We start from the raw sequence: 115,343 nt of genomic DNA, 5'->3' as shown, positions 1-115,343 counted from the left end.
AACAGCAGCAGCGATGTCGCGCGACCACGGTCAAACAGGCCGCTATACTCCGCCTGTTTGTCCAGTAAGTCTTCCGCACACAGCGTGTTAATAAACTGCATCAGTTGATGGCCTTCACGCAACGGTAAGGCATCAGCCTGCTCTACCGCTTCGATCAACTCAGCCCTGTTTTCCCACAGCTCGCTATCGGGATAGTCCAGCAGGCGGGCAATAATCCGCAGGCTAATCATGGTTCGTCTCCCGCATGATTTTGCTGTTCATATCACGCGTTTTGTTGCTGACATCGATGGCATCAATACGCTTGCTGTTGAACAGGTTGAATTTGGTATCGCTGCCGTGGCAACCATCGCCAAAGCTGAAGCCGCAGCCTTTGCTTTCAGGGAAGGCTTCACGCGCCAGTTCACGATGGCTTGACGGGATCACGAAACGGTCTTCGTAGTTCGCAATCGCCAGATAGCGGTACATTTCCTGCGCCTGTGCTTCTGTCAGCCCAACCTGCTCCAGCGCGCTGGTATCGATCTTGCCTTCTACGCTTTCTGCACGTTTATAGTGGCGCATTGCCAGCATACGTTTCAGGGCCAGTAAGACAGGTTCGGTATCCCCTGCGGTCAGCAGGTTCGCCAGGTACTGCACCGGAATACGCAGACTTTCTACATCCGGCAGTACGCCGGTGTGCGCCAATTGACCCGCATCCGCCGCAGACTGAATCGGTGACAACGGCGGCACGTACCACACCATCGGCAGCGTGCGGTATTCCGGGTGCAGCGGCAGCGCCAGTTTCCAATCCATCGCCATTTTGTAAACAGGTGATTTCTGCGCCGCGTCAATCACGCTGTTTGGAATACCGTCTTTCAGCGCTTGCTCAATGACTTTCGGGTCATGCGGGTCAAGGAACACATCCAGTTGGCTCTGGTACAGATCTTTCTCGTTTTCTACCGCAGCCGCTTGTTCGATGCGATCGGCATCATAGAGCAGCACGCCCAGATAGCGGATACGCCCGACGCAGGTTTCTGAACACAGCGTTGGCTGACCGCTTTCAATACGCGGGTAGCAGAAAATACATTTTTCTGATTTTCCGCTCTTCCAGTTGAAGTAGATTTTCTTGTACGGACAACCGGTCAGACACATCCGCCAGCCGCGACACTTGTCCTGATCGATCAGAACGATACCGTCTTCGCCGCGTTTGTAGATCGCGCCGCTCGGACAGGTTGCCACGCACGCCGGGTTCAAACAGTGTTCGCACAGACGCGGCAGATACATCATGAACGTGTTTTCGAACTGGCCGTACATCTCTTTCTGCATTTCGTTGAAATGGACAGGATCGAAGTTCTTATCCTCAGAGCGTTTACTGAATTCACCACCCAGATCGTCTTCCCAGTTCGGGCCGTTCTCGATTTTCTTCATCCGCTGACCGGTAATCAGCGAGCGCGGACGGGCGACAGGCTGATGCTTACCTTCTGGCGCTTTACGCAAGTTCTGATAGTCGTAGTCGAACGGTTCATAGTAGTCGTCGATTTCTGGCACATCAGGGTTAGCAAAAATTTTGGACAACACGCTGATACGGTTACCCATCCGCGGTTCAAGTTTGCCGCTGATTTTACGGATCCAGCCGCCCTTCCACTTTTCCTGATCTTCCCAGGCATGGGGATAGCCCACGCCCGGCTTGGTTTCGACGTTGTTGAACCAGGCGTATTCCATCCCTTCACGGCTGGTCCAGACGTTTTTACAGCTAACGGAGCAGGTGTGACAGCCGATGCATTTGTCCAGATTCAGCACCATGCCCACTTGTGAACGAATTTTCATCAGGCTTTCTCCTGCTGTACCGCTTTCTGAACATAGTCCTGGCCTTCATCATCCAGCCAGTCGATGCGTTTCATTTTACGAACCACGACGAACTCATCACGGTTTGACCCGACGGTGCCGTAGTAGTTAAAGCCATAAGCCAGTTGGGCATAGCCGCCGATCATATGGGTCGGTTTCGGCGTGATACGGGTCACCGAGTTGTGAATACCGCCGCGCTGTTGGGTGATTTCCGATCCCGGCAGGTTAATGATGCGTTCCTGCGCGTGGTACATCATCGTCATTCCCGAAGGCACACGCTGGCTGACAACCGCACGCGCCGTCAGCGCACCGTTGGCGTTAAACGCCTCTATCCAGTCGTTATCCTCAATACCCAAATCTCTGGCATCGTCTTCGCTCAGCCAGATAATCGGGCCACCGCGACCCAGCGTCAGCATCAACAGGTTGTCGCTGTACGTGGAGTGAATGCCCCATTTCTGGTGCGGCGTCAGGAAGTTCAACGCTTTTTCCGGGTTGCCGTTAGGTTTCTGGTTCATCACCGGTGCAGCAGCGCGGGTATCAACCGGCGGACGGTACACCAGCAGGCTTTCACCGAAAGCACGCATCCACTCATGGTCTTGATACAGTTGTTGGCGACCGGACAGCGTACGCCACGGAATCAGCTCATGAACGTTGGTATAACAGGCGTTATAGGAAACGTGTTCATCTTCCAAGCCAGACCAGGTCGGGCTGGAGATAATCTTGCGCGGCTGCGCCTGAATATCGCGGAAGCGAATTTTCTCGTCTTCTTTATTCAGCGCCAGATGCGTGTGGTCACGACCGGTGAATTTGCTCAGCGCTTCCCACGCTTTCACAGCTACCTGACCGTTGGTTTCCGGGGCCAGAGACAGGATCACTTCTGCCGCATCGATCGCCGTTTCAATCTTCGGACGGCCCGCCGCCGCACCGTCAGCTTTGGTGTAGTTCAGCTTTTTCAGGAAATCGACTTCGGTCTGCGTGTTCCAGCCGATACCTTTCCCTCCGTTACCCAGCTTGTCCAGCAATGGACCAAGCGAGGTGAAACGTTCGTACAGGTTCGGATAATCGCGCTCCACCATCATCAGGTGTGGTGCCGTTTTGCCCGGAATCAGGTCGCATTCGCCTTTTTTCCAGTCATCTACGCCGAACGGTTGCGCCATTTCTGCCGGGGAATCGTGTTGAATCGGCAAAGTAACCAGATCGGTTTCCTGACCAAGATGCCCCTGGCACACGCGAGAGAAGGTTTTCGCGATGCCTTTGTAGATTTCCCAGTCGCTTTTGGAATCCCACGCAGGATCGACGGCCGCAGACAGCGGATGAATAAACGGATGCATATCCGAGGTATTCATGTCGTCTTTTTCGTACCAGGTTGCCGTTGGCAGGACGATGTCGGAGTACAGACAGGTGCTGGACATACGGAAATCAAGCGTCACCACCAGATCCAACTTGCCTTCAACGCCTTGATCGCGCCATTCCACTTCTTCGGGCTTCACGCTGCCCGCCGTGCCCAGATCTTGTCCTTGAATACCGTGTTCCGTACCCAGCAGGTACTTCAGCATGTATTCGTGGCCTTTACCGGAGGAACCCAGCAGGTTAGAACGCCAAATGAACAGGTTACGTGGGTAGTTTTGCGGACTATCCGGCTGTTCAGCGGCAAATTTGATTTCACCTGATTTCAGCGCGGCAACGGTATATTCCTGCGGCGTCATCCCTGCGGCACGCGCTTTTTCTGCGATATCCAGCGGGTTAACGTTCAACTGCGGTGCTGATGGCAGCCAGCCCATACGCTCGGCACGCACGTTGAAGTCAATCATGCTGCCGCTAAAGCGGGATTTATCCGCCAACGGTGATAGCAATTCCTGCGGCGTGACGGTTTCATAACGCCACTGGCTGGAATGGTTATAGAAGAACGAGGTACTGTTCATATGACGCGGCGGACGCTGCCAGTCCAGACCAAACGCCAGCGGTGTCCAACCGGTTTGTGGACGCAGTTTTTCTTGTCCGACATAGTGCGCCCAACCGCCACCGCTCTGACCAACACAACCGCAGAAAATCAGCATGTTGATGATGCCGCGGTAGTTCATGTCCATGTGATACCAGTGGTTGATACCTGCACCCACGATGATCATGGAGCGACCGTGCGTTTTATCGGCGTTATCTGCGAATTCACGCGCAATACGGATAATGTTCTGACGGGAAACGCCCGTAATTTCTTCAGCCCAGGCAGGGCTGTAGGCCTTCACATCGTCGTAATCACGTGCGCAGTTGTCGTCACCCAGACCGCGATCCAAACCGTAGTTCGCCATCGTCAGGTCATAAACACAGGCAACCAGCGCTTCGCTACCGTCAGCCAGCGTCAAACGCTTAACCGGCAGTTTGTGCAGCAGAATTTCTTCTAGCGCAACGTTGTTGAAATGTTCGCTGACCGCGCCGCCAAAATATGGGAAACCGACATCAACGACATCGTCGTGCGACCCCAGCAGGCTCAAGCGCAGTTTAACGTCTTCACCGCTCACGCCATCGCGCTGTTCCAGATTCCATTTACCCTGATCGCCCCAACGGTAGCCGATCGACCCTTGTGGTGCCGTCAGGTTGCCGCTTTCATCGTCAATCGCGATGGTTTTCCACTGCGGATTGTTGTCATGACCGAGGTTATCCACCAGATCGGAGGCACGCAGCATACGACCCGCCGCGTAGTAACCGTCGTCACGCGGCTCCAGCAGCACCAGCATCGGTAAGTCCGTGTATTGACGCACGTACTCACTGAAATACTGGCTTGGCTTGTCGAGGTGGAACTCTTTCAGAATAACGTGGCCCATTGCCAGTGCCATCGCACTGTCGGTGCCTTGTTTCGGGTTCAGCCAGTGATCGCACAGCTTGGCGATTTCAGCGTAGTCCGGCGTCACTGCAACGGTTTTTGTGCCTTTGTAGCGCACTTCGGTAAAGAAGTGGGCATCCGGTGTACGGGTTTGCGGAACGTTAGAACCCCAGGCGATGATGTAAGAGGAGTTATACCAATCAGCAGATTCCGGTACGTCAGTCTGTTCACCCCAGGTCATCGGTGACGCTGGCGGTAAGTCACAGTACCAGTCATAGAAGCTCAGGCACACGCCGCCGAGCAGAGAGAGGTAACGCGCACCCGCCGCATAGGACACCATTGACATCGCTGGAATCGGCGAGAAACCAATAATGCGGTCAGGGCCATAGGTTTTGGCGGTGTAAACGTTAGAGGCAGCAATGAGTTCGTTAACTTCGTTCCAGTCAGAACGCACGAAACCACCACGACCACGAATTTGTTTGTAGTATTTGGTTTTTTCGGGGTCGTTGACGATGGATGCCCAGGCATCAACCGGATCGCTGTGCGTTAGTTTCGCTTCACGCCACAGTTTCATCAGGCGTTTACGCATCATCGGATATTTCAGGCGGTTGGCACTGTACAGATACCAGGAGTAGCTGGCACCGCGCGGGCAACCACGAGGCTCATGGTTAGGCAGGTCCGGACGGGTACGCGGATAGTCAGTCTGCTGTGTTTCCCACGTCACCAGACCGTTTTTCACATAAATCTTCCAGCTACATGAACCGGTGCAGTTTACCCCGTGGGTAGAACGTACAATCTTGTCATGCTGCCAGCGACTGCGATAGCCATCTTCCCAGTCACGATTGCTATTGAGGGTCTGCCCGTGACCGTCGGAAAACGGTTCGGCCAGTTGTTTGAAGTAACGTAACCGGTCAAGGAATTTGCTCATCCGGACTCTCCTGCTGCGAAGCCTGTTGGCTCCTGTCGTTATGAAATGCTCGTAGCAGACATCTGTTTTTGCTGACGACACATCGCTCAAATTGGCGCTAGGGTATCCAGCAACGGCGCTGCCAAACTTGATAACGATCAAGAGTGTCCCCGTGTAAAAAACGGAGTACATCACCAACTACCACCAAAGAACTATTACGAAAAAAACACATAAATAAATGATTTTAAAAGACAAAAATAAAACCACTGATTTTGTGTTTATACTAAATTCATACATACAACTATTTGGAGGTAGTAGTCAGAATACGACGAAAAATCGTGCAAATTAAGTAAAGGGGTAGCTGGATGCAGCGCGAAAAAAACGCCGCTCCGAAAAGGGTGGCGTCTTAGTCACATGCTATGCAGACTCTAAGAATGTTTCGTGCGCAGCAACACTGTCATTTTCATGCGGACTCAGAAAATTCCCTCTGTCCTTATTTTTCTGGCGTAAAAAATTATGCTGAGGAGGGAGCGGGCTTAGGATGAGCCCCATTTATGGGGCGAGTAAACGTGTCGCAAGCGGTCCGTTAAGCCGGATATCGACGAAAGCACCGCGTGAGCGGCATAATTTCTTCCGGAAACCTGGGGTCACGGGGCGAGCGGCGTTTGAGCTGCCCCGTGCCGGGCGCGTGCCACACAGTAGCATGAAAAAGACAGCATTAACCGCGCACGGAACCACCTCTTGGTCGACATAAAAATGTGACTAAGAGGCGGTTGGGGGCCGGGTAAAGGCTCAGCTTTTCTTTCTGGCATAAAACAGCCAGGTCACCAGGATGCACACCACGTAGCACACCACAAATACCTTCATTGCACCGGTGGGTGAACCGGTTAACTCAAGCGACATCCCGAAGGCTTGCGGGATGAAGAAGCCGCCGATCGCGCCAATGGCTGAGATAAAGCCCAGCGCCGCGGCGGTATCCGTGGCAGCAGAACTCTGTGCAGCGGCATCACTTCCACCCTGTGCTTTAACCCGATCTCCCGTTAATTTACGGAAAATCACAGCGATCATCTGGAACGTAGACCCACTACCCAGACCGGCCGTCAGGAACAGCATCATGAAGATGCCAAAGAACATCCCGAATGAACCCGCAGAGTTCGCACTCGGCAAAGACAGAAACAACAGCACCGAGAAAATCGCCATCAGGATGAAGTTAATCAGCGTAACTTTCACACCGCCAAAGCGGTCAGACAGCATCCCACCAACCGGACGCGCCAGCGCCCCCAGCAGCGGCCCGAAGAAGGCGTAGTACAGAATAACAATGTCAGGAAACTGCGTTCTGGACAGCATACCGAAGCCTGCCGAAAAACCGATAAATGAACCAAAGGTGGACAAGTACAGAAAGCTGAGCACCCATAGGTGCATTTGCTTCAAAACCGGCAATTGCTTACGTATCGATGCATTAGCCGTCGAAAGATCGTTCATGCCAAACCAGGCAGCCGTTGCAGCAATAACCAGAAACGGTACCCACATCCACGCGGCATGGTGCAGCCAAATCTGGTTACCGTCTGACTGAACAACGCCATTACCAGAAAAACCCAGAATCGGCAGAAAAATCACCACCGGCACCAGCAACTGCATCACGCTCACGCCGAGGTTACCCAATCCGCCGTTAATACCTAATGCACTCCCCTGACGTGATTTGGGGAAGAAGAAACTGATGTTAGCCATGCTGGAGGCGAAATTAGCGCCAGCAAACCCACACATCAGAGAAATCGTAACGAAAACGCTGTAAGGCGTTTGTGGATTCTGTACGACAAATCCAAGCCAGATACATGGAATAACCAGAATAATGGTACTTAGCGTCGTCCAGCGGCGGCCGCCAACGATTGGGATAACGAAGGAGTAAGGAACGCGTAACAGTGCGCCGGAAACGGAAGGCAGCGCGGTGAGCAAAAAGAGCTGGTCTGTGGTAAAACTAAATCCGACCTTATTTAGGTTAACGGCCACGGTGCTGAAAATCATCCAGACACAAAACGACAACAGCAGGCACGGTACGGAGATCCAAAGATTACGCTGTGCTATCCGTTGCCCACCAGATTGCCATAATTTTGTATCTTCAGGATTCCATTCCCTTATCAGCGTGCTTTGCGATACTTTTTCGGGTGATGAAGGCTGCGTCATAAAAACCTCGATAAATAAAAACGCGGTAGAATTAAGGCGCAACATTAGGGATTACACAGCAGGTAAAGTTGATGCAAATCAACACGCTGTCAGGTAAAAAAAACGAGTTAAAATAACCACACTCCTTAATGAGTAATAAAAATAGAAAAATAAGCAACGATAATTCAAACTGTTATCTCTTTATTTTTTCTTACTGTCATATCCCCTTTCAAGACATGGATATTCGGTGGTACTCACTAATAGGTATAGGGTTATCATGTAGGATCGGGAAAAATGCCAAAAGGGTTATCCTTCTCGGTACTGGTTTTCTACTCCTCCAGCAGAGGTCGCTTTATTATGTTGAAACGTTTCCTGCTGCCGCTGTCGCTCGTCAATCAGGTCGCACTATTGATGTTGCTACTCGGTTTGCTGGGTATTGCCGGCATGTCGGTTTCCAGTTGGATGTCGCAAAGCATTCAAGGGAACGCGCACGCCATTAATAAAGCAGGCTCACTGCGTATGCAGAGCTACCGTTTGCTATCGATGGTGCCGCTCTCTGCTGAGAATGAAATTTACCTACAAGAACTGGAAGAAGACGAAATCAGTAGCGACCTTCAACAGGCTGTACGGCGGGAAGGGCTCAGTGAACAATTCACTGCGCTACGCGTTTTCTGGCTAGAGAGCCTGCAACCGCATCTGCGGCAGGCAACGCACTCTGCCGATGCCTCGCCGGATGTGGCGCGCTTCGTGAAGCAACTGGACGATCTGGTTTCCGCCATCGATCATAAAACCGAGCAGCGGTTAATGATGGTCACGCTGGTGCAGCGTATCTTCATCGGCATTATGTTTATTCTGCTGATTACCACGTTCTTTTATCTGCGTCGCCGCTTGTTAACACCGTGGCAACGCCTGGTGTCGATGGCGCAGGCTATCGGGCAAGGTGATTTCACCCAGCGCGTCGCCATTAATGGCCATGATGAAATGAGCACGCTGGGACAGGTGCTGAACAGCATGTCGGATGAGCTTTCCGCCATGTATCACAGTCTGGAACAGCGCGTGGCCGAGAAAACCGCCGATCTGCAACAGAAAAACGATCTGCTTTCTTTCCTTTATCGTGCCAGTCGACGCCTGCATACCGGCGCACCGCTGTGCAGTCGGCTGATGCCGATCTTGAACGAATTACCTTCGTTAACGCCGCTGCGCAATATTCAACTACGGCTGTATGAAGATAATAATCAAGAACAGTTTCATCAGTTTAGCGATTGCAGCCAATTACAACCGGATCACTGCCCGGATAATAGCTGTCAGAGTTGCGGTATGCAGACAAAACGTGAAGAATTGCCGGGTGAACCTCACTGTTGGGATCTCCACGATAAACACGGACAATACGGCGTCGTACTGGCCACATTGCCGGGTAATACCGTGCTCAGTCGCGATCAAAATCAGTTACTGAATACCTTATTGGAACAGTTGACCAGTACGCTGGCGTTAGAGCGACAATCCAACCATCAACAGCAGTTGATGCTGATGGAAGAACGCGCCACCATTGCCCGCGAACTACACGACTCTATCGCGCAATCCCTTTCGTGCCTGAAAATTCAGGTGAGCTGCTTGCAAATGCAAGGGGGCGATTTGCCCCCCGCGTCACAGCAACTGCTGACGGAAATGCGGGAAGAGTTGAACACCGCCTATGGACAACTGCGCGAACTGCTGACCACCTTCCGGCTGAAGCTTTCGGAGTCTGGCTTACTGGCCGCACTGCGCGCATCGGTCGATGAATTCGGCAAGCGGTTAGGATATCCCATCGAGCTGCATTACCAGTTACCGCCACAGTCGGTATCCGCTCATCAAGGCATTCACGTTCTGCAAATTGTGCGTGAAGCACTGAGTAATATTTATAAGCACGCGCAGGCCACGCAGGTCGATATCACGCTACAACTACGTCAGGGTTACATCGAACTCAGCGTGACGGATAACGGCATCGGCATTCCCGATGATGCCAGCCGCGCCAACCACTATGGACTGATTATCATGCGCGACCGTGCACGAGGTTTGCACGGCGAATGCATTGTTCGACGCCGGCCGCAGGGGGGCACTGAAGTGAATGTCAACTTCCTCTCCGAATACCGTCACCGGCTACCATTAACAGGAGAAACACATGATTAACGAAGACGCCGCCACCCTACTGCTGATTGATGACCACCCCATGTTGCGCAATGGCGTTAAACAGCTCATCAGTATGGACCCAGAATTACAGGTGGCAGGTGAGGCCAGTCACGGCGAACAGGGTGTCGAGCTAGCGGAACAACTGGACCCGGATTTGATTCTGCTCGATTTAAATATGCCCGGTATGAATGGCCTGGAAACATTGAATCGGCTGCGGGAAAAATCACTGTCCGGCCGCATTGTCGTCTTTAGCGTATCGAACCATGAAGACGATGTGGTCAATGCCTTAAAAAATGGTGCCGATGGTTACCTGCTGAAAGATATGGAGCCGGAAGATTTATTAGCCGCGTTGCATCAGGCAGCATCAGGGAAAATGGTGCTAAGTGAAACATTGACACCGATTCTAGCCGCCAGCCTGCGTGAAAGCCGTCACAGCAGTGACCGGGATATTCAACTGCTCACGCCGCGCGAACGCGATATTCTGAAATTGCTGGCTCAGGGACTCTCCAATAAAGTGATTGCCCGTAAGCTCACGATTACGGAAAGTACCGTCAAGGTTCACGTCAAACACCTGTTGAAGAAAATGAAGCTGAAATCGCGGGTTGAAGCGGCAGTCTGGGTATTGCAAGAAAAAGTCATGTAATCAAACCGTAACAACCAGCAGTTATGATCAGCGGTAAGGATAAGGCGCTCAGGCGCCCCTCCCATCGAGATTATCCTCGCGCGAGCGAGGATGCAGCAGAAATCGCTGAAAATACCACCATCACCCCGCCAAATTAAACGGTTGCTAAACGACGCCGGTATTTATAGCCATTATCCTAATTAATGTGACGTTGCTCTCGTCTAAACTAGTTCGTAATCGCATTTTTAAGCTTTTACACCGAGTTTAACGTTGAGGAACAACATGAAGAAGGTCAGTAAAGAGCGATTTATCGGCCTGGAGTGGCTCCGATTTTTGCTTGGCTGCTATGTGATGATTTATCACACCGTGCACATTTATCCCCAGCGTGAGCGCATTCCTTTTTTGAGTGAACTCACCAGTATGGGATTCTTCGCGACCAGCACGTTCTTTGTCCTGTCTGGCTTTTTGCTAGCGCATGTCTACATTAAGGATGGACGCCTGCGTGAACCTGTTCGCCAGTTCTGGGCTAAACGCTTCTTTAACCTTTACCCTATCCATATCATTGCCCTACTGTCTTCTATTGCCGTTGTCACGCTCATGCAGTGGCTGGCGGTACCGCCGGAAGGACAAGTCGCCAGCGCGCGTTTCGTCATTTATGACACCAACGACCCCGCCGCCGATCCCGAAACGCTGCGCCATTACATGACGAATGCACAACTGGCGTTCAACGGGTTATTGCAGGTACTGATGTTGCAGGCATGGAATCCCTACTTCCTGACCTTCAATGCCCCGTTATGGTCACTTTCTACGCTGTTCTTCTTCTATCTGGCGTTTCCGCTCTTGGCCCCGCGTCTGTTGAGCAGTCGTCACCCCTGGCTGTGGATGGGCATCGTCTGCTTGCTGTATCTACTACCGCCGATTTGGGTGATCTGGCAGCAGCAATTTGGCATGCCGTACACCGGACTGTTGCAACGTGGGCCGATCTTCCGTTTGCCGGAATTCTTGGCTGGGATTTTGGGCTATGCGCTGTTCCGTCATTATCGCCAGAAAGATCGCTCACCATTGAGCAAAAGCCAACGCTACGGTGTCGCCATTTTTATCACTATAAATTTCCTCGTCGCCACCTGGCTATTCACGAAAGGTGACGCCTATTGGTACTTCCTGCTGCACAACGGTTTGCTGCTACCAGCTCAGGTCGGTTTAGTGTGCCTCAGTGCGCTGGCGCGTGAGCCTAGCAGCGAGTGGCTGAAGCATTGGTCGCCGCGACTGGGTGCTGCATCACTCTCCATCTTTGCGCTACATGTTCCGCTCTTCAATCTGTTCCGCACCCTGGAACAATTGGTACGCGGTAATCCGATGGCCTGCTTCAGCGATTGGGATCAGTGTATTGCCGCTGCAGGTCAGGTGCAGTTGTCCATGACGGGCTATATCATTTTCCTGCTCAGCACAGTGACGCTATGCGTTCTCTTCCAGGAACGGATCGTGTTTCGCGTAAGAACGTTACTGATCTCGCGTTTCCTTAGCAGCAATACATCCCACACGCAGCGCGCCGCGTAGCATTATCACTCGCCCACATTTCTCTGGCCCGAAACAGACTGGGCCAGAGATTCACCGCCCTACATCGACGTTCCCTTCTACCGCTAAAAATGTGACAGACATCGCGTTATAGCGGTTAATCATCAATAGCAACTTTTATAACTATTTACATTCTAATCAATTATCGTTTTCGGGTAGAGCATCGCTCAGATTCCTGTTAATGTTTGCCGTTCCGGGCTAAATCGGTTCGTTTTAGCCTAAATAATTCGAGTTGCGTTAAGGCGACAACCGCACGGATCACCAGGAGCTTTTAAGTAAGTGGCTGGGGTGAGTCAGGGTAGTCAGCGTACAGGCAGCTCGAAGTATGACGGATATTTCAACGGCTGTACGTCTTTGACGGACATCTCACTACATGTCACCACGGTTTATTTGGCAATAATGACACTATCCAAACACGCAATCTCTTCCCTTAGCTTGGTCATCGCCTTCTCCGCAGGCATTACGCAAAGCCACGCTGACACCATTTGGCTGAACAATGGCGACAAGGTCACAGGGAAAATCACGCTGCTTGACGGCGGCAAACTCTTTATCAACACCGACTATGCAGGCTCCATCTCTGTAGCCTGGGATCAGGTGAAAACCTTTGAAAGCGATCATGGCCTGGTGATTCAGGGCGAACGCTACGAGAAAGGTGTACTGTACCCGGCGGTTAAAGCGGGTGAAAACCGCGCTATCGTCGCGAGCCCGTCGCTTTCTAACGAAGCAGCAGGTCCGCAAACATTGCCACTTTCCGAAATCACCTCCATCGTGGCGCAGAAGCCGCTGGTGACCGATTTCCTTTGGAAAGGCAACATTGACGCAGGCATGTCGCATAAGAAAAGCTCGACAGAAACCGACAACTACGATGTGACGCTGAACACCAAAGCGCGTCACGATACGTGGCGACACAACCTTGATGCCAGCTACCATTTGGCAAAAGAGGATAAAGTCGAGAGCACCAAGAATGCGGCTGGCGAATATGCGCTGGATAAATTCGTGGATGAGAACTGGTTCTGGCAGGGTCGTTATCAGTACAAACGCGACTGGATTGAAAGCATTAAAATCAACCGTTCTTTCGGTCTTGGTCCCGGTTATCAGTTCTGGGATAACGATTTAGGCGCGTTCTCACTGACATCGCTGGTCAACTCCCAAACCTTCGTGTACCGCGATCAGGGCGATGATGATTTCTACTCTGGTGCGATAAAGTGGGCATACAACCGCTATCTGTTCAGCAAATCAGTTGAAGCCTTCACCAACGGTGAATTCGGGCGTTCATTTGACGGCACTGCTCCAATCTATCTGAAAGCGGATGCAGGGTTGCGCTTCAAGCTGACCGACTGGTCTTCTATGACCATGAAAGTGTCACGTACCCGTATCGAAAGTAATCAGGGGAATGTTGACGACACGCTGTACACCATGGGTGTTGGTGTCGGCTGGTAATACCATCGTTTCACTGCGTCTCAAGGTGAACGGCGATCTCGCTGTTCACCTCAAATCTTACGCTCGCCGCGTCGTTATTGTCCGCCCCCTGCTGCCGCAGGACAGGACTGTTGCAGGGTACGCACCCGCTGTGCCAATTCGCTCACGCTTTCATCTTCCGTTCCGTGATTCTTCAGCTCTTGCTCTAGCGCAAACAGATATTGCGCATTGGTGCCGAGTGGACCGCTTGCACGGGCAATCAGCGGTGCAACACTCTGAATACAGATGTCATTTTCGTTCAGGGGATGTTCCGGCTCAGACACAAATACCAGCGCCGTCAGCGGTGCACCGTTCTTACGCTGTAGCTCGCACCAGAGCGGACGATAGCAGCCCGTCAGCATTTCTCGCTTCCACAGCAGCTCCAAATCCTCACGCAATGACGTTTCCGGTAGGCGGAAAGCCAGCCCCGTCGTTTGGCCACCGGGTTGCAACGCCAGCATCCGCCCCGGTTGTGCTGTCGTGCCGCGACCAATAGTGAGGCGCAGACAAAAAGCGCGCTGCCACCCCGCCAACGTTGCCAGGCAGATTTCTTCGGCGTCAAAAACCGGATTCCACATAAGCGAACCGTAGCCAAATACCCAGACAGGACAGCTATTGGGCCGAAGCGCCAGCGTCTTATCCAGCGAATCAGCCCGCTGCTGCGGCGTGAGCAGTAAGGTTTCTTCAATACACCCAAAAGACGTTCTACAATCTGCTTTCTGCAAAAAATCGCGTGTTAGCACTACTTACCACCCCCAGCCCTACTCTTTTTCTGCTTGTCAGATCGGCTCTCGCCCTACGTTTAAAAACCTAACTGCTTCATCTGCTTAATTTTACAACACCATAGAACTTAAGGTTATTCATTTATGGCTTCGCGATCAACGTTGATACGGGTCACAAAACCTGAAAAATTTCGTGATAATGTTTCATTCACGCGGTATTCCGCTTTTATATCAACTTAATCGGCAACGCGGCGTCAGACTTGACGTCTTCCTGATATAAACGTCATTTTTGTGATAACAGAAGCCTACCTTAGGCCCTTCGCTTAATGAGAAAGCCCCAACAACGTATTTATTTCGATGAAAATGACAACGGCCAGACACAAAATGATAATAATTATCATCTCGTGTTGTTATCATTTCTCATACTGGAATTGACTACCACGGAGACATTAAATGGCAACGCCGCGTCAGCCTGTTTTAGTTCAGGTTAAACAGATTCACGATATTTCCCCACATTTACGCTGTATTACGTTTCATCATGACGCGTTGCGCGATTACCCAGCCGAGCGATATGGTGCGCATCTCAAACTGTTTCTGCCTCAGACTGGACAACAAAAGCCTGCTCTGCCCACCATCGGCGAACGCGGCCCGATCTGGCCGGAAGGCGAAGCACGCCCTATCGTTCGTACCTATAGCGTCAGGGCGTTGCGTCCAGAAGATGCGGAGCTGGATATGGTCTTCGCGCTGCATGACCACGTTGGCCCTGCCGTCAATTTTGCTCGTCAGGCCAAGCCTGGTGACTGGGTGGGTATTTCACAGCCCGGTGGCCCACTCCCGATGCTGCCTCCAGCCGCCGCGTATTATCTGGCAGCCGACCCATCCTCGCTCCCCGCGCTCATCGCGTTGCTGGAACATCTGCCCGATAACGCCCAAGGACATGCGGTGATCCGTGTCGATAGCGAGGCTGACAAGCTCAATATCGCGAAACCATCACAGCTTCAACTGCATTGGATCGTCGGCGGAACAGAAATGACCGACGCGCTGGTCCACCATTTTCAGGCACTCCCGGTGACTGAAAATGCGTTTTACTGGTTAGCCGGTGAGGATCGTATCGTGGTTCAGCTTCGTCGCCATGTGCGTCGAGAACGCGGGTGTGAACGAAATCAGATGTATGCAGTACCTTATTGGCGAGAAGGGTTAAATGAAGAGGATTATCATCATAAACGCCACGATATCATGGACAATCCTGATGAATAACCATAAAAAATACATTTGATATTATCATCATAGGGAGAAGATATATGAATTCTCCCTTTTCATTTAAATTTATGCTCAAAGCGTAAAAATCCGTAAAACTTCCCGCACCAATACGACAATCTGTTATCATATTGTTCGTTTTATTACGTTATAACTACTTTCTAGTAACCTTTTGCGGTTTATTATTGTGTTACGGCCATGAACAAATGGTTTTATATCCTTAATAAATTGCTTTATGCCCTGAGTCATTCGAGTGTCAGTGCGCTAACTTGAAGTATTACGGGGTTATTTTGCCATATCATTCCTCTGGATAAGGAGAACACCCACAATGAAGTCTCATGCTGAGGTGGTCAAAACTCGCCATCATGAATACTCACTCATTTTTCCTGTTATTGCTCTGGCCGTACTCTACATGTGGGGCAATTCACAAGATTTTATTGCCATTCTCGGTATTAATGCCCTCGCGCTAGCCGGTATTCTTTTCAGTGCATTTAGCGTGGTACGTCATGCTGACGTGCTCGCACATCGCTTGGGCGAACCCTACGGTTCACTTATCCTTAGCCTGTCCGTCGTGATCCTCGAAGTCAGCCTGATTTCGGCGCTGATGGCCACCGGTGACGCGGGCCCGGACCTGATGCGTGACACGCTCTATTCTATCATCGTGATCGTCACTGGCGGTCTGGTGGGCTTTGCCCTCTTGCTCGGTGGCCGTAAGTTCGCTACGCAGTATGTTAACCTCAGCGGTATCAAGCAGTATCTGATGGCGATCTTCCCATTGGCCGTGATTGTGCTGGTTTTCCCCAGCGCCTTGCCTGACGGAAATTTCAGTGTAACGCAGTCGCTGATTGTTGCCGCTATCTCTGCGGCAATGTACGGCGTGTTTCTGTTGATTCAGACGCGCACGCACCAAAGCCTGTTTGTCTACGAGCATGAAGACGAAGGTGACGGCGACGATCCGCATCACGGTAAACCGTCTGCACACAGTTCACTGTGGCACACCGGTTGGCTTCTGGTTCATCTGATTGCCGTTATCGCCGTGACCAAGACGAATTCAATGCCGCTGGAAACGCTACTGACCGAAATGAACGCGCCGACACAGTTTACGGGCTTCCTGGTCGCGCTGTTAATTCTCTCGCCTGAAGGGCTGGGGGCTATCCGCGCCGTCCTGAAAAATCAGGTACAGCGTGCCATGAATCTGTTTTTCGGTTCCGTGCTGGCAACGATCTCACTCACGGTTCCCACCGTCACGATCATCGCCATGATTACTGGCCGCACGCTGAACTTCGGTCTGGATATGCCGCATATCGTCGTGATGTTGTCCGTGTTGGTACTGTGCCACATTACATTCTCTACAGGCAGAACGAACGTATTGAGCGGCAGTGCGCATTTAGCGCTTTTTGCTGCCTATCTAATCACCATCACTCTTTAACCTCTCCTGCTGACGCGGTTTTCGCCGCGTCAGCCTTGCCAAACCGCACTTCTCTTGATGTATCTCTGGATCTTCTGAGCGTCTCCGGCGTATCGTAAGGCTGTCGTCGACGGACCGGCAGGCCCGCCATGTTGATTTACTTCCTTACTTTGGTTTCTGCTTAGATGAAAACGCACGGAATTAACGGTGTCAGGCCGTTCAGCGCGCTGATTGACGCGTGCTGGCGCGAAAAATATACGCTACAACGTTTTATCCACGACATTATCGCTGGCATTACCGTCGGCATCATCGCCATCCCGCTGGCGATGGCGCTGGCGATTGCCAGCGGTGTACCCCCACAATACGGGCTGTATACCTCGGCCATTGCCGGGATCGTCATTGCCGTCAGCGGCGGTTCACGCTACAGCGTATCCGGCCCCACAGCGGCTTTCGTCGTTATTCTTTATCCCGTATCGCAGCAGTTTGGGTTATCCGGCTTGCTGGTCGCTACCTTGCTGTCCGGTGTGTTTCTGCTGCTGATGGGGCTCTGCCGCTTCGGCCGTCTGATCGAATACATTCCGCTTTCAGTAACACTGGGGTTTACCTCTGGGATCGCCATCACCATCGGTACGATGCAAATCAAGGATTTCTTCGGCTTGCAGATGGCCGTGGTGCCCGAGCATTACGTCGAAAAAGTGTCGGCACTGGTACAATCGCTGCCTACCCTGCATCTTGCTGATACGTTAATTGGTGCAACGACGCTGCTGGTTCTCATCGTTTGGCCCAGACTCGGCATCCGCCTACCCGGTCACTTGCCCGCGCTGCTGGCAGGTGTCGCGGTGATGGGGATCATGTCGCTGCTGGGCGAAAACGTGGCCACCATCGGTTCCCGCTTTAGCTATCTGCTGGCGGATGGTTCGCAAGGGCAAGGCATTCCACCCATTCTCCCGCAGCTCGTTCTGCCGTGGGACATTCCGTCGCCGGATGGAAAAACGATGACGCTGGATTGGCAAAGCATTTCCGCCCTGCTGCCTGCGGCATTTTCGATGGCGATGCTGGGGGCGATTGAGTCGCTGCTGTGCGCTGTCGTGCTGGATGGTATGACAGGTAAAAAACACAATTCTAATGCGGAACTGATGGGCCAAGGTTTCGGTAATATTATTGCTCCATTCTTTGGAGGAATTACCGCGACCGCCGCGATTGCCCGTTCCGCCGCCAACGTGCGTGCAGGAGCAAACTCGCCGATTTCCGCCGTGATCCACGCGCTGCTGGTGTTGTTGGCGCTTCTGATACTCGCGCCGTGGCTGTCTTATCTGCCGCTGGCGGCGATGGCATCACTGCTGCTGATCGTCGCCTGGAACATGAGCGAAGCACACAAAGTGGTGGATTTACTGCGCCACGGGCCAAAAGACGACATTATCGTGATGCTGCTTTGTATGTCGTTGACCGTCTTATTCGATATGGTGATCGCGATTACCGTCGGCATTGTTCTGGCATCCCTGCTCTTCATGCGTCGCATCGCGCAAATGACCCGTTTGAGCGAACTTCCGGACACCAAAATACCGGATCATCTGGTATTACGCGTTAACGGCCCGCTGTTTTTCGCCGCAGCAGAGCGCATCTTCAACGACCTGACGGTACGCAGTGAAGGCTATCAAAACATCATTTTGCAGTGGGATGCCGTGCCGGTGCTGGATGCGGGCGGGCTCAATGCGTTCCTGCGCTTTAGCGAAACGCTGCCCGAGGGTAAACAGCTCATCATTACGGATATTCCCTTCCAGCCGCTAAAAACGCTGGCACGGGCAAAGGTTCACCCGATTGAAGGACGACTGAGCTTCTACGGCTCATTGGCGCAGGCCATTGAGGCGACAACGGCACGCTCAGCGTAGCAGAAACCATTGGCGCATGTGGATTCAGGGGATGTTTCCATCTTCCCCTTCTCCTTTTCTCGCCAGGGGTTTGCTACGCCCGTCCCTGCCGGGTATAAAACCATAACCTGCATAATCGTTAACTCAGGTATATTGTCACGGTTCGCTTCCCTTTTAACTCGCGTGTTGAGGAGACCTTATTGTGACAACGTTTTCTTCTGCTCCCGTGCTAATTACCGGTGGCGCACGGCGTATCGGGCTGGCGCTGGCGCGTTCATTTCTGGCGCAGTCGACCCCGGTCATCATCAGCTATCGCACACCTTATCCCGAACTTGAGGCGTTACAGCAAGACGGCGCGATTTGTCTGGCCGCTGACTTTTCTACCACGTCGAATATCTATGCGTTTGCTGAGCAAATCCAATCGCTCACGCCGCGGCTACGCGCCATCATTCACAACGCCAGTCGCTGGGTGCCAGAAAGCGCCGCAACACCACCAGAGCAAACGCTGGCTGATATGCTGCAAATTCATGTTTATGCCCCCTATTTACTCAATCAACTGCTGGAACCGTGCCTGCGCGGGCAAGGCATTGCTGGCGCGGATATTATTCACCTGACCGATTACGTGGTTGAAAAAGGTAGCGAGAAACACATCGCCTATGCCGCCAGCAAAGCAGCACTGGATAACATGACGCGGTCATTTGCCCGCAAGCTGGCACCGGAAGTGAAAGTAAATGCTATCGCCCCCAGCTTGATCCTGTTTCAGGAACAAGATGACGACAAATATCGCCAGCAGGCGCTGGAAAAATCATTGATGAAAATCGCGCCTGGGGAAGAGGAGATAGTCCAACTGGTGGACTATTTGTTCAAAAGCAGTTACGTCACCGGGAAGACGCTGGGCGTGGATGGCGGACGGGCGTTACGCTAAAGCCCTTGTTAAAGAAATGGCGGGAAACTTGTACGCCATTTCTTTGTCACTCACACCTTACATTGCCATTATGTTAAGCCTCATGCCATGCTTAAAGAATCAGTAAGACAATCAAGGAAAAACTACGCTATTTCTTCCTGATTGATTAACAGATTTTCAATGTTTTTTGCTGGCAACGAACGGTAAAAAAACCATCCCTGAATTAAGCAACTCGCATCAATCTCTCTGGCAATTTTTAGTTGTTCAGCATCTTCAACACCTTCAAAAACAATATCTTTCCCCATATCCTTAATGAGTGAACAGATTGCATATAATATCTTTTCTTTATTTTTATTATCCAGGTTCTTCATTAGAGAACCGTCAAACTTGACTTCATCGAATCTGAAACCTGTGAGCCACGCTAAATTTGAGTTAGCAACACCAAAATCATCAATCGCCAGGCCGATGTGCATTTTTGCCACATTCTCAGCAAAAAGCTGGATTTCCTTTTGCGCCAATTGGCACCGTTCTGATATTTCCAACTTTATCTGACAAGGTTCAACATCATATAAATCGCACACCCTAATCAGTCGACTAATGAACTCTGGATCGCTAATTTCATGGTCGGTTATATTTATAGATAGCGTTAATTTTTTGTTTTTCTTGAGAACAACAGACATTTCGCTCATTGATGTCTTTATTACAAAATCAGATATTTTTGAGTAAAAACCTATTTTCTCTGAGATCTTTATAAAATTCTCAGGAGAAACATAGCCATGTATATCATCACGCCATCTCACCAGCGCTTCAAGGCCGGCTATTTCCCCATCGATGGCGTTAACCATAGGTTGATATTCAAGGAACATATCTCCTTTATTAATCGATTTTTTTAAGCGAAATTTCAGTGATTTTCTTTTATCAAAAATCTTAAAAAAGAAAAAGGTCAGAAAGCCGCCTAGCATCAATGCAGCAGCCATAACGAAAGTAAGAAGACCGGTTGTTAACAACAGTAGCCCACTGTGTGCGTTTTGAGCTATCACGCAAAACTGCCATTGAGGACTGCAAAGACTGGCGTTAGCGGTAAACATTTTTCTCAGAAACGAATTACCCGAGGCAATATATCCCTTTGGATCTGATTCAAAATACTTGTGCGATTTATCCGCCGATGTCATAACGAAGTATCCATCAACCACCGTACTCAATATACTTTCATAGGTTTCACGCGCGATAAACACCGCAGCATGGCCTTGATAAAGGCCGATATTGTTATACAGTGTTTTGTTGTTATTTTTTACGCCAATCAATTCTGGCTTATTATTTCCCGTTTCACTTTTCACAGTAATCGGCAGTGGAGGATTAATTTCTCCCCAGAAGGAGCTGCAATAAATATCATTTCCTTTTAAAGAAGTCACATCCTCAATATTGGGATGACGCCATCTTATCACTCTTAATTTCTCAATATAATTTGGTGAGCACATATCATCATCAATGGCGTTAATATCATTCAAAGCGGACAGTGCTTGTTTTGCTAACATTTCAGCCTGAAAGCGTAACTTTTCGGACCGAAGCATGAGTTTATTTTCCTGATGACTAACCAATAATTCATTTAATAAAAACAAAAAAGAAAATGAGACAAATATCATCATGAAAATGGTTCTTGTGATCTTTTTAAATCCTGAAAAATGCATCGCAGTCCAATGTCAGTTAATGCCGATTAAAAGCATCCAAATCCAAGCCCGCGATAGTACCCATATGGTTTTTTTGTGTCCAGTTCTTTCAGGAACATTACGCGATAATTAGCACATTTTATAACTCGTCTCACTCAATAAATTAGCGCGAACTTATTAAGCTAAAGCACGTAAAGCTCGCGCAATTAACCGATTGATAATAAAAGAAAATAAGCAATAACACATTAATATGCTTTGCATATGCTCTTAACAAGAATTATATATCCAGTCTATCTATATGCACGCCCCGAAAGCGCGTGCAATAAGATGATGAATATTATTTCGTCTCTTTTTTCTTCGCACGCCCCTTGCGCTGGTAGGCTTTATGCTCGACCACATACGTCAGGTAAGCCGCACGCGTCATCCCGCCAGTATGTTGGGCAAACGCATCGTAAGTCGTCTCAGGTGGAAAACCAAACTCAGCCAATACCTGCTCCCATACTTCACGGCGTTCCGGGTTGTCCAGCGTTTTATCCCAATCAGGGAACCCGCTATCGCCAAAACAGTCGGCTGATACACAGCTATAAGCGCCATTGTTCATATAGCGACGTTGAGCCTTAAAAACCGTATCCTGACTGGCTTTACTGATCGAGCTAGGTCCCCACGATAGACGATAGTCACTTTTCTGTGCAGTGATGCTTGGACCATAGCCCACTGGGAACAAAATGTCCTCTTCCACCAACATTTTCGATCCCACAAACTCATAGTTACCGCGTAGAAAAGCGTTATCCATAACAATCCAGCATTTTTCAGACAAGGGCGATGCCACGATCTCCGACAGCGCAGGGTTACGCTCGGTCGTGCGGAAAAGGTAAGGCCGAACAAACAGCGGCATCGTCATCACATCATTCCAAATGCTGTGTTCAGCAAACAGTTCGTCCTTTTGCATCTGGCGTAGGTTGCCAATAACCAGAACATAGCCATCGGTATGTAAGTCTATTTCGACGCGAAAAATGTCGCCTGGAACCGTTTTATGCTGCTGGTTTTTCATATGCATCAGTCGTTCCAGCTTATGCGCATAATCAGCAGGTAAGCGCTCAGGATAAGCTTGCAGCCAGTCGACTATCTCTTCTTTACTGGCCAAACGCCGACATTCCGGTAGCGGGAGTTGGATAGAATTTCGGTAATTGCTAGCGGTAATATAACCGTCGCTTCCCGAGTTCAGCGTCCTGATACCCGCCGAAAACACAATGCCGTCAGCCATTACGCTGGAAACGCTGGTGTAAGTGAGCTTTTTTTCTTTACCGCGCGAGGTTCTCGGCAAAATAACCTCACGTCCACGCGTGTGAATAATGACGTCTTCTTCCTGATAATTTAACTCGGTGACGGTAATACGCTTGCGGATCGTATCGCCATCGAAACAGATAAAATAGCCATCGCGGATGGATAAAATATCCCATTCAGTCGATAACGGCTCCAGCCCGAAATAAGGGCGTAAGGCTTCCTGCATCCAGCTATTTATCTGATCAATCGGTTTCATCTTTAGCGCGGTTCCCAGTGGAATAATCAGTAATTATGGCGTGGTCGTTCTCGATAAATAGCGAGAATCATCTAAAAAAACACGTCCCGCAGCTTATCTAATTTAGGCAAATAAACAAACACTTAACACCCATTTACGCTTCACTTCTCGTTTATCCTCTATCATCAGGCTATGCTATCAGCAATGAGATGGGGATGACGTAGCTACCATGCATAAGATTGTTTTTATAGAAGATGATACCGAGGTTGGAAAATTGATTGCCGCCTACCTCGGCAAGCATGATATTGATGTTCAGGTTGAAGCTAGAGGCGATCAGGCACAAGCCTTTATTGAACAGCAGCAGCCCGACCTTGTACTGCTGGATATCATGCTGCCCGGCAAAGACGGGATGACTATCTGCCGGGAGTTGCGTCCACAGTACAGCGGCCCGATAGTGCTGCTGACGTCGCTGGACAGCGATATGAATCATATTCTGGCGCTGGAAATGGGTGCCGATGATTACATTCTGAAAACGACGCCACCCGCAGTCTTGCTCGCCCGCCTGCGCCTGCATTTACGGCAATACGCCACCGCGCCACAAACGGTGGCAGAGAATACAGCGCCCGCCGCATTGCAAGTACATAAATCCCTGCACTTCGGCCTACTCTGCATCGACCCGGTCAATCGGGAAGTGACATTAGGGCAAGAGCACATCGTATTATCCACCGCGGATTTCGATCTCCTCTGGCAGTTAGCAACCCATGCCGGCCACATCATGGACAGGGATGCGCTGCTGAAGAATCTGCGCGGCGTAACCTACGACGGCATGGATCGCAGTATTGATGTGGCGATTTCCCGCCTGCGTAAAAAACTGTACGACAACCCGCTGGAACCTTTTCGGATCAAAACCGTGCGCAATAAAGGTTATTTGTTCGCTCCTAACACTTGGGAGAGCGTGACGCTATGAGAAAACTGTTCGTCCAGTTTTTTCTATTGCTGTTCGCCTGCTTTGTCGTCATGACACTACTGGTCGGGCTGGTCTACAAAGTCACCGCCGAGCGTGCCGGACGCCAGTCCATGGATGACCTGATGAAAAGTTCGCTGTATCTCATCCGTAATGAGCTGCGTGCGATCCCCCCGCGCGAGTGGCATAAGACCATCAGCGAGCTCGATTTAAACCTCTCGTTCAAATTGCACATCGAGCCGGTGAGCAAATATACGCTCAGCGCCAAGAATCGACAGCGTCTGAATCAGGGAGAGATTATCGCGCTGGATGACGAATACACGTTTATTCAACGCATCCCCCGTAGCCACTACGTGCTCGCCGTCGGCCCTATTCCTTATTTGTTCTTTCTGCACGAAATGCGGCTACTGGATTTACTGCTGGTGATGCTCATCGGGCTGTCGCTGGCGCTACCGGTTTTCTTGTGGATGCGACCACATTGGCAAGCCATGCTAAAACTGGAAAATGCCGCACAGCGCCTCGGGGATGGTCATCTGGAAGAACGTATTCATTTTGATAGCACCTCAAGCCTGTTTCGGCTGGGCGTCGCCTTCAACCGGATGGCGGATAACCTGAACCAGCTCATCAACAGTAAAAAGCAGTTGATTGACAATATCGCACACGAGCTGCGTACACCATTGGTCAGGCTGCGCTACCGGCTGGCCATGAGTGACAACCTGACAGAAGATGAGCAGCAGGCATTAAATCGAGATATTGGTCAACTTGAAGCACTGATTGACGAACTGCTGACGTATGCGAGGCTCGATCGCCCACAGGTGGCGCTGCATCTTGCCAATATTGATATTCCTTCGTGGCTACAGGCAAAAATTGACGATTTTCGTCTGATCCACCCTGAAAAACACATTTCGCTGGAAATGCCGCATTCAGCGCACATTGGCGCGCTCGATTTACGCCTGATGGAACGAGTCCTAAACAACCTGATCGGCAACGGGTTGCGCTTCTGTCATAGCCAATTGCGTATCAGCCTGACGTCCGACGCCGAGCATATCGCCTGCCTGCAAGTCGAGGATGACGGCCCCGGCATTGCGCCCGAAAGCCGGGAAAGCGTTTTTGAACCGTTTATCCGTCTGGAAGCCGGTATCGAAAATAGCAGCGGTGGGTGTGGGCTGGGGCTGGCGATTGTTCATGCTATCGCACGCGCTTACGAAGGCAGTATTACCGTGGATGAAAGTCCGCTCGGCGGAGCCCGTTTTCGTTTCTGTTGGCCGGTAAAAACCGTGACAGCACCGGCCGCCATCACCATTCAGCATTAACACCGGGACAGCGGTAATCCCGCTGTCTTTCACTGTTTTCCTCGCTTCCCTCAGCTTGTACATTAGGTTACACGCCGAAACCAATCACTCACTGAAGCCGCTCTCTGTTTCTCCTATTCTCTCTTCAACGGCCCACCTAAGGGTCACGATACGTGAATGAGATAACGAGGAAATGATGATGAATAAAGTATTAGCTATGATCGCAGGTACGGCTCTGGGTCTGTCCTCTGTCGCATTTGCCGCAGATACCGTAGCCAGCGCACCCGCTCAAATGTCTGCAACCACGACCACCTCCGCTCCAGCTAAAGCTGTTCACCATAAAAAGCAGGTGAAGAAAGCGAAACCAACTGTTGAACAGAAAGCGCAAGCTGCCAAGAAACACGTGAAGAAAGCAAAGACAGCGCCTGCACAGAAAGCACAAGCGGCTAAGAAACACGTGAAGAAAGCGAAGCCAGCGCCTGCACAAAAAGCACAGGCGGCTAAAAAACACGTGAAGAAAGCAAAGCCAGTTCCTGCACAGAAAGCACAGGCGGCTAAGAAACACGTGAAGAAAGCAAAGCCAGTTCCTGCACAGAAAGCACAGGCGGCTAAGAAACACGTGAAGAAAGCTAAAACTGCAAAACCTGCTGATACCACGCCAGCAGCGTAATCGGTCAGTACCGTCTCCTTCTCCTGCCTATGGAGAAGGAGTCACTTACGGTCAGCCCGGCTTGGATCTCGCCACCAAGGGTAACCGCAGAATCATCATCAAACACCCGGTTCACCGGGTGTTTATTTTATGGGGGGACGAGAGAATGATGCGACGTTATTCATTTGAAATTATGCTATCCCTCGTTGTGCTCTGTGGCATTATCACCCTGAGTTTTTTTCTCTAGTATCGGTATGCCAATAATCCTGTCGGCTTCCCGTCAAAAATAACGATCCGCGTCCATAACCCAGTTACTGGATGATATTCATCTGCATCCTGCTTTTCTTCGCGTTATTCAGATTGTCATAGTCACGCTCAACCGGTTGAGCATCGGTAAAATCGACCGAGTAACCGCTTATGTTTTTATAGCTAGCCTCATCCAGCGTAAAAAATCCCTTGGTTGAGTAGCGACTGCCCGCGATGATCCGTATACCTTCGCCTCATCACCTTCATCGACAGGCATCATTCGCTTCGTTGGTGCTATCGTCGAACCCGTCTGCGATGTTACCACCCAGTCGAGCAATGTGACCGTAAGTTGTGCACAACAAAGAGAAGTACAAACGCTACACGTTATACACGTTGCCGCAACGCTCCATTTCTGCTGGTTCAAGGGGGCTACGCCACGCAAGATCGCGACGTAGTATTCATCACATAACGGGCAGAGTTAATCACCCAAAAAACAAACACCTTTTACACTCAATAACATTTTAATTTCCCGCTCTGCACTAACAATTACATCTATAGTTAAGGCAACACGCTATATTTAGCGCCTCAAAATGACGTTCATCATAAGGTCCATTGACGACATGCGCATATCAGCCTGGTTGCTATGTTCATTATCCTTCATCACCCCATTAAGTTGGGCTGAATCCGTATCAACAGACGCCGCAACGCAGCAAAAAACTTTATTTTTTAATCACGACGATCGGGACATCGTTCCCGACACAACAGTCTGGCCATGGCAAGCCATTGGGCAATTGGAAACCACTAGCGGCAATCTCTGTACCGCGACGCTTATTTCCCCTCATTTGGCGCTGACGGCTGGGCATTGCGTGGTTACCCCTCCGGCAGGCGAAATAGATAAACCTGTCGCGCTGCGCTTTCTAGCGACAGAAAATGGCTGGCGTTATGAAACCACGGAAATTGAAGCGCTGACGAATAAAACACTCGCCAAAAAATTGAAAGCTGACGGCGAGGGATGGATCGTTCCGCCTTCGGCGGCGCCGCTGGATTACGCCCTGATTCGGCTAAAGCAAACACCGCCAGGAATCCGCCCACTCACGCTGTGGCAAGGTAGCCGCCAGGAATTAATGCAGGCTTTGCGGGACAGTGGCCAACGCGTCACTCAGGCAGGTTACCCAGAGGATCATCAGGACACGCTTTATCGCCATCAGGATTGCTTAATCACTGGCTGGGTTCAGGCCGCCGTTGTGGCACATCAGTGCGATACGCTGCCTGGCGATAGCGGTTCCCCTCTCATGTTAAACTCGGCGACAGGCTGGGTGCTCATGGGGATCCAAAGCTCAGCCCCCGATGCCAGTGAGCGCGATCGGGCCGATAATCGCGCGGTTTCCGTTACTGCCATTCGTCAGCAGTTAGAAACACTGGCAAAACTAAGTTCACCACAACCAAGTTCACCAAAATAACGCTAACATCCACAGCGTACTGCCCTCCGTCAGGCGGAAACCGCACCGCTTGGCTCCGTCATTGCCCGCTGGCCTCATGGTATAAAAAAATATCTGTTCTATTCTTATCAGAGTGAATAAGAAAAGCTAAGGCACATACGGTTTGAAATACGACGGGTATATCATCCATATTTTCGCGATCCACAACAGACGTGACAATTATCAAAGATCAATTTCTATCCCATGAAAAATGTCTTTTTTATAATTAGATTATTATTTATTCGCAGAGCACCTCCTCAGTTAACTCGCTCAATCCCCAACCAACCAATTGAAAAACAGCAAGAATGTATACTGAACGCTAAACGTCAAAAACACCGGTTAAGTCAACGGATCCTTAGGGTCTTAACTGAAAGGTAAAAGTGGTATAATAAGTTACCTCAACTTTTAACCTCTATGTTATTGTGTCGCCGTTAAATTAAATTGATGTCGTCGCGATTATTATTGCGGAAAGGAAGAGTCTACATGTTAAAACATTTGAGCCATGATGAAAAAAAACGCATGCAGACTCTCGACGAATTACAGAAATCCGATACATCTCAAGATGATATTCTTCATAAACTCACGAAACTGGCCTGCGAACTGCTTGAAACCCCGACGGCGCTCGTGACGCTCACTGGCACTAAATCTCTGCATGTTAAAGCGAAAACCCATTTTCCTCTGGATGATATGGATAAAATCGGTTCCTTTGATCATTTCACTGTACAGACAGGTCAACACTTCGTCTGCCCCGATGCCATTCAGGACAACCGCTTTAACGATAGCCCCTATGTAACGGGCAAGCCTTTTATCCGTTTTTATGCTGGCGTACCGCTTAAGACCAAAGAAGGCTATTCCATCGGTACATTCTGCGTCATTGATTACGTTCCACGGACCTTCAGTAAGGTTCAACTGCGTTTACTACATGACTTAGCCGCGGTGGCGATGGTTTTAATCGAATACCGTAACGCGATTGGCCTGATTGATGGCGTAACCCTGTTACCCAACCGCCAACATCTGATTGACGACATCAGCCACATTACCGACATTCACGAACGCTACCTGCTCATCCTGATTGATACCATCGATATTTCTTACGCCTATGAAATGGGGTGTGCATTAGGCATGCCGACCGTAGAAGGCCTGCTGAAAGATATCGGCATCTTCCTGCGTCTCAGTTTGAGTTCACCAGATAATCTTTATTGTGCGGCGGTTGGTCGTTTCGCTCTGCTGGTGAAGGCAGATAAAAAAGCGCAAATTCTAGCAGAGCTTGATGCTTGTGCAGAGCGGATCCATGAAAGTATCTCCAGCCATATCCCGCTTAAACTGGAATTTTTCGTTGGGTACACTGAATTCCAGATCCCGGCCAGCGATCCGCAACGAATTTTGCGTGAATCCATGAGTGCCCTACGCGCTTCCATCACCCAAAATATCCGCCAGTTCGCTTATGAACCCGAGGCCGATCAAGCCCAGCAAATAGCGTTTACCTTGCTCAATGAGTTAGCCGATGTTGTACAGAATAATAAGCCAGGTCTCTATTTGGTGTACCAGCCAAAGTTGAGTATTAAAACCAACACCGTTATTGGTGCCGAAGCGCTGATTCGCTGGCGTCACCCCGAACTGGGTGAGATTTATCCCGACCAGTTTATTCCACTGGCGGAAGGGACGACATTGATGCGCCCATTAACTGACTGGGTTACCCGAAAAGCGGCAAGCCAGGTGAAACAGTGGCGTCAGCAGGGGGTAAACTTCCCGGTATCCATTAATGTCTCTGCCAGAAATTTTTCCGAGAATGACTTCATCCCACGTCTTGTCGCCATTCTGGACAGTCACGGCCTCACGCCTCAGGACATTGACATCGAGTGTGTTGAAACGCAGAAAATCATTGAAAGCGCGGAGACACTTGCCACCATCCAGACGCTGAAGCAGATGGGGTTTACTATCGCTCTCGATGATTTCGGCACGGGGTATAGCAATTTAAGCTACTTGCGTAATATCCCCTCGACGGTGATAAAGCTGGATAAATCGCTGATTAAAGATATAAAAACTGACCGTAAGAGTCGTGTCATTGTACAATCTATTATCAATATGCTGCACAAACTAGACTATATCGTGCTGGCTGAAGGCGTAGAGAATAAGGAAACGCTCGAACATTTGGCTCGTTTTGGCTGTGATGAAGTTCAGGGTTATTATTTTTCCCGACCTATCTCACCGGAAGCGTTCATTACCTGGATGGATGAGTACACCTCACGCACGTCGGATTAACATCACCCCACCGTCAAAGCAAGATATTACCGCAGGCAGTCGACAGCCAGAGCCGCCGACCTATGCCCCTGAGAGATTACCCTTCAACCTGCTCCATCGCCTGCAATACGCGCTTATCCGAGATCGGGAACGGTGTCCCTAGCTGTTGAGCAAAGTAACTGACGCGCAGCTCTTCCAGCATCCAGCGTACTGCCTTCACGTCGTCATCGTCACGTCGTTCCGTAGGCAACTTATTCGACCACTGCTGCCATGCCTGTTGAACCTGTTCAACTTTCAGCATCTGCGCCCTGTCACGGTGGACATCCTGCGCCAGCTTCTCCAGACGGCGTTCTATCGCATGCAGATAACGCAGCACGTCCGGCAGACGTTGCCAACCGTTCTGGGTCACAAAACCACGGAACACCAGACCGCTCAACTGGCTTTTGATATCACTTAATGCCAGCGCCATTGCCATGTCTACACGCCCTTTCAGACGCTTGTTGATGGCGAACACCGCCGTCAAGATTTGCTCAACCTGTTTGGCGATATCCACCACCGTCTCGTTCAGCTCTGCACGTACTTTTTCATGCAACTGCTGGAATGCGTCTTCCTGCCAGACTGGGCCGCCGGATGATTCAATAAGTTTGTCTACCGCGCAGGCGATACAGTCATCGATGAGATCCAACACCTTACCATACGGGTTGAAATAGAGGCCGAGTTTCGCCTTGTTCGGCAGTTTTTCGTGTAGGTATTTGATCGGCGAAGGAATATTTAATAACAACAGACGGCGCAATCCGTGTCGCATGACCTGCTGCTGCTGGTGTGGTGTGTCAAACAGGCGGATCGCCACGCTGTCTTTTTCATCCACCAACGCAGGGTAGGCTTTGACCGAGTAGCCGCCTCGTTTCTGCTCATAACAATCCGGCAGCGAGCCGAAGCTCCAGACGTGCAGGCCACGCTGCTCCAGCCCGTCATCCACCACGGATGACAGCGTTTGTTGCACTTTATCCTTGAGCTGATCTTTCAGCGCGCTCAGCTCTTTACCTTCTCGCTGCGTCCGATTTTTCTCATCAATAACGCGGAACGTGATTTTCAGATGATCGGGAACCTGATCCCACTGCCACGCCTCACGCGGCACCGTGACGCCCGTCATCAGCCGAAGTTCACGCTCCAGCGCATCCAATAACCCTTTCTCCAAAGGCGTGGTACGCGCCAGAAAGGCCTCTGCATAGTTCGGCGCAGGAACAAAGTTACGGCGTAACGGCTTAGGCAACGATTTAATCAGCGCAATCGCCAGTTCGCGACGCACGCCGGGAATTTGCCACTCGAAGCCTTCTTCCCGAACCTGATTGAGAATAGGCAGCGGAATGTGTACCGTTACGCCATCCGCATCCGTGCCCGGCTCAAACTGATAGGACAAGCGTAATTTCAAGTTGTCCTGATGCCAGAAATTCGGGTAATCCAGCGCACTCACCTTTTCCGCACCGTCTTTAATCAACATGCTTTTTTCGAAATTAAGCAGGTCGGCGTTGTCGCGGCTGGCACCTTTCCACCATTTGTCAAAATGGCGTGACGACACAACGTCATGCGGCAAACGTCGATCGTAAAACGCAAACAGCGTTTCATCGTCCACCAAAATGTCGCGGCGGCGCGATTTATGCTCTAAATCCTCCACCTCCGCCAGCAACTTAAGGTTGGCGCGGAAAAAAGCGTGATGCGTTTGCCAATCGCCTTCCACCAGCGCATGGCGGATGAACATCTCTCGCGCCAGTGTCGGATCGATTGAGCTGTAGTTCACCTTACGCGCCGCAACAATCGGCAGCCCGAAGAGCGTCACCTTCTCCTGCGCCATCACCGTACCCTGCGCTTTCTCCCAGTGAGGATCGCTGTAGCTCCGTTTAATCAGATGCGGAGCCAGCGGTTCGATCCACTCGGGTTCAATGCGCGCGGCGATGCGCCCCCATAAGCGGCTGGTCTCCACCAGCTCAGCCACCATCGTCCATTTAGGCGGTTTTTTGAATAACCCGGAGCCTGGAAAAATAGCAAACCGGGCGTTACGCGCACCGCTGAATTCTTGTTTCTCAATGTCTTTCTGTCCGATATGCGACAACAAGCCAGTGAGCAGCGAGCAGTGAATACTCAGATAATCAGCCGGTTCGCTGTTGACCGGTAACCCCAACTCTTTCACCACCTGACGCAGTTGCGTGTAGATATCCTGCCATTCACGAACGCGCAAGTAGTTAAGAAAATCGGTACGACACTGACGGCGGAACTGGCTGGAAGACAGCGCTTTCTGCTGCTCACGCAGATAGTCCCACAGATTGACGAAGGCCAGAAAATCAGAGTCTTTATCGGCAAAGCGACGGTGTTTTTCATCTGACGCCTGCTTCTTATCCATCGGCCTTTCGCGCGGGTCCTGAATCGACAGCGCGGCAGTAATTACCATCACCTCACGCACACAGCCCATTTTACGCGCTTCCAGCACCATACGCGCCAAACGTGGGTCAATCGGTAATTGCGCCAACTGTTGCCCTTGTGGCGTTAGATGGTAATGCCCGTTCTCCGCCAGATGAATCGCCCCCAGTTCCTCCAGCAAGCGCACGCCGTCCTGAATGTTGCGCTTATCTGGCGCTTCAACAAACGGGAACGCGGCGATATCCCCTAACCCCAGCGACGTCATTTGCAGAATGACGGAAGCCAGATTGGTGCGAAGAATTTCAGGGTCGGTAAATTCAGGTCGAGAGAGAAAATCCTGCTCGGAATAGAGGCGAATACACACCCCAGCGGCAACACGGCCACAGCGCCCTTTACGCTGATTCGCCGACGCCTGCGAGACCGGTTCAATCGGTAGCCGTTGTACCTTGGTGCGGAAGCTATAGCGGCTGATACGCGCAGTACCTGGATCGATCACATAGCGAATGCCCGGCACGGTAAGTGACGTTTCCGCCACGTTGGTCGCCAGCACGATGCGGCGACCATGATGTGACTGAAAGACACGGTTTTGTTCCTGATTCGACAAACGTGCATACAGCGGTAAAATTTCGGTATGCGGCAAATCCAGGCGGGTCAACGCCTCTGCCGTATCGCGGATTTCACGTTCGCCGCTCATGAAGACCAGTATGTCACCCGGCCCTTCGCGTGTCAGTTCATCAACGGCATCAAAAATCGCCTGTAGCTGATCGCGCTCGCTGTCATCAGCGTCTTCCACCACGGGACGGTAACGCACATCCACCGGATACGTCCTGCCCGAGACTTCAATGATTGGCGCATGATTAAAATGGCGCGAGAAGCGCTGCGGATCGATGGTAGCCGATGTGATAATCACTTTTAAATCAGGGCGTTTTGGCAGTAGTTGGCGCAAATAGCCCATGATAAAATCGATATTCAGGCTGCGTTCATGCGCTTCATCGATGATCAGCGTGTCATATTGCATCAACAGGCGATCCTGCTGAATTTCCGCCAGTAGGATACCGTCGGTCATCAGTTTGACCAGCGTATTGTCACCGACCTGATCGTTAAAACGGACTTTATACCCGACGCTGCCACCCAGCGGCGTTTCCAACTCTGCGGCAATACGGTCGGCGACGGTTCTCGCAGCCAGACGGCGTGGCTGCGTGTGGCCAATCAGACCATGCACGCCACGCCCCAGTTCGAGACAGATTTTCGGCAACTGCGTGGTCTTACCCGAACCCGTTTCACCTGCGACAATAATCACCTGATGATGACGCAGCGCCTCCAGTATCTCGTCTTTTTTCTGACTAACGGGCAACTGCTCAGGGTAGTGAATTGTCGGGCAGCTTGCCCGCCGATTCTCGACTTTCTGGCGCGCCGCAACAATTTCCCCCTCAATTTCCTGAGCGATCGCGGCCTGAGCCTGCGGGCTGCTGACCTTCGCTGCGCCCTGCAAACGACGGCGCAAACGTTGCCGATCGCGAAGCATTAGCTCACTTAACTGCGTAGATAATGCACTGAGAGGTGATTTCACGTTGCTCTTCCTTAATCGTTTCTCTAATTCTTTTCTCTGCCGGGACGATACTCGCCGCCGAATCTGGCTCGATTGAGCCTAACCTGATTTTAAGGTACGGATTTTTAAGCCGTGGATAGTAGCACATTGTCATAGCTGGCTCTAATGGCACCACCTGGTCTTGTGTAAGGCAAGACTGTCTTATTCAAGAAAATCGAATAAAGACCTCGAATATTTGCACTTTTCACTTTCCAAAGCACCGCATAAGATGTGACACATCAAAGGGCGTTATGTTGTCGCCCACTTCAATCACTAAAGGAATTGGCAATGAGCAAAGTATTGGTTTTGAAATCAAGCATTCTGGCAGGTTATTCTCAGTCAAACCAACTGGCCGACCACTTCACCGCCCAGTGGCAATCTGCCCATCCAGCCGATAGCATCACCGTTCGCGACCTAGCCGCCCAACCGATTCCGGTTCTCGATGGTGAATTAGTCGGTGCGCTACGCCCGTCCGATGCAACGCTGACTCCGCGCCAGCAGGAAGCACTGAAACTGTCCGACGACTTAATCGCTGAATTGCAGGCACATGACGTGATCGTGATCGCTGCGCCAATGTATAACTTCAACATTCCTACCCAGTTGAAGAACTACTTCGACTTGGTAGCACGCGCGGGTGTGACATTCCGCTACACCGAGCAAGGCCCTGAAGGTCTGGTGAAAGGCAAACGCGCTATTGTATTAACCAGCCGTGGTGGTATCCATAAGGGTACACCAACCGATCTGCTGGAACCGTACCTGCGTGTGTTCCTGGGCTTCCTCGGTCTGACCGACCTGGAGTTCGTATTCGCAGAAGGCTACGGTTACGGCCCAGATGTGGCACAGAAAGCGACCGAAGACGCAAAAACACAACTGTCTCAGTTGGTCACTGCATAAAGAATCATCGTTACTACCCTTGCCATTATATTGCTTTAATTGGCTTAATTATTGCGCGCCCTCCGGCGCGCTTTTCTTTATTTCATCACCTGCAGCATTGTCCGAACGTTCCAGCAGTTGCGTCGCGTTTTTATCCGCTTTGATGTGAATCTCATGCTCAATCTTCACATTCATATTGATAGTGATCGGCTCTTTCGGGGCGGCGACTTCAATACGCGGCACACATCCCGTCAGGAAAGCCGCCGTGCAACACATCAGCATTATTTCGCTTTTATTCATTGTTTTGCCTTGAGTTTATTCATTCGCCTGCTGTTCCAGCGTATCCAGCAAGTTATCGCCAAAGCGCAGGCTGCGCCAGAGCTGGAAGATATTCTCCTGATGGCGATAGTTAAGAATGACCTGTCGTTTCGCGCTAAGCTGCGGGTTTTTCCCCTGCACCTGCGACGTTAATGTCAGATCACCCTGATTGTTCAGGTCAAGTGTGGCATAGGAACGTCCGATCTCCAGATAGCGCAGCCAGCCAATCGCCGCACCTCCCGCCAAGTTCTTACTCGCTAGCTCATCTGCCAACTGATTGTCCAGACGCAGCGTCAGGAAGCCATCGTTGGTAATACGCCCGCGTTCAATCAACATAGTCGGGTGGTTGAAATTCAGCGGTAGCGTGCCGCTCACGCGGCCGGACAGCGCAAACTGCTTTTGCTTCAGCACCGTCGTCAGTTCGCTGAGATCGACACGCTTAACGGTGAACAACGCGGGTTCCCGCTGCGGCCAGCGTAGCGTGGAGAGGCCGACATGCCCATTCAATACATCCATATCAGCCTGAGACATCACCAGCGGCCGTCGTTCACTGTACGGATAAAACCCCTGTAGATCGACACGGATATTGCTCATCCTAAACAGGTTATCCAGCACGTCAATTCGCAGCGTGACCGGTTGCCTGACACCCAATTGCCAGCGCTGATCTTTCAGGCGGTAAGGCAGGACGAAATTTACCCCGCTGACTTCACCATCCTGTAGCCACAGCCCACCATTTTTCACTACCCAGTGTCCGCCAGCGCTGAACCCTTCTTTACGCGCGGCGGAAAATGCCGCCTGAGCGTAAAACTGTCCGGCACGGATATTCATTTTCAGCAACGGGGAAAGCAGAGGTTGAAACACCTTAAGCGGCTGCGTTGGCCACCACGCACCACCGCGTAGCCGTTCCCCATCCCAACGCCCACGCAGCTTGACTGGCCCGATCTCTTCAGCCTGAAGCTGCCCTTGTAGCTGAAAATCATTCGGGCTGTGCCCCTGCATTGCCAACGTTAATAATGAAGGCGGCAAATAGCCGCCGTTGCTAAAGTGCGCTCGCTCGGAGGCTAGTTGCAGCGCACCTTGAAAATGTTCACCTGAACGGGCACGCTGCCAACGGATCGGTTCAGTAATCGTCAGGCGAGGCTGGAATACCGTTACCATGCCATAACCCAACTGGTCTAACCCACTCGACAGTTGGCTCACTTCTATCAGGGTATCCTGCCAGCGCCCTCGCCCAGCCACATCCCATTGCCCTTTCAGCGGTGGCAGGCGACCATTGCCCCAATATCGCCATTGCCACTGCCCTTGATCCGGCCAGAAATCCTGCGCCTGACCATCAAGGTGTAGATTAAAGTGCCCCCAGTATGCTTCCCGCGCCTTCACAATCGCCTGTAGCCGCCCATTCACGCCGGTCGCACTCACCCGAACGCCCGCTAGCGGCCAACGCGCTTCCTCCAGATAAATCTGCGGCGCGGGCGTCCCCCAGGCACGCAGCAGCGCGCCCGGTAAAAGAGAGAGTTCGGGGTTGAGAATGGAACCTTGCAAAACGCCTGGCAATGTCGCCGTCAGGGAGAGCGCCGGTAAGTTAGCCTGTCCGGTAAGCTGAAAGCGCAAGTCGCTGTTAAGCAGGCCAATATTACCCGGCCCGAGAACCAACACGGCGTTAGCCTTGCCGTTATGCCCTTGCGTCAGCATATTCAAACGCGCGTTAATCATGGTGGCATCCAGCCCTTGCCGCCAGTGCTGCAATGTCATTGCCACTTGCCCGGAGAGCGGCTGATCCGCATAAGGCCAGCGCCAGATGCCGTTAGTAACCTGAATGACGTCATCCGCCAGTTGCCACGGTAGCGATATCAGCGGCACCTCATCATGTGCGGCATTCAGCACCAATTCGCCTTGCTGATTATGCCAATTCAGCAGGAGGGAAAGTGGATCCGGCGTCTGCCCTGAATCAAGTTTCCCAGAGAGACGCCCCTGCACTGGCGTCGCACCCAACGTATCGGCTAATTCTATATCACCGCTGACTTGCAGACGCACGAACCCCGCGGGTGTCGCGAGCATGCTTTCATGTAGAGTCAGGCGCTTATCATTCAGTTCTGCCCTAAACGCCAACTGATCGCCCTGATAATCGAGCGTTTGTTGCTGTTTACCATCACTACTGAACCGCACCTGTCCGGCATAATCCTGCCAGGGTTGTAGCGTAAATTTCTTCACTTGAATAACGGCAGCAGGCAGCCGCGCTTGCCACTGCGCCAACTGCGCGGGAGACTCCGTGTCGCTGCTCGCTGGCACATATTGCAGACAGTCGCTGTTTAACGTCACGGCATCAACATCGGCATGCCATTGCCAGCGATGCCAACGCAACGTGACATTCTGCACATCAAGCAGCGCGCACTCTCCCGCCTGAATGCTGAAACCTTCGCTATGTAACCCGCGGTTCTGCCAACCCAACGTATCTTTTACAGCCAAAGACATGTTCGTCGGTAGCCAAATTTTGGCTAGGCCCGGCAGCCACTGCGGCATCGCCCGCCAGGAAACCAATAGCAAAATGACAAGCAGGAACGCCATTGGAAGTGCGTATTTTTTAATCATTAGCGAATATTAAGCATCCCGTTAACTATTTGTAAAAATCTGTTCGGTATCTATCTGTCGATCATATCAGTATTCGAACACAGCATATCAAGGGCTGTGTTGTGCGTAATAACACCCTTGTAACCAACCATCAACTCCCCTTGTCTGAAAAAACCAGACTGATACCAGCCACTACATCAGAAAGCCACATGGCCTACGCAAACAAAGACTTTATTGATGTCAGCGGCTATAGCATGGATGAATTAATGGTACAGACAACTTCTGTCTTCAGCCTTTCCCGATAATCTCATTTTCACGGGCGCTCACCTCTGGGCATCCAACGTCTTTATCTCCATCATTTTTCCACGATTTAACCTGCGTTGCCCACAGTGCAAATTCGCAGAGTCATAATATACTTAACAAATGAATGCTTTTTGGTCATCGGCATGAACGTTGCTGCGGGTCTAGCCAGATAACTAGTTTCATTAAGAAAAAATAACACTAGAAATCAGTAATAATATATAAGTATTCGCGCTAATTATTTCGTGAACATTGCCGTTAATTAAAGTAATGCCGATCGTTTAAGCACCGAGATACGCGGATTTAAGTGAACAGCATGAGTTAATTCAAGTTCATTAAACGCTTTACTGCTAACCAATGGATCTAAAAACATCACGTTTATACCCTAAATAATTCTAGTTTCAGGACAACACGTTAACGTTTTGAACCACGCAAAGCGTTGGCCCTTTAGGGCAAGGCTCACGCCAGTGGACCGAGTAGCGCGGCCAACGTTCATGTAGCTTGAAATATAACGGGGTTATGCTTGCTTATACTAAAAGGATCAATAAATGCGTAAGAATTTTCCTGTCAGCGATATTCAGTATTTATTAGATGAAAAAGCCAAGCTAATGTCGGTGACGACCACCGATAGCCATATCACTTATGCAAATGACGATTTTATTGATGCCAGTGGTTACGACTTTGAGGAAATTCTCCATCAGCCTCACAATATCGTGCGCCACCCGGACATGCCCCCACAGGCGTTTACCGACATGTGGGCAACGCTGAAGGCAGGAAAAATTTGGACGGCAGTCGTCAAGAACCGCCGTAAAAGTGGCGATTACTATTGGGTGAAAGCCAGTACGACGCCGCTAATGAAGGAAGGGAAAATAACCGGATATATGTCGGTACGAACGCGAGTTTTACCGGAGGAGGTTCGGCAGGCAGAGGCACTTTACCGCCAAATGAACGAGGATAAATTAAAAAATCGTCGGCTCTATCAGGGATTATTGATTTATAAAGGGCCGTTAAAACTGCTTAGCTTATTTAACGTCATTCCCGTGCGTTGGCGGATACGAAGCTACGTTTTCCTTTTCATGCTATTCACACTTCTTTTCTTATTCGCTACCTCTCCTCTCACCACTCCGCTACTCGTTTTTGTCTTGGTGCTACTCGCTGGCGCGACAATAACCAGCGAATTATTAGTTCGACACGTGGCAAAACCCCTGGAAAAAATTCTACGGCAAGCCATTAACTCCGCATCCGGGCAGGCAGATAATTCATTTCAACTTAATCGGGTGGACGAAGTCGGCATGCTATTACGCGCAGTCAATCAGTCTGGTATGAATTTCCGCACGTTTGTCGATGATGTCAACGGTAAACTGGCCGAACTACGTCACGCCTGTGGCGAGATTGCTTCGGGGAATTACACGCTAAGCCAGCGTTGCGAAGATACCTCACAAAGTTTGCAATCCACCGCCTCCTCAGTGGAACAGTTGACGGCGACGATTAAAAGCAATGCTTCGGCTACACAGCTAGCGACACGCTGTGCCAACGATGCTAATCAGGCCGTGGATGCGGGTGAGAAAGCGGTCAGTCAGGTAACGGATACCATGGCAACCATGACCCGTTCCAGCAAAGAGATCACCGATATCATCAGCGTGCTGGATAATCTGGCGTTCCAAACGAATATCCTGGCGCTCAATGCAGCAGTAGAAGCCGCGCATGCGGGAGAACAAGGCAAGAGTTTCGCCGTGGTTGCGGGGGAAGTGCGTATTCTGGCGCAGCGGAGTGCCGCCGCCGCCAAGGACATCGCAGAGATTATCGATACCACCATTACCAACATTCACACCAGCGATAAATTGGTCAATAACACCAGTCAGTCAATGCAGAACATACTGACGCAGGTGCAGCAGGTCACGCAGCTCGTGAATCAAATCAGCCTGGCAACACAAGAGCAATCACAAGGGCTGGGGCAAATTAACTCAGCGGTGAATAATATTGATGAATTGACCCGCCAGAACACCATTTTGGCTACGCATTCCAGTTCTGCCATCAGCAGCCTGGAACAACAGATCGCTACCATGTCTGAAGCCGTATCGGTCTTCAGCATTCCTCGCTAACCCTGCTCTTACGCCGTTACCCCTCTTATTTGCAAACCGTTACTGTCAGTAAGGTAACGGTTTGTCGCCGCCCGATTTTCTGATAGCTTAATCTGAGGATTTTTCGGAGAAACTATCAATGAAATTGGCAATTTACAGCACTAAGCAGTATGACCGTAAATATCTGGAACTGGTCAATCAACAGTTTGGCTATGAACTGGAGTTTTTTGATTTCATGCTGACATCGCGCACCGCGAAAACAGCCGCGGGCTGTCAGGCCGTTTGCATCTTCGTGAACGATGACGGCGGCCGTGAAGTGTTGACCGAACTGGCAGAGTTAGGCATTAAAACGCTGGCGTTACGCTGTGCGGGTTTTAACAATGTCGATCTGGACGCGGCGAAGGAGCTGGGCATCAACGTGGTACGCGTTCCTGCGTATTCTCCTGAAGCGGTAGCCGAACACGCTGTGGGCCTGATGTTGACGCTTAACCGCCGTATTCACCGCGCCTATCAGCGTACCCGCGACGCGAACTTCTCTCTGGAAGGGTTGATTGGGTTCAATATGCATAACCGGACGGCGGGTATTATCGGCACAGGAAAAATTGGCGTAGCCACCATGCGTATCCTGAAAGGCTTTGGCATGCGTCTGCTGGCCTTCGATCCCTACCCGAACCCACAGGCACTGGAGTTAGGAGCGGAGTATGTCGATCTAAAAACGCTGTATGCCAACGCGGACGTCATCTCCCTACACTGCCCGCTGACACCGGAAAATCACCATTTGCTCAATCAGGCAGCCTTTGCACAAATGAAAAATGGCGTCATGATCGTCAATACCAGCCGTGGTGGATTGATCGATTCGCAGGCCGCTATCGATGCGTTGAAGCAGCAAAAAATTGGCGCACTGGGGATGGACGTTTATGAAAACGAGCGCGATCTCTTCTTTGCCGATAAATCTAACGATGTGATCCAGGACGATATTTTCCGCCGCCTATCGGCATGCCACAACGTACTGTTTACCGGGCATCAGGCTTTCCTGACCGAAGAAGCGCTGATCAGCATTTCTCAAACCACGCTACAGAACCTGAAAGACATCAGCCAGAACGCCACTTGCGCCAATCTGGTTGCATCTTGACCTTGTATACCCTAAATAATTCGAGTTTCAGGTCAGGATAAAAACGACAACACGTTTTTAAACAGCGCTTGCGCTGACCCCGAAGGAGTGAGGCACACATAAGTGGTGCCGGGTAGCTCAGCCGACGCTCATGCAACTTGAAGTATGACGGGTATATCGCGGCAGTGCAGACTGCCGCACACTCACCCTGCCGGACAACTGCCATTCATCAGTGATTGTTCGCTACAGCGCTTACCGTTGGCTAACTGACAGGCTCCCACGCTCGCCCCGTCAAGCTGCCTGGAAACAGCCATCGTCCCACCAATCAGCGTACAGTTAACGTCAATCGGAGAACTACTTTTCAGTAGCACTGCTACATTTTCATCATCATTTTGCGTGGCTTTTTGTTGGGTAGCCGCAGTGTTTTCACTATGATTGCTGCATCCCACCAGCAGCAACGCAGCAGCAGTACATAACCATGGCAATAATTTCATGTTTTGGCCTCGAATCGGGTGGGCTGTCGCTTTCGACACGACGCTTTGCGCCAGAACCCAGAGAATGGCTTTTCAGACAAAGACTATATCCACCACGCCTCCCATCGGCAACCTCGAACGTGAAGTAAAAGGTATGTTCCCCCCTCTCCCCGAGCCAGAGAGAACGACAAAAACTATCTCTCGTAAGTCGAAACAATGTACCGAATGCCATGTTTTATTCACGCTAAACGCACTTATCTTTAAGATAAGTAATAGCATAGATAGCTTGTCGTTTTTTTATTAAAAATAAGCATTTAATCTTTATTTTAAAGATAACAATTAGGTGCGGAGTTGTTTTTAATTATTAAGATTGCTATTGTTTTTTATTTAAACACCAAGTTTCAGTTATTGTTTTCCCCATTTACATAATATTTTTATATAAATAAAGTAATCAATTTTCATTGATAAATAAAATCGAATCGAATAGTATCATTCCAATTTTCCAGGAAAGACTATTGGAGCATCACGGCAATAATATTAACATTTAAATTAAATAAGGTGACATGATGTCAAATTAACTTCTTGGTGGATGGACTACTTTTCGAAACTTGGATGATGCAGATGAAGCGCTTTTTAAAGCAACCGTACATCTGCTGGGCGTAACTTATTCCCCTTTATTTGTCGCAACGCAGGTGGTGTCAGGCACTAACTACTCTTTTCTGACCAAAGGCACGGTAACATCATCCAGATGCACCATTAAAAATGGTTAAAACCCACATTTATAAACCACTAAGCGGTGATGCACACATCACTAAAATTGAAGAAGTTTTGCCGCAATAAATGATTCAATAAATAATAACACTACGGCTAGCTTATTTAGCTCGCCAGTCGTAGTGTTTTTTTATAATGCAGTTCTGCTTTATAGAATTACTCCTATTTTCCTGATTTCCCAGACCCTCCTCCTGTTTTCCCTGAGTTCCCTCCTGACGATGAAGGTGCATTACCCCTATTACCACCAGACGGATTTCCGGTTGTGCTAGGCCAGTTTCCTCCCTGTTGAGGATGGCTTGACGACGTTCCTTTTGATGTGTTTTGACTCACGATATATTCCTCTATTGATGGAACACTCTTTTCAAGATAGCGATAAATTACGTTTTTGCAAAAAATGGCGTCATTCTTCGGGAACAAAACAGAACAGATGAACTGTTTTCCTGTTACCACAGTAAAACGATCTGGCATTCGTCGCCGTAATCCGTACCATACGCGCCATACTTATGCTTGCTGGTTACTCTCGGCAGGTGCAAACCCTTCGTTTATTGCGAACCAAATGGGACATGAGAACGCGCAAATGGTGTATGAAATCTACGGGAAATGGATTGAAGACATGAATGAAGATCAGGTTGGCATGCTGAATCGGAAACTCGCGCTGTGAATCGTTTTGCCCCTTTGGTGCCCCTTGAGGGTGTAGGAATAGAATAAAATGCAAGAAAATCAACAAACTAACCAGAAACAACAATACAACCTCAACAAGTTGCAAAAACGTCTCCGCCGTAACGTCGGCGAAGCGATCGCTGATTTTAATATGATTGAAGAAGGCGACCGCATCATGGTGTGCCTGTCCGGCGGGAAAGATAGCTTCACCATGCTGGAGATCCTACGTAATCTGCAGCAGAGCGCCCCTATTAGCTTTTCCCTCGTCGCGGTAAATCTGGATCAGAAGCAGCCAGGGTTCCCGGAGCATGTGCTGCCGCAATACCTTGATAGCATCGGCGTGGAGTACAAGATCGTCGAAGAAAATACTTACGGGATTGTGAAAGATAAGATCCCGGAAGGTAAAACCACATGCTCGCTGTGTTCGCGCCTGCGCCGTGGGATTTTGTATCGTACCGCGACGGAGCTCGGTGCGACAAAAATCGCTCTTGGCCACCACCGCGACGATATTTTGCAAACGCTGTTTCTGAATATGTTCTACGGTGGAAAGTTGAAAGGCATGCCACCGAAGCTAATGAGTGACGACGGTAAACATATCGTCATCCGCCCGCTTGCCTACTGCCGTGAAAAAGATATCGAACGCTTTGCCGAAGCGCGCCAATACCCGATTATTCCGTGTAATCTATGCGGATCGCAGCCAAATCTGCAACGTCAGGTGATTAAAGATATGCTGCGCGATTGGGACAAACGCCACCCCGGTCGTATTGAGACCATGTTCAGCGCCATGCAGAACGTTGTTCCTTCGCATCTTGCCGATCATACGCTGTTTGATTTCAAAAATATTCGTCACGGTAGCGAAGTGGTGGATGGTGGCGATTTGGCTTTTGACCGTGAAGAACTGCCGTTACAGCCTGCTGGCTGGCAGCCGGAAGAAGATGACGACGCGCCATTGCTCACCCGCCTTGACGTGTTGGAAATAAAGTAGGCACAGGGCATTCAATGCCCTGTTTTATGTTTAATGCTAAGGTGCGATGATGGAACAAAAAAATACAACCGTTGAACGGTTAGAAAAGGAATTACAGGGGAAAATAAGAGCTAAAAAATGGGTATTTTTCGGTGGTTTTGCCACCGCTATATCCGCTTTTTTGGAGCTTTATTCTAATCCTTATGACGATAGTACCTATCCATATGCTCAACTACTTTTGGCGGTGGTTTGCTTCGGATATGGCGTGTCTTTGCTTTATAACAAAAAAAAGCTGGAAACAGCATTAGCTGCCTTGCGTTCTGAAGCCAAAGGGCCGGACGAGACACTAAAATAACAAAAAAAAAGCCGACAAAATTGTCGGCATGGTGTGAATCAATTGTGCTATGCAGTAATTCAAAAAAGGAAGTAAGACAATATGGAGCGCAACGCCCATCGCTTGACGTTGCATTCACCTGCGGGAATGATAGTGCCGCACAACAAGATAAAAAATGTTGATATTGCTCAATTTACGCGTGGTTTTTTAGCCCTTCACGCCAGTTTGTGACGATCTACGCCCCCCACTCACCATGAGTCGTTATAGCCATTTACTGCGCTTTAACCACCATGCAACGCCGCCAACCAATATCACCAACATCAGGCAGAAAGTGAAAAAACCAAACGGTGCATCACCGCCGGGAATCCCCCCTAAATTGACGCCAAATAACCCGGTTAAAAATGTCGTCGGCAGAAAAACCATCGCCAAAAGCGACATCGTATAGGTACGGCGGTTCATCGCCTCGGTCATCAAGGCGGTGATTTCATCCGAGAGCACCGTGGTACGGGCAATACTGGCATCCAGATCCTCTAGCCCGCGCCCTAATCGATCGGCAATTTCCTGCATTCTGCGGCGGTCATCATCCTGCATCCAAGGCAGTTTCTCGCCGGAAATACGGGAGAAAACATCACGCTGCGGCGTCATATAGCGACGCAGCACGATAAGCTGTTTGCGAATCAGCGCCAGTTCACCGCGCGGTGGAATCTTTTGTTCCAGTAAATCGTCTTCCAGATCGATGATTTTCTCATGCAAATCATCAATGAACTCGCTGGTATGATCGGTCAGTGCTTCCGCGATAGAAACCAGCCAGCTTCCGCTGTCCGTCGGGCCATTGCCTTCCCTCAAATCGGTAAGAATCTCTTCAATCGCCAGTATCTTACGGCGTCGGGTAGAGATAATCAGCTTGTCGGTAATAAACACTCGGACGGCCACTAGTTGGTCCGGGCGCGCATTGGCATTCAAGTTAATGCTGCGCAGTGTGATCAGCGTGCCTTCACCCAAACGCGTGACTCTGGGCCGGACACTTTCCCCCGCCAACGCATTGCGCACGCTATCCGGCACCAGTGTCGTTTTATTCAGCCAGCGCACACTCGCAGGCAATGCAGAATCAAGGTGCAGCCAACAGGGTTTCTCGCTGTTAACGACGTCCTGTTCGCCTATCGGGGTAATCCCGCCCTTTCCATCCAACTGATACGCATGAACCGCACCGCTGTGTTGCAACTCTTTTCCTGCAAAGGATTCCACTTCTTGCCTCCGACAGTTTTGGTTCTCAGTTCTTTTGCTACCAGCTCTACGATTTGCTAACCGGCATGACCATCATGGCCATGCCAGCTTTATTGGCACATATTCGATGTGCCAATACAGGATCTAATGCTTTTCAATGTAAAGCATGTGGCTATATGCCACGTCTTCAGGGTTAGTTATGGGGTAACCCTTCACCCACGGCTTGATCAGGCGTCCGTTGGTATATTGATAGATCGGCGCAATCGGTGCTTCATCCATCAATATTTGCTCTGCCCGGTTGTAATCCGCATTCAGTGCCTGCGGATTAGTCTGGTTGCCTGCCTCATCCAGCACGCGATCGTAATTCGCATTTTTAAAGCGTGCGATATTACCGCTATGGTGTGATGCCATCAGCGAGAGGAATGTCGAAGGCTCGTTGTAGTCACCGATCCAGGACGCACGCACGACGTCAAAATTACCGCTATTACGGCTGTCGATGTAAGTTTGCCACTCCTGGTTAGACAAACGTACATCCACTCCCAGCGTTTTCTTCCACATAGAGGCCACGGCAATCGCGATCTTCTGGTGGCTTTCCGAGGTGTTGTACAGCAGCGACAATTTCAGCGGATTGTTTGGGCCATAGCCCGCAGCCGTCATCAGCGCTTTGGCCTGCGCATTCAGCTCATCCTGAGAATACTGCAGCAGCAGGCTTTCCGTAGGTTTGAAACCGGCGGTCACATCCGGCGTGAAGTGCCAGGCTGGCTTTTCTCCCGTGCCCAATACTTTTTCCGCAATCACTTTACGATCGATAGCATAAGACAGTGCTTTTCGCACCCGAGCATCATTAGTGGGCGGACGTTGTGTGTTAAACGCGTAATAATAGGTGCCAAGCTGATCCGGCGTATAAACCTGACCGGGTAAATCTTTCAGCAGCTTCTGGTACAGATTTTTAGGAAACGACTCAGTGATATCGATATCGCCGGACAGATAGCGTTTTGTTGCACTCGATTCCTGATTGATCGGAACAAAAGTGACCTTTGTCAGGCGCGTATTGGCGTTATCCCAATAATATTGATTCTGCGTGAGCACCAGCTTCTCATTAACGACGCGGTGATCCAGCTTAAACGCACCATTTCCGACCAGATTTCCCGGCTTCGTCCAGTCATTTCCGAATTTTTCTACTGTAGCCTGATGCACGGGAAACAGGCTGAAATTCGCCGTCAGGCTGACAAAATAAGGCACTGGCTTGCTGAGCTGAATTTTCAGCGTATGGTCATTAACGGCTGTCACCCCAAGCTGATCGGCGGGCATGTTGCCAGCAAGAATCTGCTCAGCGTTCTGAATCCCCGCAAGACGGGCAAACCAGGCGAATGACGAGCTGTTTGCAGGCGTAACCAGACGACGCCAACTATAGACAAAATCTTTTGCCGTAACGGGTTCACCGTTAGACCAGCGAGCATTATCACGCAGGGTAAAGATAAACGTGCGGTTATCGGTCGTCTGCCAACGCAGGGCTACGCCCGGAACAATGTTCCCCTTGGCGTCCTGATTGACCAGCCCTTCAAACAGATCGCGCGCCACCTGAGCTTCCATCAACCCCACCGCTTTTATCGGATCGAGAGAAGCGGGTTCATCCTTAATGTGGCGAACGATTTCCTGTTTCTCAGCCAGAACCGTTCCCGCCGGAACCTGCGCCGCGACAGCATTGCCCGCTATGGCCGCCATCAACGCGGCATAAAATGCAGAATATCCATAGTGCATGATGATTTGACCTGAAAGCGTAATGAAATGATTGAAGAATATAATAGTCAGAAATCATCGCTATCATCCAGCGCTACGCCTGCAATTTGTCAATCTGCATCACCGTTTGCGTCTCTGTGGCGATTTTTTTATGATGAAACGCATAGGTAACTACAGGGCGATAACATGGAAAACACAATCATTCCTCTTCAGACTCGCCGGCAACGCGGTAATTTACCGTCGCTGGGTGAACCTTATGGGAAATCGCTGCTGGGCGCACCGCTACTCTACTTTCCAGCCGAATTAGCACCTTCCGAGAGCGGATTAATTATTGCCGGAACGCACGGTGATGAAACTGCCGCAGTCGTTGCGCTCTCCTGCGCGCTTCGTACCCTATTTTCAGGCCAACGGCGCCATCACGTTGTGCTTGCAGTCAATCCAGACGGCTGTCAGTTGGGTCTGCGTGCCAACGCTAACGGCGTCGATCTCAATCGCAATTTCCCAACCAGCAATTGGCAACCGGGGAGCACGGTTTATCGCTGGAATAGCGCCGCAGATGAACGTGATGTCGAATTATCCACGGGGGAAACCGCGGGCTCCGAGCCGGAAACGAAAGCCCTTTGCACGCTGATTGAGAAACTTAATCCGCGCTGGGTTGTCTCTTTTCATGAACCACTCGCCTGTATTGAAGATCCACACCGTTCCGAACTGGGCCAATGGTTAGCGCAGCAGTGTGAGCTGCCGTTAGTATCGAGTATCGGTTACGACACGCCAGGATCTTTCGGAAGCTGGTGCGCCGATCGTTCGCTCCATTGCATTACCGCTGAGCTTCCGCCAATCTCGGCGGATGCGGCCAGTGAATGCTATCTTAACGCGATGGTCGCGTTGCTAAGCCAGCAATTTTAATCGTAATTTTTATACCAATGTTGCTAATGTTGCCCTAAACTGAGCAGCGTGTTAATCACCTGTAATTAAGGACGCAAACATGTCACAGAACGTACATTTTCAAGGCAATCCTGTGCCAGTAGCAGGGGCATTTCCTGCTAAAGGAAGCAAAGCGCCAGCATTTACTCTGGTCGCTAAAGACCTGTCAGATGCTTCACTCAGCAACTATGCTGGCAAACGCAAAATCCTGAACATTTTTCCAAGCATCGATACCGGTGTTTGTGCCGCGTCCGTGCGTAAATTCAACCAGTTGGGTTCTGAGCTGGATAACACCGTTGTTCTGTGCATCTCTTCCGATCTGCCATTCGCGCAGTCTCGCTTTTGCGGCGCGGAAGGTCTGAACAACGTGGTTGTCCTGTCTACCCTGCGTGGCGGTGAATTCAAAGAAAGCTATGGCGTTGCTATCGCAGATGGCGCACTGAAAGGTCTGACCGCTCGCGCTGTCGTGGTGCTGGATGAAAACGACAACGTACTGCATAGTGAACTGGTAAACGAAATCACCACTGAACCAGACTATGACGCGGCACTGGCTGCTCTGAAATAAGTCACACTGTCAGTTATTCGTACTGAACATCGTGAAAAAACGGCTGCTTGCGCAGCCGTTTTGTTACTTACTCCTCGTCATCCCCCGCCGACTTGCGTTGGCTGAGCCCATATTCCCGCAGTTTATTCGCTATTGCTGTGTGCGATACCCCTAGCCGTTTTGCCAGTTTGCGAGTGCTTGGATAGGATTGATAAAGGCGGGTCAGCACGGAACGCTCGAAACGCTTGTTGATGTCGTCCAGAGAGCCATCAAGCAGGGTTTCATCTTGCGGCACATCAATCGAAAACGCCGGAAGATCAATATCCTGCATATGCAACTCATTACCTTCCAGCCGTGTTAGCGCCCGATAAATGGTATTTCTCAACTGTCGAACGTTACCCGGCCAGCCGTACTGTGGCAGGAAGTGTTCTACATCTGCCGCTAATTTAGGGCGAGAAATACCCTGCTCATCAGCAAAACGCGCCACAAAGAGTTCAGCCAGCGGCATAATGTCCGCCGGACGCTCGCGCAGCGGCGGTAACATTAGCGTGAGCACATTCAGGCGATAATAAAGATCCTCGCGGAATTCGCCGCGCTGCACTAGCTCCAGCAAATTTTTCTTTGTCGCGCAAATCACCCGCACGTCCACATGGACTTCGTGATCTTCACCCACGCGGCGGAATGTTCCGTCATTCAGGAAACGCAGCAGTTTAGTCTGCATCTGTGCCGACATCTCACCGACTTCATCCAGTAGAACCGAACCGCCGTTAGCCTGCTCGAAGAACCCTTTCTTGCCTTCCTGCGCATTGAGATACGCACCGGGAGCATGGCCGAACAGCTCGCTTTCCATCACGTCATCGGGCAGTGCCGCACAGTTCAGCGCCAGGAAAGGGTTCTTGCCGCGCGGCCCGCGCAGGTGGCAGGCACGCGCCAGCATATCTTTCCCCGTCCCCGTGTCGCCGACGATCAACAACGGCGCATCCAGCATCGCTAGCTTGCGCGCCTGTTCTACCACCTGACGCATTTTGGGGCTAATGGCGACGATGTGATCGAATTCATTTTCATCGTTCACCGCGAGGTTCTGCAACTGTCGGCCCATGCGCACGGCCGATTTCAGCATGACCAGTGCCCCTGCCGTTGCGGTTTTACCGGCATCATCTTCCAGACGGACTGGCGTCATTTCCAGTAGGAAATCCTGACCACGAATCACCACGCGCTCCGCCACGACGGAGCCGCTCTTCTCCAGCCAACTGGAAAAATTGAAACCGGGGATCATAGTGGCAATCGTCAGCTCGTTGATGGTCTCTGCCGATTGTTCAAACAGCGCCAGAGCGGCTGGGTTAAACAGCTCGGGTTTCCCTTTCATATCCAGCGAAAACACCGGCTCAGGCATGGATTCTAATAGCGCATTCAGCGCCCGATGCTCACGTTCAGACGGCATAAATGCGACGGTGCGCACATCGCTAACGCTGTCAAGGCGACGGATCTCCGTCATCAGAAGGCGGAAATCATCAAAGTCGAGGGTCGCGAAATTGAGGTAAATACGACCAATAGAGGCAATTTCGATGCCGCGCAAATCAATATTGCGCGACGCAAGCAAATCTAACAATTCACGGACCATACCAATGCGGTCTTCACAAATCACTTCCAGATGCATCAACGGCTACCTTCTTCAAGAGACACGACATGGCTATTGCGACTGATAATACCCTTTCGTTTGCACCGGATGAAGTAAGGTGGCAGCAAAAGTTGACACATCTGTACGTTTTTTCCACGTCAATAACGAGACGGGGCTAATTCAGTATAACGTCGTAGCAGCATTTTCTTTATCAAATCAATTTTCATCTACCCGCTAACACTTTAGTGTGCCAACTATCAGGATTACTCTCAGAAATCGCTGACGTTGTAATAGCACGACTATGCCCTGTACCCTATCGTTCAAAATGGAGCTATGAGTATACAGTCTCATGATATTTACTGGCGATTGTTGATAATTGAGTCAGGGTTTAGGTGTGCGTGCTATTGTGCCTTTTTCAAGGTAACTCTATGATAAATTAAAAATCACTTGTTACAAGTAGGTGCTAAATGAAGTATTTCCCCCCAGAATATTTGCCCGGTCACAATTCGAGAGAGAATCGTTTTCATTGCCCCCATTGCCAGACCTTCGCATTGCAGCGTTGGTATAATCCTGTCAAAGACTGGATAAGAGAAGGTGTCAAAGCATGCAGAATATCGACTTGCGACTGTTGTTCAAAAGATAGTATCTGGATGGACGGAAAGCTCATTTATCCTCAGGTTAAACTATCTCCTCCACCAAATCCTGATTTACCAGAAAGTTGTAGAGCTGATTATGAAGAGGCACGTTCAATCGTTACTCTCTCCCCTAAAGGTTCAGGCGCTCTGTTACGTCTTTGCGTGCAGAAATTGATGATGCATTTAGGACAGAAGGGAAAAAATATAAATGACGACATTTCAAATCTCGTTAAAGATGGTTTACCAGTGGCTATTCAACAGGCTCTAGATTTATGTCGCGTAGTTGGAAATAATGCTGTTCATCCGGGTGAAATAGTGCTTGACGAAGAACCAGAGATAGTCAATTCGATGTTTGAACTGATAAATTTCATAGTTGATAATCGTATCACTCAACCAAAACGTATTAGCGATATGTATGCAAACTTACCATCAGGTGCGAGAGCCGCTATAGATAAGAGAGACACGAAATAATGCAGGAAGTCTTTGGCATGCAAATTTGGTTGCCATAAGTATTATCAATGAAGCAATAAGGGTTATGACAAACCTTTTGGCGTGCCTAGTTCGGCATAGACCAGCGGTTTATCGCTATTCATCAGTTTCTGCGTGGTAAAACCGCGCTTCTGAAAAGCCTTTTCCAGCCAATCGGCATTATGCTGGATGTCAGCAGGCACGGCGGCATCATTGGGCAACGTCAGTAATTCGAGATACTCAGGGAAGCTGTTTTGCGCATAACGTTCAGCATCGGCAGGTGCCAACACTAACTGGGCGCTGGCAGGTAAACAGAGAATGGCTACTGACAGCGACAGCGCCGCCAGCGTCAATTTTTTACCGGAAATCATAAAAACGTCCTGTTATACAGAAATGAGAAGTATTTATCCTACACACGATTCTGTAACAACGGTACTGCCTATCATCCCTATGCGCTGTTGCCTGACATTTCCCAGTTGAATAATGGCAAATGGCGATGGCACACACCGTACACCATCGTCTTCACCACTACCGCCCTTTTTGCAGCGTTTCTTTTACCTGACCAATGAGTTCGCGGCGGAAATCCCCCAGGCGTGGTTTGTCATCCAGCCACGGCAGCGGGCGACATAATTCCATCGCTTTGATGCCCAGACGCGCAGTCAGCAACCCCGCACCAATGCCCTGCGCGGCGCGAGTCGATAGCCGTGCCGCAAGATCCTGCGACATCCAGTCCATACCAATTTCCCGCACTAACTCCGATGCACCAGCAAACGCGATATTCACCAACACCAGACGGAACAGGCGAATACGGCTGAAATAGCCAAGTTCGATGCCGTACAACGCAGCAATGCGATTAATCAGCCGCAGGTTGCGCCAGGCGATAAATGCCATATCCACCAGCGCCAGCGGGCTGACAGCGATCATCAAGGTCGATTCCGCCGCCGAACGGCTGATTTCACGCCGTGCCTGTGTGTCCAATACCGGTTGAACCAGACGCGCATACAGTTCCAACACCTCACGATCGTTGTGGGTTTCGTGGAGTGAAGCCTGCCAGCGCTGTATCGCCGGATGACCGTTATCCAACCCAGCCTGCCGCGCTAGTTTTTCACAGAACTCACGTCCGCGTCCCACACCGTGGCTGTGCAGCAGATCACGTGCCACATCGCGCTCTTCCGCGCGTTCTCGCAGGCGATAGAGCCGTCGCCACTCGACGGCCAGCGAACCGATGCCCGCCGCGACAATCAGGCTACCCGCCGTAATACCACCCAGCGCGATCCAATCCTGTTGTACCCAGGCGTTATGCAGGGACTGCACGCCCTGTGCCAGCGCGCTGACGCCAAATAGCCCTATTCCCGCCATCACCATACGCCGCCACAGGCTGCGTTTAGGGCGCAACGCCGCACTGATCGCTTCTTCCGCGGTGCCTTCTTCCGGCACTTCTTCTTCGCGGCTGATAGGGGAAAATGGCGTGTCACTCTGTTCGTCAAACGCCAACCCGGCACGCAACTGTGGCTGCGGCTCTTGTGGTGAAACATCGTCGAACGTGACGCGTGGTTTTAATGGCTCGTTCATCGCAATTTATCCTTTAGCAGAAAGTCCATGACTGTATCTAGCCGGATATGCGGCAACGGCGTGTCTACCGTCATCTCGCGTGGGCGAAATTGATCAAAGTGGAAACCCTGCGTTTGCCAAAATGCAGCGCCCGGTAGACGTGCAGGCACTTCACCGGGATAGACCGTTAACGGCTGGCCGTCGCTGAGCCGATGCCCTTTCAGCGCGGGGATTTTCTGACCCTGATGTTCTACGACCCCGCTCTGCGTTGACTGAATTGACGCAATGCCTTCGCAGCGCATATCAATGCCTTCAAACGCCGCATTCTGCCAGGCTTCTTGCACCAGTTGCTGAAGCAAAGACACCAGATTAGCGTGCTGATCGGCGGTAATGTGATCCGCTTTACTCGCCGCAAACATCAGTTTGTCGATGCAAGGCGCAAACAAACGCCGGAACAACGTGCGCTTACCGTAGTGAAAACTTTGCATTAGTTGAGTCAGCGCCAGCCGCATATCGTTAAACGCATGAATGCCGCTATTGAGCGGTTGCAGGCAATCGACCAGGACTATCTGTCGGTCGAAGCGCACGAAGTGATCTTTATAGAATCCTTTAACAACCGACTGACAATAATAGTCAAAACGCTTGCGCAGCATGCCAATATTGGTTCTCTCATCCGCCTGCGCCAGTTTGGCTTCACCGATATTATTCACCTGCGGCCAGGGGAAGAATTGCAGCACTGGCGCCCCCGCCAGATCGCCCGGCAGCACAAACCGCCCCGGTTGAATAAAGTGCAGCCCTTCCTGTTTGCAGCGGTGCAGATAATCAGTGTAGGCCTGCGCCACCTCGGCTAACTGATTTTCATCCGCGGGTGCCAACGGGTCGATTTTCTCGCACAGCGCTAGCCAGGGTTTCGCCCATTCAACGCGCCCCCCATGCAACAAACCACTCATCTGCTGCGACCAGCTCAGATAGGTTTGTTCCAGCAGCGGTAAATCCAGTAGCCATTCGCCGGGGTAATCGACAATTTCGAGATACAACGTCGAGGTATCTTTGAAGTGGCGCAGCAACGAATCTTTGGAGCGATAACGTAGCGCTAGACGGATTTCGCTCACGCCGCGCGTCGGCGTCGGCCAATCAGGCGGCGAGCCATACAGCGACGCCATGCCTTCATCATAGGCGAAGCGCGGCACGCCCAAATCGCGCTGTGGCACGCGCTTCACACCGAGCAAACGCTCTTCGCGCACGGGGGAAAACAGCGGCAAATGTGCCCCGCTGTGGGTGTTCAATAATTGATTGACGAACGCAGTAATAAACGCGGTTTTGCCACTGCGACTCAGTCCGGTGACAGCAATCCGCAGATGGCGATCCACACTACGATTGACCAGTGAGTTAATCTCATTTTGTAGTCGACTCATTGAATGAACCATCACTCCTGTCGTTGAAAAAGTGTGTAGTTGCAAAAGTGCATTCAGGCTACCGCATTGATCGCGGAGAAAAAAGCAGCGCGACGTTATCCACTTGCGATCGGCATCGCACAGTAGATAACGTCAGCGGCGGTTCTAACGGATGAATGTCATAACCGATGACGAATTACAGATGACGAAAGCGGTTCTGAACGCCAAATGTATCCGAGGTGACGTAGCGTTCAATGCTACGCAGGCGCTGTTCGCTGGCCTGCAATGTTGCGTCAGCCTCATTCAGCAGTTGGCTGGGTGTCCGGGCTGACTTTTCATCCTCAAACCCCGTCCCTGCCGGTGCCGGATCAAGCATAAACGTCAGGATGATGTAGGCCACGATGGTGAAAAAGAACAGGCCGAAAAACATCGACAGCACAACGATTACCCGTAGGAGTTTCACCGGCACGTCAAAATAACGTGCTAAACCAGCACAAACTCCTTTCAGCATCCCTTCTTCCGGTATGCGGTATAACGTTTTACCTGACCATGTATTTTTCATTACGATTTTCTCCAGTCCGGGTGTTCTGCATCCAGAATGTCTTCCAGCGCCCTGATACGCTCACGCATACGGCTAGACTCTTCCGTTAAACGCACCAGACGTTGCATATCGTGTTGTCCCAATTGAGCACTGTCTTTACGCTGGCTGTAATGTAGCCAAAGCCATATCGGCGCCACAAACAACATGAAAATGGTCAGCGGAATGGCAAGAAACAACGCACTCATTGTGTCTCCTTAGTTATTATTCAGACGCTGGTGGCTGCCGTTTTCTAACGACAGCCATCCGATGGCGTTTACGCTTGATTACTCTGCTGGCTTAACTTTAGCTTTAAGCGCCGCCAGTTGCGCGCTGATTTCATCGTCAGCTTTCAGTTCGGCAAACTGCTGATCCAGCGATTTTTGTTTCCCCAGTCCGTGGCTTTCAGCTTCCGCTTCCATCGTATCGATACGGCGTTCAAACTGATCGAAACGCGCCATAGCTTCATCCAGCTTACCGCTATCCAGTTGGCGGCGTACATCACGCGACGATGCCGCAGCCTGATGGCGCAACGTCAGTGCCTGCTGGCGAGCGCGAGTTTCGCTTAATTTATTTTCTAACTCACCGATTTCGCGCTTCATGCGATCCAGCGTTTCATCCACGCTTTCGGCTTCATGTTGCAATACGGCGATCAGGTCAGTCAGTTTCTGCTTCTCAATCAGTGCCGCACGCGCCAGATCGTCTTTATCTTTACGCAGCGCCAACTCTGCTTTTTCCTGCCACTGATCTTGCTGACCATGCGCTTGCTCAATACGGCGGGCAATCTGTTTCTTTTCTGCCAGCGCCCGTGCCGAGGTTGAACGCACTTCAACCAGCGTATCTTCCATTTCCTGAATCATCAGCCGCACCAATTTCTGCGGATCTTCCGCTTTATCCAGCAATGAATTGATGTTGGCGTTCACGATGTCGGCAAAACGAGAAAAAATACCCATAATCACATCCTCTTCATGATTTCCAGCGTCTGATTACGCCTGATTTATCATCGTGACCAGCCGAGCCAGTCGCGATCTCTCTCTAGATATATCAATAAGCATGCCAACTTTTAATTCTATTTAACTAGCTGAAAATAAAAGAATAGATAATTTTGATTATTTTTCCCTTTTCGTTAGATTAGTCAAATACACTAACTGTTAGTAAAAATAACACGGTGGAACATCATGCTTCAGGAAAAAGAGAACCTGCTGGGCGAAGCCAACAGCTTTTTAGAGGTGCTGGAACAGGTGTCGCAGTTGGCACAGTTAAATAAGCCGGTGCTGGTGATCGGCGAGCGCGGTACAGGCAAGGAGTTAATTGCCAGCCGCTTGCACTACCTTTCCCCACGCTGGCAAGGGCCGTTCGTTTCCCTGAACTGCGCGGCGCTCAACGAAAATCTGCTCGATTCCGAGTTATTTGGTCATGAAGCGGGTGCCTTTACCGGGGCACAGAAGCGCCATCTGGGACGCTTCGAGCGCGCCGACGGCGGAACACTGTTTTTAGATGAACTCGCCACCGCGCCGATGCTAGTGCAGGAAAAACTACTGCGTGTGATCGAATACGGCATGCTGGAACGCGTCGGCGGCAGAGATCAGCTTCAGGTTGATGTGCGTCTGGTGTGCGCCACCAATGACGACCTGCCTGCGCTGGCTGCCAGCGGTAAGTTCCGCGCAGACCTGCTCGATCGTCTGGCCTTCGACGTCGTGCAACTTCCGCCGCTGCGCGAACGTCAGCAAGACATTATGTTATTAGCAGATAATTTTGCGATTCAGATGTGCCGCGAATTGCACCTGCCGCTGTTTCCCGGTTTTACCGCTACCGCACGCGAAACGCTGCTGAATTACGACTGGCCGGGAAATATTCGTGAACTGAAAAACGTGGTTGAGCGCTCAGTGTATCGTCACGGCGATAGCGAACAGCCTCTCGATACCATCATTCTGAACCCCTTCCACCGAACTACCGCCATTCAGGAAAAACCACAGACAACATCGGGCCAGCCGGATTTACCGTTAGACATGAAGCCGTGGCTGCTGGAACAAGAGAAAGGCTTGATCGTTCGGGCGTTAAATCAGGCGAAGTTTAACCAGCGCAAGGCCGCGGAGCTGCTGGGATTAACCTATCACCAGTTGCGCGGATTGCTAAAGAAACACGATATTGCGGTGAATGAGTGAGACATTGGAAAGAAAATGCGGGCGCATTAGCGCCCGCAAGATAGATGGGTTAATACATTAACAACGCGCTATTACGGCTCAGTGCCCCAGACCAGCGTGCCTTTATCATGCACAGTGATCTTATCCCAGTTGGTGTAGCTCGTGACGTTAGGGCCGTATGAATAGTCATTCGTCTCATTCACGTTGCTCCAGTCACCCGCGTGGATACGCACCTGCACTTCACCTGTTTCCGCGCCCGGTTGAAGGGAACCCGCGCCGCTGGCGAAAGTCACCAGAACATAGCGATTGGCCTTATCGGTACTTGCAGCAGGTGTCCCTGTACTGGTCACGATGTTGTTAGGGCCGACGTTCGCCCAGTCAACAAAGAGGTTTGCGCCGGGCTTACCATCATCATGGAAGTAGTAACGTACTTGCAGATCGCTGAGTTTGATCGGCGTACTTCCGGTATTTTTGATATTAAAGGCCATACGAATCGCATCATCGGAAGGGTTGTTATCCACATTACGATATTGCAGCACGATGTCACCCGTGGTTCCGTTACCTGGGTTCGTCGGCTCTGTTGGCATCGTCGGCGTATCACCACCGCTCAGACCCGCCCCCGCACGAATCTGCTCTCTGACAAATTTGCCTGACGTTGACAAATTCTGCTCCGTCCAACCGCCTGATTTACTCGCGCCCGCTACCAGCGCCGCAGACGTCTCAGACTTATCGCTAAGCGACCAGTTCACCCAGCTTATACCACGGTTATTCAGGAAATCGATCCAGGTCTGCGATTCTGGCAGGAACGGCCCGCCATTGCCGGACGCATCGCTGGTTCCCCACTCGCTGACGAAAATTGCAGCACCGCGGCTTTGTGCATAGTCAATGCGATCGCGCAGGAACTGCCCGTGCGTGCCAGCATAGAAATGCAGCGCATACAGCGTATTCGGATCGGGCAACTGATTGTCTGCCGCATCATGGATATCCTGGCTCCAGGTCCCGCTGCCGACGATAATAAGGTTATCGGGATCTTTGCTACGGATGGTGTCAGTGACTTCCAGCGCATAAGGTCGAATCTGCCCGTTCCATGTCACACTGCCGTTTGGCTCATTGGCGATTTCATAAATCACATTCGGCGAGTTGCCATACAGCCCCGCCATTTCGGCAAAGAAGATTTTTGCCTGTGCTTTATAAGTATTGGGATCGTTATCCGACAAGGTGTGCCAATCGATGATGATATAGACACCGAGGCCTTGCGCCGCTGCAACGGCCTCTTTTACTTTATTGGCGAGAGAAGGGTTAGCAATATAACCATTCTCCGCCGTGTACATAGCGACGCGGAACACATTTATACCCCAATCGTCACGCAGCCATTTCATCGAATCTTTGTTGACATAGTCACCAACCCACTGCAATCCATTCGAACTGATCCCTCTTAGTTGTACCCGCTTTCCCTGTTCATCCACCAATCGCCCATTTTCGATGGACAACTGGCCATGCGTTTCCACCGGGGTGGCGGATAATGCGGAGAAACTGAGCGACATGCCCAGCATCGTTGTTACTACACCGAGCGTCAATTTCCTGACGATTTGCTTCCTTCTGAGCCACATATTCCTTATCTCCATTGTGAACACCCATAAGTTGGGTATAGGCATGATAAGGGAGATTCTCGTTCCCGCAAATAATTTAGGAAATATCCCAATCAGATTGATTTTATTAATTATTTACATAGAAATAGAAAGCGAGATAAGCATCTAAAGAAGCCATTTTTCAGGCAAAAAAAAGCCAGCACGTAGGCTGGCTAAAATAATACTGGAAGCAATGTGAGCAATGTCGTGCTCTCCTTCAGTGCCTGCGAGAAGCCACTGCTGAAGTGCAAAATGATGATAATAGTTATCAGTATCATCTGTAAAGTACTTTGTTGAGAATTTTTCTCATTTCCATACTGACTATGGGGTTCCTAACGGCTTCAGTGCTACCGATAACAAACGTAATGCTGGGGTACTGGGTATAAGCCTTAACCTTCATGATAACGCTTTCAATCCATCATCCCATCACTCAAACGGTTGGAAAGTCGCCAGACGCACACAACAAGAGTGGGGAGGATGCGAAGAGTGCGATACACTCTCTATAACCGTATTGACTGAAAAATCCCGTATGTTCGGAAAAACCTGTTTCGCACTGGCACTCACCTGGCTGGCTTTACCTGCACTGGCCGCACCGCAACCCGTGCTAACGCCGCCTGCTCCGCTGGAAAACATTCACCAGAGCGGTTTTGTCTATTGCGTCAATGATGTCCTGAACACGTTTAACCCGCAAATGGCGCGCAGTGGCGTCACCATTGATACACTGGCGGCGCAACTTTATGACCGCCTGCTGGACGTCGATCCTTATACCTATCGCCTGATGCCAGAACTGGCGCAGCGTTGGGAAGTCTTGGACAACGGCTCGACGTACCGTTTCTATCTGCGTCACGATGTGCTGTTCCAGAGCACCAACTGGTTCAGCCCAACCCGTAATATGAATGCCGACGATGTGATATTCAGTTTCCAGCGCATGCTGGATAAAAAACACCCGTATCATGATGTCAACGGCGGTGAATATCCCTATTTCGACAGCCTGCAATTCGCCGATTCGGTGCAAAGTATTCGTAAACTGGGCGAATACAGTATTGAAATCCGCCTAAACAGCCCAGACGCCTCTTTCCTGTGGCATCTGGCAACGCACTACGCACCGATTCTGTCCGCTGAATATGCCCAACGTCTGGCGAAAGAGGATAAAAAAGAGCGGCTGGATCGCGAACCGGTCGGCACTGGGCCTTATCTGCTCAATGAATACCGCACCGGACAATATATCCGACTGACGCGCAACGCCGACTACTGGCGCGGCTTGCCACGTATGCCACAGGTGGTTATCGATCTTGGCTCTGGCGGCACGGGCCGTTTATCCAAGTTGTTGACGGGCGAATGCGATGTCCTCGCTTACCCCGCCGCTAGCCAGTTGGCGATCCTGCGTAACGACCCACGCCTGCGTCTCTCGCTACGTCCCGGCATGAACGTCGCCTATCTGGCCTTCAACGTGCGTAAACCCCCGTTGGACGATCGCCGCGTGCGGGAAGCCATCGCGCTGGCGATCAATAACGACAGGCTGATGCAATCAATCTATTACGGCACAGCGGAAACCGCAGCCTCTATTCTGCCCCGCGCCTCGTGGGCATATGACAATGAATCGCAGGTTACGGAGTATAACCCGCAAAAAGCGCGACAAATCTTGCAGGAACTGAAGCTAACTAGCCTAAACCTACGCCTGTGGGTGCCCAGCACCTCGCAGTCCTACAACCCCAGCCCGCTGAAAACAGCAGAGTTGATACAGGCCGATCTGGCACAAGTTGGCATCACGGTCACCATCGTTCCGGTAGAAGGCCGCTTTCAGGAAGCACGGTTGATGGAACTCAGCCACGATTTAACGCTGGCGGGCTGGGCAACCGACAGTAACGACCCGGACAGCTTTTTCAGACCGTTGCTAAGCTGTGCGGCGATTCGTTCCCAGAGTAACTACGCGCACTGGTGCGATCCCACCTTTGATGAAGTGCTGCAAAACGCGCTCTCGTCACAGCAGCTCTCTAAGCGGATTGACTATTATCAGCAGGCACAGCGCATTCTGGCAGAACAATTACCCGTTCTACCGCTAGCGTCGTCATTGCGACTGCTCGCCTACCGCTATGATATGAAAGGGCTGGTATTGAGCCCATTTGGCAATGCCTCATTCGCGGGAGTGTATCGTGAAGGTCAACAGGCGCAGCAGAAGCCCCCTGCACCGGAAACCGTGGAGGAAGCACAGCCGTGATTATTTTTACCTTGCGACGTCTGGTGTTACTGATCGTCACCTTATCACTGCTAACGCTGGTTGGTTTTAGCCTCAGTTACTACACGCCTAACGCCCCGCTCAATGGTGCTGCACTGTTTGATGCCTATCATTTTTATATCAGCAGCCTGCTTCAAGGCGATTTCGGTCGTTCCAGCATTAACGGACAGGCCATCAGCGAACTGCTGAAAGAAGTGTTCCCAGCTACAATTGAGCTTTGCCTGCTGGCGTTTGCACTCTCGCTGCTGGTCGGCATTCCGCTGGGGATTACCGCAGGCGTGATGCAGAATCGCGGGGCGGATATTGTGATTAGCACGCTGGCGCTGATTGGTTTTTCCCTGCCAGTGTTCTGGTTGGCGCTGCTGTTGACGCTCTTCTTCTCGCTGCATCTCGGCTGGCTGCCGGTTTCTGGCCGCTTCGACCTGCTCTATCAGGTGAAAACCGTGACCGGCTTTGCGCTAATTGATGCCTGGCTATCCGATTCACCACATCGCGGTGAAATGATCGTCAGCGCCATCCGCCACCTGATCCTCCCGATTACCGTGCTGGCTGTCGGGCCGACCACCGAAGTAATCCGCCTGATGCGCGTCAGCACCACGGAAATCATTAGCAAAAACTACATTAAAGCGGCGGCAACCCGTGGGTTATCACGCTTTACCATCATTCGTCGCCACCTGATCCACAACGCGCTGCCGCCGATTATCCCCAAGTTAGGATTGCAATTTTCCACCATGCTGACGCTGACGATGATTACCGAAGTGGTCTTTAACTGGCCGGGCGTCGGCCGCTGGCTGGTCAATGCGATTCGCCAGCAGGATTTCGCCGCGATTTCTGCGGGCGTAATGGTGGTTGGCGCGATGGTCATCACGGTCAACATCCTGTCCGATATTTGGGGCGCGATGGCAAATCCGTTGAAACACAAGGAATGGTATGCCCTACGATAACGTCTATAGCGAAAAGCGGCTGCCTAGCCGACTGGGCGATACCTGGCGGGCATTCCATCAGGATATGCTGGCGATGGTCGGGCTGTACGGCTTTTTGATCCTGATCGGCCTGTGCCTGTTCGGCAAATTTCTTGCGCCTTATGAGGTTGATCAACAATTTTTAGGCTATCAACTGCTGCCCCCCTCCTGGTCACACTACGGCGAAGTGTCGTTCTTTCTCGGCACCGACGATTTAGGCCGCGACCAGCTCAGCCGCTTATTGAGCGGTGCAGCCCCCACCGTCGGCGCATCGCTCATCGTCACCTACGCGGCGGCGCTGTGCGGCATCGTGTTGGGCGTCTTTGCGGGCGTCACGCGAGGGCTACGTTCAGCGATGCTCAACCATATTCTGGACACGCTGTTGTCAATTCCGTCGCTGTTGCTGGCAATTGTGGTCATCGCCTTTATCGGCCCGAAGCTCGAACACGCGATGCTCGCCGTCTGGCTGGCGCTGTTGCCGCGTATGGTGCGTACCATCTACAACGCGGTGCACGATGAAATGGACAAAGAGTACGTGATCGCCGCTCGTCTTGATGGTGCTTCAACATTTTATCTTGTCTGGTACGTTGTCTTACCGAACATTGCCGCGCTGCTGGTTTCAGAATTTACCCGCGCACTGTCGATCGCCATTTTGGATATCGCCGCGCTGGGCTTTCTCGATTTGGGCGCACAGTTACCGACCACCGAATGGGGTGCCCTACTCGGCAACTCGCTGGAGCTGGTTTATGCCGCGCCGTGGACCGTGATGCTGCCCGGTGCGGCTATTGCACTGAGCGTATTAATCGTCAACCTGCTGGGCGACGGCCTTCGCCGCGCGCTCGTCGCGGAAACGGAATAAGAGGCGACGAACTCCTATGCCATTACTTGATATCCGTAACCTGACGATTGAGTTTCTGACCGCCGACGGTGCCGTAAAAGCCGTCGATCGCGTCAGCATGACGCTAAGCGAAGGGGAAATTCGTGGGCTCGTGGGCGAATCCGGTTCAGGCAAAAGCCTGATCGCGAAAGCCATCTGCGGGATTACCAAAGAAAACTGGCGTGTCACCGCCGACCGTTTCCGCTTCGATGATATCGACCTGCTGCAACTGTCGGCGCGCGAGCGGCGTAAACTGGTCGGCCATAACGTCTCCATGATTTTTCAGGAGCCGCAATCCTGTCTCGACCCGTCAGAGAGCATCGGCCGACAATTGGTGCAGGCAATCCCCGGCTGGACCTATAAAGGCCGCTGGTGGCAGCGAGTTAACTGGCGCAAGCGCCGCGCTATCGAACTGCTGCACCGCGTCGGGATTAAAGATCACAAAGACATCATGGGCAGCTACCCCTATGAACTGAGCGACGGTGAGTGTCAGAAAGTGATGATTGCCATCGCGCTGGCAAACCAGCCGCGTCTGCTGATTGCCGATGAGCCGACCAACGCGATGGAATCCACCACGCAGGCACAAATTTTCCGCCTGCTGTCGCGCCTGAACCAAAACAACAACACCACGATCCTGCTCATCAGCCATGACCTGCAAACCATGAGCAAATGGGCAGACCGGATCAACGTGCTTTATTGCGGGCAAACGGTGGAAAGTGCCACTTGTGAAGATTTGATCACCGCGCCGCATCATCCTTATACCCAGGCGCTGATCCGCGCGATGCCCGATTTTGGCCGTTCACTGCCGCACAAAAGCCGGTTAAACACCCTGAACGGTGCGATTCCCTCGCTGGAACACCTACCGATTGGCTGTCGGCTCGGCCCACGCTGCCCTTATTCACAAAAGCAGTGTATGCAAACGCCACCGCTGCTTTCCGTGAAGAACCACTTATATTCTTGCCACTTCCCGCTCAACATGGAGGAACCGTGATGGTTGAGATGCTGCTTGAAGCCCGCAATCTAACCAAGACGTTCCGATACCGGACCGGGCTGTTCCGTCGTCAGCATGTTGAAGCGGTGAAATCCGTCAGCTTTACGCTACGTGAACGCCAGACGCTTGCCATCATCGGCGAGAACGGTTCGGGGAAATCGACGCTGGCGAAAATGCTGTCGGGCATGATCGCCCCGACGTCCGGTGAACTGGTTATCGACGATCATCCACTGCATTACGGTGATTATGGCTATCGTAGCCAGCGCATCCGCATGATCTTTCAGGATGCGAGCAACGCGCTCAACCCGCGTCAGCGTATCGGGCAGCTACTGGATGTCCCGCTGCGGCTGAATACCGACCTCAGCGCCGAAGCGCGCGAAAGAGCGATTAATCAGGCGCTACAGCAGGTCGGATTACGGCCCGATCACGCTTATTACTATCCGCATGCGCTCGCGCCGGGGCAAAAACAGCGCGTCGGTCTGGCGCGTGCGCTTATTCTGCAACCGAAAGTGATCGTGGCCGATGAAGCGCTGGCGTCGCTGGATATGTCTATGCGGTCACAGATTATTAATCTGATGCTGGAATTACAGGAAAAGCACGGTATCTCTTATATTTACGTGACGCAGCATCTGGGCATGATGAAGCACATCAGCGACCAGATTCTGGTGATGCAGGCTGGCGAAGTGGTCGAACGCGGCAGTACCGCCGACGTGTTGTCCGCCCCGCTCCATGACCTGACGAAACGTTTGATTGCCAGCCACTTCGGCGAAGCGCTCAGCGCTGATGCCTGGCGACGCGACGGCGCACAACGTTAACCTCCGCGCACTCCGGCGGGTAGTACCGCTAAGCCATCGGACGGTGGAAACTAGGGATACTGCTCGGAGTACCCCTACCGCCCCCAACATGGTAGAATCGCGCGGTTTATTCATCTCGGTCGTCGCTTGTCGCGTAGGTTTACGGGCACAAACGTGGCGATCGCAGCAACAATGATCACAAGGATTACTGCTATGGGTTTTCTTACCGGTAAGCGCATTCTGGTAACAGGTGTTGCCAGCAACCGTTCTATTGCCTACGGTATTGCACAAGCAATGCAACGTGAAGGTGCCGAACTGGCATTCACGTACCAGAACGACAAATTGAAAGCACGCGTTGAAGGTTTTGCCAGCGAGCTGGGTTCCAGCATCGTTCTGCCGTGTGATGTCGCTGAAGATGCGAGCATCGAAGCACTGTTTACCGAACTGGCTAACGTATGGCCGAATTTTGATGGCTTCGTGCATTCCATTGCTTACGCACCGGGCGACCAACTGGACGGTGACTACGTTGATGCCGTGACCCGTGAAGGCTTCAGCATTGCTCACGATATCAGCTCTTACAGCTTCGTCGCGATGGCGAAAGCCTGCCGTAAAATGCTGAACCCGAATTCTGCACTAGTTACCCTGTCTTACCTGGGTGCTGAGCGTGCTATCCCTAACTACAACGTGATGGGTCTGGCAAAAGCCTCTCTGGAAGCGAACGTGCGTTACATGGCAAATGCTATGGGTGCTCAGGGCGTGCGCGTCAACGCCATCTCTGCGGGCCCAATTCGTACACTGGCTGCATCCGGCATCAAAGACTTCAAGAAAATGTTGTCGCATTGCGAAGCCGTTACGCCAATCCGCCGTGTCGTGACCATTGAAGACGTGGGCAACTCTGCCGCGTTCCTGTGTTCCGATCTGGCTGCCGGTATCTCCGGTGAAGTTCTACACGTTGACGGCGGCTTCAGCATCGCTGCAATGAACGAACTGGAACTGAAATAAGTCATTAAAAGTAGCCTATCTCCCAGATAGGCTACTTTCTCTAATTCAAATATTCCCTACTCTTATTTTATTTATTATTCCTTTTAGTCTTTGACTGTGAATGTCTGCTTTCGCGTTAATAGCGAATACTGTATTACCGAATTATGGGCAGATAATGAAATAATTGAAATTTAATTTTTTACATGGAGTGTTATATGGTTATTCAAAAAGTCCGTGCAAACGACCGTTTTATTGAAGAATTGTTAAATGGGTGGATTAGCGCAAATCAACGCTATGTTGAACTATTAAACAGAACAGATTGCTGCTGGTGGTACAACGAACGCACTAATGTCAGCGTTCTTGCTGGCGCTGCGTGGTCATTAGGCTGGGCAGCGATTGAAGAATACCCGTCAGGCAAAAAAAGAAAGGGTGATACAGGAGAAAAACCTGATAACAATACAAGCAAAGGTCGAGTTGATCTTTATATAAAAAGTGAATTGGAAAGTATTGCCGTTGAGGCTAAGCATGTATGGTTAAATCTGGATAGCAGTATAAATATCATTAAAGCAAAGATAGGGTTAGGTCGTGCGCGTGACGACGCAAAACGCTTAAACGACCAAGCAGGCCGTCATTTTGCGGCAACATTTATTGTTTTCAATACGAAGAAAAAATTAGACGAACGCACGCTTGAGGAACGTATCACCGCTACGATTAACAATGCTATAGAAAATTTAGACATTGATTCAATTGCATACGCCTATCTTATTGATAATAAATCAGCATTCATGAACCATAAAAATAAATACTATCAAAGTGTTGCATTGATATTGGAACAAATTGAGATTAAGTGATTGATTATCCATCACATATCCTCTGGAACCAAACCACAGTCCAGTAACAATACGCCAGGCGACGGCCTGACGGGATGATTGTTTAAATCCAGCTCGGTCCAATACTCACGTTGATCAGTTTCATGATCCTCAATAATACGATATTCCGATGACGGCGTTGTGGTGCGGGTAGCAGGCAACTGAATCACGCTAGCAGAAGCGGTTATTTGGTGGCGCTGGCAAAATTGCAGGCACTGAATAGCATCGTCGAGTTGCAGCTTGCTTTGTAAAGCAGACGTATCCCCCTGTGATAGACGGCTAACGGCTTGCGCCCGCAAAGCCGTTAGCGCATTGAGAGCATCGGTGAAACGGCATTGCGTTTTATCTTCAGACATCATTATTCTTATCGAGTTGGAAAAGGGACATTCTGTTTTTTCAGCAGTGACACATCAATCAGATAGCGCAACATATTCCGGTCATATTCCAGATCGGTACTGGCGTATTGTTCCGGTTCACGATTTACCCATGAATCAGTTACCCGAACTCCAGCAGGTGAGCCGTCTAGTCTCAGCGCATAGATAAAAAAACCCGTCCAACTCCGATGAAAACGGAGCCAACCGTCCTCAAAGTAGATAAACCATTTATCTTCCATGTGCTTTGGAATGATGCCTCGTCGCATTTGTTCCGCTTCCATATCCGTAAATAGCGCCTGAAAATTAAGCGGCGCAGTTTGCTGCGGTGCAGGGACTCGTTTCCAGTCTTGTGCCTGAACGTGCATAAATTTAGTCTCCTTCCACTTCAGTTCCATACATCAGGTATTCCCATTCAATGAATTTCTGAAAAGAACCGGTAAATTCTACCCGAGGGAAGTTGGCAAACTCCCTTTGCATGGCCCAGGTCAAGTGTACAACCGACACGCGATCGGGTTCCTGAGTATGTTTCAGCAAGATATCATCGTTACCATCACGATAAGCGATGACAGCTATCTCAATGCCATAAAGTGGATGAACTGTAGGTTGTTCCTGTTGATATTCTGCCAGCAACGTCTGCTGTTTTTTGCCGTTGGCATATTCCCATCCGGCGGGGAGTTTTGGTGTAGAAGGCATGGTACGTCCTTGTGTAATAAGAAAAACTTATTCTATCGACATTACCAGGAGGTAGTACACCAGCAATTCCTACACAGAGAACACTGATGAAACGTTCACTTTCACAACGCCGCCACAGAATAATCCTTATCTAGCAATTCAAACATAGAGTACCGCTGCGAAGAAAGGATAATTTCTCGGTTTTTCGTGACAAAGATGGCTTCGATTTCAGACTGATGTTGTAAAAACTCGATACCTGCGCTCACGCCCATGCCGTAAAGCAATGTCGTATAGATATCACCGTCGAGGGAATCGTGTGAGATAACCGTCACGCTGTGCAGTTCATTATCTAGCGGATACCCAGTCCGAGGATCGAGAATATGATGATAAATACGATCGTCCACGGTAAAAAAACGCTCATAAACGCCGGACGTCACCACGGATTTATTCTTCACCTTAATCACACCGAGCAGACTATCGCGGTCCGCAAACGGTTTCTGCAATCCCACACTCCATAGCCCTTGTTCATCCGTCAGCGCGCTGCCGATGGCCAGCACGTTACCACCCAGATTAATCAACGCGTCCTGAATAGCGTGCTGATGCAGGACGTCCCTGACAATATCGGCAATGTAGCCCTTCGCAATGGCACCCAGATCGATTTCCATTCCTGCTTTTTCTAACAATACGGCGCAGTCTTGCTCTCTGAGAATAATGCGTTCAGGACGTGTTAATGCCAGCGCCTGCTGTATCAATTCCTGGTCAGGCACGGTATTACCGCTAAAGCCGATTTTCCACAGTTTGACGACGGGGCCGATCGCCACGTTAAAACAACTATTTTCAATCAGGCTTACCGCTTTAGCGCGCTTAATCAGCGCAAAGACCATCGGGCTGACCGAAACGAATGCTTTTCCCGCTGCGTGGTTGATGCTCATCACTTCTGACTGAGCTCGATTAACGGTGAGCAAATCTTCGAGCTGTTTGATGCGCTGGAAAATTTGTCTGACGGCGGTTTCATCATGGATAAACAGTTTAAGCAGGATGGGACTGCCCATCAGATGTACAGAATAGACATAAGCGTTATCAACAGAGGGCATCAGGAGGTTCCCATGAATGGATTTCGGCGCAGAGCGGAAACGGTCGAAACATGGCGAGCGCCCTGTCAGACGCCCGCCGGTAGTCACACTACTCCATCATAGCCGACTGTTTTTCAGCGATTTTATCCGTCGAGTTCACAAATTTGGCTTTACGCGCCTTAACAGGAAAAAAACCGGAATGGCGCGGTGTACGCGCATATGCCGCCGCCTGACCCCCCGCCTGAATGCCGAAGATAATGATATCCGCCACGGCGTTGCCCCCAATGCGGTTCGCGCCGTGGATCCCGCCCACCACTTCCCCTGCGGCATAAGCGCCAGAGATCGTCTCTTTATGACGATTCAGCACTTCCGCTTTCGCGTTAATCGTCACGCCGCCCATCGTATGATGCACGCCAGGAGCGACTTTAATGGCGTAGTAAGGTGCATGGTTCAGCGGATCGCGCATGCCGGTTGAACGACCAAAATCTTCATCGTGCTTATCGGCAATAAAGGTGTTGTAGCGTCCGAGCGTAGCTTGCAACGTAGCTTGAGGCATAGCGAGTTTCTTGGCCAGTTCCGCCACGCTGCCTGCGCTAACGGTCAGACCCTGAGTAACATATTCTTCAACCGCCCGATTGCGATTTCTTACCTGTTCATCGAACAGGATATACGCGTATTCCTCCGGCAAATTGACGATAGCTGACGAGACGTTATCGCGTGTTTCCATCTCGTTGAAGAAGCGCTCCCCGCGCTGCGACACCAGAATCGCGCCACCGCCGCGAATAGATTCGGAGATCAAGTAAGAGGTTGTCTGCTCAACCGTTGGATGGGTTTGAATTTCCCCCATGTCCACCGTATCCGCACCAATCTGTTCCAGCAGGCGGATCCCGCCACCCGTCGCGCCTTTGTGGTTGGTCGTGACAAAACCCTTCAGGTCTGGACGGTAGGACTCCACCATCGCCTGATTCGCGCCGAAGCCGCCCGTGGCAACAATCACCGCTTTTGTCGTAATCAGGCTTTCTTCCTGTTCATCATTAACGACTTTCACGGCGGTGACTTTGCCCTTCTCTTGCACAATCTCCGTCACAGACGTTTCCAGCAGTACCTCAATGTTGTATTTATTGAGATTTTTAATCATTCCACTGACCAGATAGCCGCCCACCGCAGCACCGTTGGCAGGCCGATGCGTTCTGTCCACGCTCATGCCGCCCGTCGTCGTGATATCGCTCAGCTCAATATCGTGTTGCGCCAACCAGTTGATCGCATCAGACGCGTGATCGACGAAATATTGCACCAGCGTCGGGTTATTTATCTGTTTTCCGCTTTTCAGGGTTTCGTTATAGAACAGCGCGTGGCTATCTTCGATACCTTTATTTCGCTGGAAGACGGTTCCCGCCGCGTTCATTCCGGCAGAGGCCTTAATCGTGTTTCCGCCGATGACCGGCATCTTTTCAATGACGATAACGCGAGCGCCCTCTTCACCAGCCTGAATCGCCGCCGCCAGCCCCGCGCCGCCGCTGCCAATCACCACGATGTCCGCTTCACGACGCACATCTGGGTTACCACCATCGGCAATAATGGCGTCTTTGCTCGATTTCACCATCGCCTTGGTGACGGCTTTTTTAATCGCTTCACTTTGTGCCGTTGCGCCCGTCACGGCATCAACGTGTGGACTGTTGGTATCCAGAATGCGTTCGCGGATAATTTCAAAACTGATTTTCAGTGAATCATCAATGTCGCTATTATCCAGTGCAATATCGGCGACCCGATTTTGCTCGAAATGGACGGTAATTTGCAGTTCCCCACATTCGTCCTGAACGTTTTCCTGATACACCCCGGATTTAAATTTCTTACCGGTTAAATTTACGTCCCGAATCATGGCTTCGACTAATGAAAAACGCCACAGCGGTTCGGGGATCATTAATGCTTCACGCTTATCGCTGGCAATATAAAGATCGAGTTTTTTCTGTTCGGCAATGCAATCCGTCCAATCGGGATAGGCAATACAGGCTCTGCCAACGGCAATCAGGTCGTAACCATTTTCTAACGCCGCATCGGCGTCGGCTTGATTGACAATATCCCCTACGCCAATAACCGGAATAGCCGCCAATGTCGCAGAACGACGAGCGACATATTTTTTAATCAGCGGCGTCGGATCGTTTGTCTCGATAATGGATGAACGCAGGATATTTCCCATCGAGAAGTGGACGTAATCCAGTCCACGCGCTGCCAGCTTTTCCAGTAAATAGAGCGAATCATCAAAATGAATGCCCGGCTCTTCAATCTCCTCTGGTGAGAAGCGATAGCCGATGATAAATGACGGATCGGCGTATTTACCGGCTACTTCATGGGCAATATCCAGAACGGCAAGCGGAAACGACGCGCGTTTGTCACGACTGCCGCCCCATTGATCTGTGCGCTGATTAGAGTGAGGAGAATAAAATTGTTGAATCAGGTAGGTATTCGCACCGTGAATTTCCACGCCATCGAAACCCGCCTGAATGGCACGATGGACGGCATCGCCGAACTTGCCGATCATGGCTTCGACGTCATCACCTGACAACGCGACCGGAACGATGGCACCCGCACGCGGTGCCGCGATGGCGCTAGGGGCAACCGGCGTTGCACCACCGATAAAACGCGGCTCGACCATACGGCCGCCGTGATAAATTTGTAGGATCGCCGTCGAGCCTTTTTCTTTAATCGCCGTCGCAATCTTGGCCAACCCGGCAATCTTGTCATCGTTGTCGATCCCTATCGCACCAGGAAAGGCCAACCCTTTGTCATCAATAAAACAGCACTCCACAATCACGGTGCCGATGCTGCCTGCTCTGGCCTGATAATATTCCACCAGTTCTTTGGTTACGCTCCCATCGTAAAACCCACTACAGGTGGTCATTGGGGCCATCAGCACTCGATTTTTCAGCGTCGCGCCGTTGGGGAGAGTAAAAGCGGCAAATAAATCATGGTGACTATTCTTCATAGTGAATACTCCACTTAAAATAAAAACTCTGTTCGAAAAGGAATCAGAAGCAGCCATGTTTGTTTTTATTAATTTTTGGGGCTGATAATTCGCGAACTTATTACTTACCAAGTATCTATTTTTTTAACTGTTATAAAACGTTTTTTTACTATTTAAACTATTTTGTAGTTCCGCTGTTATTATGGGTATTCGCACAACTCATTTTTATATTTAATATTCCATTCTTTTTATTAACATCTTCTTATCCTAAAAATAACCAATCAGATATTATCTATATTCTGCATAACAAAAAAACGCCCCGATAAACAATCAGATCGGGGCGCAACAGGAAGAAATAGGTATCGCGGTGATTATTGGTGTCGATACGTCATCGTGCGAACGCCGTTAATGTACAATTGGCGCTGTTCGCCTATCGGCAAGCGCAGCGTCGCGTATTGCCAGGCCGGCTGATACTGCCCTTCTGACGTAAACGTGATGTCAATCCGCTGGCTATCCGCGCGGATTTCCCAACGTAACCACAGCGCGTTCCCTTCACGCCATTGCCACGTTTCTCCGTCATCTTCAAACAACAGCCCACTGTCGGTACCACCAGCGACAGGCGGAAAGAGCAGAAATTCGCGCTGTTCGTCTTCATGTTGGCTGACATACGCCGTGCGCCCCGACAGTGGGATCATCGCACCCGCTCGGACCATCAACGGCAGGCGTTCCAAAGGCGCATCCAACACGATAGTTTGTCCACCGCTGAACCATTGGCCGGAATAAAAATCGTACCAGCCCGACGTATTCACAGGCAGGTACACCGCCCGCCGACGCTGCTCTGGCTCCACCACGCTAGCGACCAGAATATCTCGCCCCAGCATGAAATCGTCGGTTTCCTCCAGCGTCGCGCGATCCTGTTCGTGATCGAGGAACGTCGGTCGCAGCATCGGCTCATCATCCGCACTGGCCTGCCACAGCAACGTATAAAAATACGGCAGAAGACGATAGCGAAGTTCAACCGCGCTACGGATTGCAGCCGTTACTGAGGGATACATCCACGGTTCATTCACCGTATGATCGTCATTCCAGGAATGGATAGTGAAACGCGGATGCATTACCCCGTTTTGTACCCAGCGCACGAAAAGCTCGGCATCTGGCTTGTCACCGGAGAAGCCGCCGACGTCATGCCCGACATTAAACAGGCCGGACAGGCTCATCCCAACGCCCATTCGGGTGTTGTAGCGCAGCGTCTGCCAGTTGGTGCGATTATCGCCACTCCAGGTTTGCACGTAACGCTGCATTCCCGCACAACCGGAACGAGATATTAGATAGGGGCGCAGCGTGGGAGCAAAGCGCTGCTGCGCCTCCAGCGAGGCGCGCATCATCAAAAGCGGCATCAACGGGCGAATATGTTTGATCGCCATCGGTTGGCCGAATCCATGACAGCGGGCTTCGCCATCCCAAACTTCATATTCGTTGTTATCATTCCACGTCGAGTCGATTCCTTTTTCCAACAGTTGCCGAGTGACGTTCTCTTGCCACCACGCCACCGTTGCCGGATTGGTGAAATCAAGGTGCGAGCCTTCATCGTCCCAAAAGCTGGAGCGCTCCGGCACATCAGATTCAGAATCGCGGATAAACAGTCCCTGCGCCGACACCTCATCGTATTTCGGGTGATCTTGCAGTAAACAGGGTTTGATATTGGCCGCCAGCTTGAGACCCGCATCGTGGAAAGCCTGTGACATCACTTCCGGCTGGGGGACTTTGTCGTAGTTCCAGTTAAACACATAGCGCTTATTATTAATCGACGTGTAACCCGACGAGAGTTGAAACGAATCACACGGAATATGGTGTTCACGGCAGAGCGCAATAAATTTCATCAGTTGCTGCTGCGCATCCGGCGCATCGGTGTAGTGCATGGTAGAACCGCTGTAGCCTAAGCTCCATTTTGGCCCAAAGAGCGTTTTCCCCGTCAGCCGCACAAACGCTTTCGTCACATCCAACACGCGTGGCCCGACAAACAGGTAATAATCAAGATCGCCCGCTTCCGCCTGATAGCGTCGATACGCCAGATGATAGTTATCGATTTCATTGCCAAGATCGAGCCAGGTGGTGCTCAGGTTATCGTAGAACAGACCAAAACTGATCTCGTCACGTCGGGTAATGGTAAACGGAACATGCTTATACAGTGGATCGGTGCTCGCCGCGTTGTAACCCATGGCATCCAGATTACGGAACTCAAACCGGCGTCCGGTGCGTTCAAGATCGCCCGCCTTCTCACCCAGACCATAATAGCGCTCCGTCGGGAAACGGCGCTGATAGTGCGCGACGCCCTCACCATGTGGGTTCAGCAGATAAGCGCTGGTTGGTCGGTCGGCGGCAAACGGCTGCCATTCACCCTGCTCATCCCGATATTCCCACGCCAGCCATAGCGGCTGATGAATTGTAATGCGCATCCGTGCGGTACTGATACGCAGCGTGTCATCCACCTGTTCCAGTGAAAACCCCGGCAGGCTAAATCCTTCGCTACTTTCACGGCTGCGCCCCTCCCAGGGAACATCCTGCTGTGGCGCAATGCTCCAGGTACGATTTAGCTTCAGCGCACCGTTCTGCTTAATCAGCACACGCGCCAGCATAGGCTCCAGTACATAAAGGCGAAAAACATGTCTGTCGTCCACCAACAGCTCAATATGATCGGCGCTCTGATGACGAAACACCCAATTTTTCAACGTTTTCATACAGCGTCCTTTTCAGGAAAAAATAAACCAGCCGTTACGCTTAATGCAGGTCTCTTAAGCCCATTTTTAGGAGAAACACGGGGATGAGGTTCTCGTAAGGAAGCCTCGCCCCGTGGTCGCTCTGTGTATCTCGCTTTTTAAACGATCGGCATAAACCGTTATGCCTGCGTGCGCGTTTTCCCACGGCGTTCAGCAATAAACGCGATAAGGAAGATCGCTCCGATCAAATCGAAGAAACCCATCGCTACAAATAGAGGATTAAAGCCAATTTTGTCGGCGGTCACGCCAATCAACAGCGAGAACAGAAAGCTGGCGATCCAGGCAAACGAACCGCGCATCCCGTTCACGGTTGCCATCTGTCCTTTATCAAACGATTCCACTACCAGTGCGCTCAACATGCAGGAAATCACCTGATGGCCGAATCCACCGATGGAAATCAGCAGAATCGCTACCCACGGATCTTTGCTGATGGCGACCAGCGCCAGCGACAGCATCAGAAACGCACCGGTGACCGAGCTGGCAACAATCGAGTTAACACGCGAGCAGCCGAACCAGCGGGTATAGAGCCGGGTGAGGTAGCCGCTGGCGATGCTGCCCAGATCGGCAGCAAGAAACGGCAGCCATGCAAACATCGCAATTTGCTTCAGATCCATGCCGCGTTCATTCGCCAGATAGAGCGGCACCCAAAAGCTGAGCACGGCCCACGCGGGTTCCGCCATAAAGGCTGGAATAGCGATGCCGTAAAAGCGTTTGTTTTTTGAGACCGTTTTCAGTGCGGTGAAGAAAGGCAGTTTGACCGGGGGTGCTTCGTTGTCCTGACGGATGAAATCCAGCTCCTCGCGGCTTAAATTCGGGTGATCTTCCGGGTTATGGTAGAACAGCCACCACAGCACCACCCACATCAGCGCCAGCGCACCCGTGAACATAAACGCGCCCTGCCAGCCCAGATAGGCATGTGCGACGACGATAATCGGCGGTGCCAGCATCGCACCGATGGAAAAACCGACACCGGCCCAGCCTGCCGCAATCGGTCTCTCCTTCTTAGGGAACCATTCGCCCAGCGTTTTGGCGTTTGCCGGTGTTGCGGCAGCTTCGGACGCCCCCATAAAGAAACGCAGAATCGCAAGGTGCAACCAGCTTCCCGCTCCCGCGTGGAAAATGCACATCAGTGCCCATATCACCGCACAAATCATAAAACCCATTTTCAGACCGATGACATCGATCAACCAGCCACAAATTGGCTGAAAAATGGTGTATGCCAGTTGGAATGCACCCACAATCCAGGAATATTGCTCGGTGGTAATGCCCATACTGGTTTTCAATTCAGGAGCCAGAATGCCGAGCGAGTTACGTGTGATGTAGTTAACGGTAACGCCGAGTAAAAACAGGCTCAGCACCCACCAGCGAAGATTTCTGAATGTCCGTTTACCTTTGCTAGCGATGGAGGACGGATTGACGTCGAGACTCATGGTGACTCCTTTACAGGAAAGTAGGGGTACATTGGTCTGATATCTCGACGGCATTTTTTTATTTATAGCCTGCCGGACAATCAAACCTTTTTTATCTCATTGTATTTATTAACTTAAACCCCATTTCATTATATCTAACAACTGAAATTGGTTTACCAAATTGAGAGTAGAACAATTGAAAATCGTGAAACACTCACTTTTTTGAAAAAATTTTCATGCTATGGTCAAAATGCAAACAAAAATCTGTTTATATCGCCTGAAAACAGGAAATATCTGGCTATGAAAATTTTGTCATTTTCAAAGGTGAACGGGATCACAAAATGAAAGGAAACCTGAAAATACGTGAAATTGCGCAGCGGACGGGTTACTCGATCAGTACCGTTTCACGCGTCCTGTCTGGTCAGTCCAATACCAGCGAAAATGCTAAAGCGGATATTCTCAACTGTGCCAGACAGTGCGGGGTGCTGACCGATCTTGCCAATGGTCGCCTGCTGTTGAACGGGTTGACTATTTTCGCCCCGCCGCGCGCGTTTGATATTCGGTCCGACATCTTCTATCACAAGGTGGTACAGAGCATTATTGATGCTCTGAAGCCACACGATGTGCGCGTGCGATACTGCGGGCTGGAGGAAAATGACAGCGATGCGGCGCTGTTTTTAGACAAAATGCGTGATCCCGCTACGGAGGCCGCTCTGCTTATTGGTATCGACGATCCCTATCTTCACGCGCTGGCGGCAGACAGCGGGAAGCCCTGCATATTGATTAACTGTATCGACCGCAAGATGAGGTTACCGGGTGTCGCCCCTGCGCATCAGCTAATCGGCGAGTTCTCCGCTCACTATCTTTTTGAACAGGGCCACCATAGCGTATTGACACTGCTATGCCTGCGTCGTTATACGATGGAACGGCGTCTGGACGGCATCCGGGATGCCTATCAGCACCATAATCTGCCTTTCTCCCCCGAAGCGCATTTGCTGGCGTTAGATAACTTCAGCACGGCGGATGCAGAACACGCGATGACCGATTTTTTAGCCCACTGTCCGCAGGATAAATGGCCCACGGCTATTCTGGCAGGCGGTGATTTTATCGCGGTTGGGGCGGTGAACGCGCTAAACAAGGCGGGGTTACGCGTACCGCAGGACGTCTCGGTGATGAGTATGGATGGGTTCAATCTCTCAGCCATTCACGATGTGCCACTGACATCGGTGCATGTGCCGCGAGAGGCACTGGGCGAAGAGGCCGTCAAACTGTTGCAATACCGTCTGATTCGCCCCGACGCCCCCGTGGGCAACCTCTTGCTCAACGGTACGCTGGTGATTCGCCAGTCCGTTAGGCGGCTTCGCGCCAGTAAATCGGTTGCCCCAGTGCAGGATAAAAGTCTCTATGACTGAGCCCGCAACCACTGCTGTGCGACGTCAAAGAAATTCTGCGCCAACGGTGTCGCTCTGCCAGCCTGTGCGATGACAACCGCAGGCTGACGGCGCATCGGGGGAAATTGCAGCGGCCGTAGCGTTAGCTCGGGCGTCATCTCTGGGATCAGGCTGCCGTGGGGAACAATACCGCAACCAAGCCCAACATAGACGCTTTGGAGCAGTTGCAGGACGGAAGCACTTTCCACCTTGACCCACGGCGAGACACCGGCTTCACGAAAATGGCTATCCAGATAGCGGCGGAAATAGCGGCTAGCCTCCGCCAAACAGAGTGGCACCTCGGAAAGCGCATCGAGTGCCAGCGGAACATCCCCTACCAACTGCGGAAAATGGTGTGGATGGAACAACAAGTCAACGCCCTGCTCCGTCAGCGGCGACGCCTGAAAGTGCAGCTCCTGTAACGTCGAAAATTCAAAAAAGCCGATGCCGACATCTACTGAATGCGCATTCAGCGCCTCCAACAGTTGGTCCGCGCTGAACAGCGAGATCTGGAAATCCAACTGTGGATATTCCTTATTCACTGCCGCCAGCAGGCTCGACAGCGCGATACTACTTTGCGGCACCGCGCCGATACGTAATACCCCGCTTACGCCGCGTTTCAGCGACGCAACTTCCAGTTTTAATCCCTGATAAACCGAGACGATTTCCCGCGCCCAGGCCAACACGCGCTCACCTTCGGCCGTAAAACCTTCAAAATTGTTACCCCGGTTGATTAACGCCAGATCCAGTTCCTTCTCCAGATTTTTCAACCGCATAGAGAGCGTTGGCTGACTGACAAAACTGGCTTCCGCTGCCCGGCCAAAATGGCGCTCTTTTTCCAAATTGCACAGGTATTGCAGTTGCTTAATATCCATCGCCAGGCTCTGTAGTGGGTAAACAACAAGTATACCTTGATAAGCCACCTCTATCCCACCATAGCCACATTTGATTAGACGCGATCGCAGACGGCACCTAAACTTCAAATCAAGAGCAAACATTTAAAGTTTTGTTCACATAAAAAAAACAAACCCTAGATAATTCGAGTTTCAGGCCGGCGGCAACGCAGCGAGTCCCCAGGAGCTTACTCAAGTAAGTGACTGGGGTGAGCGAGGCGGTCAACACACCTGCAACTTGAAGTATGACGGGTTTATTCACCTGCGGATTAGTACATGAAATTCAAACCATCCATCAAGCCATACCGCAATGCGGCTGGCGGCTGGGGCTCGTTGGAAGCCACCACCCGTTTTGTCCTCGACAGCAAGCAAGCGCTGAAAAATATCCGAAACTTGTTGCGGGTCAATAAATCGAAAGGATTTGACTGCCCCGGCTGTGCCTGGGGCGATGACAACAGCAGCACGTTCAGTTTCTGTGAAAATGGCGCGAAAGCGGTAAGTTGGGAAGCGACGCGCAAAGCGGTCGATCTGGATTTCTTCGCCGCCCACAGCGTTACGACGCTACGCCAGCAAAGTGACTATTTTCTTGAGTATCAGGGGCGCTTGACCCACCCGATGCGCTACGATCGCGCCAGCGATCGCTATGTTCCCATCGACTGGGACGCAGCATTTGCGCTGATCGCTCAGCATATCAATAACATGGCACATCCTAATCAGGCCGAGCTTTATACGTCCGGCCGTGCCAGCAATGAAGCGTCTTATCTGTATCAGCTTTTTGGCCGCATGCTGGGCACCAACAATTTTCCCGACTGCTCGAATATGTGCCATGAAGCCAGCGGAATTGGTCTGAAGCAAAGTATCGGTGTGGGAAAAGGCACAATCCGCTTGGATGATTTTGAACACGCAGACGCAATCTTCGTCTTCGGTCAGAATCCCGGCACCAATCATCCACGTATGCTGCACAGCCTGCGCCATGCCGCCGATCGCGGTGCCCACATTGTCTCCTTCAATACGCTCCGTGAGCGCGGTCTGGAACGTTTTGCTAATCCACAAAATCCGCTGGAGTTACTCACGCCGCTGTCCGGCACCATTAGCGAAACCTATCTGCAACCCAATTTGGGCGGTGATATGGCTGCCGTGCGTGGCATGGTCAAAGCGCTGCTGGAAACGCATCGCCAGCGTCTATCTGACGGAGAGTCGGGATTGTTCGATCAGGATTTCCTGTCCACACATACCCAGCAGGTGGACAAGTATCTGGCGGTTGTCGATGCGACAAGCTGGCAGAAGATCGAACAGCAATCAGGGCTGAGTGAAGCACAGTTACGCTATGTAGCGGCGATTTATCAGCAGTCACCGCGTGTGATCTGCACCTGGGCGATGGGCATTACCCAGCACAAGCATTCCGTCGCCACCGTGCGCGAAATCGTGAACCTGCAACTGCTGTTTGGGCAATTGGGGAAACCGGGCGCGGGGCTGTGTCCGGTACGCGGCCATAGCAATGTGCAGGGTAACCGCACCATGGGGATCGATGAGAAGCCAACAGCCGCATTTCTCGATCGCCTGGCAGCACATTATGACTTCACTCCGCCTTACGCCGCAGGCCACAACACGGTAGAAGCGCTGGAAGCCATGCTGCGCGATGAGATAAAAGTACTGATCGCGCTGGGTGGTAACCTCGCCGCCGCCGCACCGGATTCGGCACGCACCGAAGAAGCCCTGAGCCGTTGCGATCTGACCGTGCATATCAGCACCAAACTCAACCGCAGTCACCTGATTACGGGTAAGGTCGATGCGTTGATTCTGCCAACGCTCGGCCGTACCGATCTCGACATGCAGGCCAGCGGCGCACAGTTTATTACCGTCGAAGACTCCTTCAGTATGGTGCACGCCTCACAGGGTGTCGGACAACCGCTTTCATCCTTGCAGCGCTCGGAAACAGCGATTGTTTGCGGGATTGCCAATGCGGTTCTCGGCCATGAAAAGCTCGACTGGCTGGCGCTGGCGGACGATTATTCCCGCATCCGCGATCATATTGCTGCCACCATTCCCGGCTTTAGCGATTTCAACGCCAACTGCGACCTGCCAGGCGGATTCTATCTCGGCAATGCCGCCGCCGAACTGCGGTTTAACACCCTCAACGGAAAAGCCCAATTCGGCCATGCCGCGCTGCCCGAAACGCTGTTCCCGCAGTTGCAAGGCAACGACGTACCCTTTACGCTGCAAACCCTACGTTCGCACGATCAGTACAACACCACAATTTATGGCCTGGATGACCGCTATCGCGGCGTTTATGGTCAGCGGGAAGTGCTGTTCATGCACCCGGATGACATTGCCGCGTTAGGGTTGGAAGATGGCGATCTGGTCGATATCGAAACGCTGTGGAACGATGGCATTACCCGCATCGTCAACGGCTTCAAGTTGGTGAGCTACAATATTCCGCGCGGTAATCTGGCAGCCTACTACCCGGAAACCAACCCGCTAGTGCCATTGTCCAGTTTTGGCGATGAAACGCATACGCCGACTTCTAAATCGGTGCCCGTTAGCGTTCGGCTCAGTACGCAGGCGGAATCCCTACTGCGTATCGCCTGAGAATCTCTGCATTAAGGTCTATGTCATAACATAAACGCCCTCTGTCGCGTCGCGAAATCACTGACGTACACGACAGGGGGACAATTTCAAATCAGCATTGACTTTATTCAAATTTATTCGCCCTTTCGCTACCGTTATGCGACCTCAGCCCCCCTAATTATTCTTGCCGCCAGCACCTGATTCGAGTAAAACTGTGAACTGCTAATTAAGCCACTTACAACCGTATTTCTGGACGCTATGTTTCAAGACAATCCGCTGCTTGCACAGCTAAAACAGCAACTTCACTCTCAGACACCGCGTGTTGAAGGTGTCGTCAAAGGAACCGATAAGGGATATGGCTTTCTTGAAGCTGACGGACAAAAAAGCTACTTCATTCCCCCTCCACACATGAAAAAAGTGATGCACGGTGACCGGATTACCGCCACCCTGCATACGGAAAAAGATCGGGAAATTGTCGAACCAGAAACGCTGATAGAACCTTTCCTTACCCGTTTTGTTGGACGCATCCACAAAAAGGACGATCGACTATCCATTACGCCTGACCACCCGTTGCTGAAAGAAGCGATTCCTTGCCGCGCCGCGCGCGATGTGACGCACGATTTTCAGGAAGGCGATTGGGCAGTAGCCGAAATGCGCCGCCACCCATTGAAAGGTGACCGTGGTTTCCATGCCGAACTGACGCAGTACATCACCACGGGCGACGACCCGCTGGTGCCGTGGTGGGTGACATTGTCACGCCATAATCTGGAGCGTTCTGCCCCAGAAATCGAAGCGACTGAACGCCATGACGGCGAACTGGTCCGTGAAGATCTAACGGCACTGAACTTTGTCACCATCGACAGCGCCAGCACCGAAGATATGGACGATGCACTCTATGTGCAGGACAACGGTGATGGTTCACTGCAATTAACTATCGCTATCGCCGATCCAACCGCCTATGTAGATGTAGGCAGCGAGTTGGACAACATTGCACGTCAGCGTGCCTTTACCAACTATTTGCCCGGCTTCAACATCCCGATGCTGCCACGCGCGCTGTCGGACGATATCTGTTCCCTACACCCGAACGAGCGTCGCCCTGTCCTCGCCTGCCGCGTGACGATTGCCGCCGATGGTTCACTGGGTAACGATATCCACTTCTTTGCCGCCTCGATCGAATCCAAAGCCAAATTAGCGTATGACAACGTCTCTGACTGGCTGGAGAATCAAGGCGAATGGCAGCCACAAAACGAGGCTATCGCGGAACAAATCCGTTTGTTGCACCGTCTCTGTCTGGCTCGCAGTGAATGGCGCACCACGCATGCTCTGGTGTTTAAAGATCGCCCGGATTACCGCTTCCTGCTGGGTGAAAAAGGCGACGTGTTGGATATCGTGGTTGAACACCGCCGCATCGCCAACCGTATTGTTGAAGAATCCATGATTGCCGCCAACGTCTGTGCGGCGATTGTGCTGCGCGATAAGCTGGGTTTCGGCATCTATAACGTGCACAACGGTTTCGATCCTGCTTCGGTTGAACAAGCGGTTGCTGTACTGGATACACATGGCGTTCAGGCCGATGCGCAGACGCTTCTGACACTGGAAGGGTTCTGTACGCTGCGCCGCGAGCTGGATGCCCAGCCGACGCAGTTCCTCGATAGCCGTATTCGTCGCTTCCAGTCTTTCGCGGAAGTGAGCACCACGCCAGGGCCACATTTTGGTCTGGGGCTGGAAGCCTATGCCACCTGGACATCCCCGATCCGTAAATACGGCGATATGGTGAACCACCGTTTGCTGAAAGCGGTGATTACCGGACAGGCTGCGGAAAAACCGCAGGATGACGTCACGGCACAACTGGCCGAACGCCGTCGCCTTAACCGCATGGCTGAGCGCGATGTCGGCGACTGGCTGTACGCACGCTACCTCAAAGATAAAGCTGGCACGGATATTCGCTTCAACGCGGAAATCATTGATGTCACACGCGGCGGCCTGCGCGTTCGCCTGTTGGATAACGGCGCAGTGGCGTTTATCCCGTCCTCCTTTATCCATGCCGTGCGTGATGAGTTAGTGTGTAGTCAGGATATGGGCACCCTCTCGGTGAAAGGCGACGTGGTTTATCGTCAGGGAGAGACGCTGGACGTTCTCATCGCTGAAGTACGTCTGGAAACCCGCAGCATCGTGGCAAAACCTGCCGCATAATAGTCATACCGCTGCAATACAGCATCTCCGCGCGGGCGTTCATCGTGAACTGACCCGCGCGTCATCATCTTTATTCCGCTACACGATTTACCAACGATATAGCCGTGTCTGATCCGTTTTAAAAACAATCAACGACAGGCGGCATACAACCCTACTAACAGGAGTGTTTCCGATGAAGAAAATAACAATCGGCACATCCGCGATACAGGCTTCCAACATTGCGTTGGGCTGTATGCGAATGGCGAAGAAAAGCACGGATGAAGCGGCTGACATCCTCAATGCTTCCGTTGAGGCAGGCATCGATTTCTTCGATCATGCCGATATCTATGGCTCTGGCTTGTCGGAAGAGATTTTCGCCGCCGGTTTACAGAAAACGTCCATCCGCCGGGAATCGATTTTTCTGCAATCCAAGTGCGGCATCCGTAAGGGCTTTTTTGATTTTTCCAAAGCGCACATCATCGCGTCCGTTGAAGGCAGCCTGCAACGCTTAAAAACAGACTATCTTGATGCGCTCCTGTTGCACCGCCCAGACACGCTGTTTGAACCTGATGAAGTGGCGGCAGCATTCGATGAACTGGAACACAGCGGCAAGGTTCGTCATTTCGGCGTCAGCAATCAGAACCCGTTACAAATTGAGCTACTGAAGAAGTCCGTGCGTCAGCCGCTTATCGCCAACCAATTGCAGTTCAGCATTATGCACACGGGCATGATTGATGCGGGTTTTAACGTCAATATGACGAACCCCGCATCGGTGAATCACGATGGCGCAATTCTGGAGTACAGCCGCTTGAATTCGATGACGATTCAAGCCTGGTCACCTTTCCAATACGGTTTTTTTGACGGCGTTTTTCTTGATAATGAAAAATTCCCCAAGCTAAACGCGACGATTGACCACATCGCCGAGCACCATAACGTCACCAACACCGCAATCGCCACCGCGTGGATCCTGCGTCACCCCGCAGCAATGCAGGTGGTTATCGGCACCATGAGCCCGAAACGTATCCGTGATATCGCGGCGGCGTCTACGCTGACGCTCAGCCGCGAAGAATGGTACGAAATTTACCGCGCTGCCGGAAACGTTCTGCCTTAATAAACGTGTTGTCTCAAGCGCACAGGCTCTGCCATCCTTTGAATTTTCCTCGGCAGAGCCTGTCATTTTTTCGCGCTAATGTTACGGCTCAACTACATTAACCATTGTTTAGCCTTTAAGTTTCTTTACAGAAATTCACGTTCGCTCACATTTTCTCATCCATTCGCTTCTCTTCGCCAACAAACCCACTATTGTTAAATTGCATTAACACTCGCGCCATATACCCCAAATAATTCGAGTTGCAGGACAAAACGTTGACGTTTTGAACAATGCAAAGCATTGGCCCGCGAGGGCGAGGCTCATTTGGGGCCTCGTAACGCGGCGAACGCATGAATCCCCAGGAGCTTACACAAGTAAGTGACTGGGGTGAGTAAGAGAAGCCAACGCACATGCAGCTTGAAGTATTACGGTATACCCTTTCTGAATAACGAAGGAGCCGTTGTTATGAGTAACATAAAGAGCATTGTGATCTGGCTGCTAGTCGGTCTGGCGGGCGCCTTTTCGTTCGCCACGCTGGCGTTAAGCCGCGGTGAGCACGTGAATGCCGTGTGGTTGGTTATCGCCGCCGTATCGTGTTACAGCATCGCCTATCGGTTTTACAGCCTGTTTATCGCCAAAAAAGTGTTTGAGCTCGACGATCGCCGGTTAACACCGGCGGAACGTCATAACGACGGTCTGGATTACGTTCCCACCAATAAATGGGTTCTGTTCGGCCACCACTTCGCCGCCATCGCCGGGGCTGGCCCGCTGGTTGGGCCAATTCTCGCTGCACAGATGGGATTCCTCCCCGGCACAATCTGGATTTTGGTTGGCGTGATGCTCGCCGGTGCCGTACAGGACTTTCTGGTGCTGTTTATCTCCACCCGCCGGGACGGCCGTTCGCTGGGTGAAATGGCAAAACAGGAGCTGGGCACGTTCGCGGGTATCATCACCATGCTCGGCGCGCTGGGCGTCATGATCATCATTCTTTCGGCGCTGGCGCTGGTCGTTGTAAAAGCGCTGGCAGAAAGCCCGTGGGGATTGTTTACCATTGCCGCCACCATCCCCATCGCGCTCTTTATGGGCGTTTACATGCGCTTTTTACGTCCGGGTAAAATCGCTGAAGTCTCCATCATTGGCTTTGTGCTGATGATGCTGGCGATTGTTTACGGCGGCAACATCGCCGCACACCCCTACTGGGGGCCGTTCTTCACGCTGAAAGGCACATCGCTCACTTGGGTACTAGTTATCTACGGCTTCGTGGCGTCAGTTCTACCGGTCTGGCTGCTGCTGGCACCGCGTGATTACCTCTCTACATTTCTTAAAATTGGGGTGATTATCGGTCTAGCCGTTGGTATCGTGTTCGCAATGCCAGAAATGAAAATGCCCGCCGTCACTCGTTTTATTGACGGTACTGGCCCCGTTTTCTCTGGTTCCTTGTTCCCCTTCTTGTTTATTACCATCGCCTGTGGCGCGATTTCCGGCTTCCATGCCCTGGTTTCCAGCGGCACCACGCCGAAGCTGGTTGAACGAGAAAGCCATATCCGCTTCATCGGCTACGGTGCGATGCTGATGGAATCCTTTGTCGCTATCATGGCGCTGATCTGTGCCTCGGTTATTGAACCGGGTATCTACTTTGCCATGAACTCACCCGCCGCCTTAATCGGCACCACGGTTGAGAGCGCCTCGCTGGCCATTAACAGTTGGGGATTTGTGATTACCCCGCAGGAATTGAGTGCGATTGCCAATGATGTCGGCGAAGCCTCTATTCTTTCCCGTGCCGGTGGCGCACCAACCTTTGCGGTGGGTATGGCCTATATCATCACGGAAATTTTTAACAGCCGGGCGATGATGGCCTTCTGGTATCACTTTGCGATTCTGTTTGAAGCGCTATTCATTCTAACCGCCGTTGATGCCGGGACGCGTGCCTGTCGCTTCATGGTGCAGGATCTGGTCGGTATTGCGATTCCGAGATTAGCGAACAGCCATTCCTGGCTGGGGAATCTGGCCGGTACGACCGTTGCCGTTTCCGGTTGGGGGTTCTTTGTGTATCAGGGCGTAATTGACCCGCTGGGCGGTATCAACACACTCTGGCCCCTGTTCGGTATTGGTAACCAGATGCTGGCATCGATGGCGCTGATTCTCGGCACCGTGGTGTTGTTTAAGATGAAGAAACAGCGCTATGCATGGGTGACGATCGTCCCTACCGTCTGGCTGTTTATTACGTCGATGACGGCGGGCTGGCAAAAAATCTTCCATGAAAAACCGAGCATCGGTTTTCTGGCCCAAGCGAAGCGCTTCGCGGCAGGTATTGAACAAAACACGCTGATCGCGCCAGCCAAATCGATTAAAGACATGGAAACTATCGTTTTCAGTAATCAGATCAACGCCGCGTTGTGCGGGTTCTTCATGCTGGTGGCTGTGACGATGCTAGTTTCCGCGTTCTTCGTCATTCGCCGCGCTCTCAACAGCAACGTACCAACGGCAAAAGAAACGCCGATTGTCTTGCGAGACAGCGCGCAACCTTAAACACCGTTGGCGCATCTTCTTCAATCCCTCCAATATGGAGGGATTTTTTTGCCCAGGATAAGCGAACGGTATACGGTGGTTTTTATCGCTCTTGATAAACCCCGCAGAGGTAATGAGATACGCCCAACGACTTCAGGGTTCATGTAAACTTCCCATTCTTTCATAGCGCTTTTTATATTCCGCCGGTGGAATTCCATTATGCTTGCGAAATAAGCGTGTGAAATAGACCGGATCGCTGTACCCCACTGACTGTGCGACTTTAAATATGGGCAGTGGCGTCGACTGAATCAGGAGCTTGGCACAATTGATGCGCTGAACTTCACGCCAGGCATAAATAGTTTGCCCCAATTCAATTTTGAACAGATGCGCGAGCCGCGAAGGAGAAAGAAACACCATCCCGGCCAGCGCTTCAATTTTCAGCTCTTCAGTAATATGTTCATTTAAATAGGTGCACACCGTATTTATCCTTGGATCGTGCGCATACCGGCTACTAATAGGCTGTAGCTGAAAACAGGCGAGGATCAACCGCTCCAGTGCATTCATCGCTAACGCTTCTGACAGCGGCGTTGAATCGGCGTTATGGCGGATCGCCTCATAGAAAAGCGCTTGTATATGCTGGCTCGTTGTAGGGGAATGGATGGTTGTTTTCCCAATGCCCTGCGTTTTGTCATCCCATTTTAACCAGTCATTCCAGTAAGGGCGGGGAATAAAGTAAATCCAGACATGATCCCAGTGGTCGCTGTGCTTATCACGACCATAATGGTGTGGAACGTCCGGCGGAAAAAGCAATAATTCATTCTCCTTGGACAATAACGATCCTTCCCCTACTTTGGCACATCCCTGTCCGCGCAGTGTCAGGTTAATAATATATCCCTTCATTCCCTGTGGCCGATTAATATAATAATCCAGTACCGAACCACGAGATATCGGAGTAAAACCAGCGACCATCCAGGCATTAAAGGTAAAGGTTTTCATCAACGGGGAAAAATTCAATAATTCACTGATATTGAGTTCCATATTAACCTCTCGATATGGCCGCTGGCATAGGCTTAGCTTTCGATAATAATAAAATCCCAGGCGTTGAGCAGCAACGATGAGCCTTCTACAACCTCGGTGTCAGTTAATAAAGCGTAACCACCCATTTCACAATGATAAGATTGGGGTTTCTCTGAGTAGTTAAATACAAAAGAAATTGACTTGCCATGAGAGTTTTTCATTCGTTTTACAATAAGCGGAAATGCATAGCGTGATGTGCACGAACGAAGCGATATGCCTCGCGTCAGATGATCAAATAACTGGCAAATAAGGAAAGGTTGCGGCAGAAACCCCACATACATTGCCAACCCATCGCCATAATTCGCCTCGGTTGCGGCAACGTAATCACGCCAGGCCGGATGCTGGTAACGCAGCAAGGCGCGTGTTTCGGGTAAAGGCGTCAGTAGTTCCATCCATAACTCTGCCCGATTATCACGGCTACAATCAATATCAGGCACGCTCGCGGTAACCGTGACTTCTTCTGGCAACGTGAATTGGCTATAGCTCACGCCACATACATGGCTTAGCAACCCAGGTTGAGCACCGTGTCGTACTTTCACATTTTCGTCACTGAACCCCGATTTAAATCCAATCAGCGCACGACCACCCAACTCAATATAACGATTAATCCGCTCCAGAAGCCCATCATCAGCAGCATAGAGCGCAGGAATAATGACAACCTTATATCGCGCCGTGCTTTCGTCCACGTCGTTAATAATGTCGAGTGCAATATTGTGATCGTAAAGCGCATCATAAAACCGACGTACAATGTCGTTATAAACGTTAGTTTTCGCGTCTCCGGGTTTAAACTGATTCAGTGCATCCATCGCTTCATTACTGACCAACAATGCAACATCATGATCTGCCCGCAATGAGTCGAGCGATGAAGAAAGCCGGGCAAAATCAGCCCCAATCGTTGTTGCTTCTTGCCAGGTTGGATTACGAGAGAAATCATGGCTCAGCAGCCCTTTCCAGTAAGTTTCAAACGAATTATGGATAGAATGCCAATGCCAGTACGATACCATCGCTGCACCCGATGCTATGTGGCTAAATGCTTGCAGCCTTAATTGGCCCGGATAGGGTGTCCACTGAGGAAAACCCTGCGCTTGCGTTTCGAGAACAAAATAGTTCCGCCCGTGTTTCAGGCTCCGTGTAACGTCACCACCAAAAGAGATCTCTCTCCCAGTCAGGTGTGACTGACTCGGGTGATAAATATCGACACCCGCTACGCTCAGACATTTCGCTGCCGTAAAATGATCAACGCGAGGCTGTACGCCAAATGAGTAACCGCGCCATTCAAAATCGAAGTTGTGTGTAACGAAATGATGTGATTGCACATATTCCCGCACAATACTCGCCTGCCACGCCAGATAATCCGTGACTTGCTGTCGCTGATAGCGGCTGAAAGCACAGGCGAGGCTGGCATTAATCGTGTTCTCTACGGGCGGAAAATCTTCCCAACGGTCAATACGATTACTCCAGTAATCGAGGCCAAAATCTTGATTCAATTGATCGAGGTTGGCGTATTTTTCGCGTAAATTCTGGACAAAGCCTTCCTGCATATAGCGCCCAATATTGTCGTAATGCTTGGTTTCATTATCCAATTGGTATCCGATGATTGCAGGATGATGCTGCACATGCTCCAGCAACGCGCGGATGATATTCTCTGCATAACGACGAAACACAGGGCTAACAATATCCATGATTTGCCGAGGCCCGTATTTTTGCTGTCCTTCAACGGTCGTGACCATGACCTCAGGGTGCTTGAGAGCAAGCCACGACGGAATCGCATAGGTTGGCGTGCCGATGATGACAGCGATCCCTGCACGATGCATCGCATCCAGAACGCGATCGATATGATAAAAATTATACTCATCTTCTGTAGGTTCTAACGTGCTCCATGTCGATTCAGCAATGCGTACAACATTGATCCCCGTTTCCAGCATGAGTGAAATATCTTTTTCCAGACGATCTTCCGGCATATACTCATCGTAATAGGCAACACCATAATATATTTTCGACATACCGCCCCCTACTTAAATTAATAAACAAAATCAGGTTTATGGACAAACACTCTATTTTTATCCAATGTGAATAATGAAATAACAGTGAAGAACAATGCGACACTTCCTAGTACCAGGTAGCTACTTGAAAATCCCATTTTCTGATACAAGTGACCAATCCCGGTGGATAGAAAAATCGAGCTGAAACTTTTAGAGAATTGAAATCCAATAAGATATATCGTAGCGGAAAGCAGCGGATTGAAATTCGCAATGATATATTTTAAGGCAGCAACCAGCAGCACTGAACTTTCAAACCCATGAAGTAATTTAATTAAACTAATAGATATTGGACCAACCGCCCATGCGGAACCGATAATGCGAAAGCTCATAATAAAACCGCAATAGAGCAGTGCATTTTTCGGCCCAATTTTATTCACAAACCACGGGGCGAAAAACATCACCATGGCATCCAGGAAAATTTGCCCGGTGGTTAAATAGCCAAAAATTTCTGCACCACGAGCTTTGTTTTCAAAGAAATGGGTGTAATAAATCGCGAACTGCTGGTCGTAGGTTTCATAGACCGCCCCTACACCAATCATGTAGATAGCAAAAAACCAGAATCTTTTTAACTTTAACAGTGCTACCGCCTCTTTGAGTGTGACTGGTGAATTAGAACGTGCCTGCTGCGTATGCGGATTAGAAGCGTTAACCTGCGTTTTCCATACAATAAATAATAAGCACACACCTGCGGCACTGGCTGTCCAGAAGATCAGGTTCTGATCAATGCCATACAGTTTTCCTGCAACAAAAGCTCCTAATGCTGCACCAATACCGCCAAACATTCTCGCACGGCCGAATTCAAAACCCGATGCCCGACTGACTTTATCAATATACGCTTCACAAATGCCGCAGCCTGCGCCGTAAGCCATACCGATATATATCCCGCCCGCAAACGCACCGAGAATGACGTTAAGTTTTAATAGCGGAGCAAAGATGAAAATCCAATAAGGTGCAAAAAACGTAATAATAAGAGCGAGCATCCACATAAGATGCTTACGATAAATAAGTTTGTCAGAAATAAAACCGAATAATGGCTGAACACATACCGCCACAACGGCAGTAAAGGAATACACCAGCCCAACATCGCCATAGCTAATGCCAATGGTTTCCGTTAGCCATAATGATAAATAAGGGAAACAGCACCCCCAACCGATGAAGAAAAAAAGGAAAAACAAACAGCTCATGTAATAATTTTTATTTGAATCTATCATGATACCCTCGCGTTCTCATTACCGGAAACATGCCCGTATTGATGCAAGCAACGTTACCCTGTAATAGAAAGCGCAGTCATGAATGTCTCGCTAGCGACCAGTAATAATCTGCTATGCCCTGCGCGGCGTGAGAGTGCTCACATTTTATTACTGTCTACAGGAAAAATAAAAAACCTTTTATTTTAAAATAGAAGAACACCCCGCAAGCAATATGCTGGCAGGGTAAGAGTATCCTTTCATTATTTGAAAGCGCAGGAATATTTCCTGCCGGTAATACAACTAGTGGGCTACTGTGGTTTACTGTCCGTAATAGGCATTCTTGCCATGCTTACGCAAGTAGTGTTTATCCAACAGCGTTTGCTGCATTTCACCCAACTGAGGCGTTAACTGGCGTGAGAAAATCCCCATGTAGGCAAGTTCTTCCAGAACTACGGCATTGTGTACCGCATTATCGGCATCCTTCCCCCACGCAAAGGGGCCATGCGAATTAACCAACACTGCCGGGACATCCACCGGAGAAATTCCGCGCTGGCGGAAAGTTTCGACGATCACCGTTCCCGTATCCCACTCATAGCGGCCGTTGATTTCCTCGTCCGTCATCAGGCGCGTACAGGGAATGGGGCCATAAAAGTAGTCCGCGTGCGTGGTTCCCCAGGCGGGAATGTCTTTACCGGCCTGCGCCCATATCGTGGCATGGCGGGAGTGGGTATGAACAATACCGCCGATATCATCAAATTCCAGATACAGCACACGGTGAGTATCGGTATCTGACGATGGCTTCTTCGTCCCCTCCACTACTTTGCCGCTTTCCAGTTCAACGACGACCATATCCTCCAGCGTCATGGCCGAATACTCCACGCCGGAAGGTTTGATCACCATCAGGCCACGCTGCCGATCTACCGCGCTGACGTTTCCCCAGGTAAACGTCACCAAATTATGCTGCGGCAGAGCCAAATTGGCTTCTAACACCTGTCTTTTTAGCGTTTCTAACATAATCAGCCTCCCATCGACGCGATAACACCATTCTCGCGGCCTGACGAGTTCGTCGCTATGGGCTAAATCGCTAAAGACCTAGCGGTGTTCTGCTATGGGAAAAAGAAAGAGACACGCCACAGAATTGTGCAAAAAACAGCCAATTTTATCAAATATTGCTATCGTTAAAGTAACGTCGGGGAATTAGGAGTTTTTACCTGTTGCTGTTTTTTCCGATGATTATACTTGTCATCAGGCGGTAACAGGCTGCATTTCTTTATTTAATACCGCAAAAATCACTTTGTTCGATATTTTCCTCACAAGAAACGTGAGACTAAGAGCAGAAAGGGGAAGAAAATGAAATTAAACAAACGTTTTGCGACAGCCGCTCTGGCAATTACGCTCGCTGTTACGCTCGCAGGTTGTTCAAACATGTCCAAACGTGACCGTAATACCGCAATTGGTGCCGGTGCCGGCGCGGTTGGTGGGGCTATCTTAACGGATGGCGGAACATTAGGAACGCTGGGCGGTGCTGCCATCGGCGGGCTGATTGGCCGTCAGGTCGATAAATAACAAATTTATAGCAGCAGGCTCACGGGAGTAAACCTGCTGCTTTTATACTTAACCGCCGGCCAGCTTGACCTTCATCCCTTTCGCTTCCAGAAGTTGTTTTAGCAGGTCGCGCTTATCTCCCTGAATTTCTATCACGCCTTCTTTCACTGAACCGCCGCAGCCGCATTTTTTCTTCAACTCAGCAGCCAGTTTATCCAGCGCAGCATCATCAAGGTCGAGGCCGCTAATCAGGCATACGCCCTTGCCTTTGCGCCCACTGGTCTGGCGCTGGATACGCACGATACCATCGCCTTTTGGTCGAACTACTTTTTCTTCTTCCGGCGTAATGCGCCCGGTTTCTGTGGAGTAAACCAGTTGACTGTTCTTATCATGATTCATGATGAAGCACCGTTTAACAACGAAGCGCGAATATCACGCAGCGTCTGCGCTGGCTCGGCAGATTGGGTGATCGGACGCCCAATCACCATATAATCTACGCCCACCTGCTGTGCCTGAACGGGCGTCATGATACGGCGCTGATCGCCAACATCGCTGCCAGCAGGGCGAATCCCCGGCGTGACCAGCTTAAATGACTGACCACATACCTGCTTCAACCGCTGTGCTTCATGCGCAGAACACACCACGCCATCCAGCCCGCTGTTGTACGTTAGCACAGCCAGTCTTTCCGCCTGCTCAGCAGGGCTGACGGTAATGCCAAGCCCGCGTAAATCCTCTTCGTCCATACTGGTCAACACAGTTACGGCAATCAACAATGGCGCATCTTTACCAAACGGCACCAACGCTTCTTTCGCTGCCGCCATCATGCGTGAACCGCCGCTGGCGTGAACATTCACCATCCACACGCCAAGATCGGCAGATGCTGCCACGGCGTGAGCGACGGTGTTCGGAATATCGTGGAATTTCAGATCGAGAAACACATCAAAGCCGCGCTGCTGTAACGTCTGCACGAATTGTGGGCCAAATAAGGTAAACATTTCTTTGCCTACCTTCAAACGGCAATCTTGCGGATCGATACGGTCAACAAACGACAGCGCCGCATCCTGACTAGCGTAGTCCAACGCGACAACAATCGGGGATGATACCGCTTGATTCTTTTGCTGTAGATTCTCGTTTTTCATTCGTCACCCAGTCTTTTGCGAAACCAAAATTCCCGCCGCATTCTACATGTCCCGTCCCTGAAATCCCAGCAGCCTGAAGACGAATGCCATTAAAGACGTTAGCTGAAACGGAAATCAGACACAACGTATTGTATGTTGTAACTAAAAGGCATTAAAATAATGGCCCCCTTGGTATCGCGAGATATTATTGCCCATCTAACCCACGGATCGGCTTCACGCTGGCCCAGGTACGGCAGGAAGGACATTGCCAATAGAGTGATTGTGACGTGAAACCGCATTTACGGCAGTTGTAGCGAGGTTTGGTACGAATTTGTTCGCCCACCATGTCACGCAATCCCTGAAGATTTTCTTTTGTTCGCCCGTCTTCCGCTTCATGCAGGTGAAAATCCATCAGGCGATGGAACACGCGCATCGTGGGGTGGCGTTGAAGCTGCCGGTTAATATAAGCCTGTGCGACCTCCGCACCCTCTTCTTTTTCGAGGATGTCGGCCAGCATCAATTCCGCCGTCGCGCCGGTGTTTTCTTCCACGCAGCGTTTGAGGAAGTTCGCCCAATCCAGGAGTTTATCTAAATGCTGATAACACTCCTGTAGCATCGGCAGCGTTTCACTAACTAGCTCTTTATCCTGATCGAGAACCTGTCGCAACGCTTCCACAGCGCGCGAATGATCCTGCTGTGCCATGTAGATACGTCCCATCATGATAGACGCACGAGCGCACTGCTTGTCCGCCGTCGCCCCTTTCTTCAAGAGCGTTAGCGCTTTATCCAAATCGTCGCTGCCCATCGCCAGTAGTGCCAACTCGCAGTAAAAATGAGCAATGTCCACACGGAGCTGATCTTTACCCATCTTGACCAGTTTTTCCGCAACATCGATTGCCGTCTGCCAGTCACTGGTTGCCTGATGGATTTGCAATAGTTGCTGCAAGGCGCTGCGTCGAAAATCTTCTTCATCCACCAACTGATTGAAAATCTCTTCGGCGCGGTCATACAACCCCGCTACCATATAGTCACGGCCCAGTTGTTGCACTGCTAACAGGCGTTGTTCAAACGTTAATGATGCGCTTTCGGTCAGCGCCTGATGGATGCGGATCGCACGGTCAACTTCGCCACGCGAACGAAACAAATTGCCGAGTGTAAGATGGGCTTCAAAAGTGTTGCTGTCGTCCTTGAGCATGTCGAGGAACAGTTCCACCGCCTTATCCTGCTGATTAGACAACAGAAAATTGACCCCGGTGACGTACTCACGGGACAGGCGGTTGGATTCCTGCTCTTTGTCCTGCTGCGCACCTCTGCGACCCATGTACCAGCCATAAGCAGCGGCCACGGGCAGCAACAGAAACAGCAGTTCTAACATAGAGAGAATTCCTTAGTGGGTGACCGTCTGCTCTGGCACCACATTCTCCTCGGTGGAGGTAGAAAGCTGTTGTTCCAGACGCTTGATTTTACGTTGTGCACGGCCAAGCGCAATGCGTTGACGCAGATAAAACAGACCACAAATAACCCAGCCAAGGCCAAAGCCCAGAGCAAATAGCGTGGCGAGCAGTGTGGAGATAGGATACTCCCCCTGCGCCAGCAGATAGTTAAATGTCACAACCTGATCGTTGTGCGCACCCAGTGTGACAGAAATGATGAATATCGCTAGCACGAGTAAAAAAATCAGCAAATATTTCACATTTTCCTTCCTGTGATATCCATTAACCGGATGAATTATGCCAAATTTTGGCGACCAACCCCATTAAATTACCATGTCCAGCACAGACAGGGAAATCATGGTATCAGTCCGATTTTTTGCCATCGTCTTTGCCATCACTCTTATCACGGTACGAAAGCCGAAAATAAGAACCGCACGCCACTGCCGTCTGCGCTTGTTATTTATTCTGTGCTGAATAAAAATGACAGCAGCATGTCAGCAAGGGGGAAAGTCATGTCAAAGCAGGACGAACAGCGATTATTGGTCAAGATCGCTACGCTCTATTATAGCGAAGGGATGAAACAAGCAGAAATTGCCGCATCACTCCATTTGTCACAGTCTTTTGTATCCCGCGCTATCACGCGCTGTGTTAAAGAAGGTGTGGTCAAAATCAGCGTAATTCAACCCCCGAACATGTTCATGGGGCTGGAATCCGCGATTCAAAAGCGTTATGGCATCGATCAGGCCATCGTGGTGGATGTCGCCGACAACGCCACGTTGGCACAAATCAAGCAGGCAATTGGTTCCGCGGCCGCGCACTATGTCCAAACCAGCATCCGTCCTGACGATTTGGTCGGTATCTCATCCTGGAGTAGCACGCTGCGGGCGATGGTGGATAGCCTGCATCCGCAAAGCGTCAAAGCACAGGGCGTAATCCAACTGTTAGGCGGCGTGGGGCCAAACGGCAATGTGCAGGCGACCATTCTGACACAAACGTTAGCCAACCAATTAAGTTGTCCGGCCTATCTCTTACCCGCGCAGAGCATTGAACGTTCGGTGGAAGATCGCGCCCGTTTGGTGACCAGCGATGAGGTTTCCAGCGTGGTCGACAAATTTAGCGAAGTGAGCCTGGCGCTCGTGGGCATCGGCGTGCTGGAGCCGTCGCAATTACTGAAAAATTCCGGTAACTATTATCACGAAGCGATGCTACACCAGTTGGCCGAACGCGGTGCCGTGGGGGATTTATGCCTGCATTACTACAATGCGGAAGGCGAACCGGTGTTACAAGACGATGAAGATCCGGTGATTGGTATGGCGTTACCACAGCTACGTCTGTGTCCGCGCGTGGTAGCACTGGCAGGCGGTATCGAGAAAAGTGCGGCGATTCGTGGCGCATTAATCGGCCACTACATTGATGTGTTGATTACCGATCGGTTAACCGCCGAGACGCTGATCTAATAGACTTATCACCCAGCGGTTTGTGCCGTTGGGTGTGATGTACCGCAGAGATAGAGCCACGATAACGTCAGGCGCAGAATAATTCCCCTATTCCAAGCCTGACGAACCGTACCGCCGCTACTCGCTAACGTTAATGGATGACAGCAGCGCGTCCTGTACAATCCGCTGAGCCTGTAACGGGTTTTGCGCTTCCTGTGCCGCCTGAAGCGCCGGAATATCCAGTTTATCCAGCGCACGATAGATATGCTTCAAGAAACGAATAGACAGTTGCGCCGCCTCGACGTGATTCTCACGGAACGGGAACTGATCGAGCTGCCACACGCCCTGCCAATTGTTGATTTTCAGCACGTAGAAAAACTCGAAAATCTCGGTCATGTGCACCGTACCGACCACCAAATCATCATCCCAACCGCGCAAATTGTCATTCACATCCATGCCGAACAGCCGACCGCGATCGATAATCAACTGGGCAGAATCCGCTGGTGATTCACCGCCATACAGCGCATGGCCGAAGTCCAGTAGCACGCCAACGTTATCTAACCCGATATCTTCAATCCCCAGCAGCGTTCGCGCTGCGGAATCCCAGGTCATTTTCACACGCGGTTCACGCGGCTTGTATTCGATGGCGAATTTCACATCCGGGTTAGCGCCAGCGAGATCGCGCATACCATCAACCGCCAGCTTCCACAGGTTTTTATGGCTGACCTGGAATGGATAATCCCAGCCATCCTGCCCCGGCCAGACTTTGACGTAATTCGCTCCCAGTTCACGCACAATGCCAGCAGATTCATGCATCAGTTCAAACGCCGCAGCCCGCGCGGCCGGATCGGGATTGGTGAAAGCGCCACGCGACCACTTTTGCAGGTAAATTTCCGGTGTGATGCCAATCGCTTTCAGACCCGCATCCTTCAGCGCATCCTTCACTTCGCTGAGTGTGACGCCCGGCGTGAAGGGATAAGGCAGATCGACGTAGGAAAGCTCTCCGACCTCTTTTGCCGCTTTGATTTGATCGATCGTGCTCAAGGCCGGGCCGTAGCCGTCCACCGCGTAGCGATCGATATAATTCGCGAAATGCCACAAACCGGCACCAAATTCAGGGTAGGTATACGTTGCCATAATAAAGTCACCTCATAGATTTGTAATGGTATTGAGCTGCTTATCTTTCTTGCGTATCGGATAGGTTCTTACTGTTAACATTTCTTACTGCTAAAAATAATCATGATTCAGGCCGCAGACGCGCACGCGCCACCGCCGTTCGCCACTGTTGATAGCTCTCCAAAACCCCGTGATTCACCGCCGACGGTTCGATAATTTCGACCTCTCTCGGCAGCGCGGCGATCTGTTCGTTGTGCTCCCACCATCCCAACATCTTTCCGCCCAGATAGGCCGCCCCCAGCGCAGACACTTCTGCGTTGTGATTGCGAATCAGAGGGCGTTGTAATAAGTCGGCCTGAAACTGCATCAGCCAGCGGTTTTGCGTCGCGCCACCATCGACACGCAGCGCGGGTAACGCGGCCTGCGATGCCTGCTCCATCGCGAAAAAGACGTCGGCAATTTGATACGCAATCGCTTCAAGTCCGGCACGGGCGATGATGGCGGGTGTGGTGGCATCGCATAAACCGCACAGCAGGCCGCGCGCTTGCACATCCCAATAGGGTGCGCCCAGCCCGGATAAGGCAGGAATAAAGAAGACGCCCTGATTTGATTCGGCGCTGAGCGCCAGTTCGGTCAGTTGTGTAACGGATGGGACGCCCAGCATCTGACCAATCCAGGCAAATCCCGAACCGGTATGGGTGATATTGCCTTCCAATGCGTAGCGCAGTTCGCCATCGTGCCAGGCAATCGTGGTGCTGAGCCCAGCGGCGTGAAGATGTGGTGTATTGATGGTGGTCATCAGCGACGAGCCGGTTCCGTATGTCGCCTTGATTGCACCACTTTGGTTGATGCCCTGCCCGTACAGCGCAGCATGGGAATCGCCAATCAGCGCCACAATCGGTACACCAGCAGACAGCCCGCTGATACCCGTCACGCCAGTGTGACCATGTAACGCTGAGGAAGGCGTGACGGCAGGCAGACAAACGCTGGGAATACCGAATAGCGCCAGCAGATCCTCGTCCCAGCAGCCACGGTGGATATTGAATAACTGGGTTCTCGCGGCATTGGAATAGTCGGTGGAGTACGCTCGTCCCCCACTAAACTGCCAGTTCAGCCAACAATCCACTGTCCCGATGCACAGTTCCCCCTGCATCGCTCGGGCAACGCCGTTTGGCAATTCCGCCAGCATGGCATGAAGTTTGGCCGCGGGAAAAAGCGGATCGACTTGCAGTCCGGTACGGGATTCGATCAAACGTGCCTCTGCACTTCCCTGTAGCGCCTGACAGAATTTTTCGGCACGGCGATCTTGCCAACTGACCAGCGGCGTCAGCGGATTTCCGGTTTTCCTGTCCCAAATCAGCACCGACTCACGCTGATTGCTGATGGCAACGCCTACCACCTGAGCGCGGTGTAATGACGACAGGCAGGCTTCAGCGGCCTGACAAACTGCACGCCAAATCGCCATCGCATCCTGTTCGGCCCTACCCGGTTGCGGGTGCGTGACCTGCAAAGCGATCGACGCTTTAGCCAGAATGCTCCCCCGCTCATCGACGGCAATCGCCTTGGCGTTCGTCGTCCCTTCATCGATTGCCAAAATAACCGGCGTAAACATCATCAGCCTCCCGGACAAAGACGCAGTGCTGCGTTGACAATGCCCGTCGCGTCTAGACCGTGATGCGCGCGCATCGCGCTCCGATCGGCAGCAATCGCGTATTGACCATCGGGGATCCCCAACCGAACCAGCGGGATCCCACTGCCCGCTTCAGCCAGCACTTCCGCAACCAGACTACCTGCACCGCCGTTGACGTTATGTTCCTCGACGGTGATGACTCGAGGCGTTTCACTCAAAATTTCAAGCAATTGCTGAGTATTGCACGGGCGGATAGAGGAAAGATTAACCACCGTAGCGGAGAGCCCTTTTTCTGCTAATAATTCAGCAGCCGTCACAATTTCATGCACGGTGGATCCCAACCCAACCAGCGCGATATCACTGCCTTTGCGTAGCACATCGATCTGCCCTGGAACAAAGTGATAATGCTCATCATGCAAGGCTGGCAGCGCCTTCCCATCGAGACGAATATAGACAGGTCCCTGATGTGCAAACGCATAATCGATAATCTGGCGGCACTCTTCCGGGCTGGACGGCGCGTAGATCTCAATATTGCCAAACCCTCTCAACACCGCGATGTCATCAATGCTGTGGTGCGTGCTGGCAAGCGGACCGTAGCTACAGCCCGCATTAAGCCCAAACAGCTTGACGTTGCTGTTGTTGTAACAGACGTCGACTTTGAGCTGTTCGTTGGCGCGGGAGATCAGAAACGGTGCTGCGTTGCAGGTCACCGCAATTTTCCCGCCGATAGACAGCCCTACCGCCGTCCCCACCATCGTTTGTTCTGCAATCCCCACGTTGACGATACGGCCGGGGAAACGCTGTATGAACGGTGAAATTTTCGCCGTGGAGGTCGAATCCGCCAACACCGGAACGACATCGATTCCCTGTTCGACGGCCTTGATGAACTGCTCAACCATGACTGTTGCCAGGTGCTCTGCATTACTCATCTTTTAGTTCCTCCAACGCCAGTGCAATTTCTTCGCCTTTCGGCACCCGGTGGTGCCATTCAGCTCGTCCCTGAATAAACGACACGCCTGCACCTTTTTCCGTATTCGCAATCACCACATTCGGCTTGCCGTTGCGAGGCAGGTTCTCCAATGTTTCCACCACCGATTGCATGTCATTACCTGCGCATTCCGTGACCTGTAAGCCAAAGGCCTGCCACTTCTCTGCCAGCGGATCGGTATTCATAATGGAACAGGTTGTCCCCGCCAGTTGCAGCTTGTTCTTGTCGTTGATGATGATCAGGTTATCCAGTTGGTAATGCGCCGCCACCAGCGCCGCTTCCCAGTTACTGCCTTCTGCCAGCTCGCCATCGCCCGTCAGGACAAACACCCGGCGCGGGCTGTTATCACGCTTCGCCGCCAGCGCAATGCCGACAGCAACTGGCAGCCCATGCCCCAGCGCCCCAGTGTTCAGCTCAATCCCCGGCGTTTTGTGCTTGACCGGATGCCCGGGCAAATGCGAATCAGGATGCTGATAGGTTGCCAGCCACGCTTCAGGGAAATAGCCCGCCTCGGCCAGACAGCAGTAATAACCGCCAACGGCATGGCCTTTTGACTGGATATAAATATCGCGCTGCGGGTCCTGAAGACGATCCGGCGCACAGTTCAGGATGCGAAAATACAGCGCTGTCAGAATCTCAACCTGTGACAGATCTGCGCCCGTATGCCCACCAGCCGGGCTATTGGCATTCAGATGAATAATGCGGCGGCGTATGGCGCGAGCTTTGTTCGTCAGCGCCTCCACCGACAAGGAGTACGGATTCATACCTCACCTCACTTGAATTTTTACTCAAAAACGAATATTTATTCATGTTGAATCAAAAAAAATTGCGCTCAAATCGGGCCTCGGTATGTCTACCGACATCGCTCCCGCCACAACCCAACGCCCCGTGCGATCTACACTAAAATGCACTCTACCCTTAATGCATCTACGCCTAACTAAGCGCCTTCCGCCGCAGCCTTCTGTGACACAATCGCGGCCTTGTGCTGCATACAGTTCTGCATCTGGTCGATAATCACCGCCACAATGATGACAATGCCTTTGATCACCATCTGCCAGAATTCACTTACGCCCATCATTACTAGCCCGTCGGCAAGAATGCCGATGACAAACGCACCAATCAGCGTGCCCAGAATCGTGCCGCGTCCACCTGCCAATGACGTTCCACCGAGTACTACGGCGGCGATCGCGTTCATTTCAAAGGCAGTGCCCGTCGCCGGATGGCTAGCGACCAGTTGAGAAGACACCACGATGCCCGCGATAGCCGCGCAGAAACCGGAAATGGTGTAAACCCAGACTTTGACCTGACGTACTTTGACACCGGAAAGCTCAGCAGCACGCTCATTGTCACCAATTGCATAGACATGGCGGCCGAACGGTAAGCGACGTGCCACGTAGGCAATCACCAGTGCCAACACCAGCATCAACCAGATAGCTAGCGGGAGCCCTAGGATCGTGCCGGAGCCAATCAGCTCAAAACCGGTATTCCCCAACTGTGGATTACCACCTAAGCCGGGGAACGTTTCCCCACCGGAAATCAGCATCGATGCCCCACGCACGATGTACATCGTTCCGAGCGTGCAGATAAAGGGCGCAACGTTATACCGCGTGATAATCCAGCCGTTGATGGCACCGATGAGCGCACCAATCACCAACACGACGGGCACGATGACCCACACGCTGGGGAAAATTGCGATACCAAACATAGGCAGCACAATGCCCTGGGTAATCATGTAACCCGCAACCATGCCGCACAGCCCCAGCGTGGCACCGATGGACAGGTCAATCCCGGCGGTAATGATGACAAACGTGATACCCAAAGCCAGAAACGCATTGATCGCGATGTGCTTCACCATGATGATTAGACTGCCCGTCGCCAAAAATCCGGGCACCGTGAAGGCAAAGAACCCCAGAATCAGGAACAGCGCGATGAACGTGCGCAGCCTGAGGATCAACAGCAGGATGCTCTCTCGTGAGCGTACAAACTTCCCCGGAGATAGCGTACCTGACGCCGCCGGAAGGTGAGTCGTTTTCATGTCAGAACCCTTGTGCACTTGCCGAAACCAATGCCGATTCGCTGGCCGATTGACGCACGATATTCGCCGTCAGTTTGCCATTCGACATCACCAAAATACGGTCCGATACCGCCATAATTTCTTTCAGATCCGAGGTGGAAAACAGCACGCCGATGCCCTGTTCGGACAGCCCGACCATCATTTCAAACACATCGGCCTTAGCCCCCACATCGATGCCCCGCGTCGGTTCGTCCAGTAGCAGCACCTTGGGGCTGGTCAGCAGCGAGCGGCCAATGACCACTTTTTGCTGATTACCACCGCTGAGCGCCTGAATTTCCACCTCGGGTGAAGACACTTTGATCGCTAACTGCCCAATCGCGCTGGCGACCACTTCTTGCTCCTGTCGCTGGAAGATCGCCATGCCGTATTTCAGCCGTCGCCATAGGCTGGCGATAGTGAGATTAGAAGCGACTGATGAGAGCGGAAAAATGCCGGTTTTTTTGCGATCTTCCGGCACCAGGCTCATCCCCATGCGGATGCGCTGCGCGGTAGAAAGACGCGGATTAACCGGTTTGCTATCCAGATAAATCTTGCCCAGATAATCATTCTGAATGCCCAGCAAGCACTCAAACAGCTCCGTGCGCCCAGCCCCCATCAGCCCGTAAATCCCGACAATTTCCCCTTCACGCACCATCAGCGAGACATCATTCACCACCTGATGCCCGGCATCATTGAGACAGGTAAGATGCGCCGCTTCCAATATCGGCGCACCGAACGTTCTGTCCGAATGCAGGAAGCTGGTGACAGGGTCACCGCCGAGCATTTCCCGCACGATCCACGGCACATCGATGTCGCTGACCGCCGCTTCCGCCTGAAAACAGCCGTCACGCAGGATGGTGATGTAGTCGCCAATCGCCATTAGCTCTTCAAGCCGATGCGAAATGTAGATGATGGAAACATTCTGACGAGTCAGCTCGCGGATCACGCGAAACAGAATCTCCACTTCGGTTTTGCTTAGCGCGGAGGTCGGTTCGTCCAGAATCAAAATGTCGGCCCGATCCGCCAGCGCCTTGGCAATTTCCACTAGCTGCTGCTGGCCGACTTTCAGGCTAGCGACCTCGGTACGCGGCGAAATAGCCTGATCGAGACGCGCCATCAGCTCCGCCGCAATCCGCTCCTGTTCCAGATGATCGATAGGCGTAACGCCCTTTTGCAGTTCCCGACCCAGGAAGATGTTCTCTGCCACACTCAGGTTTTCGGACAGGTTAAGTTCCTGGTGTACCATGCCGATGCCTTTCGCCGTCGCATCGCGGGTATCAGCGATATGCACCACGTTGCCGTTTAGCAGGATCTGGCCGGACGTAGGCTGCTGTACACCTGCCAGAATCTTCATTAGCGTCGATTTTCCTGCTCCGTTTTCGCCAATGATCACGTTGACCTTGCCGCGATAAACGTTGTAATCGACGTTATCCAACGCTTTAGTGCCGGGAAACAGCATAGTGATGCCTCGGGTTGCCATCACAATTTCGGGGCGACAAGCCGTGCTAGGCTGTAGAGAGACATCCGATTTTTCCATCATTGCGTCCCTCCGCTGCTCGTTTCGGTCAGGTTTAACGTCATCGGCACCGCATCGCTGATGCCCTGCTTCGTCACGACCAGCGCCGCCAACACGTTAACGGTTTTACCTTGCACACTGGCATCCAGTTCCGGCAATGACGCGATCGCTTTGCTATTCAGCGCACGTGCTAATTGAGCAAACTGCACCTGATTCTTGAAATCATCAAAGCGGATAAACCCTGCCGCATCGCGAATCGCATTGCCTTTGACTATCGGTCCTAGCTGTAGAGTGACGGTGTCACCTTTCACATTCAGCACCAATTTTCCTTCACGACTTTCTCGATCAATCCCACCGATCGGGCCCTGAAGCCGTGCGTAGACGGCTTTGCGTGCCGCGCCTTCCAGCGTTGCCTGCATTTTCCTTACGTCATCCCAGGACAGCGCCTGCTGCTGCGCCGTAGGGAGCAATGTTGGCTGCCACAGCGCCGTCGCAATATTCTCTGGCGTCATGGCGCTATAGCCTGGCGTAGAAGTTGGGTCAACCGGAATGATCGGCTTACCATTTTCATCCAGATCGACCACCGTACAGGCAGACAGCAGCAAGGCGCAGAGTCCAATCCAGCCGACGCGATATCGTTCACCAAACAACATAACGACTCCTCTATCAGCAGGAGCTAACGCTCCCGCTGCCTCGATTACGGTTTCAACGCAAAGGTGTTGAGTTTGTTCGCATTAGATTCATCGATCAGAATGCAGTCCATCAGTTGTTTTTCATCGTGCTGTGCTTTGCCGTTCTTCAGGTAGTAATCCGCCTGTTCGACCGCCATCTGTGCCTGCTGCCAACCGGGTTGCAGCACCGTGGCCTTGATGTTGCCTTTATTGATGATGGAATCACGCACGTAGTCGCTGCCGTCAAAGCCCACTACAATTACGTCGTGACGCCCCGCCGCTTTCAGCGCTGCTTCTGCACCTAGCGCCATGGTGTCGTTACCGGAAATCACACCGGTGATATCTGGGTTTGCCTGCAAGATGGCTTCCATGCGGGTAAACGCTTCCGTCTGGCTCCAGTTCGCGGTTTGTCGAGCGACGCGCTTCATGTCGCTATATTGATCGATCACATCGTGGTAGCCCTGCGAGCGGACGTGCGCATTGGTGTCCGACTCACGCCCAATCAGCTCGACGTACTTACCTTTCTGTCCCATCAGTTCGACAAATTTCTCCGCGCCGAGCTGTGCGCCCTGATAGTTATTGGAGACGATCTGCGCCACGGCCACGCCGGTTTCATTAATTTCACGGTCGATCAGGAACGCAGGAATACCCGCCGCTTTCGCTTTCTTCAACGGGCCAATGGTGGCATCGGCCCCGGCATTATCCAGAATGATGGCCTTCGCCTTGCGGGCAATGGCAGTTTCAATCAGTTGATTTTGCTTACTAACATCATCGTCGTGCGACGCCACCAGCGTGGTGTAACCCAGCTCAGCGGCTTTGGTTCTGGCACCTTCGGCTTCCGCTTTAAAGAATGGGTTGTCGTGTGAAGGCGTAATAATGGCGATCAAGCCGTTATCTGCGGCGAACGTGCCAGCAGATAGGGAAAACATGATAGCCAGCAGGGAGGATTTCAGACGGTAAGGTTTCATTGTTATTCTCCTGTTTGAATATATATTCAATATTGAATTAACATTCAAATGAAGTTTTACAACCAACCGAAAAATTGTCCAACAGCAAAAACAGGAATAGCGAAGCAGCTCACAAATTGTTTACATTTTGTGCGAGGAAATCGCGGGAAGAAATAGGGGATGAGGCATAAAGAAGCGGATGACTAATGCCATCCGCAGGATAGAATCTACAGGGTATGACCTGCGACAGGAACCACCGCTCAGGGGCTACGAGGATTTATTCTCAGCGGCATCCTCTTCCGCCTGTTCTTTGATTTCTTCATACTGGAGCGATAGCGGGCCGCACCAACGCTGTGCCAGCCAACTGGCGACCACCACCAGAAGCCAACTGATTAACGTCGCCACCACCAGATCCTGCGGCCAATGCATGCCCAAAACCAGACGGCTGCCCATGACGCCACTGGCCCAGAGCATCAGGATCGCCACGGTTTTATAATGTCGCCGCGCCCACAGCAACCCAACACCCAGCAGCGCCCACGTCGCGGCAAACAGGGTATGTCCAGAGGGAAAAGCAAAGCCAGTTTCAAACTGCCAGTGGCTACGCAGCCATTGTGGGATCTGGGTTTGATCCTGCAACTGCTCTTTCACCAATTCCGAACGATCCTTGCGCGGTAGCGAATAGAAATAGCTATCATCCACCTGATGATTTTTCTCCAGCCAGACCACATAAGGCCGGGATTCCTGCACCCACTCTTTAATCACCGATTTGATTCCCTGTCCAACCAACACCGTAATCGCCATAATAACCAACAGGCCAAGTGCAGCTTTTAGGCGAAAACGCAGGCACCAGAGAAACCAGAGACTTAGCACAATACTAGTCAGAATGCCCCACGGCGATGTCACCGTCTCGGTGATCCAAAAGAGTACACGCAACCAGAGCCCGCCATACTCTGGTTGCCACTGCCAGCCGCTCATCCAGATAATCATTGGCATAATCAGTAATAGCGCTGCGCCAATGGTGGTTCGTTTGGCAATGTCGTACATAATTTATTCCCATAATTCAGCATGATGCTTTGCAACAAAACTTTCACAATTCTATCAGAAAATCTGACATGAACTGTCAGTATGGCGTAAAATAGCGCTCAGTTCTGTCAACGAAGATGAAACCAAACTGAGGTCAGGTCAGACTGTAATTCAATTTTTGTGACGTTCTTAAACAGGCTTTTTTGCTGGTCAAGCGCGATAGGCCGCAGTAGGATTCGCCTCAGCACTTTTTTTGGACACAGCTTTTTTGGATACGCGTTTTTGGAGAAAAGTATGCAACTAAAACGGGTGGCGGAAGCCAAATTACCCACTCCGTGGGGCGATTTTCTGATGGTGGGTTTTGAAGAAATCGCCACAGGCCATGACCACCTTGCGCTGGTTTATGGCGATATTTCCGGTTCAGTTCCCGTACTTGCCCGCGTGCATTCCGAGTGCCTGACGGGAGATGCCTTGTTTAGCCTGCGCTGTGACTGTGGTTTCCAGCTTGAGGCCGCCTTGGGCCACATCGCCGAAGAAGGCCGTGGCGTGCTGCTATACCATCGTCAGGAAGGTCGTAACATTGGGTTGCTCAATAAGATCCGGGCTTATGCGTTGCAGGATCTGGGAGCCGATACGGTGGAGGCTAACCATCAACTCGGGTTCGCTGCCGACGAGCGCGACTTCACGCTATGCGCTGACATGTTCAAGCTGCTGGACGTTGATGCAGTTCGCCTGCTGACGAATAATCCGCAGAAAGTCAAAATCCTCAACGAAGCAGGCATCAACATTGTCGAGCGAGTGCCATTAATCGTCGGGCGCAACCCAAAGAATGAACACTATCTGGCCACCAAAGCAGCCAAAATGGGGCACATGCTGGACATCAAATAACGATTCCGAATAGCGTTATTTGCTCACAGACACAGACCGCCAGTATTTTACTGGCGGTCTTTTTTTGCCTACTGTTTAATCACATATATATCCTGTGTGTAGTAATTACCACGGATGTCGGGCAAAAACCCACCGATGTAAGGTTTCACCATCTGTGGCTGGACATAATAATAAATCGGCAGTAGTGGCATCTGCTGGTTCAGAATCGTCATTGCCTGCTGATAAATCCCCTGCCTTTCCTGCCGACTGTCTACCGTTAGCGCTTTTTGCAGTAACGCATCATATTCCGCGTTACTGAATTTAGAATTGTTGTTGCTGTTACCCGATTGCAGAATTTCCAGAAAGGTACTCGGCTCATTGTAATCACCATTCCATGAATAGCGAACCACCTCATAGGTGCCGGAGCGGATCGTATCCAGCATGGTTTTCCATTCCTGATTCTGTAATGTCGCCTCTACGCCGAGGTTCTTTTTCCACATTGAATTCGCCGCGATAGCAACACGTAGATGCGATTCTGATGTGTTATAAAGCAGATTGAACCGCAGCGGGTTTTTCGCGTTAAAACCGGCCTCTTCCAGTAATTTTTTCGCTTCTGCATTACGCTGTTCTTGCGTCCAGCCGGCCCATTCTGGCTCCTGCCGCGTATAGCCTCCGGTGTTTTGAGGAATCAGGCTATATGCGGGTTTCTGCCCCATGCCCATCACTTTTTCAGCGATAACCGTCTTATCCAAACTCAGGTCTAAGGCACGGCGCACTCTAACATCATCAAACGGCGGTTTTTGCGTATTGAACTGATAGAAGTAGGTAGACAACAGCGGCGAAACTTTCACCTCCTGCGGATACTCTTTTTGCAGCGACGCAAACTGCACGGGCGACAAAAGCCCCGTGATATCAATTTCACCCGATTTATAACGATTCAGTTCCGCCGCCTGCGAGCTAATTGGCAGGTACGTGACTTTGTTAATCACGGTATGCGCATCATCCCAATACTGGCTATTGCGCTTGCCGACGATGCGTTCGTTCACCACCCATTCACTCATCGTATAAGGGCCACTGCTGACAAAATGCCCGACCTGCGTCCAATTTTCTGGGTATTTTTCAAGAACCGCTTTCGGCAATGGCACCAACACATGGTAAGCCGACATTTCCAGGAAATAGGAAAGCGGACGTTCCAGCGTAACTTCAACGGTATGGCTATCCAGCGCCTTTATGCCCAGCGTATCTGGTGCCTTTTTGCCCGCCATAATATCTGCCGCATTCTTCACGTACATACTGGCGATATAGCTGCCATAAGGCGACAGCGTTTTAGGATCGCCAAGGCGTCGCCAACTGTAAACCACATCGTCGGCGGTCAGCGGCGAACCATCAGACCATTTAATATCAGGCCGCAGGTGGAACGTCCACACCGTGTTGTCTTTATTATCCCAACGTTCGGCCAGTCGCGGCTGTATCGTGCCGTCATCACTCACACGCACCAGATTATCGAAGAAGTCGTTGATAATATGGCCTTCTACATCGCTTTCTACCTTATGCGGATCCAACGAAGCAGGCTCTGAACTATTACCTCGTACCAGCTCTTGCTTGTCCGCCAATACCACACCGGCGGGAACCTGGGCAGCAAAAACCGAGGTTATCGCCCCCGCGGCACACAAAGTAAGCAGTAGCAACGAGTGTTTAAAACGTTTTTTGATTACATCATTCATATAACCTCCTGTTATATCCCCGTCATGCTTCAAGCGGTATTCGCATTGTCATCGGGGCATGGCTGAGAAATAATTTTTACTTATTCCCCATAGAGTTAGCGTTACAACAACATAACCATAATTCGCCGGAGGATACGAGGATTTAATGCGGGAAAACGTGCGCGGGTACACCAAGATGAATATCTCGTTCTTCATCACCGGAAATCGAAGTAAGCTGGGCTGCCAGCGATCGTTCACGTTCGGTAAACGCAGCGATGCCATTCTTTCTCTGGAATTAACCATGACATGTAGCACTAAAATACCGGCGCTTCTGCTTACAGTGACAACGTTTCTTCTTGTCGGCTGTCCCGGCCCAGGTGACAGATTGCAGCCAGATGAATTAACGTCGGTCAGGCAAGTTAAAGACAATGTTTGTTTTTTAGTTAATGAGCCAGTGGATTACCAACCAACGCTTATTGTGATTAGTACAAGGCTCGCCCCGCCACAGGAATGGGTGCTGTATGACAATCCCAGTGTGATCGTTACACAGGGCGAACTGTGCATTCCCCCTTCCTTTTACCGCTTTTTAGACGACAGGACATACGTCGTCAGGTATATCCTGCAATCGAAAAAGCACAGTGATTCGCGAAGAAGCATCGTGTCTGCGATAGCGATGACGAACGGCAGCATTCAGAGCGTGCCGCTTAGGGAAGATGAAGCCACTTATTATTGATGTACGCATTTGAGATCGTATAAAAAACTACACCCTAAACACATCCGCCAAGAGTGAAAAGTCGGCTCTTGGCGGTTAGGCATAGAGTTACAACATATTGCGGATAACATAATGCAGAATACCGTCGTTCTGGTAATAGGTCAGTTCATTACGCGTGTCGATGCGGCAGCGGGTCTTGATCGTCTGCGTATTACCATCAGCGCCCGTGATGTTTACCTCAACTGTGGCACCCGGTGTCAGTTGGTTTAATCCCGTAATCGAAATTTGTTCGTCACCGGTTAATTGCAGCGTTTTACGCGTCATACCGTCAGGAAATTCCAGCGGCAGGATCCCCATCCCAATCAAGTTAGAGCGATGGATACGCTCGAACGACTCGGCGATCACGACGCGGACACCCAGCAAGCGTGGGCCTTTCGCCGCCCAGTCACGACTAGATCCAGAGCCATACTCTTTCCCGGCAAACAGCGCCAACGGGACCCCCTCCTCCTTATAGCGCATCGCCGCATCATAGATCGTCATCTCATTCTGCGACGGAATATGACGGGTATAGCCGCCCTCTTTACCCACCACCATCTCATTACGAATACGGATGTTGGCAAACGTGCCACGCATCATCACTTCGTGGTTACCACGCCGTGAACCGTAAGAATTGAACTCCGTGGTTTCGACACCGCGCTCCAGCAAGTATTTCCCTGCCGGACTATCGCGCTTAATGTTACCCGCCGGTGAGATATGGTCGGTGGTAACCGAATCGCCCAACATCGCCAGAATGCGCGCGTTGTGGATATCCTGAACCGGCTCGGGTTCTTTCCCCATGTCCAGAAAGAAAGGCGTCTGACGAATATAGGTCGACTCTTCCGGCCATTGATAGGTGGGGTTGTTGTCGACCTCGATCTCTTGCCATTCCTGTGTTCCTTCAAACACAGCGGCATATTGTTGGTGGAACATGCCCGCGCTGACATGCAGTACCGCGTCCGCCACTGCCTTCGTCGAAGGCCAGATGTCTTTCAGATAGACCGCTTTCCCGTCACGATCTTCCCCCAGCGGTTCCTGCGTCAGATCGACATTCATATTCCCCGCCAGCGCATACGCGACCACCAACGGCGGCGATGCCAGCCAGTTAGTTTTCACCAGAGGATGGATGCGGCCTTCAAAGTTACGGTTACCTGACAACACCGCGCCGACCGTCAGATCGCCTGCCTTTATCGCGGCTTCAATCGCATCCGGCAGCGGACCGGAGTTACCAATACAGGTGGTACAGCCATAGCCCACCAGATTAAACCCCAGTTCGTCGAGATATGACGTTAATCCCGCTTTCGCATAGTAATCCGTGACGACCCGCGAACCCGGTGCTAACGAGGTTTTGACCCACGGCTTGGTTTTCAGACCGCGCTCTACGGCATTTTTTGCCAGCAGCCCGGCCGTCATCAGCACGCTAGGGTTGGAGGTATTGGTGCAGGAGGTGATCGCTGCAATCACGACCGCGCCCTGATGCAAGCGATGCGTTTCACCTCCCAATGTGAACGCTTCATAGTCAGATCGATTTTTCACCGAGCTGACATCCAGTTCCCGGCTGGCTTTAAAGGCTTGCGGCACGCCCGCTAAAGGCACGCGATCCTGTGGGCGCTTCGGCCCTGCCAAGCTGGTTTCCACCGTTGCCAAATCCAGCGCGAGTTGGCTGGTGAATACTGGTTCATCCCCAGTATTGCGCCATAGCCCCTGCTGCTTACTATAAGCCTCAACCAGAGCAATCTGTTCTTCCGCGCGGTTGGTCAACCGCATGTAATCCAGCGTGATGTTATCGATAGGGAAGAAGCCACAGGTGGCACCATATTCTGGTGCCATGTTAGCGATAGTCGCGCGATCCGCCAGCGGCAGCGAATCCAGCCCATCGCCGTAAAATTCCACAAATTTGCCGACCACGCCGTGCTTACGCAGCATCTGTGTTACCGTTAGAACCAGATCGGTTGCCGTGATCCCTTCGCACATCTTGCCACTTAGCTTGACGCCAACCACATCAGGGATCAGCATCGAAACAGGTTGCCCCAACATCGCGGCTTCGGCTTCGATCCCACCGACACCCCAGCCGAGTACGCCTAAGCCGTTAATCATTGTGGTATGTGAGTCTGTCCCCACCAACGTATCAGGATAGGCAAACTGTTTGTCTCCCTGCTTTTCGTACCAAATAGCCTTGGCGAGATACTCCAGATTCACCTGGTGGCAAATCCCGGTTCCCGGCGGCACGACGCTAAAGTGGCTAAAGGCATGTTGCCCCCAGCGTAAAAACTCATAACGTTCACGGTTACGCGCCATTTCCAACTGCGTGTTATCCGCTAGCGCCTGACGATCGCCGAAGTGGTCAACCGTCACCGAGTGGTCGATAACCAGATCGACTGGCGATAGCGGATTAACCTTATTAACATCGCCACCCAGTCGTTTCACCGCCGCTCGCATCGCCGCCAGATCGACCACGGCAGGCACGCCGGTAAAATCCTGCATCAATACACGCGCGGGACGATAGGCAATTTCCCGATCGACGTGGCCGGTTTTCAGCCAGTCCACCACCGCCTGAAGATCGTCTTGCTCTACCGTCTCACCGTCCTGATGACGTAACAAATTTTCCAGCAATACCTTGAGTGACTTGGGTAATTTATCGATATTGCCGAGCGTTTTCGCCGCCTTCGGCAGGCTGTAATAATGGTAAATCTGCTGTCGTACCGTCAGTGTATCCAGACAAGTGTCGCGAAGGTGTGATGACATGCTTCCTCCCAAATTAACTTGCTATACCCGTCATACTTCAAGTTGCATGTGCGTCGGCTGCGTTTAGTTACCCGAATCACTTACTTGTGTAAGCTCACCGGGATGCCTTCTCTTGCCGCCTTCCTGAAACTCGAATTATTTAGGGCATATTCGTTATTCTGCATCGGGCGATTAATGAATAACCAGCCTGAGCTTGCGGTCTTATTTAAAGATAACACAAACAAAAAATAACGTTTTTGCAACAAGACGATATGAATGCAACGATAGCCATTAGCTATTGAAGGGAGGAAAGCCTGCGCAAATGTGGATGGGATAGAAAACAGCGGTCACAATGTGTGAAAGATAACCAAGGCGAGTAGAGAAAAACGGCCCGAAGGCCGTCTGTCTCAGCATAGTAATCTGAAGCAAATTTAGACATTCCCGGTTGCCATCGCAGGGGCTTCTTCATCGGAATGGTCATGGTTTTGTTCCAGTTTGGCAACCACCGCTGTCGCCATGCCGTTACCAATTACATTGGTCGCCGTGCGGCCCATATCCAGAAACTGATCGATACCAATAATCAGTAAAATACCCGCTTCGGGTAAACCGAACATCGGCAATGTGGCTGCTACCACCACCACCGCTGCGCGAGCGACCCCCGCCATGCCTTTACTCGTGATCATCAACGTCAGCAGAATCAGCGTCTGTTGCGTCAAACTTAGGTGAATATTGTAGGCCTGCGCGATAAACAGAATCGCAAAAGCCTGATAAATCATCGAGCCGACAAGGTTAAAGGAATATCCCAACGGGAGTACGAAGCTGGTGATTTTTTTAGGAACACCGAATTCGCTCAGTGCCTCCATTGTTTTCGGATAAGCTGCTTCGCTACTTGCCGTAGCAAACGCCAGCATACTAGGTTCACGCAGCAGTTTGAGCAGTCCCCAGGTTGCTTTCTTCCCGAGGAACAGCGCACCGGCACCGAACATTAGCCCCCATAGCAGCGCCAATCCAATATAGAACTCACCAATGACCTTACCAAAGTCAAAGAGCAATCCCAGACCTTCGGTCGTAATAGAAGACGCTAATGAGGAAAATACTGCCAAGGGCGCTAATCGCATGACATAATCCGTCACCCGAAACATCACTTTCGCCAGTTCCTCTATCATCGACTCCATCGTGACGGCATGCTTATTTTGGCCTTTCACAAAGGCCAGTGCCGAACCGAAAAACATGGAGAACACCAGGATCTGCAATATTTCGTTATTCGCCATTGCTTCGACGATGCTGCGCGGAAAGATATGAGCAATAAAGCTTTTCAGTGTAAATCCGCCGGTACTCACCCCAGTATCTACCTGGATTGGTGTACTTGGGATGGCGAGATTCATCCCAACACCTGGCTCAAAGATATTTGCCAACAACATGCCAATAAAAAGAGAAACCAGGGAAGAGCAAATAAACCACACCATCGCTTTCAGCCCAATTCGGCCGACAGAGGAAGAATTCCCCATACTAGCAAGGCCAGAGACTAGCGTTGCAAATACCAAGGGTGCAATAATCATTTTTATCAAACGAAGAAAAACATCGGTCACTAAATTAAAGTAGGACACCACCTCTTTGGCTTCCTGCGCCGTCAATAAGGAATGACAAGCTCCACCAACAATAATTCCGAAAATAATAGCTAAGGCTATAAAAAATAATAACCGGTTCTTTTTCATAGTAACCTCATGGTAATGAATAGATTCAGACAATACACATTATTAGTAACGGTTAGCCGCCTAATGCACAGTCGTAAACGACCTGCGGTTTATCCGATTTTTTCATCGTATTATCTGTGTCTTGATGTGGTGTTCATTGTGACTCGGGAAGCGTATTTATTTTCCATCATTGATAGAGGATTTATCGACGACACGTAACGTATAATAGAAAACATCATAGTTAATTAATATTACGGGCTTTTTGCGAAAATCATTGAGCATAACTACCTCTTCTTTATTACACATGATAAATAAAGGGGTAGTTCATTAGGAATAAAACGAAAACAACGTCCCTTCATATCCTTTCCTATTTTTAAAATATTAATGATACGTTAACCATGGGTAATAACTTAAATTGACGTTATCATGAAAAATACGAAACCTGTCACTAATGAAATTTTTCTTATCAATAAATTTAGTAATAATTAATTAACCTCTAGCGATCTCTCGTTGAAAAGCATCACTCACACAGCCGATTTACAGTATTTTCTTCAAAAAGTAGCCGGATCATTTTATTTAGCGGGCTCACCTGCACATCGTATCTGGTGACCAGTGGGCGATCCGTACCACAGTCAGTTGTATGTATTACATATGACATCATTCTCGGCATGGCAAAACGCTCAAACCCGAAAAGTAGTCCCAGAATGGCATGATAATTTGACTTTACTCCGTCAAAACCGTCCAAATTTCATACAGCAATCATACATAAGGAGTATTTTGCAAGAAGCCTCACACTCTATCGTTACGTTTTGTTGTAAAAAAACGACATGGCGTCATTCAACCATCATCAGCGCATGTGTTGGTGGAAAAATAATAATAGAAAGGGGTTTTCATGAAACTGTTTTACAAGGCTGAAAGCAGTTCTCTTTTTACACACATCGTTTTGATCGAATCCAAATTGGAGTTCAAACTGGAGAAGGTTGACCTGCGCACGAAAAAGACAGAGCGTGGAATCGACTATATGTCCATCAATCCAAAGGGAATGGTGCCAGCATTAGAGCTCGATGATGGCTCTATCTTGACTGAAGGCGTCGCTATTGCCGAATACATCGCCGATCTGGTTCCACACTGTAACCTTATCGCCCCCACCGGGAGTACAGCACGCTACCATACGATTGAATGGCTGAATTACATTTCTGCTGAACTGCACAAAACGTTTACGCCGATCTTCCGTCCCGGCACGCCGGAAACGTATAAAGAGCTCTTGACTGAGTATTTGCAGGTCAAATTCCGTTATATCAACCTGGTGTTGAGTGAACAAAACTATCTGGTCGCCAACCGCTTCAGTATCGCCGACGCGTATCTGTTTACCGTGATGCGCTGGGCACAGTCGTTAAAGCTGGATATGTTCCGCTACCCTGCGCTGGCCGCCTATCTCGACCATATTGCCGAGCGCCCTTCCGTCGCTACCGCACTTAAGGTTGAAAGGTTGAAAGGTTGAAAGAATAACGCACAATAATGCCCCGAGTTACGGGGCATTAT

88 protein-coding genes and 1 pseudogene (1 of these 89 cut by a window edge) are annotated in these 115,343 nt (G+C 51.1%); 40 read left to right on the top strand and 49 right to left on the bottom strand.

Features of this window, described 5'->3' with window-relative positions:
- The 4 genes from narJ to A8F97_RS05825 all read right to left on the bottom strand — a co-directional run.
- Window positions 1-230: the 5' end (the start) of a nitrate reductase molybdenum cofactor assembly chaperone gene (gene narJ / locus A8F97_RS05840; RefSeq protein WP_014700197.1), read on the bottom strand. 490 nt of this gene lie to the left of the window's left edge; only the first 230 of its 720 coding nucleotides appear in the window; the start codon lies at window positions 228-230; the stop codon falls past the left edge of the window.
- Entirely contained in the window at window positions 223-1,803 is a 1,581-nt protein-coding gene (gene narH / locus A8F97_RS05835; protein ID WP_014700198.1) for a nitrate reductase subunit beta, read from the bottom strand. Before narH ends, narJ begins: the two co-directional genes overlap by 8 nt.
- Complete coding sequence (locus A8F97_RS05830) at window positions 1,803-5,564, bottom strand: nitrate reductase subunit alpha (protein WP_015730615.1); 3,762 nt, start codon at window positions 5,562-5,564, stop codon at window positions 1,803-1,805. The genes narH and A8F97_RS05830 overlap by 1 nt, the downstream gene beginning before the upstream one ends.
- Before the next feature lie 771 nt (window positions 5,565-6,335).
- Window positions 6,336-7,724 carry a NarK family nitrate/nitrite MFS transporter gene (locus tag A8F97_RS05825; protein WP_014700201.1) on the bottom strand — a complete coding sequence of 463 codons (1,389 nt, stop codon included), beginning with the start codon at window positions 7,722-7,724 and terminating at the stop codon, window positions 6,336-6,338.
- Window positions 7,725-8,060: 336 nt separating this feature from the next.
- Between A8F97_RS05825 and narX the strand changes: the two genes are divergently transcribed.
- The 4 genes from narX (at window position 8,061) to A8F97_RS05805 (ending at window position 13,506) form a co-directional block, all read left to right on the top strand.
- Window positions 8,061-9,869 carry a nitrate/nitrite two-component system sensor histidine kinase NarX gene (gene narX, locus A8F97_RS05820; protein ID WP_050512684.1) on the top strand — a complete coding sequence of 603 codons (1,809 nt, stop codon included), beginning with the start codon at window positions 8,061-8,063 and terminating at the stop codon, window positions 9,867-9,869.
- The gene (narL, locus tag A8F97_RS05815; protein WP_005972300.1) at window positions 9,862-10,512 is read left to right on the top strand and encodes a two-component system response regulator NarL; all 651 of its coding nucleotides are present in this window, start codon (window positions 9,862-9,864) and stop codon (window positions 10,510-10,512) included. Before narX ends, narL begins: the two co-directional genes overlap by 8 nt.
- Window positions 10,513-10,773: 261 nt before the next feature.
- Window positions 10,774-12,048 (top strand): acyltransferase family protein, encoded by a 1,275-nt coding sequence (locus A8F97_RS05810; RefSeq protein ID WP_025920113.1) that lies wholly within the window; start codon window positions 10,774-10,776, stop codon window positions 12,046-12,048.
- A gap of 417 nt (window positions 12,049-12,465) precedes the next feature.
- Window positions 12,466-13,506 (top strand): DUF481 domain-containing protein, encoded by a 1,041-nt coding sequence (locus A8F97_RS05805; RefSeq protein ID WP_015730618.1) that lies wholly within the window; start codon window positions 12,466-12,468, stop codon window positions 13,504-13,506.
- Between the two features lie 74 nt (window positions 13,507-13,580).
- Here A8F97_RS05805 and A8F97_RS05800 read toward each other — a convergent pair whose 3' ends face one another.
- A complete protein-coding gene (locus A8F97_RS05800) occupies window positions 13,581-14,267 on the bottom strand; it encodes a gamma-glutamylcyclotransferase (RefSeq protein WP_014700205.1) in 687 nt (228 codons plus the stop codon).
- Between the two features lie 432 nt (window positions 14,268-14,699).
- Between A8F97_RS05800 and A8F97_RS05795 the strand changes: the two genes are divergently transcribed.
- The 4 genes from A8F97_RS05795 to folM all read left to right on the top strand — a co-directional run bounded on the left by A8F97_RS05795 (window position 14,700) and on the right by folM (window position 19,704).
- Entirely contained in the window at window positions 14,700-15,503 is an 804-nt protein-coding gene (locus A8F97_RS05795; protein WP_015730619.1) for a siderophore-interacting protein, read from the top strand.
- A gap of 328 nt (window positions 15,504-15,831) precedes the next feature.
- Window positions 15,832-16,932, top strand: a complete 1,101-nt coding sequence (gene chaA, locus A8F97_RS05790) for a sodium-potassium/proton antiporter ChaA (protein ID WP_015730620.1) — start codon at window positions 15,832-15,834, stop codon at window positions 16,930-16,932.
- A gap of 164 nt (window positions 16,933-17,096) precedes the next feature.
- Window positions 17,097-18,800 carry a C4-dicarboxylic acid transporter DauA gene (gene dauA / locus A8F97_RS05785; protein ID WP_014700209.1) on the top strand — a complete coding sequence of 568 codons (1,704 nt, stop codon included), beginning with the start codon at window positions 17,097-17,099 and terminating at the stop codon, window positions 18,798-18,800.
- 181 nt (window positions 18,801-18,981) lie between these two features.
- Window positions 18,982-19,704 (top strand): dihydromonapterin reductase, encoded by a 723-nt coding sequence (gene folM, locus A8F97_RS05780; RefSeq protein ID WP_014700211.1) that lies wholly within the window; start codon window positions 18,982-18,984, stop codon window positions 19,702-19,704.
- A gap of 122 nt (window positions 19,705-19,826) precedes the next feature.
- Here folM and A8F97_RS05775 read toward each other — a convergent pair whose 3' ends face one another.
- Entirely contained in the window at window positions 19,827-21,329 is a 1,503-nt protein-coding gene (locus A8F97_RS05775) for an EAL domain-containing protein (protein WP_227001586.1), read from the bottom strand.
- Window positions 21,330-21,687: 358 nt separating this feature from the next.
- The gene (locus tag A8F97_RS05770) at window positions 21,688-22,890 is read right to left on the bottom strand and encodes an immunity 26/phosphotriesterase HocA family protein (protein ID WP_082218629.1); all 1,203 of its coding nucleotides are present in this window, start codon (window positions 22,888-22,890) and stop codon (window positions 21,688-21,690) included.
- 208 nt (window positions 22,891-23,098) lie between these two features.
- On the opposite strand from A8F97_RS05770, the gene rstA reads away from it, so the two are divergent.
- From rstA to A8F97_RS05745, 5 genes are all read left to right on the top strand, one after another.
- Window positions 23,099-23,836, top strand: coding sequence for a two-component system response regulator RstA (gene rstA / locus A8F97_RS05765; protein ID WP_014700214.1), 738 nt, complete (start codon window positions 23,099-23,101; stop codon window positions 23,834-23,836).
- Window positions 23,833-25,146: a two-component system sensor histidine kinase RstB gene (gene rstB / locus A8F97_RS05760; protein ID WP_033071601.1), complete on the top strand. Its 1,314-nt coding sequence runs from the start codon at window positions 23,833-23,835 to the stop codon at window positions 25,144-25,146. The genes rstA and rstB overlap by 4 nt, the downstream gene beginning before the upstream one ends.
- A 178-nt stretch (window positions 25,147-25,324) precedes the next feature.
- Window positions 25,325-25,795, top strand: coding sequence for an acid resistance repetitive basic protein Asr (asr, locus tag A8F97_RS05755; protein WP_033071602.1), 471 nt, complete (start codon window positions 25,325-25,327; stop codon window positions 25,793-25,795).
- Between the two features lie 845 nt (window positions 25,796-26,640).
- Window positions 26,641-27,480 (top strand): trypsin-like serine peptidase, encoded by an 840-nt coding sequence (locus A8F97_RS05750; RefSeq protein WP_033071603.1) that lies wholly within the window; start codon window positions 26,641-26,643, stop codon window positions 27,478-27,480.
- A gap of 501 nt (window positions 27,481-27,981) precedes the next feature.
- On the top strand, window positions 27,982-29,760 hold the full coding sequence (locus tag A8F97_RS05745) for a sensor domain-containing phosphodiesterase (RefSeq protein WP_025920119.1): 1,779 nt from the start codon (window positions 27,982-27,984) through the stop codon (window positions 29,758-29,760).
- Between the two features lie 76 nt (window positions 29,761-29,836).
- Here the strand turns inward: A8F97_RS05745 and hrpA are convergent, their stop codons facing one another.
- Window positions 29,837-33,724 (bottom strand): ATP-dependent RNA helicase HrpA, encoded by a 3,888-nt coding sequence (gene hrpA / locus A8F97_RS05740; protein WP_014700219.1) that lies wholly within the window; start codon window positions 33,722-33,724, stop codon window positions 29,837-29,839.
- A 306-nt stretch (window positions 33,725-34,030) separates the two neighbouring features.
- Here hrpA and A8F97_RS05735 point away from each other — a divergent pair, with 306 nt between their 5' ends.
- Window positions 34,031-34,636, top strand: coding sequence for an FMN-dependent NADH-azoreductase (locus A8F97_RS05735; RefSeq protein WP_014700220.1), 606 nt, complete (start codon window positions 34,031-34,033; stop codon window positions 34,634-34,636).
- A 48-nt stretch (window positions 34,637-34,684) separates the two neighbouring features.
- On the opposite strand, the gene A8F97_RS05730 is transcribed toward A8F97_RS05735, so the two are convergent.
- Both A8F97_RS05730 and A8F97_RS05725 read right to left on the bottom strand, forming a co-directional pair.
- The gene (locus tag A8F97_RS05730; RefSeq protein WP_014700221.1) at window positions 34,685-34,915 is read right to left on the bottom strand and encodes a YnbE family lipoprotein; all 231 of its coding nucleotides are present in this window, start codon (window positions 34,913-34,915) and stop codon (window positions 34,685-34,687) included.
- 15 nt (window positions 34,916-34,930) lie between these two features.
- Window positions 34,931-37,522 carry a YdbH family protein gene (locus tag A8F97_RS05725; protein WP_033071604.1) on the bottom strand — a complete coding sequence of 864 codons (2,592 nt, stop codon included), beginning with the start codon at window positions 37,520-37,522 and terminating at the stop codon, window positions 34,931-34,933.
- Between the two features lie 827 nt (window positions 37,523-38,349).
- On the opposite strand from A8F97_RS05725, the gene A8F97_RS05720 reads away from it, so the two are divergent.
- Together A8F97_RS05720 and A8F97_RS05715 are read left to right on the top strand one after the other, a co-directional pair.
- Window positions 38,350-39,903 (top strand): methyl-accepting chemotaxis protein, encoded by a 1,554-nt coding sequence (locus tag A8F97_RS05720; protein WP_014700223.1) that lies wholly within the window; start codon window positions 38,350-38,352, stop codon window positions 39,901-39,903.
- 118 nt (window positions 39,904-40,021) lie between these two features.
- The gene (locus tag A8F97_RS05715; protein WP_014700224.1) at window positions 40,022-41,014 is read left to right on the top strand and encodes a 2-hydroxyacid dehydrogenase; all 993 of its coding nucleotides are present in this window, start codon (window positions 40,022-40,024) and stop codon (window positions 41,012-41,014) included.
- A 182-nt stretch (window positions 41,015-41,196) separates the two neighbouring features.
- Here the strand turns inward: A8F97_RS05715 and A8F97_RS05710 are convergent, their stop codons facing one another.
- Window positions 41,197-41,487, bottom strand: coding sequence for a putative hemolysin (locus tag A8F97_RS05710; RefSeq protein ID WP_014700225.1), 291 nt, complete (start codon window positions 41,485-41,487; stop codon window positions 41,197-41,199).
- A 1,201-nt stretch (window positions 41,488-42,688) separates the two neighbouring features.
- On the opposite strand from A8F97_RS05710, the pseudogene A8F97_RS05700 reads away from it, so the two are divergent.
- The 3 genes and pseudogenes from A8F97_RS05700 to A8F97_RS05690 form a co-directional block, all read left to right on the top strand.
- A pseudogene (locus A8F97_RS05700) lies at window positions 42,689-42,898 on the top strand (tyrosine-type recombinase/integrase); the annotation flags it as partial.
- Window positions 42,899-42,946: 48 nt separating this feature from the next.
- A complete protein-coding gene (gene ttcA / locus A8F97_RS05695) occupies window positions 42,947-43,882 on the top strand; it encodes a tRNA 2-thiocytidine(32) synthetase TtcA (RefSeq protein WP_015730631.1) in 936 nt (311 codons plus the stop codon).
- 46 nt (window positions 43,883-43,928) lie between these two features.
- Window positions 43,929-44,216 (top strand): hypothetical protein, encoded by a 288-nt coding sequence (locus A8F97_RS05690; RefSeq protein WP_227001585.1) that lies wholly within the window; start codon window positions 43,929-43,931, stop codon window positions 44,214-44,216.
- Window positions 44,217-44,456: 240 nt separating this feature from the next.
- Here the strand turns inward: A8F97_RS05690 and zntB are convergent, their stop codons facing one another.
- Complete coding sequence (gene zntB / locus A8F97_RS05685; RefSeq protein ID WP_014700229.1) at window positions 44,457-45,440, bottom strand: zinc transporter ZntB; 984 nt, start codon at window positions 45,438-45,440, stop codon at window positions 44,457-44,459.
- A gap of 123 nt (window positions 45,441-45,563) precedes the next feature.
- Entirely contained in the window at window positions 45,564-47,180 is a 1,617-nt protein-coding gene (locus A8F97_RS05680; RefSeq protein WP_033071605.1) for a peptide ABC transporter substrate-binding protein, read from the bottom strand.
- Between the two features lie 165 nt (window positions 47,181-47,345).
- Here A8F97_RS05680 and mpaA point away from each other — a divergent pair, with 165 nt between their 5' ends.
- Window positions 47,346-48,065 carry a murein tripeptide amidase MpaA gene (gene mpaA / locus A8F97_RS05675; RefSeq protein ID WP_033071606.1) on the top strand — a complete coding sequence of 240 codons (720 nt, stop codon included), beginning with the start codon at window positions 47,346-47,348 and terminating at the stop codon, window positions 48,063-48,065.
- Between the two features lie 79 nt (window positions 48,066-48,144).
- Window positions 48,145-48,648, top strand: coding sequence for a thiol peroxidase (tpx, locus tag A8F97_RS05670; RefSeq protein WP_033071607.1), 504 nt, complete (start codon window positions 48,145-48,147; stop codon window positions 48,646-48,648).
- 67 nt (window positions 48,649-48,715) lie between these two features.
- On the opposite strand, the gene tyrR is transcribed toward tpx, so the two are convergent.
- Window positions 48,716-50,284, bottom strand: a complete 1,569-nt coding sequence (gene tyrR / locus A8F97_RS05665) for a transcriptional regulator TyrR (RefSeq protein ID WP_033071608.1) — start codon at window positions 50,282-50,284, stop codon at window positions 48,716-48,718.
- 428 nt (window positions 50,285-50,712) lie between these two features.
- On the opposite strand from tyrR, the gene A8F97_RS05660 reads away from it, so the two are divergent.
- The gene (locus tag A8F97_RS05660; protein WP_050512663.1) at window positions 50,713-51,351 is read left to right on the top strand and encodes a DUF4145 domain-containing protein; all 639 of its coding nucleotides are present in this window, start codon (window positions 50,713-50,715) and stop codon (window positions 51,349-51,351) included.
- A gap of 62 nt (window positions 51,352-51,413) precedes the next feature.
- Here the strand turns inward: A8F97_RS05660 and A8F97_RS05655 are convergent, their stop codons facing one another.
- The 6 genes from A8F97_RS05655 to pspA all read right to left on the bottom strand — a co-directional run bounded on the left by A8F97_RS05655 (window position 51,414) and on the right by pspA (window position 55,823).
- On the bottom strand, window positions 51,414-51,719 hold the full coding sequence (locus A8F97_RS05655; protein WP_033071609.1) for a hypothetical protein: 306 nt from the start codon (window positions 51,717-51,719) through the stop codon (window positions 51,414-51,416).
- A gap of 157 nt (window positions 51,720-51,876) precedes the next feature.
- Entirely contained in the window at window positions 51,877-52,920 is a 1,044-nt protein-coding gene (locus tag A8F97_RS05650) for a YcjF family protein (RefSeq protein WP_033071610.1), read from the bottom strand.
- Window positions 52,917-54,314 (bottom strand): YcjX family GTP-binding protein, encoded by a 1,398-nt coding sequence (locus A8F97_RS05645; protein WP_014700236.1) that lies wholly within the window; start codon window positions 54,312-54,314, stop codon window positions 52,917-52,919. Before A8F97_RS05645 ends, A8F97_RS05650 begins: the two co-directional genes overlap by 4 nt.
- Window positions 54,315-54,489: 175 nt before the next feature.
- Window positions 54,490-54,855, bottom strand: coding sequence for an envelope stress response membrane protein PspC (pspC, locus tag A8F97_RS05640; protein ID WP_014700237.1), 366 nt, complete (start codon window positions 54,853-54,855; stop codon window positions 54,490-54,492).
- Window positions 54,855-55,079: an envelope stress response membrane protein PspB gene (pspB, locus tag A8F97_RS05635; RefSeq protein ID WP_005972414.1), complete on the bottom strand. Its 225-nt coding sequence runs from the start codon at window positions 55,077-55,079 to the stop codon at window positions 54,855-54,857. The genes pspC and pspB overlap by 1 nt, the downstream gene beginning before the upstream one ends.
- A gap of 78 nt (window positions 55,080-55,157) precedes the next feature.
- Window positions 55,158-55,823 (bottom strand): phage shock protein PspA, encoded by a 666-nt coding sequence (gene pspA, locus A8F97_RS05630; RefSeq protein WP_005972417.1) that lies wholly within the window; start codon window positions 55,821-55,823, stop codon window positions 55,158-55,160.
- 225 nt (window positions 55,824-56,048) lie between these two features.
- Between pspA and pspF the strand changes: the two genes are divergently transcribed.
- Window positions 56,049-57,035, top strand: a complete 987-nt coding sequence (gene pspF, locus A8F97_RS05625; protein ID WP_014700239.1) for a phage shock protein operon transcriptional activator — start codon at window positions 56,049-56,051, stop codon at window positions 57,033-57,035.
- A gap of 71 nt (window positions 57,036-57,106) precedes the next feature.
- Here the strand turns inward: pspF and A8F97_RS05620 are convergent, their stop codons facing one another.
- Window positions 57,107-58,624 (bottom strand): cellulase family glycosylhydrolase, encoded by a 1,518-nt coding sequence (locus A8F97_RS05620; RefSeq protein ID WP_014700240.1) that lies wholly within the window; start codon window positions 58,622-58,624, stop codon window positions 57,107-57,109.
- A gap of 547 nt (window positions 58,625-59,171) precedes the next feature.
- Between A8F97_RS05620 and sapA the strand changes: the two genes are divergently transcribed.
- From sapA to A8F97_RS05585, 7 genes are all read left to right on the top strand, one after another.
- A complete protein-coding gene (gene sapA, locus A8F97_RS05615) occupies window positions 59,172-60,860 on the top strand; it encodes an ABC transporter substrate-binding protein SapA (protein WP_014700241.1) in 1,689 nt (562 codons plus the stop codon).
- Window positions 60,857-61,822, top strand: a complete 966-nt coding sequence (gene sapB / locus A8F97_RS05610; RefSeq protein WP_014700242.1) for a putrescine export ABC transporter permease SapB — start codon at window positions 60,857-60,859, stop codon at window positions 61,820-61,822. The genes sapA and sapB overlap by 4 nt, the downstream gene beginning before the upstream one ends.
- A complete protein-coding gene (gene sapC, locus A8F97_RS05605; protein WP_005972435.1) occupies window positions 61,809-62,699 on the top strand; it encodes a putrescine export ABC transporter permease SapC in 891 nt (296 codons plus the stop codon). Before sapB ends, sapC begins: the two co-directional genes overlap by 14 nt.
- A gap of 16 nt (window positions 62,700-62,715) precedes the next feature.
- Window positions 62,716-63,708: a putrescine export ABC transporter ATP-binding protein SapD gene (gene sapD / locus A8F97_RS05600; RefSeq protein WP_014700243.1), complete on the top strand. Its 993-nt coding sequence runs from the start codon at window positions 62,716-62,718 to the stop codon at window positions 63,706-63,708.
- Window positions 63,708-64,523, top strand: a complete 816-nt coding sequence (sapF, locus tag A8F97_RS05595; protein WP_005972439.1) for a putrescine export ABC transporter ATP-binding protein SapF — start codon at window positions 63,708-63,710, stop codon at window positions 64,521-64,523. The genes sapD and sapF overlap by 1 nt, the downstream gene beginning before the upstream one ends.
- 192 nt (window positions 64,524-64,715) lie before the next feature.
- Window positions 64,716-65,504 carry an enoyl-ACP reductase FabI gene (gene fabI / locus A8F97_RS05590; RefSeq protein ID WP_014700244.1) on the top strand — a complete coding sequence of 263 codons (789 nt, stop codon included), beginning with the start codon at window positions 64,716-64,718 and terminating at the stop codon, window positions 65,502-65,504.
- Window positions 65,505-65,698: 194 nt separating this feature from the next.
- Window positions 65,699-66,334: a hypothetical protein gene (locus A8F97_RS05585; protein ID WP_033071611.1), complete on the top strand. Its 636-nt coding sequence runs from the start codon at window positions 65,699-65,701 to the stop codon at window positions 66,332-66,334.
- Window positions 66,335-66,345: 11 nt separating this feature from the next.
- On the opposite strand, the gene A8F97_RS05580 is transcribed toward A8F97_RS05585, so the two are convergent.
- The 7 genes from A8F97_RS05580 to A8F97_RS05550 all read right to left on the bottom strand — a co-directional run bounded on the left by A8F97_RS05580 (window position 66,346) and on the right by A8F97_RS05550 (window position 75,640).
- Window positions 66,346-66,711: a hypothetical protein gene (locus tag A8F97_RS05580; protein ID WP_014700248.1), complete on the bottom strand. Its 366-nt coding sequence runs from the start codon at window positions 66,709-66,711 to the stop codon at window positions 66,346-66,348.
- Window positions 66,712-66,716: 5 nt separating this feature from the next.
- A complete protein-coding gene (locus A8F97_RS05575; RefSeq protein ID WP_014700249.1) occupies window positions 66,717-67,091 on the bottom strand; it encodes a hypothetical protein in 375 nt (124 codons plus the stop codon).
- A gap of 4 nt (window positions 67,092-67,095) precedes the next feature.
- On the bottom strand, window positions 67,096-67,419 hold the full coding sequence (locus A8F97_RS05570; RefSeq protein ID WP_014700250.1) for a hypothetical protein: 324 nt from the start codon (window positions 67,417-67,419) through the stop codon (window positions 67,096-67,098).
- A 101-nt stretch (window positions 67,420-67,520) separates the two neighbouring features.
- Complete coding sequence (locus A8F97_RS05565; RefSeq protein WP_033072051.1) at window positions 67,521-68,492, bottom strand: FAD:protein FMN transferase; 972 nt, start codon at window positions 68,490-68,492, stop codon at window positions 67,521-67,523.
- An 88-nt stretch (window positions 68,493-68,580) separates the two neighbouring features.
- Window positions 68,581-71,454, bottom strand: coding sequence for a flavocytochrome c (locus A8F97_RS05560; protein ID WP_033071612.1), 2,874 nt, complete (start codon window positions 71,452-71,454; stop codon window positions 68,581-68,583).
- 350 nt (window positions 71,455-71,804) lie between these two features.
- Window positions 71,805-74,171, bottom strand: a complete 2,367-nt coding sequence (locus A8F97_RS05555; protein ID WP_033071613.1) for a glycoside hydrolase family 31 protein — start codon at window positions 74,169-74,171, stop codon at window positions 71,805-71,807.
- Window positions 74,172-74,329: 158 nt separating this feature from the next.
- On the bottom strand, window positions 74,330-75,640 hold the full coding sequence (locus A8F97_RS05550; protein ID WP_025918507.1) for an MFS transporter: 1,311 nt from the start codon (window positions 75,638-75,640) through the stop codon (window positions 74,330-74,332).
- A gap of 320 nt (window positions 75,641-75,960) precedes the next feature.
- On the opposite strand from A8F97_RS05550, the gene A8F97_RS05545 reads away from it, so the two are divergent.
- Window positions 75,961-77,031 (top strand): LacI family DNA-binding transcriptional regulator, encoded by a 1,071-nt coding sequence (locus A8F97_RS05545; protein WP_014700255.1) that lies wholly within the window; start codon window positions 75,961-75,963, stop codon window positions 77,029-77,031.
- Here the strand turns inward: A8F97_RS05545 and A8F97_RS05540 are convergent.
- Complete coding sequence (locus A8F97_RS05540; protein WP_033071614.1) at window positions 77,022-77,924, bottom strand: LysR family transcriptional regulator; 903 nt, start codon at window positions 77,922-77,924, stop codon at window positions 77,022-77,024. The genes A8F97_RS05545 and A8F97_RS05540 overlap by 10 nt on opposite strands.
- 294 nt (window positions 77,925-78,218) lie before the next feature.
- On the opposite strand from A8F97_RS05540, the gene A8F97_RS05535 reads away from it, so the two are divergent.
- The 4 genes from A8F97_RS05535 (at window position 78,219) to A8F97_RS05520 (ending at window position 86,301) form a co-directional block, all read left to right on the top strand.
- Window positions 78,219-80,531 (top strand): FdhF/YdeP family oxidoreductase, encoded by a 2,313-nt coding sequence (locus A8F97_RS05535; RefSeq protein ID WP_033071615.1) that lies wholly within the window; start codon window positions 78,219-78,221, stop codon window positions 80,529-80,531.
- Between the two features lie 237 nt (window positions 80,532-80,768).
- Window positions 80,769-82,703, top strand: a complete 1,935-nt coding sequence (locus tag A8F97_RS05530) for an exoribonuclease II (RefSeq protein ID WP_033071616.1) — start codon at window positions 80,769-80,771, stop codon at window positions 82,701-82,703.
- A 172-nt stretch (window positions 82,704-82,875) separates the two neighbouring features.
- Window positions 82,876-83,793, top strand: a complete 918-nt coding sequence (locus tag A8F97_RS05525; protein ID WP_025918511.1) for an aldo/keto reductase — start codon at window positions 82,876-82,878, stop codon at window positions 83,791-83,793.
- Window positions 83,794-84,237: 444 nt separating this feature from the next.
- A complete protein-coding gene (locus A8F97_RS05520) occupies window positions 84,238-86,301 on the top strand; it encodes a carbon starvation CstA family protein (RefSeq protein ID WP_014700260.1) in 2,064 nt (687 codons plus the stop codon).
- A gap of 132 nt (window positions 86,302-86,433) precedes the next feature.
- Here the strand turns inward: A8F97_RS05520 and araC are convergent, their stop codons facing one another.
- The 4 genes from araC to araD form a co-directional block, all read right to left on the bottom strand.
- Window positions 86,434-87,318, bottom strand: a complete 885-nt coding sequence (araC, locus tag A8F97_RS05515; RefSeq protein WP_033071617.1) for an arabinose operon transcriptional regulator AraC — start codon at window positions 87,316-87,318, stop codon at window positions 86,434-86,436.
- Window positions 87,319-87,350: 32 nt separating this feature from the next.
- Entirely contained in the window at window positions 87,351-89,360 is a 2,010-nt protein-coding gene (locus A8F97_RS05510) for a beta-galactosidase (RefSeq protein ID WP_033071618.1), read from the bottom strand.
- Window positions 89,361-89,377: 17 nt separating this feature from the next.
- Window positions 89,378-90,610, bottom strand: coding sequence for an oligosaccharide MFS transporter (locus A8F97_RS05505; RefSeq protein WP_033071619.1), 1,233 nt, complete (start codon window positions 90,608-90,610; stop codon window positions 89,378-89,380).
- Between the two features lie 297 nt (window positions 90,611-90,907).
- Window positions 90,908-91,603: an L-ribulose-5-phosphate 4-epimerase gene (araD, locus tag A8F97_RS05500; RefSeq protein ID WP_014700264.1), complete on the bottom strand. Its 696-nt coding sequence runs from the start codon at window positions 91,601-91,603 to the stop codon at window positions 90,908-90,910.
- 336 nt (window positions 91,604-91,939) lie between these two features.
- Here araD and osmB point away from each other — a divergent pair, with 336 nt between their 5' ends.
- Window positions 91,940-92,155 carry an osmotically-inducible lipoprotein OsmB gene (gene osmB, locus A8F97_RS05495; RefSeq protein WP_010276685.1) on the top strand — a complete coding sequence of 72 codons (216 nt, stop codon included), beginning with the start codon at window positions 91,940-91,942 and terminating at the stop codon, window positions 92,153-92,155.
- 48 nt (window positions 92,156-92,203) lie between these two features.
- On the opposite strand, the gene yciH is transcribed toward osmB, so the two are convergent.
- From yciH to A8F97_RS05475, 4 genes are all read right to left on the bottom strand, one after another.
- Window positions 92,204-92,533, bottom strand: coding sequence for a stress response translation initiation inhibitor YciH (yciH, locus tag A8F97_RS05490; RefSeq protein WP_014700265.1), 330 nt, complete (start codon window positions 92,531-92,533; stop codon window positions 92,204-92,206).
- A complete protein-coding gene (gene pyrF / locus A8F97_RS05485) occupies window positions 92,530-93,273 on the bottom strand; it encodes an orotidine-5'-phosphate decarboxylase (RefSeq protein WP_033071620.1) in 744 nt (247 codons plus the stop codon). Before pyrF ends, yciH begins: the two co-directional genes overlap by 4 nt.
- A 184-nt stretch (window positions 93,274-93,457) precedes the next feature.
- Window positions 93,458-94,627: a lipopolysaccharide assembly protein LapB gene (gene lapB / locus A8F97_RS05480; protein WP_014700267.1), complete on the bottom strand. Its 1,170-nt coding sequence runs from the start codon at window positions 94,625-94,627 to the stop codon at window positions 93,458-93,460.
- 12 nt (window positions 94,628-94,639) lie between these two features.
- Window positions 94,640-94,945, bottom strand: a complete 306-nt coding sequence (locus tag A8F97_RS05475; RefSeq protein WP_014700268.1) for a LapA family protein — start codon at window positions 94,943-94,945, stop codon at window positions 94,640-94,642.
- 252 nt (window positions 94,946-95,197) lie between these two features.
- Here A8F97_RS05475 and A8F97_RS05470 point away from each other — a divergent pair, with 252 nt between their 5' ends.
- The gene (locus tag A8F97_RS05470) at window positions 95,198-96,142 is read left to right on the top strand and encodes a sugar-binding transcriptional regulator (RefSeq protein ID WP_014700269.1); all 945 of its coding nucleotides are present in this window, start codon (window positions 95,198-95,200) and stop codon (window positions 96,140-96,142) included.
- Between the two features lie 117 nt (window positions 96,143-96,259).
- Here the strand turns inward: A8F97_RS05470 and A8F97_RS05465 are convergent, their stop codons facing one another.
- The 9 genes from A8F97_RS05465 to pgpB form a co-directional block, all read right to left on the bottom strand.
- Window positions 96,260-97,258, bottom strand: coding sequence for a sugar phosphate isomerase/epimerase family protein (locus A8F97_RS05465; protein WP_014700270.1), 999 nt, complete (start codon window positions 97,256-97,258; stop codon window positions 96,260-96,262).
- Window positions 97,259-97,358: 100 nt separating this feature from the next.
- Window positions 97,359-98,849, bottom strand: a complete 1,491-nt coding sequence (locus A8F97_RS05460) for an FGGY-family carbohydrate kinase (RefSeq protein WP_015730654.1) — start codon at window positions 98,847-98,849, stop codon at window positions 97,359-97,361.
- A gap of 2 nt (window positions 98,850-98,851) precedes the next feature.
- Window positions 98,852-99,796 carry a transketolase family protein gene (locus A8F97_RS05455; protein ID WP_033071621.1) on the bottom strand — a complete coding sequence of 315 codons (945 nt, stop codon included), beginning with the start codon at window positions 99,794-99,796 and terminating at the stop codon, window positions 98,852-98,854.
- Entirely contained in the window at window positions 99,789-100,619 is an 831-nt protein-coding gene (locus A8F97_RS05450) for a transketolase (protein ID WP_014700273.1), read from the bottom strand. Before A8F97_RS05450 ends, A8F97_RS05455 begins: the two co-directional genes overlap by 8 nt.
- Window positions 100,620-100,792: 173 nt before the next feature.
- Window positions 100,793-101,890: an ABC transporter permease gene (locus A8F97_RS05445; protein WP_033071622.1), complete on the bottom strand. Its 1,098-nt coding sequence runs from the start codon at window positions 101,888-101,890 to the stop codon at window positions 100,793-100,795.
- A gap of 1 nt (window position 101,891) precedes the next feature.
- Window positions 101,892-103,367, bottom strand: coding sequence for a sugar ABC transporter ATP-binding protein (locus A8F97_RS05440; RefSeq protein ID WP_183042278.1), 1,476 nt, complete (start codon window positions 103,365-103,367; stop codon window positions 101,892-101,894).
- A 77-nt stretch (window positions 103,368-103,444) separates the two neighbouring features.
- Window positions 103,445-104,077: a DUF2291 family protein gene (locus A8F97_RS05435; protein ID WP_014700276.1), complete on the bottom strand. Its 633-nt coding sequence runs from the start codon at window positions 104,075-104,077 to the stop codon at window positions 103,445-103,447.
- A gap of 44 nt (window positions 104,078-104,121) precedes the next feature.
- Window positions 104,122-105,063 carry a D-ribose ABC transporter substrate-binding protein gene (locus tag A8F97_RS05430; protein WP_005972510.1) on the bottom strand — a complete coding sequence of 314 codons (942 nt, stop codon included), beginning with the start codon at window positions 105,061-105,063 and terminating at the stop codon, window positions 104,122-104,124.
- Between the two features lie 246 nt (window positions 105,064-105,309).
- The gene (pgpB, locus tag A8F97_RS05425) at window positions 105,310-106,086 is read right to left on the bottom strand and encodes a phosphatidylglycerophosphatase B (protein WP_014700277.1); all 777 of its coding nucleotides are present in this window, start codon (window positions 106,084-106,086) and stop codon (window positions 105,310-105,312) included.
- Window positions 106,087-106,359: 273 nt separating this feature from the next.
- Between pgpB and ribA the strand changes: the two genes are divergently transcribed.
- Entirely contained in the window at window positions 106,360-106,953 is a 594-nt protein-coding gene (gene ribA, locus A8F97_RS05420) for a GTP cyclohydrolase II (protein WP_005972518.1), read from the top strand.
- Window positions 106,954-107,021: 68 nt separating this feature from the next.
- Here the strand turns inward: ribA and A8F97_RS05415 are convergent, their stop codons facing one another.
- Window positions 107,022-108,656: an ABC transporter substrate-binding protein gene (locus tag A8F97_RS05415; protein ID WP_033071623.1), complete on the bottom strand. Its 1,635-nt coding sequence runs from the start codon at window positions 108,654-108,656 to the stop codon at window positions 107,022-107,024.
- 175 nt (window positions 108,657-108,831) lie between these two features.
- Here A8F97_RS05415 and A8F97_RS05410 point away from each other — a divergent pair, with 175 nt between their 5' ends.
- On the top strand, window positions 108,832-109,368 hold the full coding sequence (locus tag A8F97_RS05410) for a putative T6SS immunity periplasmic lipoprotein (RefSeq protein ID WP_227001584.1): 537 nt from the start codon (window positions 108,832-108,834) through the stop codon (window positions 109,366-109,368).
- A gap of 87 nt (window positions 109,369-109,455) precedes the next feature.
- Here the strand turns inward: A8F97_RS05410 and acnA are convergent, their stop codons facing one another.
- Together acnA and A8F97_RS05400 are read right to left on the bottom strand one after the other, a co-directional pair.
- Window positions 109,456-112,128, bottom strand: a complete 2,673-nt coding sequence (acnA, locus tag A8F97_RS05405; protein WP_033071624.1) for an aconitate hydratase AcnA — start codon at window positions 112,126-112,128, stop codon at window positions 109,456-109,458.
- A gap of 410 nt (window positions 112,129-112,538) precedes the next feature.
- Window positions 112,539-113,822 carry a dicarboxylate/amino acid:cation symporter gene (locus A8F97_RS05400; RefSeq protein ID WP_014700281.1) on the bottom strand — a complete coding sequence of 428 codons (1,284 nt, stop codon included), beginning with the start codon at window positions 113,820-113,822 and terminating at the stop codon, window positions 112,539-112,541.
- 871 nt (window positions 113,823-114,693) lie between these two features.
- Here A8F97_RS05400 and gstA point away from each other — a divergent pair.
- Window positions 114,694-115,302: a glutathione transferase GstA gene (gene gstA, locus A8F97_RS05395; RefSeq protein WP_025918524.1), complete on the top strand. Its 609-nt coding sequence runs from the start codon at window positions 114,694-114,696 to the stop codon at window positions 115,300-115,302.
- The last annotated feature ends 41 nt before the right edge of the window (window positions 115,303-115,343 follow it).

It is taken from the genome of Pectobacterium parmentieri, from assembly GCF_001742145.1.
GTDB classification, from domain to species: Bacteria; Pseudomonadota; Gammaproteobacteria; order Enterobacterales; family Enterobacteriaceae; genus Pectobacterium; species Pectobacterium parmentieri.
Note: the sequence above shows the minus strand (reverse complement) of the source record. Positions and strands in the feature narration are given on the sequence as shown.

Coding starts and splice junctions, on each gene's coding strand:
- acnA (WP_033071624.1), bottom strand. CDS start 112,128: ATGTCATCACACCTTCGCGACACTTGTCTGGATACACTGACGGTACGA.
- A8F97_RS05545 (WP_014700255.1), top strand. CDS start 75,961: ATGAAAGGAAACCTGAAAATACGTGAAATTGCGCAGCGGACGGGTTAC.
- A8F97_RS05805 (WP_015730618.1), top strand. CDS start 12,466: ATGACACTATCCAAACACGCAATCTCTTCCCTTAGCTTGGTCATCGCC.
- A8F97_RS05655 (WP_033071609.1), bottom strand. CDS start 51,719: ATGATTTCCGGTAAAAAATTGACGCTGGCGGCGCTGTCGCTGTCAGTA.
- tyrR (WP_033071608.1), bottom strand. CDS start 50,284: ATGCATCTGGAAGTGATTTGTGAAGACCGCATTGGTATGGTCCGTGAA.
- osmB (WP_010276685.1), top strand. CDS start 91,940: ATGAAATTAAACAAACGTTTTGCGACAGCCGCTCTGGCAATTACGCTC.
- A8F97_RS05720 (WP_014700223.1), top strand. CDS start 38,350: ATGCGTAAGAATTTTCCTGTCAGCGATATTCAGTATTTATTAGATGAA.
- chaA (WP_015730620.1), top strand. CDS start 15,832: ATGAAGTCTCATGCTGAGGTGGTCAAAACTCGCCATCATGAATACTCA.
- A8F97_RS05710 (WP_014700225.1), bottom strand. CDS start 41,487: ATGAAATTATTGCCATGGTTATGTACTGCTGCTGCGTTGCTGCTGGTG.
- A8F97_RS05430 (WP_005972510.1), bottom strand. CDS start 105,063: ATGAAACCTTACCGTCTGAAATCCTCCCTGCTGGCTATCATGTTTTCC.
- A8F97_RS05730 (WP_014700221.1), bottom strand. CDS start 34,915: ATGAATAAAAGCGAAATAATGCTGATGTGTTGCACGGCGGCTTTCCTG.
- yciH (WP_014700265.1), bottom strand. CDS start 92,533: ATGAATCATGATAAGAACAGTCAACTGGTTTACTCCACAGAAACCGGG.
- A8F97_RS05555 (WP_033071613.1), bottom strand. CDS start 74,171: ATGAAAACGTTGAAAAATTGGGTGTTTCGTCATCAGAGCGCCGATCAT.
- A8F97_RS05725 (WP_033071604.1), bottom strand. CDS start 37,522: ATGATTAAAAAATACGCACTTCCAATGGCGTTCCTGCTTGTCATTTTG.
- A8F97_RS05445 (WP_033071622.1), bottom strand. CDS start 101,890: ATGAAAACGACTCACCTTCCGGCGGCGTCAGGTACGCTATCTCCGGGG.
- mpaA (WP_033071606.1), top strand. CDS start 47,346: ATGGAAAACACAATCATTCCTCTTCAGACTCGCCGGCAACGCGGTAAT.
- narH (WP_014700198.1), bottom strand. CDS start 1,803: ATGAAAATTCGTTCACAAGTGGGCATGGTGCTGAATCTGGACAAATGC.
- A8F97_RS05810 (WP_025920113.1), top strand. CDS start 10,774: ATGAAGAAGGTCAGTAAAGAGCGATTTATCGGCCTGGAGTGGCTCCGA.
- A8F97_RS05565 (WP_033072051.1), bottom strand. CDS start 68,492: ATGCCCTCTGTTGATAACGCTTATGTCTATTCTGTACATCTGATGGGC.
- sapD (WP_014700243.1), top strand. CDS start 62,716: ATGCCATTACTTGATATCCGTAACCTGACGATTGAGTTTCTGACCGCC.
- A8F97_RS05450 (WP_014700273.1), bottom strand. CDS start 100,619: ATGAATCCGTACTCCTTGTCGGTGGAGGCGCTGACGAACAAAGCTCGC.
- A8F97_RS05580 (WP_014700248.1), bottom strand. CDS start 66,711: ATGATGTCTGAAGATAAAACGCAATGCCGTTTCACCGATGCTCTCAAT.
- A8F97_RS05465 (WP_014700270.1), bottom strand. CDS start 97,258: ATGGCAACGTATACCTACCCTGAATTTGGTGCCGGTTTGTGGCATTTC.
- A8F97_RS05535 (WP_033071615.1), top strand. CDS start 78,219: ATGAAATTCAAACCATCCATCAAGCCATACCGCAATGCGGCTGGCGGC.
- A8F97_RS05770 (WP_082218629.1), bottom strand. CDS start 22,890: ATGAAACCGATTGATCAGATAAATAGCTGGATGCAGGAAGCCTTACGC.
- tpx (WP_033071607.1), top strand. CDS start 48,145: ATGTCACAGAACGTACATTTTCAAGGCAATCCTGTGCCAGTAGCAGGG.
- A8F97_RS05460 (WP_015730654.1), bottom strand. CDS start 98,849: ATGTTTACGCCGGTTATTTTGGCAATCGATGAAGGGACGACGAACGCC.
- lapB (WP_014700267.1), bottom strand. CDS start 94,627: ATGTTAGAACTGCTGTTTCTGTTGCTGCCCGTGGCCGCTGCTTATGGC.
- A8F97_RS05510 (WP_033071618.1), bottom strand. CDS start 89,360: ATGTCGAAAATATATTATGGTGTTGCCTATTACGATGAGTATATGCCG.
- A8F97_RS05530 (WP_033071616.1), top strand. CDS start 80,769: ATGTTTCAAGACAATCCGCTGCTTGCACAGCTAAAACAGCAACTTCAC.
- dauA (WP_014700209.1), top strand. CDS start 17,097: ATGAAAACGCACGGAATTAACGGTGTCAGGCCGTTCAGCGCGCTGATT.
- A8F97_RS05400 (WP_014700281.1), bottom strand. CDS start 113,822: ATGAAAAAGAACCGGTTATTATTTTTTATAGCCTTAGCTATTATTTTC.
- pspB (WP_005972414.1), bottom strand. CDS start 55,079: ATGAGTGCGTTGTTTCTTGCCATTCCGCTGACCATTTTCATGTTGTTT.
- ttcA (WP_015730631.1), top strand. CDS start 42,947: ATGCAAGAAAATCAACAAACTAACCAGAAACAACAATACAACCTCAAC.
- rstA (WP_014700214.1), top strand. CDS start 23,099: ATGCATAAGATTGTTTTTATAGAAGATGATACCGAGGTTGGAAAATTG.
- A8F97_RS05660 (WP_050512663.1), top strand. CDS start 50,713: ATGAAGTATTTCCCCCCAGAATATTTGCCCGGTCACAATTCGAGAGAG.
- A8F97_RS05830 (WP_015730615.1), bottom strand. CDS start 5,564: ATGAGCAAATTCCTTGACCGGTTACGTTACTTCAAACAACTGGCCGAA.
- narL (WP_005972300.1), top strand. CDS start 9,862: ATGATTAACGAAGACGCCGCCACCCTACTGCTGATTGATGACCACCCC.
- fabI (WP_014700244.1), top strand. CDS start 64,716: ATGGGTTTTCTTACCGGTAAGCGCATTCTGGTAACAGGTGTTGCCAGC.
- A8F97_RS05455 (WP_033071621.1), bottom strand. CDS start 99,796: ATGAGTAATGCAGAGCACCTGGCAACAGTCATGGTTGAGCAGTTCATC.
- pyrF (WP_033071620.1), bottom strand. CDS start 93,273: ATGAAAAACGAGAATCTACAGCAAAAGAATCAAGCGGTATCATCCCCG.
- A8F97_RS05520 (WP_014700260.1), top strand. CDS start 84,238: ATGAGTAACATAAAGAGCATTGTGATCTGGCTGCTAGTCGGTCTGGCG.
- A8F97_RS05440 (WP_183042278.1), bottom strand. CDS start 103,367: ATGCTGTTTCCCGGCACTAAAGCGTTGGATAACGTCGATTACAACGTT.
- sapF (WP_005972439.1), top strand. CDS start 63,708: ATGGTTGAGATGCTGCTTGAAGCCCGCAATCTAACCAAGACGTTCCGA.
- A8F97_RS05745 (WP_025920119.1), top strand. CDS start 27,982: ATGTTAAAACATTTGAGCCATGATGAAAAAAAACGCATGCAGACTCTC.
- pspC (WP_014700237.1), bottom strand. CDS start 54,855: ATGAAAAATACATGGTCAGGTAAAACGTTATACCGCATACCGGAAGAA.
- araC (WP_033071617.1), bottom strand. CDS start 87,318: ATGGAACTCAATATCAGTGAATTATTGAATTTTTCCCCGTTGATGAAA.
- A8F97_RS05775 (WP_227001586.1), bottom strand. CDS start 21,329: ATGATGATATTTGTCTCATTTTCTTTTTTGTTTTTATTAAATGAATTA.
- A8F97_RS05650 (WP_033071610.1), bottom strand. CDS start 52,920: ATGAACGAGCCATTAAAACCACGCGTCACGTTCGACGATGTTTCACCA.
- pgpB (WP_014700277.1), bottom strand. CDS start 106,086: ATGTACGACATTGCCAAACGAACCACCATTGGCGCAGCGCTATTACTG.
- A8F97_RS05525 (WP_025918511.1), top strand. CDS start 82,876: ATGAAGAAAATAACAATCGGCACATCCGCGATACAGGCTTCCAACATT.
- A8F97_RS05410 (WP_227001584.1), top strand. CDS start 108,832: ATGAATATCTCGTTCTTCATCACCGGAAATCGAAGTAAGCTGGGCTGC.
- A8F97_RS05690 (WP_227001585.1), top strand. CDS start 43,929: ATGATGGAACAAAAAAATACAACCGTTGAACGGTTAGAAAAGGAATTA.
- A8F97_RS05470 (WP_014700269.1), top strand. CDS start 95,198: ATGTCAAAGCAGGACGAACAGCGATTATTGGTCAAGATCGCTACGCTC.
- A8F97_RS05575 (WP_014700249.1), bottom strand. CDS start 67,091: ATGCACGTTCAGGCACAAGACTGGAAACGAGTCCCTGCACCGCAGCAA.
- araD (WP_014700264.1), bottom strand. CDS start 91,603: ATGTTAGAAACGCTAAAAAGACAGGTGTTAGAAGCCAATTTGGCTCTG.
- asr (WP_033071602.1), top strand. CDS start 25,325: ATGAATAAAGTATTAGCTATGATCGCAGGTACGGCTCTGGGTCTGTCC.
- pspA (WP_005972417.1), bottom strand. CDS start 55,823: ATGGGTATTTTTTCTCGTTTTGCCGACATCGTGAACGCCAACATCAAT.
- A8F97_RS05585 (WP_033071611.1), top strand. CDS start 65,699: ATGGTTATTCAAAAAGTCCGTGCAAACGACCGTTTTATTGAAGAATTG.
- A8F97_RS05750 (WP_033071603.1), top strand. CDS start 26,641: ATGCGCATATCAGCCTGGTTGCTATGTTCATTATCCTTCATCACCCCA.
- A8F97_RS05715 (WP_014700224.1), top strand. CDS start 40,022: ATGAAATTGGCAATTTACAGCACTAAGCAGTATGACCGTAAATATCTG.
- sapC (WP_005972435.1), top strand. CDS start 61,809: ATGCCCTACGATAACGTCTATAGCGAAAAGCGGCTGCCTAGCCGACTG.
- narX (WP_050512684.1), top strand. CDS start 8,061: ATGTTGAAACGTTTCCTGCTGCCGCTGTCGCTCGTCAATCAGGTCGCA.
- A8F97_RS05735 (WP_014700220.1), top strand. CDS start 34,031: ATGAGCAAAGTATTGGTTTTGAAATCAAGCATTCTGGCAGGTTATTCT.
- ribA (WP_005972518.1), top strand. CDS start 106,360: ATGCAACTAAAACGGGTGGCGGAAGCCAAATTACCCACTCCGTGGGGC.
- A8F97_RS05540 (WP_033071614.1), bottom strand. CDS start 77,924: ATGGATATTAAGCAACTGCAATACCTGTGCAATTTGGAAAAAGAGCGC.
- pspF (WP_014700239.1), top strand. CDS start 56,049: ATGCTTCAGGAAAAAGAGAACCTGCTGGGCGAAGCCAACAGCTTTTTA.
- A8F97_RS05825 (WP_014700201.1), bottom strand. CDS start 7,724: ATGACGCAGCCTTCATCACCCGAAAAAGTATCGCAAAGCACGCTGATA.
- A8F97_RS05435 (WP_014700276.1), bottom strand. CDS start 104,077: ATGTTGTTTGGTGAACGATATCGCGTCGGCTGGATTGGACTCTGCGCC.
- A8F97_RS05415 (WP_033071623.1), bottom strand. CDS start 108,656: ATGAATGATGTAATCAAAAAACGTTTTAAACACTCGTTGCTACTGCTT.
- A8F97_RS05560 (WP_033071612.1), bottom strand. CDS start 71,454: ATGAAGAATAGTCACCATGATTTATTTGCCGCTTTTACTCTCCCCAAC.
- A8F97_RS05795 (WP_015730619.1), top strand. CDS start 14,700: ATGGCAACGCCGCGTCAGCCTGTTTTAGTTCAGGTTAAACAGATTCAC.
- A8F97_RS05505 (WP_033071619.1), bottom strand. CDS start 90,610: ATGATAGATTCAAATAAAAATTATTACATGAGCTGTTTGTTTTTCCTT.
- A8F97_RS05620 (WP_014700240.1), bottom strand. CDS start 58,624: ATGTGGCTCAGAAGGAAGCAAATCGTCAGGAAATTGACGCTCGGTGTA.
- A8F97_RS05570 (WP_014700250.1), bottom strand. CDS start 67,419: ATGCCTTCTACACCAAAACTCCCCGCCGGATGGGAATATGCCAACGGC.
- A8F97_RS05645 (WP_014700236.1), bottom strand. CDS start 54,314: ATGAGTCGACTACAAAATGAGATTAACTCACTGGTCAATCGTAGTGTG.
- gstA (WP_025918524.1), top strand. CDS start 114,694: ATGAAACTGTTTTACAAGGCTGAAAGCAGTTCTCTTTTTACACACATC.
- rstB (WP_033071601.1), top strand. CDS start 23,833: ATGAGAAAACTGTTCGTCCAGTTTTTTCTATTGCTGTTCGCCTGCTTT.
- A8F97_RS05680 (WP_033071605.1), bottom strand. CDS start 47,180: ATGCACTATGGATATTCTGCATTTTATGCCGCGTTGATGGCGGCCATA.
- A8F97_RS05550 (WP_025918507.1), bottom strand. CDS start 75,640: ATGAGTCTCGACGTCAATCCGTCCTCCATCGCTAGCAAAGGTAAACGG.
- sapA (WP_014700241.1), top strand. CDS start 59,172: ATGTTCGGAAAAACCTGTTTCGCACTGGCACTCACCTGGCTGGCTTTA.